This window comes from Pustulibacterium marinum (assembly GCF_900116665.1).
Taxonomy (GTDB): Bacteria; Bacteroidota; Bacteroidia; order Flavobacteriales; family Flavobacteriaceae; genus Pustulibacterium; species Pustulibacterium marinum.
Map to the genome: position 1 here is coordinate 1 of NZ_FPBK01000010.1, position 115,343 is coordinate 115,343.

The 115,343-nt window shown below is 34.3% G+C and carries 100 protein-coding genes (1 of these 100 running past the window's edge); 55 read left to right on the plus strand and 45 right to left on the minus strand.

Going from position 1 to position 115,343, the window contains the following annotated elements:
- Window positions 1–133 precede the first annotated feature (133 nt).
- Entirely contained in the window at window positions 134–1,102 is a 969-nt protein-coding gene (locus tag BM383_RS12650) for a YpdA family putative bacillithiol disulfide reductase (protein WP_093025515.1), read from the minus strand.
- 160 nt (window positions 1,103–1,262) lie between these two features.
- Between BM383_RS12650 and BM383_RS12655 the strand changes: the two genes are divergently transcribed.
- Window positions 1,263–1,694: a CBS domain-containing protein gene (locus BM383_RS12655; protein ID WP_093025516.1), complete on the plus strand. Its 432-nt coding sequence runs from the start codon at window positions 1,263–1,265 to the stop codon at window positions 1,692–1,694.
- A 115-nt stretch (window positions 1,695–1,809) separates the two neighbouring features.
- Here BM383_RS12655 and BM383_RS12660 read toward each other — a convergent pair whose 3' ends face one another.
- The 5 genes from BM383_RS12660 to lysS all read right to left on the minus strand — a co-directional run bounded on the left by BM383_RS12660 (window position 1,810) and on the right by lysS (window position 9,510).
- Window positions 1,810–2,310: a DUF4890 domain-containing protein gene (locus BM383_RS12660; RefSeq protein ID WP_093025517.1), complete on the minus strand. Its 501-nt coding sequence runs from the start codon at window positions 2,308–2,310 to the stop codon at window positions 1,810–1,812.
- A 127-nt stretch (window positions 2,311–2,437) separates the two neighbouring features.
- Window positions 2,438–4,918, minus strand: a complete 2,481-nt coding sequence (locus tag BM383_RS12665; protein WP_093025518.1) for a zinc-dependent metalloprotease — start codon at window positions 4,916–4,918, stop codon at window positions 2,438–2,440.
- Window positions 4,919–5,198: 280 nt separating this feature from the next.
- Window positions 5,199–6,671: an SLC13 family permease gene (locus tag BM383_RS12670; protein ID WP_093025519.1), complete on the minus strand. Its 1,473-nt coding sequence runs from the start codon at window positions 6,669–6,671 to the stop codon at window positions 5,199–5,201.
- 91 nt (window positions 6,672–6,762) lie between these two features.
- Window positions 6,763–7,644, minus strand: coding sequence for a DUF6268 family outer membrane beta-barrel protein (locus BM383_RS12675; protein ID WP_143106418.1), 882 nt, complete (start codon window positions 7,642–7,644; stop codon window positions 6,763–6,765).
- Window positions 7,645–7,818: 174 nt separating this feature from the next.
- Window positions 7,819–9,510, minus strand: a complete 1,692-nt coding sequence (gene lysS, locus BM383_RS12680; protein ID WP_093025521.1) for a lysine--tRNA ligase — start codon at window positions 9,508–9,510, stop codon at window positions 7,819–7,821.
- Between the two features lie 237 nt (window positions 9,511–9,747).
- Between lysS and BM383_RS12685 the strand changes: the two genes are divergently transcribed.
- The 6 genes from BM383_RS12685 (at window position 9,748) to BM383_RS12710 (ending at window position 14,727) form a co-directional block, all read left to right on the plus strand.
- Window positions 9,748–9,909 carry a YqaE/Pmp3 family membrane protein gene (locus BM383_RS12685; RefSeq protein ID WP_093025522.1) on the plus strand — a complete coding sequence of 54 codons (162 nt, stop codon included), beginning with the start codon at window positions 9,748–9,750 and terminating at the stop codon, window positions 9,907–9,909.
- Between the two features lie 20 nt (window positions 9,910–9,929).
- Complete coding sequence (gene lipB / locus BM383_RS12690) at window positions 9,930–10,640, plus strand: lipoyl(octanoyl) transferase LipB (RefSeq protein ID WP_093025523.1); 711 nt, start codon at window positions 9,930–9,932, stop codon at window positions 10,638–10,640.
- Between the two features lie 460 nt (window positions 10,641–11,100).
- Window positions 11,101–11,583 (plus strand): hypothetical protein, encoded by a 483-nt coding sequence (locus tag BM383_RS12695; protein ID WP_143106419.1) that lies wholly within the window; start codon window positions 11,101–11,103, stop codon window positions 11,581–11,583.
- Between the two features lie 7 nt (window positions 11,584–11,590).
- Window positions 11,591–12,295, plus strand: a complete 705-nt coding sequence (locus BM383_RS12700; protein ID WP_093025525.1) for a carbon-nitrogen hydrolase family protein — start codon at window positions 11,591–11,593, stop codon at window positions 12,293–12,295.
- Between the two features lie 121 nt (window positions 12,296–12,416).
- A complete protein-coding gene (locus BM383_RS12705) occupies window positions 12,417–14,177 on the plus strand; it encodes a discoidin domain-containing protein (RefSeq protein ID WP_093025526.1) in 1,761 nt (586 codons plus the stop codon).
- Window positions 14,178–14,262: 85 nt separating this feature from the next.
- Entirely contained in the window at window positions 14,263–14,727 is a 465-nt protein-coding gene (locus tag BM383_RS12710) for a GNAT family N-acetyltransferase (protein ID WP_093025527.1), read from the plus strand.
- Between the two features lie 57 nt (window positions 14,728–14,784).
- On the opposite strand, the gene BM383_RS12715 is transcribed toward BM383_RS12710, so the two are convergent.
- Window positions 14,785–15,729 (minus strand): aldose epimerase family protein, encoded by a 945-nt coding sequence (locus BM383_RS12715; RefSeq protein WP_262501722.1) that lies wholly within the window; start codon window positions 15,727–15,729, stop codon window positions 14,785–14,787.
- Between the two features lie 128 nt (window positions 15,730–15,857).
- On the opposite strand from BM383_RS12715, the gene BM383_RS12720 reads away from it, so the two are divergent.
- The 3 genes from BM383_RS12720 to BM383_RS12730 are packed head-to-tail and all read left to right on the plus strand — an operon-like array spanning window position 15,858 to window position 18,364.
- On the plus strand, window positions 15,858–16,406 hold the full coding sequence (locus BM383_RS12720) for an RNA polymerase sigma factor (protein ID WP_093025529.1): 549 nt from the start codon (window positions 15,858–15,860) through the stop codon (window positions 16,404–16,406).
- Entirely contained in the window at window positions 16,393–17,001 is a 609-nt protein-coding gene (locus BM383_RS12725; RefSeq protein WP_093025530.1) for a hypothetical protein, read from the plus strand. The genes BM383_RS12720 and BM383_RS12725 overlap by 14 nt, the downstream gene beginning before the upstream one ends.
- Complete coding sequence (locus BM383_RS12730) at window positions 16,982–18,364, plus strand: hypothetical protein (protein WP_093025531.1); 1,383 nt, start codon at window positions 16,982–16,984, stop codon at window positions 18,362–18,364. Before BM383_RS12725 ends, BM383_RS12730 begins: the two co-directional genes overlap by 20 nt.
- 42 nt (window positions 18,365–18,406) lie before the next feature.
- Here the strand turns inward: BM383_RS12730 and BM383_RS12735 are convergent, their stop codons facing one another.
- Together BM383_RS12735 and BM383_RS12740 are read right to left on the minus strand one after the other, a co-directional pair.
- Window positions 18,407–19,354, minus strand: a complete 948-nt coding sequence (locus tag BM383_RS12735; RefSeq protein WP_093025532.1) for a tRNA modification radical SAM protein MnmL/YtqA — start codon at window positions 19,352–19,354, stop codon at window positions 18,407–18,409.
- Between the two features lie 98 nt (window positions 19,355–19,452).
- Entirely contained in the window at window positions 19,453–20,064 is a 612-nt protein-coding gene (locus BM383_RS12740) for a CBM9 family sugar-binding protein (RefSeq protein ID WP_218157940.1), read from the minus strand.
- Between the two features lie 330 nt (window positions 20,065–20,394).
- On the opposite strand from BM383_RS12740, the gene BM383_RS12745 reads away from it, so the two are divergent.
- The 4 genes from BM383_RS12745 (at window position 20,395) to BM383_RS12760 (ending at window position 33,697) form a co-directional block, all read left to right on the plus strand.
- A complete protein-coding gene (locus BM383_RS12745; RefSeq protein ID WP_245766584.1) occupies window positions 20,395–22,191 on the plus strand; it encodes a cytochrome-c peroxidase in 1,797 nt (598 codons plus the stop codon).
- Window positions 22,191–24,164, plus strand: coding sequence for a cytochrome-c peroxidase (locus tag BM383_RS12750; protein WP_093025535.1), 1,974 nt, complete (start codon window positions 22,191–22,193; stop codon window positions 24,162–24,164). The genes BM383_RS12745 and BM383_RS12750 overlap by 1 nt, the downstream gene beginning before the upstream one ends.
- 613 nt (window positions 24,165–24,777) lie before the next feature.
- Window positions 24,778–32,676 (plus strand): LamG-like jellyroll fold domain-containing protein, encoded by a 7,899-nt coding sequence (locus BM383_RS12755; RefSeq protein WP_093025536.1) that lies wholly within the window; start codon window positions 24,778–24,780, stop codon window positions 32,674–32,676.
- Between the two features lie 109 nt (window positions 32,677–32,785).
- Window positions 32,786–33,697 (plus strand): leucine-rich repeat domain-containing protein, encoded by a 912-nt coding sequence (locus BM383_RS12760; RefSeq protein WP_177229120.1) that lies wholly within the window; start codon window positions 32,786–32,788, stop codon window positions 33,695–33,697.
- On the opposite strand, the gene msrA is transcribed toward BM383_RS12760, so the two are convergent.
- From msrA to BM383_RS12795, 7 genes are all read right to left on the minus strand, one after another.
- Window positions 33,698–34,375, minus strand: coding sequence for a peptide-methionine (S)-S-oxide reductase MsrA (msrA, locus tag BM383_RS12765; protein WP_093025538.1), 678 nt, complete (start codon window positions 34,373–34,375; stop codon window positions 33,698–33,700).
- Between the two features lie 66 nt (window positions 34,376–34,441).
- Window positions 34,442–34,912 (minus strand): DUF4199 domain-containing protein, encoded by a 471-nt coding sequence (locus tag BM383_RS12770; RefSeq protein WP_093025539.1) that lies wholly within the window; start codon window positions 34,910–34,912, stop codon window positions 34,442–34,444.
- A gap of 112 nt (window positions 34,913–35,024) precedes the next feature.
- Window positions 35,025–38,390: a preprotein translocase subunit SecA gene (gene secA / locus BM383_RS12775; protein ID WP_093025540.1), complete on the minus strand. Its 3,366-nt coding sequence runs from the start codon at window positions 38,388–38,390 to the stop codon at window positions 35,025–35,027.
- 83 nt (window positions 38,391–38,473) lie between these two features.
- Entirely contained in the window at window positions 38,474–38,695 is a 222-nt protein-coding gene (locus BM383_RS12780; RefSeq protein WP_093025541.1) for a DUF2795 domain-containing protein, read from the minus strand.
- A gap of 153 nt (window positions 38,696–38,848) precedes the next feature.
- Window positions 38,849–39,424 (minus strand): cob(I)yrinic acid a,c-diamide adenosyltransferase, encoded by a 576-nt coding sequence (locus BM383_RS12785; RefSeq protein ID WP_093025542.1) that lies wholly within the window; start codon window positions 39,422–39,424, stop codon window positions 38,849–38,851.
- A gap of 93 nt (window positions 39,425–39,517) precedes the next feature.
- A complete protein-coding gene (locus BM383_RS12790) occupies window positions 39,518–40,201 on the minus strand; it encodes an ABC transporter ATP-binding protein (RefSeq protein WP_093025543.1) in 684 nt (227 codons plus the stop codon).
- Between the two features lie 66 nt (window positions 40,202–40,267).
- Window positions 40,268–41,044 (minus strand): O-methyltransferase, encoded by a 777-nt coding sequence (locus BM383_RS12795; RefSeq protein ID WP_093025544.1) that lies wholly within the window; start codon window positions 41,042–41,044, stop codon window positions 40,268–40,270.
- 100 nt (window positions 41,045–41,144) lie between these two features.
- Here BM383_RS12795 and BM383_RS12800 point away from each other — a divergent pair, with 100 nt between their 5' ends.
- A complete protein-coding gene (locus BM383_RS12800; RefSeq protein WP_177229121.1) occupies window positions 41,145–41,915 on the plus strand; it encodes a DUF3667 domain-containing protein in 771 nt (256 codons plus the stop codon).
- Between the two features lie 29 nt (window positions 41,916–41,944).
- On the opposite strand, the gene BM383_RS12805 is transcribed toward BM383_RS12800, so the two are convergent.
- Complete coding sequence (locus BM383_RS12805) at window positions 41,945–43,807, minus strand: ABC-F family ATP-binding cassette domain-containing protein (protein WP_093025546.1); 1,863 nt, start codon at window positions 43,805–43,807, stop codon at window positions 41,945–41,947.
- Between the two features lie 108 nt (window positions 43,808–43,915).
- On the opposite strand from BM383_RS12805, the gene BM383_RS12810 reads away from it, so the two are divergent.
- The 14 genes from BM383_RS12810 (at window position 43,916) to BM383_RS12875 (ending at window position 58,641) form a co-directional block, all read left to right on the plus strand.
- Entirely contained in the window at window positions 43,916–44,716 is an 801-nt protein-coding gene (locus BM383_RS12810) for a polysaccharide biosynthesis/export family protein (RefSeq protein WP_093025547.1), read from the plus strand.
- Window positions 44,717–44,725: 9 nt separating this feature from the next.
- On the plus strand, window positions 44,726–47,185 hold the full coding sequence (locus BM383_RS12815) for a polysaccharide biosynthesis tyrosine autokinase (protein WP_093025548.1): 2,460 nt from the start codon (window positions 44,726–44,728) through the stop codon (window positions 47,183–47,185).
- A 20-nt stretch (window positions 47,186–47,205) separates the two neighbouring features.
- A complete protein-coding gene (locus tag BM383_RS12820) occupies window positions 47,206–47,766 on the plus strand; it encodes a sugar transferase (RefSeq protein WP_093025549.1) in 561 nt (186 codons plus the stop codon).
- Window positions 47,767–48,630 (plus strand): ABC transporter permease, encoded by an 864-nt coding sequence (locus tag BM383_RS12825; protein ID WP_093025550.1) that lies wholly within the window; start codon window positions 47,767–47,769, stop codon window positions 48,628–48,630. It abuts the gene before it with no gap.
- Between the two features lie 26 nt (window positions 48,631–48,656).
- Window positions 48,657–49,940, plus strand: coding sequence for an ABC transporter ATP-binding protein (locus BM383_RS12830; protein WP_093025551.1), 1,284 nt, complete (start codon window positions 48,657–48,659; stop codon window positions 49,938–49,940).
- The gene (locus BM383_RS12835) at window positions 49,937–50,626 is read left to right on the plus strand and encodes a sulfotransferase family 2 domain-containing protein (protein ID WP_093025552.1); all 690 of its coding nucleotides are present in this window, start codon (window positions 49,937–49,939) and stop codon (window positions 50,624–50,626) included. The genes BM383_RS12830 and BM383_RS12835 overlap by 4 nt, the downstream gene beginning before the upstream one ends.
- Entirely contained in the window at window positions 50,623–51,561 is a 939-nt protein-coding gene (locus BM383_RS12840) for a glycosyltransferase family 2 protein (protein ID WP_245766585.1), read from the plus strand. The genes BM383_RS12835 and BM383_RS12840 overlap by 4 nt, the downstream gene beginning before the upstream one ends.
- A gap of 8 nt (window positions 51,562–51,569) precedes the next feature.
- Window positions 51,570–52,514: a glycosyltransferase family 2 protein gene (locus BM383_RS12845; protein ID WP_177229122.1), complete on the plus strand. Its 945-nt coding sequence runs from the start codon at window positions 51,570–51,572 to the stop codon at window positions 52,512–52,514.
- A gap of 20 nt (window positions 52,515–52,534) precedes the next feature.
- The gene (locus BM383_RS12850) at window positions 52,535–53,692 is read left to right on the plus strand and encodes a glycosyltransferase (protein WP_093025555.1); all 1,158 of its coding nucleotides are present in this window, start codon (window positions 52,535–52,537) and stop codon (window positions 53,690–53,692) included.
- On the plus strand, window positions 53,682–54,563 hold the full coding sequence (locus tag BM383_RS12855) for a glycosyltransferase family 2 protein (RefSeq protein WP_093025556.1): 882 nt from the start codon (window positions 53,682–53,684) through the stop codon (window positions 54,561–54,563). The genes BM383_RS12850 and BM383_RS12855 overlap by 11 nt, the downstream gene beginning before the upstream one ends.
- Window positions 54,564–56,003: an MBOAT family O-acyltransferase gene (locus BM383_RS12860; RefSeq protein WP_093025557.1), complete on the plus strand. Its 1,440-nt coding sequence runs from the start codon at window positions 54,564–54,566 to the stop codon at window positions 56,001–56,003.
- A complete protein-coding gene (locus BM383_RS12865; protein ID WP_093025558.1) occupies window positions 56,004–56,903 on the plus strand; it encodes a hypothetical protein in 900 nt (299 codons plus the stop codon). It begins immediately after the preceding gene.
- Window positions 56,904–58,061: an acylneuraminate cytidylyltransferase gene (locus BM383_RS12870; protein ID WP_093025559.1), complete on the plus strand. Its 1,158-nt coding sequence runs from the start codon at window positions 56,904–56,906 to the stop codon at window positions 58,059–58,061. It abuts the gene before it with no gap.
- Between the two features lie 196 nt (window positions 58,062–58,257).
- On the plus strand, window positions 58,258–58,641 hold the full coding sequence (locus BM383_RS12875; protein WP_093025560.1) for an HU family DNA-binding protein: 384 nt from the start codon (window positions 58,258–58,260) through the stop codon (window positions 58,639–58,641).
- 204 nt (window positions 58,642–58,845) lie between these two features.
- Here the strand turns inward: BM383_RS12875 and BM383_RS12880 are convergent, their stop codons facing one another.
- Window positions 58,846–59,721 carry an N-acetylneuraminate synthase family protein gene (locus BM383_RS12880; protein ID WP_093025561.1) on the minus strand — a complete coding sequence of 292 codons (876 nt, stop codon included), beginning with the start codon at window positions 59,719–59,721 and terminating at the stop codon, window positions 58,846–58,848.
- 153 nt (window positions 59,722–59,874) lie between these two features.
- Here BM383_RS12880 and BM383_RS12885 point away from each other — a divergent pair, with 153 nt between their 5' ends.
- From BM383_RS12885 to BM383_RS12975, 19 genes are all read left to right on the plus strand, one after another.
- Window positions 59,875–61,269 carry a UDP-glycosyltransferase gene (locus tag BM383_RS12885; RefSeq protein WP_093025562.1) on the plus strand — a complete coding sequence of 465 codons (1,395 nt, stop codon included), beginning with the start codon at window positions 59,875–59,877 and terminating at the stop codon, window positions 61,267–61,269.
- 105 nt (window positions 61,270–61,374) lie between these two features.
- On the plus strand, window positions 61,375–62,199 hold the full coding sequence (locus tag BM383_RS12890) for a hypothetical protein (RefSeq protein ID WP_093025563.1): 825 nt from the start codon (window positions 61,375–61,377) through the stop codon (window positions 62,197–62,199).
- A 2-nt stretch (window positions 62,200–62,201) separates the two neighbouring features.
- Complete coding sequence (locus BM383_RS12895; RefSeq protein WP_093025564.1) at window positions 62,202–63,632, plus strand: MBOAT family O-acyltransferase; 1,431 nt, start codon at window positions 62,202–62,204, stop codon at window positions 63,630–63,632.
- Between the two features lie 11 nt (window positions 63,633–63,643).
- Window positions 63,644–64,537 carry a hypothetical protein gene (locus BM383_RS12900; RefSeq protein ID WP_093025565.1) on the plus strand — a complete coding sequence of 298 codons (894 nt, stop codon included), beginning with the start codon at window positions 63,644–63,646 and terminating at the stop codon, window positions 64,535–64,537.
- 4 nt (window positions 64,538–64,541) lie between these two features.
- Window positions 64,542–65,696 (plus strand): glycosyltransferase family 4 protein, encoded by a 1,155-nt coding sequence (locus tag BM383_RS12905; RefSeq protein ID WP_093025566.1) that lies wholly within the window; start codon window positions 64,542–64,544, stop codon window positions 65,694–65,696.
- 40 nt (window positions 65,697–65,736) lie between these two features.
- Entirely contained in the window at window positions 65,737–67,254 is a 1,518-nt protein-coding gene (locus tag BM383_RS12910) for a glycosyltransferase family 2 protein (protein ID WP_093025567.1), read from the plus strand.
- Between the two features lie 125 nt (window positions 67,255–67,379).
- The gene (locus tag BM383_RS12915) at window positions 67,380–68,276 is read left to right on the plus strand and encodes an exostosin domain-containing protein (protein ID WP_177229123.1); all 897 of its coding nucleotides are present in this window, start codon (window positions 67,380–67,382) and stop codon (window positions 68,274–68,276) included.
- Entirely contained in the window at window positions 68,273–69,274 is a 1,002-nt protein-coding gene (locus tag BM383_RS12920) for a glycosyltransferase family 2 protein (RefSeq protein ID WP_093025569.1), read from the plus strand. Before BM383_RS12915 ends, BM383_RS12920 begins: the two co-directional genes overlap by 4 nt.
- Window positions 69,271–70,284, plus strand: a complete 1,014-nt coding sequence (locus tag BM383_RS12925; protein ID WP_093025570.1) for a glycosyltransferase — start codon at window positions 69,271–69,273, stop codon at window positions 70,282–70,284. Before BM383_RS12920 ends, BM383_RS12925 begins: the two co-directional genes overlap by 4 nt.
- 9 nt (window positions 70,285–70,293) lie before the next feature.
- Window positions 70,294–71,409: a glycosyltransferase gene (locus tag BM383_RS12930; protein WP_093025571.1), complete on the plus strand. Its 1,116-nt coding sequence runs from the start codon at window positions 70,294–70,296 to the stop codon at window positions 71,407–71,409.
- A complete protein-coding gene (locus BM383_RS12935) occupies window positions 71,409–72,485 on the plus strand; it encodes a glycosyltransferase (protein ID WP_093025572.1) in 1,077 nt (358 codons plus the stop codon). The genes BM383_RS12930 and BM383_RS12935 overlap by 1 nt, the downstream gene beginning before the upstream one ends.
- A complete protein-coding gene (locus BM383_RS12940; protein WP_093025573.1) occupies window positions 72,469–73,854 on the plus strand; it encodes an O-antigen ligase family protein in 1,386 nt (461 codons plus the stop codon). The genes BM383_RS12935 and BM383_RS12940 overlap by 17 nt, the downstream gene beginning before the upstream one ends.
- Complete coding sequence (locus BM383_RS12945) at window positions 73,814–74,842, plus strand: glycosyltransferase family 4 protein (protein ID WP_245766586.1); 1,029 nt, start codon at window positions 73,814–73,816, stop codon at window positions 74,840–74,842. Before BM383_RS12940 ends, BM383_RS12945 begins: the two co-directional genes overlap by 41 nt.
- Entirely contained in the window at window positions 74,829–76,112 is a 1,284-nt protein-coding gene (locus BM383_RS12950) for a phenylacetate--CoA ligase family protein (protein ID WP_093025574.1), read from the plus strand. The genes BM383_RS12945 and BM383_RS12950 overlap by 14 nt, the downstream gene beginning before the upstream one ends.
- Window positions 76,078–77,502 carry a sugar transferase gene (locus BM383_RS12955; RefSeq protein ID WP_245766587.1) on the plus strand — a complete coding sequence of 475 codons (1,425 nt, stop codon included), beginning with the start codon at window positions 76,078–76,080 and terminating at the stop codon, window positions 77,500–77,502. Before BM383_RS12950 ends, BM383_RS12955 begins: the two co-directional genes overlap by 35 nt.
- 90 nt (window positions 77,503–77,592) lie before the next feature.
- Window positions 77,593–78,660 carry a putative type IX sorting system protein PorV2 gene (locus BM383_RS12960; RefSeq protein WP_394331592.1) on the plus strand — a complete coding sequence of 356 codons (1,068 nt, stop codon included), beginning with the start codon at window positions 77,593–77,595 and terminating at the stop codon, window positions 78,658–78,660.
- 39 nt (window positions 78,661–78,699) lie between these two features.
- A complete protein-coding gene (gene lnt / locus BM383_RS12965; RefSeq protein ID WP_093025575.1) occupies window positions 78,700–80,286 on the plus strand; it encodes an apolipoprotein N-acyltransferase in 1,587 nt (528 codons plus the stop codon).
- A gap of 23 nt (window positions 80,287–80,309) precedes the next feature.
- Window positions 80,310–81,047: a CDP-alcohol phosphatidyltransferase family protein gene (locus tag BM383_RS12970; RefSeq protein WP_093025576.1), complete on the plus strand. Its 738-nt coding sequence runs from the start codon at window positions 80,310–80,312 to the stop codon at window positions 81,045–81,047.
- Window positions 81,048–81,054: 7 nt separating this feature from the next.
- Window positions 81,055–81,999 carry a glycoside hydrolase family 25 protein gene (locus BM383_RS12975; RefSeq protein WP_093025577.1) on the plus strand — a complete coding sequence of 315 codons (945 nt, stop codon included), beginning with the start codon at window positions 81,055–81,057 and terminating at the stop codon, window positions 81,997–81,999.
- Window positions 82,000–82,003: 4 nt separating this feature from the next.
- On the opposite strand, the gene lptB is transcribed toward BM383_RS12975, so the two are convergent.
- From lptB to BM383_RS12995, 4 genes are read right to left on the minus strand one after another with little or no spacing between them, the layout of a single operon-like run.
- A complete protein-coding gene (gene lptB / locus BM383_RS12980) occupies window positions 82,004–82,744 on the minus strand; it encodes an LPS export ABC transporter ATP-binding protein (RefSeq protein WP_093025578.1) in 741 nt (246 codons plus the stop codon).
- A 24-nt stretch (window positions 82,745–82,768) separates the two neighbouring features.
- Window positions 82,769–83,119, minus strand: a complete 351-nt coding sequence (locus BM383_RS12985; protein WP_093025579.1) for a carboxymuconolactone decarboxylase family protein — start codon at window positions 83,117–83,119, stop codon at window positions 82,769–82,771.
- Entirely contained in the window at window positions 83,119–83,949 is an 831-nt protein-coding gene (tatC, locus tag BM383_RS12990) for a twin-arginine translocase subunit TatC (protein ID WP_093025580.1), read from the minus strand. The genes BM383_RS12985 and tatC overlap by 1 nt, the downstream gene beginning before the upstream one ends.
- Window positions 83,949–84,914: a KpsF/GutQ family sugar-phosphate isomerase gene (locus BM383_RS12995; RefSeq protein WP_093025581.1), complete on the minus strand. Its 966-nt coding sequence runs from the start codon at window positions 84,912–84,914 to the stop codon at window positions 83,949–83,951. The genes tatC and BM383_RS12995 overlap by 1 nt, the downstream gene beginning before the upstream one ends.
- Before the next feature lie 87 nt (window positions 84,915–85,001).
- On the opposite strand from BM383_RS12995, the gene recQ reads away from it, so the two are divergent.
- Window positions 85,002–87,203: a DNA helicase RecQ gene (gene recQ / locus BM383_RS13000; RefSeq protein ID WP_093025582.1), complete on the plus strand. Its 2,202-nt coding sequence runs from the start codon at window positions 85,002–85,004 to the stop codon at window positions 87,201–87,203.
- Between the two features lie 69 nt (window positions 87,204–87,272).
- Here the strand turns inward: recQ and BM383_RS13005 are convergent, their stop codons facing one another.
- Window positions 87,273–88,052 (minus strand): zinc ribbon domain-containing protein, encoded by a 780-nt coding sequence (locus BM383_RS13005; protein ID WP_093025583.1) that lies wholly within the window; start codon window positions 88,050–88,052, stop codon window positions 87,273–87,275.
- Between the two features lie 3 nt (window positions 88,053–88,055).
- On the minus strand, window positions 88,056–89,150 hold the full coding sequence (locus tag BM383_RS13010; RefSeq protein ID WP_093025584.1) for a Nif3-like dinuclear metal center hexameric protein: 1,095 nt from the start codon (window positions 89,148–89,150) through the stop codon (window positions 88,056–88,058).
- A gap of 81 nt (window positions 89,151–89,231) precedes the next feature.
- On the opposite strand from BM383_RS13010, the gene lpxK reads away from it, so the two are divergent.
- On the plus strand, window positions 89,232–90,245 hold the full coding sequence (gene lpxK / locus BM383_RS13015; RefSeq protein ID WP_093025585.1) for a tetraacyldisaccharide 4'-kinase: 1,014 nt from the start codon (window positions 89,232–89,234) through the stop codon (window positions 90,243–90,245).
- Here lpxK and BM383_RS13020 read toward each other — a convergent pair.
- From BM383_RS13020 to BM383_RS13060, 9 genes are all read right to left on the minus strand, one after another.
- Window positions 90,242–92,347 (minus strand): tetratricopeptide repeat-containing hybrid sensor histidine kinase/response regulator, encoded by a 2,106-nt coding sequence (locus BM383_RS13020; RefSeq protein WP_093025662.1) that lies wholly within the window; start codon window positions 92,345–92,347, stop codon window positions 90,242–90,244. The genes lpxK and BM383_RS13020 overlap by 4 nt on opposite strands.
- Window positions 92,348–92,479: 132 nt before the next feature.
- Window positions 92,480–93,475 (minus strand): type I glyceraldehyde-3-phosphate dehydrogenase, encoded by a 996-nt coding sequence (gene gap / locus BM383_RS13025; protein ID WP_093025586.1) that lies wholly within the window; start codon window positions 93,473–93,475, stop codon window positions 92,480–92,482.
- Window positions 93,476–93,538: 63 nt separating this feature from the next.
- Entirely contained in the window at window positions 93,539–94,414 is an 876-nt protein-coding gene (gene lipA, locus BM383_RS13030; protein ID WP_093025587.1) for a lipoyl synthase, read from the minus strand.
- A gap of 70 nt (window positions 94,415–94,484) precedes the next feature.
- Window positions 94,485–95,699 carry an Nramp family divalent metal transporter gene (locus tag BM383_RS13035; protein ID WP_093025588.1) on the minus strand — a complete coding sequence of 405 codons (1,215 nt, stop codon included), beginning with the start codon at window positions 95,697–95,699 and terminating at the stop codon, window positions 94,485–94,487.
- Window position 95,700: 1 nt separating this feature from the next.
- The gene (locus BM383_RS13040) at window positions 95,701–96,264 is read right to left on the minus strand and encodes an RNA polymerase sigma factor (protein ID WP_093025589.1); all 564 of its coding nucleotides are present in this window, start codon (window positions 96,262–96,264) and stop codon (window positions 95,701–95,703) included.
- Window positions 96,255–97,370, minus strand: coding sequence for a glycosyltransferase (locus BM383_RS13045; protein ID WP_093025590.1), 1,116 nt, complete (start codon window positions 97,368–97,370; stop codon window positions 96,255–96,257). The genes BM383_RS13040 and BM383_RS13045 overlap by 10 nt, the downstream gene beginning before the upstream one ends.
- A gap of 15 nt (window positions 97,371–97,385) precedes the next feature.
- The gene (locus BM383_RS13050; protein WP_093025591.1) at window positions 97,386–97,592 is read right to left on the minus strand and encodes a membrane or secreted protein; all 207 of its coding nucleotides are present in this window, start codon (window positions 97,590–97,592) and stop codon (window positions 97,386–97,388) included.
- 58 nt (window positions 97,593–97,650) lie between these two features.
- The gene (murB, locus tag BM383_RS13055; RefSeq protein ID WP_093025592.1) at window positions 97,651–98,664 is read right to left on the minus strand and encodes a UDP-N-acetylmuramate dehydrogenase; all 1,014 of its coding nucleotides are present in this window, start codon (window positions 98,662–98,664) and stop codon (window positions 97,651–97,653) included.
- A complete protein-coding gene (locus BM383_RS13060; RefSeq protein WP_093025593.1) occupies window positions 98,665–99,855 on the minus strand; it encodes a pyridoxal phosphate-dependent aminotransferase in 1,191 nt (396 codons plus the stop codon).
- Between the two features lie 147 nt (window positions 99,856–100,002).
- Between BM383_RS13060 and BM383_RS13065 the strand changes: the two genes are divergently transcribed.
- Complete coding sequence (locus tag BM383_RS13065) at window positions 100,003–101,316, plus strand: aspartyl protease family protein (RefSeq protein WP_093025594.1); 1,314 nt, start codon at window positions 100,003–100,005, stop codon at window positions 101,314–101,316.
- Window positions 101,317–101,353: 37 nt separating this feature from the next.
- Here BM383_RS13065 and BM383_RS13070 read toward each other — a convergent pair whose 3' ends face one another.
- On the minus strand, window positions 101,354–101,782 hold the full coding sequence (locus tag BM383_RS13070) for a DUF1573 domain-containing protein (protein ID WP_093025663.1): 429 nt from the start codon (window positions 101,780–101,782) through the stop codon (window positions 101,354–101,356).
- A gap of 124 nt (window positions 101,783–101,906) precedes the next feature.
- On the opposite strand from BM383_RS13070, the gene BM383_RS13075 reads away from it, so the two are divergent.
- Window positions 101,907–104,540, plus strand: a complete 2,634-nt coding sequence (locus BM383_RS13075; protein WP_093025595.1) for a valine--tRNA ligase — start codon at window positions 101,907–101,909, stop codon at window positions 104,538–104,540.
- Between the two features lie 72 nt (window positions 104,541–104,612).
- Here BM383_RS13075 and BM383_RS13080 read toward each other — a convergent pair whose 3' ends face one another.
- From BM383_RS13080 to rsfS, 6 genes are all read right to left on the minus strand, one after another.
- Window positions 104,613–104,882, minus strand: coding sequence for an acyl-CoA-binding protein (locus BM383_RS13080; protein WP_093025596.1), 270 nt, complete (start codon window positions 104,880–104,882; stop codon window positions 104,613–104,615).
- Between the two features lie 2 nt (window positions 104,883–104,884).
- Entirely contained in the window at window positions 104,885–105,532 is a 648-nt protein-coding gene (locus BM383_RS13085; protein WP_093025597.1) for a phosphatidylserine decarboxylase family protein, read from the minus strand.
- A complete protein-coding gene (locus BM383_RS13090) occupies window positions 105,522–106,352 on the minus strand; it encodes a phosphatidate cytidylyltransferase (RefSeq protein WP_093025598.1) in 831 nt (276 codons plus the stop codon). The genes BM383_RS13085 and BM383_RS13090 overlap by 11 nt, the downstream gene beginning before the upstream one ends.
- Window positions 106,353–106,355: 3 nt before the next feature.
- Window positions 106,356–106,961 (minus strand): LUD domain-containing protein, encoded by a 606-nt coding sequence (locus BM383_RS13095; protein WP_093025599.1) that lies wholly within the window; start codon window positions 106,959–106,961, stop codon window positions 106,356–106,358.
- Window positions 106,962–107,081: 120 nt separating this feature from the next.
- Window positions 107,082–109,043: an ATP-dependent zinc metalloprotease FtsH gene (gene ftsH / locus BM383_RS13100; RefSeq protein ID WP_093025600.1), complete on the minus strand. Its 1,962-nt coding sequence runs from the start codon at window positions 109,041–109,043 to the stop codon at window positions 107,082–107,084.
- Window positions 109,044–109,051: 8 nt separating this feature from the next.
- Window positions 109,052–109,423 (minus strand): ribosome silencing factor, encoded by a 372-nt coding sequence (rsfS, locus tag BM383_RS13105; protein ID WP_093025601.1) that lies wholly within the window; start codon window positions 109,421–109,423, stop codon window positions 109,052–109,054.
- A 93-nt stretch (window positions 109,424–109,516) separates the two neighbouring features.
- Between rsfS and BM383_RS13110 the strand changes: the two genes are divergently transcribed.
- Window positions 109,517–110,248 carry a biotin--[acetyl-CoA-carboxylase] ligase gene (locus BM383_RS13110; RefSeq protein WP_093025602.1) on the plus strand — a complete coding sequence of 244 codons (732 nt, stop codon included), beginning with the start codon at window positions 109,517–109,519 and terminating at the stop codon, window positions 110,246–110,248.
- A gap of 57 nt (window positions 110,249–110,305) precedes the next feature.
- Here the strand turns inward: BM383_RS13110 and BM383_RS13115 are convergent, their stop codons facing one another.
- Both BM383_RS13115 and pyrE read right to left on the minus strand, forming a co-directional pair.
- A complete protein-coding gene (locus tag BM383_RS13115) occupies window positions 110,306–110,698 on the minus strand; it encodes an orotate phosphoribosyltransferase (RefSeq protein WP_093025603.1) in 393 nt (130 codons plus the stop codon).
- Window positions 110,699–110,711: 13 nt separating this feature from the next.
- Window positions 110,712–111,359, minus strand: a complete 648-nt coding sequence (pyrE, locus tag BM383_RS13120; RefSeq protein WP_093025604.1) for an orotate phosphoribosyltransferase — start codon at window positions 111,357–111,359, stop codon at window positions 110,712–110,714.
- Between pyrE and BM383_RS13125 the strand changes: the two genes are divergently transcribed.
- Entirely contained in the window at window positions 111,358–111,972 is a 615-nt protein-coding gene (locus tag BM383_RS13125) for an NUDIX hydrolase (protein ID WP_317040083.1), read from the plus strand. The two genes, pyrE and BM383_RS13125, sit on opposite strands and share 2 nt — an antisense overlap.
- On the opposite strand, the gene BM383_RS13130 is transcribed toward BM383_RS13125, so the two are convergent.
- From BM383_RS13130 to BM383_RS13140, 3 genes are read right to left on the minus strand one after another with little or no spacing between them, the layout of a single operon-like run.
- Window positions 111,973–113,727, minus strand: coding sequence for a M14 family metallopeptidase (locus BM383_RS13130; RefSeq protein ID WP_093025605.1), 1,755 nt, complete (start codon window positions 113,725–113,727; stop codon window positions 111,973–111,975). It lies immediately after the preceding gene.
- A 41-nt stretch (window positions 113,728–113,768) separates the two neighbouring features.
- Window positions 113,769–114,221 carry a pantetheine-phosphate adenylyltransferase gene (gene coaD, locus BM383_RS13135; RefSeq protein ID WP_093025606.1) on the minus strand — a complete coding sequence of 151 codons (453 nt, stop codon included), beginning with the start codon at window positions 114,219–114,221 and terminating at the stop codon, window positions 113,769–113,771.
- Between the two features lie 34 nt (window positions 114,222–114,255).
- Entirely contained in the window at window positions 114,256–115,230 is a 975-nt protein-coding gene (locus BM383_RS13140; protein WP_093025607.1) for a D-alanine--D-alanine ligase, read from the minus strand.
- Window positions 115,231–115,341: 111 nt separating this feature from the next.
- Between BM383_RS13140 and BM383_RS13145 the strand changes: the two genes are divergently transcribed.
- Window positions 115,342–115,343: a 2-nt sliver of a PASTA domain-containing protein gene (locus tag BM383_RS13145; RefSeq protein WP_093025608.1), read on the plus strand. It continues 625 nt past the right edge of the window; just 2 of its 627 coding nucleotides fall inside the window; the start codon is cut by the window's right edge — 2 of its three bases fall inside, at window positions 115,342–115,343; its stop codon lies off the right edge, out of view.

The following is a 115,343-nucleotide window of genomic DNA, read 5'->3' on the forward strand; positions in this document are numbered from 1 at the left end:
GCAATCCACTTGTAGACTGTAAGAACAAGTGTAGCAAAGAAGATCACGCTAAAAACAGAAGATCAGATTTTATTATTCTAGGAGAAGAAGAATAAGAAACACCAAAACTACATACCAAACAAAAAGGGAAGCTTTAAACAGCTTCCCTTTTTTTGTTTTGAATATTTTTAACAATCATTTTGGAATGGATAATGGAGTTTTCTATAAACCATTTGTGGGTTTCCATCCCGCCACAAATGACACCGGCTAAATAGAGGTTTTCAATATTTGTTTCCATTGTATCCTGATTGTAGGTTGGTTTCAAATGATCATTTTCATTTAAGTAGACACCTATCTTTTTTAGAAAATCAAAGTTGGGTTGGTATCCTGTTAAAGCAAGTACAAAATCATTTTCAATAGTTTTGATTCCTTTTTCAGTTTGAATAACTAGATTGTCACTAGTGATTTCCTTAATATTACTAGAAAAATAAGCTTTTATACTTCCTTCTTTAATTCGGTTTTCAATATCGGGTTTTACCCAATATTTTACACGTTCTCCAATTGCTGGTTTTCTTACAATCATGGTAACATCGGCTCCTTTTCGGTAGCACTCTAGAGCTGCATCTACAGAAGAATTACTAGCACCAATAACTGCTACTTTTTGATTTACATATAAATGCGGTTCGGTGTAATAGTGAGATACCTTTGGGAGATCTTCACCAGGAACATTCATTAGGTTTGGAATATCGTAAAATCCGGTGGCTATAACTACGTTATGAGCACTATATTCACCTTTATTGGTTTTGATGTTAAAACTTGTTGTTTTTTCAATCTGAAGAACTTCTTCATATAATTTTATAGAGAGATTGTTTGAAGTTACAATTCTTCGGTAATACTCCAATGCTTCATTACGTTGTGGTTTTGGCTCTTTGCAAATAAATGGAATGGCATCTATTTCCAATTTATCTGATGTAGAGAAAAAATGCATATTCAAAGGATAATTAAAAATAGAATTGGCAATACATCCTTTTTCAATAATTATATGAGATAAATTATTTTTTTTGGCTTCCAAAGCACAGGCAATTCCTATAGGACCTCCACCAACAATAAGTACGTCAAACATAATTTTACAGTTTGATACAAAAATACAACAATCAAAAGCTATTGCATAATGGAGTAGCGCTTAAAGAAATACTAAAATTTTCTAATTTTTGGAATGATTAAAATCAGCTTCTTTCTGTAAAAAAAAAGGCATTTTTACAGTGTAATAAAAAGCAGTAACCATGAAAGTAAATGAACCAGTTTCGGAAATCATGACCACAAATTTGGTACTGTTGAATACAGATGATAGTCTTGATAAGGCGGAACGACTTTTTAAAAAACACCATATAAGACATATTCCTGTAGTTAAAGGACATAGAGTTGTGGGAATGCTAAGCTTAACTGATTTGTTGCGGATTAGTTTTGCTGATTTAACAGAAGACGAAGAAGAGGTTGAAACCATCGTATATAATATGTTTACCATTGAACAAGTGATGGCGAAAACACCTCTGGTAGTAACACCAAATCAAAGTATTAAAGAAGTAGCAGAAATTTTGGCTACAAAAGAATTTCATGCTTTGCCGGTGGTTGCAGAAAGAAAAAAAATTGTAGGTATTGTAACTACAACAGATTTATTGAAGTATTTATTAGAACAATATAAGTGCTGCTCATAGCATATTATTTAGTTTTTTAGATTATTTTTTGGGTTTATATTTAGCAAAATTGAAAAGCCGAAAGCATCCTTGGGTCTTTCGGCTTTTTATGTGAGTGACGACTATAGTTTCATTATTAATCTCTTGGCTCTTTTTGCATTCTGTGAGCAACTCTTTTTCCTTTGAAATCTTTGTCTTTGAAACGTTTTTTCATTTCATCTCTTCTGTGCATTTTCATCTCGGTCCATTTTTTATATTGCTCTTCAGATAGAATAGATTTCATTTCTTTTCTTTCGGCAATTTGTGCATCAAGACGGGCATTTTCCATAGTAAAACGTTCTTTAGAAGTTAACTTAGGTCTTTCTTCACCAGCTTCTTTTTTCTTCTTCATTTCTTCAAAGTGCGCTTTGTGTTTTTTTGCCTTGTCTTCATTGATTTTTAGCACTTGCTTTTGTTGCTTTTCAGATAAATCAAGGGCTAAGGTCATACGTTTTGTTTGCAATTCGGCCATTTGTTCTGGCGTAAAATCAGCAAATTCTCTTCTGTGTTCTGGTCTCATTTTGCCATCTTGTGGCTTCTCCTGCGCGAATGCCATTGTTGAAACAAAAATGGCTGCTAAAACTGCTAATTTTTTCATGATAAATATTTTAATGTTATGTCTCTAAGACTTTCAGGTTTTGAAAAGGTTTAATCGTATTTGTGATTTAAATGCAAAAAGCACCCTTTTTGGGTGCTTTTTAACATTTTTATTATGAATTTAAGAATTATTTGTTCGGATTCAAGATCTGTTCAATTCTCTCGTTCATGTCTTTTAAATGATACTTAGTCATTGTATCTCCGGTTCTGTAAAGTGCGTTTTTAATGGTTTTCTGCAGTGTTTCCAGTTCACCTCTAACAACAGCTCTTATATCTGACTGACTCACATCTACGCTGGTTGATCCCCAGCTTCTTTTTTGTTCGTTAGTCATTAAATACTCCATTTGGTCAAGATATGCTCTTTGAAGATTTCTGCGGTAAGTATCAATTGTTCTACCACGAGATAATTCACTAAATATACCTTTTCTAAGATCGGTCATCATGGCTAACAAACTATAAGCTTTATTACCATTAACCGTTTCGTTTTCTATCAAACGAGCCATTCTACCAAAATCTAGTAAGTTATTTAACGTTCTTACTTGTAATTTTCTTAGACGCTCTACAGCTCCTGCATTTTCAATCTTATTGAAAATAGTTTCATCTAGTAACCAATCTGGAGTAGTGAATAATTCATCTTGTAAGAACTCCATACATTTTTCTTGATGATCTTTTGCAACATGTGTGTAAACTGCTCCTTCCTGATCATAAGTTTTGTAATATTCATAAACCCCACCAATATTTGCAGTAACATGCCCCATATATCTGTTATACTGAGAAATTACTTGTCCGTACATTTCAGAAAGGTTATCATAGTTTTCACCTTTTTCGTAGGTCCATTTGATTAGGTTGGGAACAATTCGCTTTAAATTTGCAATACCATACTGAGAAGCTTTTACAGCGTCATCTCCAAGATCTTCTGTTTGTGAACTTGGGTCAATTGGGCTTCCCCATTGTTGTTTTCCAAATCTGTATAAAGGATCTCCTTCGTGTGCTAAAATCCAGCTATCTAAAGTTTCTTTTTCTTCTTCTGCAGTTTTATTAAGAATAGGTTTGTAACCCCATTTTATAGCATATTTGTCATAAATACCAATATTTGGCATTAAAGCAACACCTTCATCACCGGGTTGTGCTACGTAATTAAAACGTGCATAATCCATAATAGATGGTGCAGTTCCATATTTTTTGGTGAATGAAGCAGATCTAAGTGAATCTACAGGGTATGCAGGGCTACTTCCCATATTGTGCGGTAATCCTAAAGTGTGACCTACCTCGTGAGAAGAAACAAAACGAATCAATCGGCCCATAACTTCATCATCAAATTCTGGACGCTGAGCATTTGGATTGATAGCAGCGGTTTGTACAAAAAACCAACCTCTTAAAAGCGACATTACGTTGTGATACCAATTTATATCTGATTCTAAAATTTCACCACTTCTTGGATCACTAACGTGTGGACCATTGGCATTTGGGATTGGAGAAGCTAAATAACGTACCGTAGAGAAACGAACATCTTCTGGAGACCATTCTGGATCTTCTTCAACCGTTGGAGCTTCTTTTGCAATAATAGCATTTTTAAAACCGGCTTCTTCAAAAGCAACTTGCCAGTCTTCTATACCTTGTTTTATATATGGAACCCATTTTTTTGGCGTAGCTCTATCAATATAATATACAATTTGCTTTTTAGGTTCTACTAATTCTCCGTTCTTGTATTTTTCAAGATCTTCATCTTTTACTTCAAGTCTCCATCTATCTAAATAGGTGATGGTTTTGCTGCGTTGTGCATCTAAACCATAATCTACTTGACCGCGAGCAAACCAACCTACACGTTGATCAAAGTATCTGCGTTTCATAGGTTCTTTTGGTAATAATACCATGGAGTTGTTCATTTCTACGGTAATTGAACCTAAGGTTTGATTTGATGGTGGGTTAGAAGCTAAATAGGTTTTAACGTGTCTTGCTTCTATATTAAGTGGATAACTTTTGATGCTTTCAATATAGGATCTATCGTTATCTAAGCGAGAAATTTTGTACTCTTTTCTGTAATACTCCGGAAGTCCTAAAGCCTTGGCGTCTTTTTCAAACAAATCATTTACTTGAACAACTGTAGAGTTTCCTGTAGAATCTTTTTTGATAGCTTTAATCTCAAACGATTGTAGAATAGGTTCAAAATTTGAATTCATTACCGCTTCATGAATAGGTAAAGAATCAGCTGCGTAAATTTTATACGATACTACACGTAAAAGTACACGCTTATCTTTCTTTTCCCATTTTAATACTTGAGTATTTGCTTTTCCACCGCCAAAACCCAATCCATTGGCAGTTTTTGCAATACGGGTAACCATTAGCATTTCTCTACCAAATAGCGAATCAGGAATTTCATAAAATTCATTTTCATCAATTTTATGTACTTTAAATAACCCTTCGTCCGTAATAGCATCTTTTGTGATTACTTTGCTATACGGCTGTATGCCACCTTTTTTTGCTGGTGCAGCTTTTTCGGTATTGTTTTTCTTTTTGTTCTTTTTTTTCCAGAATTGAGCATTAGAGGTGTTTATAAAGAGAATACTTAATAAACATGTAGCTAATACCCTTGATACCTGCTTGTTCATAGTAAATAATTAATAATTACTGCAAGTAATAACATCCTATGAAAAAGGTTTGTTAATAAAATCTTAACATTTGTCGCTATTATACGAGATAACGTTTTCGCTTGAGAAAGTTAACAAATAGTTAAATAGCGGTAGAAAAGTTAAAGCTCTGCAAAAATCTGTAACATGGCAAAAAACTTGTCGTCTATATAAGTGTAACAGTTTTGAAAAGAAACGTGTTTTTAGAATTATTTGAATTAGCAGTTAAAAGAGCCTTGTTGAAAACAGCGAGGCTCTTTTTTTATGGTATTTTGAAAACAGAAGGAAAAGCATTTGGATTAATATCCCATAAAAAGGGAATTAAATAGTATACAAATACGGTTACCAGTATGATGGAGATAACGTTTAGAATAAATCCTTTTTTTACCATATCGGATATTTTCAAATAACCCGAGCCAAAAACTACCGCGTTTGGAGGCGTAGCTACCGGAAGCATAAAAGCACACGAAGCGGCAACAGCAGCTCCAGTCATAATAATCAATGGATGAATATCTAATGTAAGCGCCATTGGGGCCAATACAGGTAAAAGCATGGCAGTAGTAGCCGTATTTGAAGTGATTTCAGTCAAGAAATTCATGGAAGCAACCAGAATAAGTAAGATCATGAATAATGAGAATCCATTGAGCGAAGTCATTTTATTCCCGATCCATTCTGCAAGTCCGCTTACTTCAAAAGCGTGAGCAAGAGCCATTCCTCCTCCAAAAAGAAGAATAATTCCCCAAGGTAATTTTTCGGCATCTTTCCAACTCATCAGTCTTTTTCCATGTTCTTTTGATGGCACCATAAATAATAGCGTCGCACAGCCAATGGCTATAATAGTATCATCAATTCCTGGTAATAATTGTTTTAAAACAAATGAGCGGAGAATCCAGCAAAGTGCTGTAAATCCAAAGATAAAACCTACTGCTTTCTCTTCAAAAGAGATTATGCCCAAGTCATTTTTCAATCTTTTAATCTCTTGTTTTCCACCCGGGAAAGATGTTTGTTGAAATTTGAAAGCAACTTTTGTAATGTAAAAGTAGCAGAGTGTTAATAAAATCATGGCAACTGGAAATCCAAAAAGGAACCATTGCATAAAAGTAATTTCATAATGATATGTATTTTGAACTACGCCTGCTAATACTAGGTTTGGAGGCGTTCCAATAAGAGTGGCAATACCACCAATACTTGCACTATAGGCAATGGCTAGCATGAGTGCTTTTCCAAATCGTTTGTTTTCATTTATTTCACTATTTGGATTGTCTTTGAGTTGTGTAATAATGGCCATAGCTATGGGAAGCATCATTACAGAAGTAGCTGTATTTGATATCCACATAGATAAAAATGCCGTAGCAATCATAAATCCAAGGATGATTTTTTGAATATTAGCTCCAATAAAATGAATAATGTTAAGCGCAATCCGTTTATGTAAATTCCATTTTTCAATAGCCAAGGCAATCATAAAACCACCCATGTATAAGAAAATATATTTATGACCGTAGGAAGCTGTTGTTTCGCTAATGGATAATCCTTCTGTTAATGGAAATAAAACTATGGGTAGTAAAGATGTTACCGCAATAGGAATCGCCTCTGTAATCCACCAAATAGCAATCCAAACAGTTACTGCGAGTACAGAATTTGCATTGGTTGAAAGCCCTTCGGGATAAAATAAATAGTGAACAATTAAAAATGCCAGCGGCCCCAGCACTAACCCGATTTTCTTTGAAAGTTTCATTGCGAACGTTTGCGTAAGCTAATTTAATAAAAAAAAAGAGTGTCAAACGGGAAGACACTCTTTTTCATCAATAACGGGAAAATGGATGCGATCAATCCAAAAGTTTATTCAGAAAGTGATATTGGATACCAATATTACCGTAGAAACCATTTTTATAGTCAAAATCATAAATTTCGTTACCATCATAATCTTCAATGGTCATGTTGTTATAAACACTAAATCCTGCATTTACATAGGCGCTAAAGTTTTTCCAGAATCTAAATTGATATCCAAGACCTGAAACTACTGAAGTTTGTTTTAAAATACCGGGTGCTTCATAATTGGAAACTTTTACCTGCATATCATCATTAAAAGATCCCATAAAACCATCTAGTTTTGCAAAGGCTGAAAAGGTGTGTTTTGTACCTAAAATATAATGAATATTTGTTTCCGGGATTCCTATTTTATAGCCAAGCTTTTCATTTACTTGTTTAGCATAGGATATTACTGGAATTGGAGTGTTTAATCCATATTGATGATTATAAACAGCACCAATCGTCCAAGTACTTTGATTGGCAGTATCAATTCTTCTAAATACCAAACTACCATTGTAGAAATAATCATTACTACCCAAATCATTTTCAAAGTTGGAAGAAATTTGAGCTTCTCCTTGCGCTACAAAACTCCATTTTCCTGCAATGCGTTGAGCAAATTGCAGAGAACCCGAAAACGTATTGAAATTCTCTATTTCTGAAGTGGTAAATGGAACATCTTTATTTACATATTCAAAATTGGTAAGCTGGTAATTTCCTCCAATGCTTAGGCTTGTGTTATTGGTCCTAAGTAGTGGGAAGTTGGCCACAGCTTTGGTTTTATTAATATTAGCAACATTGCTTCCTGAGAAAAGGGATTGTTCCACTTTAATTTCATTAGGAGCTTGTGCAAAGGCAATACCACTGTAGATAAGCGTGATATAAAATACAATTCTTTTCATTAAAATATGGTTGTTTTCTTGGTGCGAATCTAGTATCGTCACCTAAGAAATACCAGCAAATTCCAAGGGTTTAACAGAACATTTGAAGTGTTTTCTACCAACCTTAAAATTGTATCTATAAAAAAAGGAATCTCCATAGAGATTCCTTTTAAAAAATATATTTGTTGTTAGGTTTTACAAAGCAGTAACGATAAGGTCATCACCAGTTTTTTCAACTTTGGCTACTTTTTTAGCGGTTAAACCTTTAATGGCTTTGTCCCACTTTTTGTTGCTTAATCCTGCGGCTTCTTTTAAGGTAGGAAGCGCTATTGGAGTTTGTTTTTTCAAGATTTCGAAAACAACTTTTTCGTCATCGTTTAACTCCACTTGTTTCTTCTCTGGTTTCATTTGTGGAAAGAACAATACTTCTTGAATAGATTGATTATTGGTTAAGAACATAATCAAACGGTCCATTCCAATTCCTAATCCAGAAGTTGGTGGCATACCAAATTCTAAAGCTCTTAAGAAATCTTGATCTATAAATTCAGTAGCTTCTACATCACCACGAGCTGCTAAAGCCAACTGAGCTTCAAAACGCTCACGTTGATCTATAGGATCGTTCAATTCTGAATAAGCATTTGCAATTTCTTTACCACAAACCATTAATTCAAAACGCTCCGTAAGTTCTGGATTATCACGGTGTGCTTTACATAATGGCGACATGTCTTTTGGATAATCGGTGATAAAGGTTGGCTGAATAAAGTTTCCTTCACATTTTTCACCAAACATTTCATCAATCAATTTTCCTTTACCCATGGTATCGTCAACTTCAATACCCATTTCTACAGCGGCTGCACGCAACTCATCTTCAGTTTTTCCAGTGATGTCAAAACCTGTAAATTGTTTAATAGCATCGGTCATAGTTACACGCGCATACGGAGCTTTAAAGTCTACTTTGTGTTCTCCAAAAGTAGCTTCGGTAGTACCGTTTACTTGCGTAGCACAGTATTCTAATAAGTTTTCGGTAAACTCCATCATCCAGTTGTAGTCTTTATAGGCTACATAGATTTCCATAGCTGTAAACTCAGGATTGTGCGTTCTGTCCATTCCTTCGTTACGGAAGTTTTTAGAAAACTCGTATACCCCGTCAAATCCGCCAACAATCAATCTTTTTAAATACAATTCATTCGCAATACGCATGTATAACGGAATGTCTAAAGAGTTGTGGTGTGTAATGAACGGACGCGCTGCAGCTCCACCAGGAATTGGTTGTAAAACTGGAGTTTCTACCTCAAAATATCCTTTGTCATTGAAAAAGTTACGCATTGCGGTGAACAACTTAGTTCTTTTTACAAATACGTCTTTTACCTGTGGATTTACCACCAAATCAACATAACGCATACGGTAACGCAACTCAGGATCTGTAAATCCGTCGTGGATGTTTCCGTCAGCATCTGTTTTTGGTAATGGTAATGGTCTAAGGGTTTTGCTTAGCAAGGTAAAATCTTTTACCATTACTGTTTTTTCACCAACTTGAGTAGTGAACAATTCTCCTTCAATACCAATAAAATCTCCTAGGTCGATTAATTTTTTGAAGATGTCGTTGTATTTGGTTTTATCGTCACCCGGACAAATTTCGTCACGGTTAAAATACACCTGAATTCTTCCTTCACTATCCTGCAATTCTGCAAACGAAGCTTTTCCTTGGATTCTAGCCGACATTAATCTACCAGCAATAATCACCTGTTTACCCTCTTCATACTCGTTCTTCGCCTTTTTAGAAGTGTGGTTTACAGGGTATAACGCAGCCGGATACGGCTCTACGCCAAGAGTTCTTAGGTCCTCCAGTTTTTTTCTTCGTATCAGTTCTTGTTCAGATAGTTGCATAATCTAATTACTTTTAAGCCTGCAAAGATAATCACAATTAGAAAACAAGGCAATGAAGCGGTGTTATATTTCTTGGGCGTTCCCATGCAGTGGCATGGGCGGGCTTTTCGCGCTACACGGTAGCTTGCTGCAATCCCTAACGCAAAACTATTTCATTTCGTTATAACTTTGTAACATCTGATAGGAACCTGCGTCTTATAAGATACATTCATCAATCATCAAAAAACAATCACATTCATGAGTATTTGGAGAGTTATTCTTTGCATTATTTGTCCACCACTAGCTGTTTTAGATAAAGGCTGTGGTTCGGTAGTTATTACATTTATACTATGGTTATTAGGTTGGGTTCCCGGAACCATCGCTGCTTTGATCATAGTTAATGGTGACAAAAAACGCTAAACTGTTGTACCTTTGTCGGTATGAATAAGAAAATTGAACTTCAGGATCTAGGCAAAAAGGATTACAAGGAAACTTGGGATTACCAAGAGACGCTTTTCAAATCAATTCTCGATCTTAAAATCAAGAATCGAAGAGAGGAAACCAATCTTCCTACTCCCAATTATTTTTTATTTGTAGAGCATCCACATGTATATACGCTTGGAAAAAGTGGGCATATGGAGAACATGTTACTCAATGAAGCACAATTGGCCGAGAAGGGAGCCACATTTTACAAGATCAATCGTGGTGGAGATATTACGTATCACGGCCCCGGACAAATTGTAGGTTATCCTATTCTAGATTTGGACAATTTTTTTACTGATATTCACAAATACCTTCGTTTTCTGGAGGAAGTAATCATTCTAACTTTGGCTGAATACGGGTTGAAAGCGGAACGTAGTGAAGGTGAAACCGGAGTTTGGCTAGATGTTGGTACGCCCTTTGCCCGAAAAATATGTGCTATGGGCGTTCGTGCTTCGCGCTGGGTGACTATGCATGGTTTTGCTTTGAATGTCAATGCAGATCTTGGGTATTTTGATAATATTATTCCATGCGGTATAGAGGGGAAGGCAGTTACGTCTTTAAATGTAGAGCTTGGCCAAGCAGAAGTTTCCATGGAAGATGTAAGGCAAAAAATAAAGCATCATTTTACCACCCTTTTTGAAGCGGAGTTTGTGTCCTTAAAATCTTAAAAAGAAGCCACCTTTATTTCAAACATCAATCCTTAAAGATTGGTTTTACTTGGTACAATATTGAATGTTGTGTCAAAGCATAGCAAGTCCATAGTTTTACATGAAAATAATGGACTCACCATGGACTCAGTATGGACTTACCATGGAGTCACTTGTACTGATATCGATCGGGAATATTGTTGATATACAGAAATTGAAGGCTTGTATATGATTATGAAAAAAGTAATTATCTTATACGTAATTGTAATAAAATTTTTATAGTGAAAAGAGATAGTTTTATAATTTTTTACTAACTTAGAATAAATAAAGAATTGCTAATTAGATGTTTAGTCAATTTTTTAAATAGTTTACCCCTTCCAAACCATACTTTGTTTTTAACGGAGCACTTAATAATGAGCTTCGAATAATCAAATAAAATGAGTTTTCATTGACTTTGATAATGCATGTAAAAGAAGAAAGTATGCAAATAACAAGCAACGAACCATATTTAGCCCTTTGGTTAGCTATTCCTGTAATTGTTTCCTTGGGTTTTATAAATGCCAGTACCCTACACGCTATAACTATAAGGGGGAATGGTTATAGGTTTCGTGAAATCGATTTGGCTCAAGCAATAGCAATATTGTTCGAACTTATTGGTATAGGGTATTGGTTACTTCAAAATAATCACTTTCCCTTAAACGCAACGTTGAATAAATGGCATATAAATTTCTCATTTATTTCGGTATGCTTGATGTTCCTATTTGCTTTAAGAATTGTTGAGAGCGAACTCCTTTTCAAAGATGCTACCACGGGTGTAGATTTTGGAGTAAAAGTTTTTGCTTACTCACAATTATTCTTTTTTATCAATGCTATTATGGCTGTTTTAAAAGGAGTCATGGGAAACAAAACCTTGCATAGTATGTCGCAGATATTAAAAAATAAAATGCCCAAAATCTTAAAATAAAAATGTTATGAAAATTGCAATTGCTCAAATAAAACCCAAGATAGGCAATGTATCGTCCAACACGCTAAAGCACCTAAAACAAATTATGGAAGCTGCTGTAGAAGAAGCACAGGCCATTTTTTTTCCAGAACTTTCTTTGTCTGGGTATGATGTGAAAATGGCGAAATCACTTGCTGTAGAACTTACAGACCCAATTTTTGATGTATTTCAACATCAAAGTGATGATTTTCAAATGACCATTGCTGTTGGTATGCCCATTTTAGAAAAAAAAGGAGTTTCCATCAGTATGGTAATTTTTCAACCGGATAGCACTAGAAGACGGTACGCAAAACAATATTTGCATGATGATGAGAAACCTTACTTTGTAGCTGGTAACGAAAGTATCTTGATAGAAGTAGAAGATAATTGTAAAATAGTACCCGCCATATGTTACGAATCTTTACAAGCAGATCATCTGTCTGCAGCAGTAGCTCAAAATGCTTCTTTATATTTGGCAAGTGTTGCAAAATCAAAAGAAGGAGTTATCAAAGCAGCTGCTATTTATGAAGAAAATGCTTCAAAATACAACATACCTATAGCCATGGCAAATTGTACAGGACCATGCGACACATTTACTGCTGGAGGAAATTCTGGCTTTTGGAATGAAAAAGGGATACTACAAAAAAAACTAAATAAAATGGAAGAAGGAATTTTAGTTTTTGATATACCATAAATGAAAACCTATAGATTTATGTAAGTATGAAATCAAATACCGTTAAAATTGTATAATTCATAAAGCATCGCTTTGGCGTTTTGTATTTTTAAACCGAAAAATACTAAACACACAAACGAATATGTTCTTAAAACAAACCATGGCAGCCGTTACTTTCTTTATGGTTACGGCTGTTTCATTTGCCCAACAACAAACCTATTGTAATCCGGTAAATGTAGATTATGGCTATACGCCAATCCCTAATTTTGCAACTCAGGGAAAACACCGAGCAACTGCCGATCCTGTTATTGTAAACTACCACAACAAGTATTTTCTTTTTTCTACCAATCAATGGGGCTATTGGTGGAGTGATGATATGCTCAACTGGAACTTTATAGAGCGAAAATTTCTTCTTCCAAGACATAAGGTATGGGATGAACTTTGTGCCCCTGCCGCTTTTGTTATGAAAGATGAACTGTATCTTATAGGTTCTACGCATGATAAAAGTTTCCCTATCTGGAAAAGTAGCAATCCAACAGAAGACGATTGGGAAATAGCAGTCGATTCACTCAAAGTAGGTGCTTGGGATCCTGGTTTTGTCTATGATGAAGACAAGGATAAATTGTATTTGTATTGGGGTTCAAGTAACGAATTTCCAATTCTAGGAACTGAAATTGATACCGAAACGTTACAATCAGATGGTTATGTAAAACCAATTATGTCTTTACATCCTGAGGATCATGGCTGGGAACGTTTTGGAGAGTATAACGATAATACTTTCATGCAACCATTTATGGAGGGTGCATGGGTTACCAAATATCATGATAAATATTACCTGCAATATGGTGCGCCGGCAACGGAGTTTAGTGGTTATGCAGACGGAGTTTATGTAAGTGATAATCCATTAAGCGGTTTTGCATATCAAAAGCACAATCCATTTGCATACAAACCAAGCGGTTTTGCAAAAGGAGCCGGACATGGAGCTACATTTCAAGACAACAACGGTAATTGGTGGCATGTGTCAACAGTAGTTTTGGGACAAAAGAATAATTTTGAACGTCGTATAGGAATTTGGCCTGCAGGATTTGATAAGGATGATGTAATGTACTGCAACACTGCCTATGGCGATTATCCAACGTATTTACCGGCAAAAGAAACAGATCATGTAAACGGAACTTTTGCAGGATGGATGATGTTAAACTACAACAAACCGGTAATGGCTTCTTCAACGCTTGGTGGTTATCAGCCAAACTTTGCGGTAAACGAAGATTTAGAATCGTATTGGAGCGCAAAAACAGGGGAGAAGGGAGAATGGTTTCAAACCGATTTAGGTGAAGTTTCTACCATCAATGCCATTCAGTTGAATTATGCCGATCAAGATGCTGAGTTCCTTGGAAAAAGTATGGGCGTGTACCATCAATACAAAATTTACATTTCAGATAACGGAAAAAAATGGAAGCTACTCGTAGATAAAAGCAAGAACAAAACCGATGTACCACACGATTACATTGAGCTAGACAAACCAGCAAAAGGTCGTTATTTGAAACTAGAAAATGTACACATGCCAACAGGGAAATTTGCGTTAAGCGGTTTTAGAGTTTTTGGTAAAGGGAATGGAGTAAAACCAAATGCAGTAGAGAATTTCATGGTTTTACGTGCCGATCCTAAAAAATACGGCGAACGCAGAAGTTCTTGGATTCGTTGGAAGCAAAATGACTTGGCAGACGGTTATGTGATTTACTTTGGGAAAGATCCAGATAAATTATATGGAAGTATCATGGTATACGGAAAGAATGAATATTTCTTTACAGGAATGGATAGAACCGATACTTATTATTTTCAAATAGAAGCCTTTAATAATAACGGAATTAGTGAGCGTACAAAAGTGATTGAAGTACAATAATTCTAATTAAAATAGATAAAGAAAGATTGCCATTCTGAAGTTCCATCAGGATGGCATTTTTATATTTGTGCATTAAAGAAATTGTATGGAATCACCTGTAAGCATTGTTGCATTTACCACAGAAGAGCGAGATGCTATTCGAAAGTTGAATTATGAATGGCTAGAGAGATACTTCAAACTAGAACCCGGAGATGTCAAGTCGCTCAACAATCCAGAAACTGAAATTTTGGCAAAAGGTGGCTATATCTTCTATGCAAAATATGAGGGTAACATAGTAGGTTGCGTAGCATTGATGAAAAAGACCGATCGTGTTTTTGAATTGAGTAAAATGGCAGTTACTGAAACAATCCAAGGTTTGGGTATTGGTAAACTATTATTAGAATATTGTCTAGATTTTGCAGCGAATCATCATTTTCTGAAATTGATTATTTATTCCAACACAAAATTGAAGTCAGCAATCCATTTGTACCAAAAATATGGGTTTGAAGAAATTCCTTTGGAATCAGGTTTGTATGAACGAGCTGATATCAAATTGGAGAAATACATGTAGAGTATTGAAAATTCAGGTGAGTTTCTAAAACGAAATGCTCACCTGAATATAAGTTATTTATCGAATAGAAAATTCGAAACTACTTTCGTTTACATACGTTTCTCCTGCTTCTAAAATAGCAGAAGGAAAATGTGGATGATGAGGCGCATTTGGGAAATTTTGCGTTTCAAAACAAATAGATGAATAGTTATTAAACACTGCATCATCTTTAAAATTACAAGTTCCTAAATCTTCAGGAGTAAAAACAACAACTCCGGGTTGATTGGTAGTAACCTTCATTTCAATTCCCGTTTTTTCACTGTATAAAGTGGCAGCGTGCGAATCTTTTAATTCAAAACAATCATCCACTCCGGTAAATCCTTCTTGTTCATTAATAACTGTTGGAGTTCTAAAATCAAAAGGAGTATTGGAAACTGGTACTAACTTTCCTGTGGCTATTTGTGTTTCGGTTACTTCTAAAAAGTTATCAGCATTCAAATACAGTTCATGAGACAGTACATCACCTTCACCATTTAAATTGTAATAATTATGATTGGTAAGGTTGAGGATGGTTTTGGCATCAGAAACAGCAGTATAGGTATTTACAACTTTATTGTCATCTAAAGCATAGGTGACTTTTGCAGTAAGATTTCCAGGATAACCTTCATCCATAGCTTCGCTCTCTATCACAAAGGTGATACTGGTTTCGGTAACTTTTTCTACAGTCCAAAAACGTTTATGAAAACCGTTTTTACCACCGTGTAAATGCACGCCGTTTTCATTATATATAGGGTAATGTTGACCATCTATTTCAAAATAACCACCACCTATACGCCCCGCATACCTACCTAAACTTGCGCCAAGGCAGTAACCGTGATTCTGGTAATCTTCTAAAGATTTAAAACCTAATACTACATTGGTGTCGTTTCCGTTTTTATCTTTGGTATACAGTGATGTGATGGCAGCTCCGTATTCCATACAATACAGCTTTAAGTAGCTGTTTTCTATACAGTATGTTTTCAAAATTTCGTTGGTTTAAAATTGATAGTTAACAAATTTATCATTTAAAAATTAGAATTTTGCAACGGATGTCATTTTCTATCGTCTTTTAGAATGTAAAGTAATTTTAACCACCAAGAAACTTAGCCGGCATGTTTCAAGGCAATCTTATTGAAAAATGTAAAAAAAACGACCGAAAGGCGCAGTTACAGTTATATAACAAATACTGTGACGGCATGTTTCATATAGCGTATCGCTTTATGAAATCGGTTGAAGATGCTGAAGATGTAATGCAAGAAGCCTTTGTAAAAGCCTTCAGAAAATTACATCAGTATCAGGGAGAGGTCACCTTTGGTGCCTGGCTAAAAAGAATTGTAATAAATCAGTGTATTGACAGATTGAAATATGAGAAACAACAACTTTTATCATTAGATGATCATCCGATGGAAGTAGTCCAAACCGAAAGTGATTACCCGAGTGAAGAGGAAAATTTGGAGTTGAAAGAACAGATCATGGAGGCAATTGCTTCGCTCTCGGAAAAATACCGAATTGTGGTATTGCTCTATTTGGTGGAAGGCTACGACCACGCGGAGATTTCGGAAATCTTAGGAATTACCGAAACGGCATCAAGAACAAAGTTGTTAAGAGGAAAACGAAAATTACAAGGATATTTAAAAGCATACGAACATGGCATTGGATAGCGAACATCAAAAAAGCGGTTACCGCAGTGGAGTACAGTTGCCAAAAGGGCACGAAGCTCGTTTCTTAGCGAGATTGGAGGAAGAATTGCCACAGCAAAAGCGAACCTTTTCCAATTATTATTGGAAAGTTGCTGCGGCAGTAGTATTGTTTTTTGGGGTAGGAACGGTGGCCCTTTTACAGTACTCAAATAGTGCTCAGATACAAGGAACACAGGTAACCGTAACGGAGTCTTCATCATCAGAAAACCAATCGCAGCCGGCATCGGATGCAACGCCACAGATCACCTTAGGAGACCTGTCACCTGATCTTAAAAAAGTAGAAGAATATTACATTGCAAATATCAATGTAGAGTTAGCAAGTTTGGATGTAAACGATGCAAACAAGGGAATGTTAGAGGGATACATGCAGCAATTGAACGATTTGAATACCGAGTACAAAAGGTTAACCAAAGAGTTGAATGAATTAGGGCCAAATCAGCAAACCGTGGAGGCGTTGATTACCAATTTACAATTAAGATTACAATTACTTTACCGATTAAAAGACAGATTAGAAGAACTTAAAAACACAAATGACAATGGTACACAAGTTGGTTAAAACAGCGATTCTTTTTTGTGCTTTGGTAACCGGTGTAAATGCCCAAACCCAAACCAAAGAATGGAAAGAAAGCTTTAACGTGAATGATGATGTTACAGTAGATGTAAACACCATGAACACCGATGTGGTTTTTGAAACCTGGTCTCAAAATAAGGTAGAGGTCGTTGCCACTATGGAAATAGAAGGCATAAGTAAAGAAGAAGCTGAAGCCTATTTTAAAAACTGGGATTTTGAAGCTATGGGTAATAGCTCTAGAGTAGAGGTGCGTAGTGGAGGAGGAATGTTAGCGTTTGGGAATTCAAATGTGAGTTATTCTTATAGTATGAACGTAGGAATGCCTACTGCAGGCATTGATGTTCCAGATCCTGCTCTTACCCCTGTTCCGCCAGTACCTACAAAAGTATTAAACCAGTTAGGGAATGTTCAGTTTGATTATGACGCGTTTCAAAAAGATGCTGAAAAGTATATGAAGCAGTTTCAGAAACAATTTTCTGAAAATTTTGATAATAAAGAATTACAAGCTGAATTAGAAAAATGGAGAGCAGAATTAGCAACTGCTCGTAAAGCAGCTTTAGATTCTCGTAGAGAAGCGCTAGAAGCAAGCATGGAAGCTCGTAAATCGGCCTATGAAGCCACAAGAGAAAGGCTTATGAATGCTAGGGATACTGGTGGGCAAGAGCAATCTTCAAGCTACACATCTTACCGAACTTCAACAAATGAAAAGGGAGAAAGTGAAATTACCATTCAAAAGAATGGAAAGACGATTCATTTGAAGATCAAAAAGAGTATTAAAGTCAAAATGCCAAAAAATTCCGGATTAAAACTTAATGTACGTCATGGAGAAGTGAAGTTGGCATCACAAACCAAAAACATCAATGCAACCTTGGCTTATGCCAGGTTGCTTGCAAATGAGGTGAATGGCAATAATACGGTGATAGAAACTTCGTATGCGCCCGTACAAATTACTCGTTGGAATAGCGGAAAGTTGATTGTTAATTTTTCGGGAGATGTAGATATCAAAACTGCAAATAATATAGAGTTGATAGCAAATTCATCAGATGTTTTAATAGAACAATTATTGAACAAAGCCGATGTAAATGCAAAGTTTGGAACCATTCGTTTTAGCAATGTAGCATCAGGTTTTGCTTCATTAAATTTACGATTGAATAATATGGATACCTTTCTAGATGTTCCAGAAACAGCGTATCAAGTACGTTTAAACTTGAATAATATATCTTTAGATCTTCCAAAAGACTGGAAAATTACCAAAGGAGGACAAGTTATTGAAGGGTATCATCTTACAAAAGACACTTCAAAAATGATCAACGTAAGTGGTTTGTATAACAGAGTTCAGTTTTTGTAAAAAGTATAGAAATTGTAAGATTTTGTTAAGTCAGCAGGAAGGTTAAATGTTATTTTCATAGTATTTACCTTGCCAGCTGTTTCTTTCTACAAGAGCTTTTTGAAGCATGTTGGCAAACTCATAATTCTTCAATCCCCATTTCGGTGCAATCAACATTTGTAGAGGCGATTGCGATATAAAGCGTTCCAGAGCAATATCAGGATGCAATCGCTCCAAAAAATTAATTACTAATTGTAAATATTCTTCTTTGGAATACAAGTGAAACCACTCTGGATGTGTACGATATTGCTTTGCCATAATGGTTTTTTCTACCAATTGCAACTGATGTAATTTAAGTGCAGTAAGCGGTAATTTAGATAGTTTTTCAGCATGTAAAAGTATATTGTTTCTATCTTCACCCGGTAATCCCAAAATTAAATGCGCTCCGGTTGCAATACCTCTTTCGGCTGTGGCTTTAATAGCTTTTTCAGCACAAGCATAATCGTGTCCACGCTGAATAAATCCCAGCGTTTTATCACAAGTAGATTCAATACCATATTCTAACATTACGTAGGTTTTGGAGCCTAATTTGGCAAAATAATCTAGTAGTTCATCAGAAACACAATCGGGGCGTGTGCCTATGACAATTCCGGAAATTTTAGGATGCGATAAAGCTTCTTCATAAAGTTGCTTCAAATCTTTCATAGAGCCATACGTATTGGTGTACGATTGAAAATATGCCAAGTAGTATTGATCTTGAGATTGTCTCTTTTCAAAGAACAAAATGTTCTGGTTGATTTGTTGTGTTACAGACACGATTTGCTTTGTGAAATTTGGACTGAAAGATTGATTGTTACAGTACGTGCAGCCTCCATATCCTTTACTGCCATCGCGGTTGGGACAAGTGAATCCTGCATTGATACTTATTTTTTGAACACGTTTACCAAATTTATTTCGTAATTCGGTATTGTAGTTCTTATAAGCGGGTTTGGGGAAGTGTAAGGTCTCCATAACAATCAATTTCAGGTTAAAATTAATCGTTAATCAGCTATCAAATTAGCCGAAAACATCTTTTGGAATAATGACTGATTTTTATCAGAAAAAGGAACTTAGTTTTTCAAAAGTAAGGTTCCAAAGTAATTGGCATTTTCAAAGATGATTTCTTTGTGATCTTCGGTAATTACTACAGAACCAATTAGATTATCGGCGGTATTTCCTTTATCTACATCTAAATATCCTATTGCAAACCCTATTTTTTGATCGTTTTGCAACTGAATGAGCTCTCCGTTATTGTTCTGCAGTGGAATTTCTAGTTCCCAAATATCTAGTTCGTTAAATTCTTTGTACTTATAAGAGATTGGGTAATTACTGTTAGTTCTTTTACCTTCTTTGGAAATAGTTTGAATTCTTTCTGAGGGAAGTAGTTCAATTACAAAAGCATTTTTTCCATTGGTAAAATTACCACCAGAATTGTCAGTATCTAAAAAAAAGAGTAAGCTATCCGTTTTTTCAGGTTCGCTTGGTTTCCTGTCATCTGAAATAGTGACCAAAACATATAAAGCATCTTCTGTCCAGCTGAGTTTGTACTTTCCTTCAAAATCTGCATAACCAAAAGGAGTTCCTGTCCAGCGCTGTTCTAGAGGTAACCACATGGCGTAGCGCCAGCAATCATCATTTGCCTGACCATCAATGGTTGGTTTTTTATCGGCTTTTGTAACCATAAAAATCTGTTCATTTTTCTTAGGATTTTGACAAGCCATCAAGAAAAATAAAAAGAGAATACAAAACCTTGTGCAATACTTCATAGTGTAAAATTACAGGAAACAAATTGAATAGTTTGGCAAACTGCTAGAATATCTTGGTTTTAGATTGAGTGTCTTTTTCAGATTTCTTTAGATAAACATTTCTTAAGACTCGCTTAATATAGTTGGCAATTGGTACTTGTAGTTTTGCCCAATTAAATATCCAACTTCTACATAACCATGTACCAACAAACTTTAAAAGTAGCTGGTATTCTAGTATTTTGTTTGGGCATATGCGCTTTTGGGTTTATGTCTTTTACAAATAATGCTGATACCGAAGCAAAGAATTATCTGGAGTCAGAATTTACTCAGCTTCAGAAACTACTAGCAGAACTAGATATTATTGCGGCCACATATCAGGAATCTCAAACGGATGTAACAACACTTCAAGCAGCGGTAAGCAAAGCCAGGTTGCAATACAAAAAGGTAGAGTTTTATTTAGAGTTTCATTATCCGGAATATATCAAAAGTCATATTAACGGTGCGCCGTTACTTCATTTAGAGGTAGAAGGTACTCAAACCAATATCCTACCTGCCGAAGGCTTGCAAATTTTGGATGAGCAAGTTTTTGCTGATCATGTTTTTGAAGAAAGAAATGCTATTGCAGGTTTAGCAAGACAACTGCAAAGTAACTATACCATGTTATATAAAAGGTTGATAAATCGTTCAAATACTGATTATGGGGAAATAGAATCGTTACGATTGGAGTTGGTACGAATTTTTTCCATGGGAGTTACAGGTTTTGATACACCGGGGTCTTTGAACGGACTTTCAGAAGCAAGTGCTTCCTTAGAAAGTATGCAACAGTATTTCCAGTTGTTATATACCGAAGAACGCTCGAAAACTCAATTTAAAAAAGCGATTGGATTGTTTGAAGGCAGTCAGCAATATTTAAAAAATAACACCGATTTTGAAACCTTTGATCGATTAACATTTTTGACGGAATACATAGATCCTTTGTACAAAATACTTGGGACTTTCCAATCGAAACACGAAACGGATGTTTTAGGATATACTTCATCTTGGAATGTAGAAAGTGAATCAATATTCGGAGCGAATTTCCTGAATCCGTATGCGTTTACCAATTTAAAAAAAGAAGAAGACAGTAAAGCATTGTGGGAGTTAGGAAAACAGTTGTTTTACGATCCCACCATTAGTGGAAATCAGCAAATAAGTTGTGCCACGTGTCACGATCCGGCAAAAGGATTTACCGACGGATTACCAAAATCGATGAGCAATGTTCAAGGAAAAACTGTATTGCGTAATTCTCCAACCTTGTTAAACGCAGTGTATTCCGACAGATATTTTTACGATTTAAGAGCTTTTACGCTAGAACAACAAGCCGAGCATGTAATTTTCAATACCGAAGAATTCAATACTGCGTATGCTGCAATTTTACAGAAATTGCAAAACAATGCAAGCTATCAAAAGCAGTTTCAAAAACTCTTTGGGAAACCATCTGTAAACCGAAATAACTTTTCTAAGGCTTTGGCTTCGTACGTGTTGTCGTTACAATCGTTTAACAGTCCGTTTGATCGATTTGTACGTGGAGAAACTTCAGCATTATCAGCAAGTGCCAAAAGAGGATTTAATCTTTTTACAGGAAAAGCCAATTGTGCAACGTGCCATTTTGCGCCTACTTTTTCAGGTTTGGTACCGCCTTTGTATAGCGAAAACGAAAGTGAAATTCTTGGAGTTTTAGCCGATAACCAAGCAATTCCTCATAGATTAGATACAGATTCGGGTAGACTATCTAACAACATCAACACAGAAGAAGCATGGATTTATGAAAAATCTTTCAAGACTTCTACAGTGAGAAATATAGAATTAACAGCACCTTATTTTCATAATGGAGCGTATGCTACTTTGGAAGAAGTAATTGATTTTTACGATCAAGGTGGTGGAGGTGGAATGGGATTGGTAGTAAAAAATCAAACCTTAGGAGAAGATCCCTTAAACTTAACCGATACCGAAAAACAAGATTTGATAGCTTTTATGAAATCGTTGACAGACAATTCGGTTGCCGAAAAATCAGTGTTGAACTAATGATAAAAACGGTAACATCTATCTGGAAAAAAGTTGGGAGCATTTTCATATTACTATTGGTTGTGGTGGTTCAGTTTCAGTTCATGTACCAAAATGAACACAATGAATGGTACAAGGAACGAGTAAGATTTCAGTTAAATACTACAAGCGAAGCAATTGGAAAATTAGAGCATATGGCTCGTTTGTATAAAGCAAAGCAAGTGCCATTAGATAGTTTGCAATCAAAATTAAGGCAAGCCAGAATCGCTTTTAAACAGATAGAAAGTGTGTTGGAATATTACTATCCAGAACATGTGAAAGCGTATATAAACGGAGCGCCGTTAGATCATTTAGATCCGTATCCGGTTGGAGAAGGCTACAATGAACAAAGTAATTATGGATATACCGTTGAAGAATATTTGAATACCGTTCCATTAGATAAAATGGATAGCGGACATTTTTTAGATGGTTCTTCACCTGTGATTGCGCCAGTTGGTTTGCAACGTTTAGATGAGTTGATTTTTACAGATGAAGCAACTACAGAACAAGAACGGATAGTAACCTTGGCAACAGAACTTAGCGCAAAATTTGTGGTGATTCAAAATGATTTGTTACTACGAAAATATTTCTATGACTTTGAAGTAATTGAGTTTTCAAGATTGGAATTGATTCGGATTGTAAGCAGAGGTATCACTGGTTTTGATACGCCCGGATCTTTGAATGCGATGGAGGAAGCATTGGCTGCACTTTCGGGAATGGAAACTTTATTGAAACCCTTAATAGCAGACGGAAGTATTGAAAAACAACAACTGATTAATGAGTTGTTTGCCGGAGCTCAAGAGTATCTGAAAAACAATACAGATTTTGAAACCTTTGATCGGTTAGTTTTTATTAAAGAATACCTAAATCCTTTGTATGAAAAACTCTTGCGATTACAGCAAGAATTAGGTATTGAATCTTCTGCGGAAACGTACGTGCAAACGCCTTCCTGGAATGCGTATAGCAGTAATATTTTTGATAACGATTTTCTAAACCCGTATTACTACAGCATTCTAAAAGCCAAAGAAGATAGCCCGGAACTTCGCGATTTAGGAAAGCAATTGTTTTTTGATACAAATCTCAGTGGTAATAAAACAATGAGTTGCGCCAGTTGTCATCAACCAGATTTAGCGTATACAGATGGAGTAAAAACTTCGCAAGCAAGTGTGCCTGGGAAACGTGTGTTACGAAATTCACCTACTTTGGTAAATGCTGTTTTTTCGGACCGTTTTTTTTATGATTTACGTGCGTTCGATTTAGAAGATCAAGCCGGGCATGTTATTGAAAATCATATGGAATTTAATACTTCCTATAAAGAGATTGTTGCAAAACTAAATGCAGATGTTGCTTACCAAGAGCAATTCAAGTCTGTTTTTCATAAAGATAAAATTACTCGTTACCACTTTTCAAAAGCTTTGGCTTCTTTTGTAATTTCCTTGCGTTCTTTTGATAGTGAATTTGATAAATACATGAGAGGCGAACCTAATAAATTAAGTAAGAAAGCTAAAAAAGGATTCAACTTGTTTATGGGGAAAGCTAATTGTGGTACGTGCCATTATGCACCAACATTTAGTGGTTTGGTTCCGCCACTTTTCAATGAGAATGAAAGCGAAGTATTAGGAATTCTTCAGTCTCCAAATTCAAAAGAAATAGATACAGATAAAGGAAGGTTTGAAAATGGTGTAGATACCGAAGATGCGTATATCAACAATCATTCGTTTAAAACTGTGACAGTTCGGAATATTCAATTAACAGCACCTTATTTTCACAACGGAGCTTACACAACGCTTGATGAGGTGTTAGAATTTTACAATAATGGAGGTGCAGCTGGCGTTGGTTTAGAAGAAAAAGCACCCAACCAAACTTTAGCTCCAGATCCTTTAAACCTTTCCAAATCAGAATTAAAAGAACTGAAAGCATTCTTGGAATCTCTTAACGCTATTCCTTCAAACTAGGACTTTGTAGTTTATATTAGCTTATTCTTTCCGGTTATTTGTATGATTCGGGTTTCTTTGCTTTTTAGGCACTAAACGGTGTGTGCAAACCAAATTTACTTCTCTGAAATTATAAACTATAGCAGCTTTGTCATTGTGTTTATAATAGAATCAATTTTTGATGTGCAAAATATGATTCATTAATCTCCAGATTTTAGTATAGATATCTATTTCTTTTATCATAGATAAAGATGTATTTAGAGTTGGTGAAGTGAAGTAAATTATCACAAAACTTTTTGTAAAGATATTTCTGATAAAAATTATAGATAAGTGTTATGTGAATGTAAAGAATACACTGTGTCACAACTTGTCCAAATCGTTTCAAAACTTCATTAAAGACCGTTGCAATAGATAATCGATATATGGTAATAGAGTATTGTGTGCTTGTTTTTATTTGTTAACGTTATGTCGTTTTAAAAGATGATTAGAAGAGTCGTTTCTGTATTAAGATATCATTAAACCGCCTAAAAATTATTAATCTACACTTAAGGATTTCTTCATTTTGCTGCGGTTTCAGCAAGCTATTTTTGCACTGCACGAAAAACAAAATAATTAATCAATTTTATTAACCAACATGAAAAAACATTTACTGTTTATCAGTTTATTTATGTGTCTTTTTGTGAATTTTGGTATGCAGGCGCAAACCGAAATTCCCGGAGACTCACTAGTGTTTGGTCCCATGTTTAGTCCTGTTTATAATAACAAGGTCAGGGTGTGGGTCCTCACTAAAGGCGAAACAGCGTCGGGAGATGCTTTGACGCTTTCTATGACCAATTCTGAAGCTGCTGCTACAGAGCTTACAGGAACTGTATTTAATTCAGACGACCGTTTAGGGTATTATTTACGTTCGTATGAGTTTAGTAATTTAACAGAAGGAGACACGTTTACAGCAGATCTTTTAGTGAACGGAACATCTTCTGGAAGAACAGCTACCATTGCTAATGAGCAAAATGTTGTAGACGACTTTAACTTTTTAGCAGGTGGTTGTGGTAGAATTTACGATACTTCTCGTTGTATCGATATTCCAGAATCATTAACGCATACCAACGGAAATCCAGACATGTTTAACCACATGGCAGAAGAGGATTCAGATTTAATGGTGTGGTTAGGAGACGCTACGTATCTTTTAGGGTTACAACACGCTATGGGGCAATGTCCTGATGGTGTAGATGATTGGGCAAATAAAGATATGGCGTTCGATCGTTATATGTTTTACCGCCAGTATCATGATAGTTTAACCATGGCAATGCCACAATTATCTATCACGGATAACCATGATACGGGACCAAATGAATTCAACAAAACAATGCCTACTTTAGGAGAAATGAAGGAAATCTTCATGGATTGGTGGCCAAACCCAGAGTATTTAAGTACCGATGAAGGACAAGGTTTACATTCTTCTTACGTGTATAAGGATGTTGAATTCTTTTTAACAGACAACAGAAGTTACCGAGATGGTACTGCGCAGCACTTTGGTGATGAGCAATTAGAGTGGTTAGAGCAAGGTTTGTTGAACTCTACAGCTACTTTTAAGGTAATCATCAACGGTACGCCAACTTTTAGAGAAATTGGAGGTAGAAACTTTAGTGTAAGTACACAGGCAGACGAGTTTTTACAATTTATTCAAGATAACAATATCAACGGAGTTATTTCGTATTGTGCCGATATTCACGATCAACGTTTTATGGTTCGTGAGGGTGATACTAAATATCCGTTATACGATATTATGTCTGGAAACATCAATTCTGATATAGGAGGAAATGGTGAAACCGGAAGTTATTCTGTAAACTACAATGCTGCTGATGATTTGATGTCTGGAGTAAAACACGGCTATGTAAGAACCAGTGTTTTTGGAGACGAAGGAGATCGAAGAATCAAATTTGAATATGTAGGCTACGATGGGGAAACATTCTTTGAAGAAACCGTGCACCAAGATATGTTAACCAGTCAAAATGCAGATGCATTAAACCTTTCATTAGATTTTTCAAATGCAGTAACAGACGCTTCTACCTATGCGCACACTGCAACAACTGAGAATTATGCTTTTGGAGCAGATAAAGATGGAAATGCTAACGAGGCATTGGTATTTACAGCAAATACATCAATGAGCTTTCCTGCTTCTTCAGCTTTAACTTTTGAAAACAAAGCATACAGCTTAAGTTTTTGGGTAAATCCAAGCGAACTATCATCTAATGGAGCTGCAATTGTTTCAAACGGAACAGCAAATGCCGGAGTTACATTTGGTATTTCAGAAGAAGGAAACTTAACCTATACAAACCATGCTACTAATGAGACTTTGGAAAGTCAATACAGTGTATTGGCCAACAGTTGGTCTTATGTAAGTTGGAAATACAACAATGTTCGTAGAACATTGGCATTGTATTACAACGGATTCTTGATTCAAACATTTACAGGTGTAGAGTCTCCTGTAGCTTCAAACGCTGATCTTACCATTGGTAACAACAGTGATAATCAACAATTTTTAGGTAGTATTGATGCATTAACATTATATGCACGTTTAATTTCAGATGCTGATATTTTATCTGTTGCAGATGTAGAAACAAACAGAGGAGATATGTTGTCTCTTACTGGTGGTCAAGCAACGGTAATTCCTTCAGAAACTATAAACACTGCACTTGAGGGAGATTTTACCGTAGAATTTTGGGCTAAATTAGATACTGATCCAGGTTCTAATGTATCTATATTTTCTTCTCATGGTAGAAACGGAAGTAACAATTCCAGAGGAATGTCTTTTGAGTTTTCAGATAGCAATAAATTGAATATTGTTTTTGGAACTAACGGCTCTGGTTGGAATAAAATTGAAAACGCCGGTGAAGCATGGTCTATTGGCGAATGGAACCACGTAGCAGTAACTGCTACTGTTGGTGGTGATGTAAATTACTACCTAAATGGAGTTTTAGCCGGAAGCATGTCTTACGGAGGATATCATGATTTTACAGCAGGTTTAGGATTAGGATACAGTCCCAATTACGGAAGCTCTGTAACAGGTGGTATGGATGATGTTCGCATCTACACAACTGCTTTGACTGTAGAGGAAATTCAGCAAACAATGCACTATCCTTTAGCCGGAGACGAGACAGATCTTGCTTTGTACTATGATTTTTCAGCGTATGATGAAACCGAAACTTCAGTGATGAGTTTAGGTACCATTAATTACGAAATGGATATTACATCAGCGGCGTTAACAACTTCTACTGCTCCAATAGGAAACATTTCAGAAATGTATCAAGATGAGGTAGTTGGTAAATGGAGTCAGCAAAATGAGGTAACAAATAATGGATTAAGTCTTCCGGAAGAAATTTCAGTGTACAACAGCAATATCGTCATAGGAAAATCTATAGATGCCGAATTAGCTGAAGTACCAGAAATGGCAGATGTTTTCTATTTAAAAGGTGGTTGGAAAATAGACCCAATGAACAGTCCGTTTGCAGATGTTCGTATCAATTTAGCAGAAGCACTTGGTGAAGATGCAGATTCTATTGCTGCCATTGCAGGTCAGTACTATTTATTAAAAGAAGTAGACGGTGCCTATTCAAATGTAAACGATGGAAATTTTGATGGTTCTAACATCAATTTCTACAACACCAACTTAGAAGAAGCAGTTTATTACTTAGCTTGGGAAGAAGGTGAATTTACTCCGGGTAGAGGAGGCGCACTTTCTTTGGCAGATGGTCACGATGTAGAAATACATTATACTCCTGTAGAAATTTTAATGGGAGGAGCTCATACAATCGAATTATGGGTGAATCTTACAGAAACCGCTTCTGGTAACGATAAAACTATTTTGTCTAACCATGGTAGAATTAGTGGAAATTCAACAGGATTTACTTTAGAGTTGAATGGAGATAATTCGCTTTCAGCTGTGTATGGAAATAATGGTTCTGGCTGGACTTCTGTTAACACGCAAGAAGGCTTACAAATAGGAGAATGGAATCATGTTGCAATTACAGCAACTCCAGGTGGTGAGTTAAAGATTTACTTAAATGGAGAATTAAAAGCTTCAACAGGGTTTACTTCTTACATAGCTAATAATACATGGGAGTTTGCTTTTGGTAAAAGTATGAACTACGGTGGAAGCATCAACTATATGGCAGATGAATTCCGTATGTGGGCTACCGCAAGAACTCAGGAAGAAATTGTAGCAGACATGCACCAGGTTTTAGATATTTCTGATGAAAACTTAAGCTTCTATTTTACTTTTGATCAAGAAGATAACGGAACGTTAGAAAACGAAGGAACCAATGTTACCGAAGTAACTTATACAAATGCTACTATCATAGCTTCTGCAAGTCCGGTTGCTGAGCCAGTAGAAGGCTACACAGACGGAATCACAGCAAGTTGGAGTATTACCAGTGAAGAAAACAACGGAATGTTTATTGGTGAAAACATAGCTAACTTTTCAGAGAATGTAGTTTTTGGTCGCAACCAAGATAATACCATCAATACCCTAGCAAACACAGAAGAAGAAACTTCGTATGTTGCCGGAGGATGGCATTTGAATCCGTTAAACATCACTACTGCTGATGTTAGTATTGATTTAGCGACTGTTTTTGAAAATGTTGAAATGATCAATGCAACCGTTGCAGATTATATCTTATTAAAAGGAGACCCGGAAGATGCTTACGAAGTGGCAGCAAGTGGCGCTATTGCAACAGATGGAGTTGTTACTTTTGATGAGGTAACTTTAACCACAGGAAATTATTTCTTAGCTTATGAGATTGATGAAGCTGCAGCCATTACAGAACAAGGTGGCGCTTTAGATATGTCAGAAGGTGGACACGAAGTTTACATTCCAAAAGAAGGTGTCAACGCAGCACTTGCAGATGAGTTTACCATTGAAATGTGGGCTCGTTTAAATGCAATTGCTGGGGCAAATACAAAACTTTGGGGCTTTAGTTATTACGGAGGAGGAGAATTCGGTATAGAAATGGAATTCTTATCCAACCAAACTTTACAAGCAACAAGAGGTAAAGGTGCCGGATGGGATCAGTTAAATTCAGATTATGTATGGCAATTAGGTGAATGGAATCACGTTGCTGTAACTTTTGATCCAGACGGAATGTACAGATTCTATATCAATGGAGAAATGGTAGATGAATCAGAAGTAACATCGGTTTTCCAAGAAAATATTTACGATTTAGCTTTAGGTAAAAATATCTTTAATAATGCTGCTACAAATTCTACTATCGATGAATTTAGAATTTGGACCAAAGCTAAAACCCAGGAGGAGATTAAAGCAGATATGTATCAAACCATTACGGATGCTGATACAGATTTAGCGTATAACTATACCTTTAATCAAGACGATAGTGGATATTTAGTAAATTCTGGTACTACTACTGTTGAGGTTGCGTATAGCAATGCAGCTATCATTCCTGCAACAGCGGCTGTTCGTGAAATGGAATCGCCATACAATAATGTGGTTTCTGGTAGCTGGTCTGTTATGAATGATGCTACAAATACAGGCATGTTCTACGGAGCTACAATAGAAGATTACAATAACAATATTGTAATTGGTAAAGAAGCCGGAGACGAAGTATTGGCTATTTTGGGTTCTACAACTACAGATACTTTGTATTTGAATAGTAGATTTATGATTGATCCTTTATTTATTCCTTCCGGAGTTGTAAAGGTTGATTTATCAGAATTGTTTGCTGATTTGAATCAAGTTGAATTGATTGCAAATGAGTATTTCTTATTAGGGGGAGATCCTTCAACTGAATTAGAAGTTGTTGCTACCGGAACTAAAGAAAACAACGTAGTTACGTTTAGTTCAATTTCTTTTGATGAAACACCATTATACTTAGCTTGGAAGAATATTGATGAATATCCAATAGGAACATTCCCAATTGCTTCTAGCGGATTATGGAAATACAATGATTCTGGAGTTGATCTAGGAACCGAATGGAATACCAATGAGTACGATGATAGCGAATGGGCTTTCGGAAATGCTATTTTAGGGTATGGTGACGGTATCGAATCTACTACTTTAGATTATGGTGATGATGCAGATAACAAATATCCAACGTATTATTTACGTCATACATTTACTGTTGAAAATGCTTCCGAAATAGGGAATTTATTGTTCAACACCATGAAAGATGATGGAGTTGTGGTATATGTAAACGGTGTAGAAGCTTTCCGTAGCAATATGCCAGAAGGTGAGATTACCTATAATACGTATGCTTCTTCTCAAATTGGCGGTGATGATGAAGCTGAATGGATAGAAGTAGAAACCTTGAACTTGTTACAAGATGGCGAAAATGTTATTGCTGTTGAGTTACACCAAGGAGCTGCCAGCAGTTCAGACCTTCGTTTTGATATGGAAGTAGGTTATGAACTTCCTGCTTTGGAAGTAACCAATTTCCCAGTAATCAAAGATTCAGAATGGTATTATTCAGATGTAGATGCTGATTACACAACAGAATGGTCTACTTCAGATTTTGATGTAATTCCATGGTCTCGTGGAAACGCTCCTTTCGGATATGGAGATCCTGTTAACACAGAGGTTTCATACGGTGACAATTCTAGTGACAAATACATCACTACATATTATGTAAAAGATATCAATGTTACGTTGAGTGAACTTACAGAAAACGTACAATTCGGACTAAGAAGAGATGATGGTGCTGTAGTATATGTAAATGGGGTAGAAGTATTCCGTAGCAATATGCCAACAGGTACTATTAATGCTGAAACTACTGCAAATGATGCAATAGATGGGATTAATGAAAATATTTATTTCATCACTGAAGTTGCAAAAACAGCTTTTGTAGAGGGTGTTAACCGTATTGCGGTAGAAATTCACCAAGCAAACGCAACAAGCTCAGATACACGTTTCGATCTATTTGTGAAAAACACAGAAGATTTAGGAATTGATTGTACAGAAGATGCTATCGGATGTTTTACATCAATTGCTCCAACAGCACAGACTTCAAACTTAATTATTTCAGAAGATCACGTCTTCCAAGTAATTATGAAAGAGGGAGATGCGTACCAAACCGGAACTGGAAATATGCCAGGGAATAACGACTTTACTGCGTATGTAGCCATTGATGGTAGTAGTGAAGAAGGATATCTTTCTATCAACCAAGAAAATACTCCGGGTGGTGTTTCTATGTTAGATGTTCATTTAAATACAGAAAACAATCTTTGGGTTGTAGATGATAGTCAGGCAGTAGATATGTACGATGCCGATTTAGTAACCACTACACGTAACTGTTCTGGTGGAATTACACCTTGGGGAACTGTAGTAACTGCTGAAGAAACTATGAATTCTGGCGATACCAACGGAGATGGTTATCAAGATGTTGGTTGGTTAGTAGAAATAGATCCTGCAACAGCTTCTGTTTTAGATTACGAAAATGACGGTCATAAAGATAAACTTTGGGCTATGGGACGTATGAATCACGAAAATGTTGTGATCACAGACGATGCTACTACGGCTTATTATGGCGAAGATGGTGGAACTCACTGTGTGTACAAGTATGTAATGGATACTCCTGGAGATTTAACAACTGGTACTGTATACGTATTAAGTTTAGATTTAGCTTTATCTGGTAACGATCCTTCTTCTGCAACCGGAACTTGGATAGAAGTACCAAACGATACACAAGCCGATAGAAACAACTTGAATACCGTTGCTTCTAACGTAGGTGGAACTTCTTTTAACGGTGTAGAAGATGTAGAAATTAATCCTATCACAGGACAAATCTACTTCACAGCAAAAGGATTAAACCGTGTTTATAGATTTACAGATAATGGAGATACTTTTAGTGAATTTGAAACATTCGTAGGAGGTAAAGATTATGATGTAAACACTGCCAATGGAGCTCAAACAGAACCATGGGGAGACGGTAACGACAACCTTACGTTTGATGATCAAGGAAACCTTTGGGTATTACAAGATGGTGGTAAAAACTACATTTGGGTAGTACGTCCAGATCATACACAAAGTAATCCTAATGTTGAGTTGTTTGCTTCTATGCCTTCTGGTTCAGAACCTACAGGTTTAACCTTTACACCAGATTATAAATACGGTTTTTTCTCTGTTCAGCATCCTAGTGGTAGCAATACATCACAACAAGATGTAACTGGAGAAGATATCACATTCAATGCTTCTACAACTATTGTATTTGCATTGGAAAATAACTTAGGAACTTTAGCAAATGAAACTGTTGAATCAGTTAAAGAAAGCATGCAATTGTATCCAAATCCAACAAGTGGTGTTGTGAATTTATCATTTAACACACAAGAAGGAGGACAAGAAGTATCAGTTCAAGTGATAGACGTTTTAGGTAGACAATTAATGAATATTAATGGTCTTGAAACTACCGGCGGAAATCAAGAGGTGACTTTAGATCTTAATTCTGTAGTGAAAGGAAACCAAGTTTTACTACTTCAAGTGAAAATTGGTAACGCAAGTCAAACTTTCAAGGTTTTGACTAAATAGTAATTGTTTTAATCAAATGAAAAGGCCGGAGCAATCCGGCCTTTTTTTATTAATCTTAAGGTAAACTTTACGATACATGAACCCTTTATTTTTGATGAAATTTACGAGCATGAAATTCTCTTTCTCAATAGGTTTAGGACTACTTTTATGTAGCTCTTTTGTGTGCGCACAAAACGCAAATCCGCTAACAAGTCCTGTTTTTACAGATTTAAACAAAGCATTGGCTTTTGAAGGTACTGTAACTCAAATTAGTTTGCGTGATCAGCATTCATTTTATATTTCTAATGATATCAAACAACTGAAAGATCTTACGTTTTTGAATTTAATGGGGAATAATCTAGAAGTTTGGAATCCGGAAATTTTAAAGCTGAAGAAACTAGAAGTGCTCAATTTGAAACTGAATTCATTGGCATATATTCCTTCGGAAATTTCCAATTTAGACAAGTTGATTCGTTTAAATTTAGCTAGTAATGCTATTACCAATGTACCAGAGAGTTTTGGAGAATTAAAGAACCTTCGGTTTTTACATTTATCAGTAAACAGTCTTGCAGTGATTCCTTCAGAAATTAAAAACTGTAAAAATCTTGAAGTAATAGAGCTTGATAACAATCAACTAAGTTTTTTACCACAAGAGATAACGAATTTGAAAAAATTACGTGTATTGAATTTAGGGTATAATCAATTTCATGAATTTGATAAAAGCTGGACAAAATTGGAGTCTTTGGAAGAATTAAATTTAGAATATAACAGTTTAAAACAGTTTCCGGAGTCTATTCAAGATTTAAAAAAATTGAGTTCCTTATTGTTGAATGCAAATGAACTGAAAGAACTTCCAGATAGTATTTGCGAGCTTTCAAATCTTGAATTACTATTGCTTTCAAATAATCAATTAACACATTTGCCAAAACAAATATCAAAGTTAACAGCTTTGAAAACATTGATTTTAAAAGGGAATCCGATACCGGAAAAAGAAAAGCAGCGCATACAAAAGGCACTGCCCAACTGTAAAATTTATTTTTAGTTATTTTTTATCTGAATAGAATTTGTCCTTAAAACGTTCCAGTCTAGGTTTCGAAACTCCTTTTACATACGGGTTGAAAGGATTGCGTTCTTCAAAATCTTGATGGTAATTTTCTGCTGGCCAAAAGATTTCAAACTTTTTAACTTCGGTCACAATCGGATTGTTGAATGCTTTAGCTTTGGTGAGTTGGGCAATATAATTTTCGATGATTCTTTTTTCTTCTGGGGTTTGATAAAAAGCAACAGATCGGTATTGTGTGCCGTGATCTGGTCCTTGCTGATTCAAAGTGGTGGGATCATGCGAATCAAAAAAAGCTTTCACTAAAGTTTCAAAGCTAACTTTTGTAGGATCATACATAACTTCAACGGTTTCTGCATGTCCGGTTGTTCCGGCACTAACTTCCCGATAGGTAGGATCAATAGTATCGCCTCCCGAATATCCTGAAACGGCTTCCTGAACGCCATCAATACTTTCATAAATAGCTTCTACACACCAAAAACATCCACTAGCAAAATAGGCTTTTGCATAGTCCTTATTTTCTAATTCTGAATTGGTATGGTTTTCACTTGTAGCAGCCTCTGCAACTTTTTTAGGATTTTTGTTTTCTTTAGTGCTGGTATTGCAGCTACCTATAATAGCAGAAAAAAGTACTAAGGGAATAATTATGAATTTTTTCATTTTTCTCGTTTTTAAGTGAATATAAACTTTTTACGAAAAAATGACTGTTGACGGTTTGTTAAAAGCCTATTTTCTTTTCATGAGGAGTCCAACAATTGCTCCTGTTATAGCACCGGCAACTGGAGCAAATATGACAGATTGAATCATATAACTTTTTAGATTGAAATATTTCTGAGCAGCTTCGAGAGTCATTTTTTTATGAGCAACAGCATATTCAATGTTGTTTTTAAAGAAATCTGGAATAATGATTTTATGAATAAAAGCTTGTGAAGGAATAGATAGAATCATAACAACAATACCGATTAATATTCCAGACACGAAAGCCTGTTTCCAGCTAAGTTTGTTTCCATTTTTCTGACGTTTATCTCTGAATGCCATCACGTAGATTAAAATAGCTATGATAAAGAATAAGCTATCAACAGTCGGAAATTGTTCAATTTTTTCTGAAGTATATCCTAAGGTAACCAATAGTAGTAACCACAGGATGGAAATGATGGAGAAGAGGATTCCCCATTTAATTTCGGTTTTAAATTTCATTTTGTTCGGGGTAGTAGGGTTTTAAAGCTCAATATTACAAATTTTTTGAGCATTATAGAAACAAAAACGGCCCGCATAAATGCAGGCCGTTTTTATATATAAGTAATATAAATTACGCTTTTCCGGTAATAACCCATTGACCACTTTTAACTAGAGGTTCTGCTTGTTTAAACTTCACTTCTTTAGTTTCGCCATTCATTACGTTTTTGATAATGACACGGTCGTTTCTACCAATTTTTGGTTGGTCTCTTACAATGGTTTCTGTAACCTGCGGTTTTGGTTGTGTTTGAGAAGCGGCTCTGTTTTGTGCGGCTAACTCATCACTATTTGGAATTTCTTCTTTAGAAGTTTCTAAATTTTCTTTCGGTCTTCTTACTCTAGCAGCTTCTTGAATTCCAGCCGGATCTTGAGAAGGTAATTCTCCTTTGAATAAGAACGAAATTACTTCGCGGTTAACACTATTGATCATCCCTTTGAACAATTCAAAAGCTTCAAACTTATAGATTAATAAAGGATCTTTTTGTTCGTGCACTGCTAACTGAACCGATTGCTTTAACTCATCCATTTTTCTTAGATGCGTTTTCCAAGAATCATCGATAATAGCTAAAGAAATGTTCTTTTCAAAATCTGTGATTAACTTTTTACCTTCTGAGTTATACGCTTCTTCAAGGTTGGTAACCACGTTTAATGATTTTTGACCATCTGTGAAAGGAACTACGATGCGTTCATATTTACTATTTGGATCTTCATAAACTCCTTTAATAACAGGAAAAGCTGCGGCTGCATTACGATCCATTTTTTCGTTATAATGATCGTATGCTGCTTTGTAAACTTTTGATGCTAATTGCGGAACCGCTAACTTTTTAAATTCTTCTTCAGTAACCGGACTGGTAATAGAGAAATATTTAATTAACTCAAATTCAAAGTTTTTAAAGTCATTTGCCGTTTTGTTGGTTTCGCTGATAGATTCTGCTGTATCAAAAATCATGTTAGCGATATCCACTTTCAGACGTTCTCCTTCTAAAGCGTGTTTTCTACGTTTATAAACCACTTCACGTTGCGCGTTCATTACATCGTCATATTCTAATAATCTTTTACGAACACCAAAATTGTTTTCTTCTACTTTTTTCTGAGCACGCTCAATAGATTTGGTCATCATAGAATGCTGAATAACTTCACCATCTTCTAATCCCATTTTGTCCATCATTTTGGCAACACGATCAGAACCAAATAAACGCATTAAGTTGTCTTCCAAAGAAACGTAGAATTGAGAACTTCCCGGATCTCCTTGACGACCAGAACGACCACGTAACTGACGGTCTACACGACGAGAATCGTGACGCTCTGTACCAATAATAGCTAAACCACCAGCTTTTTTAACTTCGGCAGAAAGCTTAATATCTGTACCACGACCAGCCATGTTGGTAGCAATAGTTACTACGCCAGGCTTACCAGCTTCGGCAACAATATCGGCCTCTCTTTTGTGCATTTTTGCGTTCAATACATTGTGTTGAACTTTGCGCTGCGTTAACAGACGGCTTAGTAATTCAGAGATTTCTACAGAAGTTGTACCTATAAGTACTGGTCTTCCTGCCTGAGAAAGTTTGGTAACTTCTTCAATAACGGCGTTGTATTTCTCTCTTTTAGTTTTATAGATAAGATCTTCTCTATCGTGACGTGCAATTGGGCGGTTGGTAGGAATTTCAACAACATCCAATTTGTAGATTTCCCAGAATTCACCTGCTTCTGTAATCGCAGTACCTGTCATTCCAGAAAGTTTACCGTACATTCTAAAGTAATTCTGAAGTGTTACCGTTGCATAGGTTTGTGTAGCAGCTTCGATCTTCACATTTTCTTTGGCTTCAATCGCTTGGTGCAATCCGTCTGAATAACGACGACCGTCCATAATACGACCAGTTTGCTCATCAACGATCATTACTTTGTTTTCCATCACTACATATTCAGTATCTTTTTCAAAAAGCGTATAGGCTTTCAATAACTGATTCATAGTGTGAATACGTTCACTTTTGATACTGAATTCTTGAAATAATTTTTCTTTCAATTCAGCTTCTTCTTCGATAGGTAATGCTTGATTTTCAATTTCAGCAATTCCTGAACCAATATCTGGCATAACGAAGAATTCTTTATCGGCACTTCTTTCTGAAAGATGGTCTACACCTTTATCAGTAAGTTCAACCTGATTTGTTTTTTCGTCAATAGTAAAGTATAGCTCGGCATCAACCTTATGCATTTCGCGGTTGTTGTCTTGCATATAGTAGTTCTCAGTCTTTTGAAGTAATTGTTTTACTCCTTCCTGACTTAAAAATTTAATTAAAGCTTTGTTCTTAGGTAAACCTCTGAAAACACGCAACAATAAGAATCCACCTTCTTTGGTATCTCCGGCAGTAATCAATTTTTTAGCTTCTGCTAAAACGCCAGTTAACATTTTGCTTTGAATAGCCACAAGATCTGAAACGGCTGGTTTCAACTCGTTAAATTCGTGACGGTCTCCTTGTGGTGTTGGACCAGAAATAATTAATGGTGTACGTGCATCATCAACCAATACAGAATCGACCTCATCGACAATGGCATAATTGTGTTTGCGCTGTACCAAATCGTTTGGCGAATGCGCCATGTTATCTCTTAGGTAGTCAAAACCAAATTCGTTGTTGGTACCGTAAGTAATATCAGCATTGTACGCTGCTCTACGACCTTCAGAATTTGGGTTGTGTTTATCGATACAATCAACCGTCATTCCGTGGAATTCAAAAAGAGGAGCCATCCAGGCACTATCCCTTTTTGCTAGATAGTCGTTTACAGTAACCAAATGTACTCCGTTTCCGGTAAGGGCATTTAAATATACAGGAAGGGTAGCTACCAAAGTTTTACCTTCACCAGTTTGCATCTCTGCAATTTTACCTTGGTGAAGTGTAATACCACCAATTAACTGTACATCATAATGTACCATGTCCCAAGTAACTTCTTTTCCGGCGGCGTCCCAAGAGTTATTCCAAACGGCTTTTTCTCCTTCTAGATTTACATAATCTTTGGTTGCTGAAAATTCTCGGTCATAAGGTAAAGCTGTAACAGAAAGTGTTTCGTTGTTTGCAAAACGTTTCGCAGTTTCTTTCACTACGGCAAAAGCTTTTGGAAGTAAATCATTCAAAGCTTTTTCAGAAGCTTCGTAGGCTTGACCTTCCAATTTATCAATCTCCGTATAGATATCTTCTTTTGCATCGATATCTGTTTCGGTTTCTGCTTTTTCAGTAAGTTCTTTGATTTGTTCGTCAAAACTGCTACGTTCTTTTTTAATATATGCTTTAAACTCGGCAGTTTTTTCTCGTAACTCGTCGTGGGATAGTTTAGCAAACTCAATTTCGTTTGCTTTGATAAGGTCTACTAAAGGCTGAATTTCTTTTATATCCTTCTGCGCTTTATCTCCTACAAATATTTTAATAAGTGAATTAATGAAACTCATTATCCGTTGGTTTTATGTGGTTTTCAAAATTAAACAAAAAAAAAGCCTCGGATGAGACTTTTTTCTGTTTAATGCTGATACTGTTAATATTCATCTTCATTCCAGAGGTAATCTTCCTCTGTTGGGTAATCTGGCCAAATCTCTTCAATAGACTCGTACATATCTCCTTCATCTTCCATCGCCTGAAGGTTTTCTACCACCTCTAAAGGCGCTCCAGTACGTATGGCAAAATCAATAAGCTCATCCTTTGTTGCCGGCCACGGTGCATCATCTAAGTAAGACGCTAATTCTAATGTCCAATACATGTGCTAAAGGTTTTTAATTTATTGCAAAAATATATTTTTACACTAAAAAGTCAAGTAAATTTATTGTTATTTCGGTATTTTTTCAGAGAACGTTTATTAATCGTTATTTTGTTGAAAATAAGTGATTAATCGGCGTAAAAAAATACAAATAATTTAAGAATCTTTTTTCGGTATCCATTTGATTTCTTCCGCTTGCAGGTCGTTGGACAACTTCCGTGCCAATACAAATAGGTAGTCAGATAGTCGATTTAAATACTGTATTACTGACGCGTCAATGGGTTCTTCTTCATTTAAAAGTGTAGAAATACGCTCTGCACGGCGACAAATGGTTCTTGTGATATGACAGAATGACACGCTTTGATGTCCACCCGGTAAAATAAAATGGGTCATAGGAGGAAGTTCTGCATTCATCATATCCATTTCCTGTTCTAATATGGTAACATCTTCTTCAGAAATTTTTGGAATGTTTAAACGCTGTTTTCCATTTTTCAAGATTTCTTTTTCTGGTGGAGTTGCCAATATAGCTCCAATAGTAAACAATCTATCTTGAATATAATTTAAAATTTCTTTGGTTCGTGGAGCTACTTTTTGATCTTTGATAAGCCCTATCCAGGAGTTGAGTTCATCAACAGTTCCGTATGCATCTATACGAATATGGTGTTTTGGAACACGAGTACCGCCAAAAAGGGAAGTGGTTCCTTTATCTCCGGTTTTTGTATATATTTTCATAGAATCGCTTCTTTGTGAATTTCAAAAGCGAAAGGTACAAAGTTTTTGCGCGAAAATCGAGGATTGATCTTGTTGAGAGAACTTTGCTAATACCTATTTATTTCGAATGTCACTTTCTATGAGTCCATCTCTCAAACGAATAATTCGGTGTGCATGTTCTGCAATGTCTTCTTCATGCGTAACCAAAATAACTGTATTTCCACGTGCATGAATTTCATCAAAAAGATTCATGATTTCTATGGAAGTTTTGGTGTCTAAGTTTCCGGTAGGTTCATCCGCTAAAATAATTGATGGATGATTAACCAAAGCTCTACCAACAGCAACACGCTGGCGTTGTCCACCAGAAAGTTGGTTGGGTTTGTGGTCCATTCTATCACCAAGGCCAACATCTTTTAAAACTTCTATGGCTCGCTCTTTTCTTTTCTCTTTGGAAGCACCAGCATACACCATAGGCAATGCAACATTGTCCAAAGCACTAGTACGAGGCATAAGATTGAATGTTTGAAAAACAAAACCAATTTCTTTATTTCTAATTTCGGCTAAATCATTATCGGAAAGTTTACTCACATCGTGGCCATTTAAAATATAAGTGCCCGCCGTGGGAGTGTCTAAACATCCAAGCATATTCATAAGGGTAGATTTTCCAGAACCGGAAGGTCCCATCAAGGCAACATAATCACCTTTTTCAATTTCAAGATCTATACCTTTAAGTACATGTACAATTTCGGAACCTAATTTAAAGTCTCGTCGGATGCCGGAAATAGAAATAACACTCATACGTTTTTTGATTATTTAGCTGCAAGATAAACTTGTTTAGCTATTAGTTGTCTTTTTGAAATTTTGTTACAACCGTATCGTGAAATTTTCTTTTCGCTGTTCTTTTCTGAAGAAAACCAATCCCCAGAAAAACGTGTCAATAGTTACTGTTACATTTGGATGTTTCTGAATCAAATTCCAAGCTTCACTCATTTCTTTTGACCAATGAATGTCATCAAAAATCCAGACGGTATCATTATGCGTAGTTTTTAGTAATAATTCAAAATACTTCAAAGTAGGTTCTTTTTGATGATTTCCATCAAAATATATGAAGTCGAATTTTGAGTTCTCAAGGTTTTGAAGATACTTGGTGAATTCGGTTACTTCAATAGCAATATTTTTGAGATGGAATTTGCTTAATTGTTGCTTTGCAATTTTTGCAGTTTCTGGGCAACCTTCCAAAGAGATAAGATGGCCTTTTTTGTTTCCGGCAGCGATAGCAGCAGTGGCGATTCCTAACGAAGTGCCCAACTCTAAGGATTTTTCAAATTGAAAATATTCGGTTAATCTATATAATAATTTTGCTCGCTTAGAAGAAATCCCTGCATTTTTTGCGATCAAATGAATCGACCGTTTGTTGGATTTAAAAACTTTTGAACCTGCTCCAAAATCAGTTACAGAAATAGTTTTTTTATTAGATAATAACTCAGTTTTGTATTTTTTTAAAATCTGATAATCACTCTTTTTTTCTGTATTGTAAAAGCACTTGGTAACCAAATCGTAGATAAATGGAGAATGCACTCCGTGTTGGTTGGTTGAGTTTTTCAGGAATTTGAAATAGGATGTAAACAGGTGCCAATTCATGTGTGCAAAAATACATTGTTTAGGGAAAAATCAATATAAATAGAAGTTGTGCTTTTTATTAGATCTCTTATTTTATATTTTTATGCATCAAATCGTGTATATGGAATGTTTAAATTGCCAATCGGTAGTAGTGGGAAACTATTGTAGTAATTGTGGACAAGCTGCAAAGGCGACAAAAATCAATAATAAATATTTATTTCGGGAGGTTCCGGAAGCTATTTTCAATTTAGAAAAGGGCTTTTGGTTTACTTTATGGGAGATTATGAAAAACCCTGTGAAGGTAACTAAAGCTTATTTAAATGGTAGAAGAGCTAATTACTACAAGCCAATTTCATTATTGCTTTTGGTGGTTTCGGCTTACTTTATTGTATTCAAGTTGATATTGCCAAAAGGTGCTTACTTAGAAAAGTTAGCTTCCTTAGATTCTCGGTACGGTAGTGATGCTGTTGCTAATGAGGCTCAGGCAATGATTTATGACTACATGTTTGGATATCCTATTTTTATATATTTAGTATCGCTTCCCATATTTGCTTTTGGATTCTATTTGGCTTTCAAAAAGTATAAATATAGTTTCGGAGAGCACTTTTATATTTCGGTAATCTTAATGATTTATCATTTGATGATTTCCAGCATACCAACCTTACTATTAACCTATTTTTTCGGTTTTGAAACAGGTTCATTTTTATCAATGGGGTTCTATATAGTATATGTGTTCTTTTATTACTTTTTTTACAAAGAACATGGTGTTAGCTTTTTTGAGTCTTTGTGGAGAGTTGTTTGGGGAGGCTTTTTAATATGTGTATTCGGGATTGTAGGAATAACAATTATAGCCATTCCTGCAGGAATTATATTTGCGATGGTGAATTCATAAAAAAGGAGCAAAATTTTGCTCCCTGTTTTTTAGTCTTCCATTTTTTCCATGAGCTCCATCCAGCGGAGTTCTTTTTCTTCTATTTCGTCTAATACTTTTTGAAGTTTTTCGGATGCTTCATTCACTTTGTCAGGAGTAATAGTGCCATCGGCAAATTTGGCTTCCATTTCTTCTTTTTGTTCAGCTAATTTCTTTAGATCTCTTTCGATGCGGCTATATTCTTTTTGTTCATTATAGCTTAAGGCTGAATTAGCATCTTTCTTCCAGTTCTTTTTCTCTTTTTTATCTTCGCTTTGAGAAGACTCTGGAACAATGCTGTCTTCGTAGCTTCTATAGTCTGAATAATTACCAGGGAAATCGTCCACTTGACCTTCACCACGGAATACAAAAAGGTGATCCACTATTTTATCCATAAAATATCGGTCGTGTGAAACCACCAACAAGCAACCTGGAAAGTCCAACAAGAAATCTTCTAAAACATTTAAGGTAACAATATCTAAATCGTTGGTAGGCTCATCTAGAATTAAAAAGTTTGGATTCTGAATTAAAACGGTACATAAATACAAACGCTTCAATTCTCCACCACTTAATTTTTCTACATAATCATATTGCTTTTTGCGGTCGAACATAAAGCGTTCTAGTAATTGAGCTGCAGAAATGATTTTACCTTTGGTCAATGGAATAAACTCTCCAAATTCTTTAATAACATCAATTACCTTTTGTTCTGGTTTTACCCCGATTCCAGATTGTGTATAATAACCAATTTTAATGGTGTCACCAATGATGATTTTTCCAGCATCCGGCTCTAAATTTTTAGTGAGTAAATTTAAGAACGAAGATTTTCCGGTTCCGTTTTTTCCAATGATTCCTACGCGTTCACCACGTTGAAAAGAATAATTGAATTTATCTAAAATCACTTTCTGCTGAAAAGCTTTAGAAACATTATGAAATTCAATAATCTTGCTACCTAAGCGCTCCATGTTAATTTCTAACTGAACCGTGTGTTCTTGCCTTCTTTGATGTGCTTTTTCTTTAATAACGTAAAAGTCATCAATTCTAGATTTTGATTTTGTAGTTCTCGCTTTTGGCTGGCGTCGCATCCAGTCGAGCTCTTTGGTATACAGGTTTTTTGCTTTTTCAACGGCAGCAGCTTCTGCTGCCATTCGTGCATCTTTTTTCTCTAGATAATAACTATAATTTCCTTTATATTGGTAAAGTTGTCCATTATCTAATTCAATAATCTCGTTACAAACGCGTTCCAAAAAGAAACGATCGTGCGTAACCATAAACAACGTAATTTTTTCTTGAGCAAAATAACTTTCGAGCCACTCGATCATCTCAAGGTCTAAATGGTTCGTAGGCTCGTCCAGAATTAATAAATCAGGTTTATTAATTAATATGGTAGCCAAAGCGAGGCGTTTTTTTTGTCCTCCAGAAAGTTTATCAACTTTTAAATCTAGGTTGTCTAGCTTAAGTTTGAATAAAATCTGTTTGTATTGTGTTTCAAAATCCCACGCATTGAAAATGTCCATTTGTTCAAATGCCTTCTGATAGGCATCAGTGTCTTCAGGATTTTTTAAAGCATTTTCATAATTGTGAATCACTTTTAGTACGGGAGCTTCCGAAGCAAAAATGGTTTCTTCTACGGTTAAGTTTGGATTTAAATTTGGTTCCTGCGGTAAAAAGGCAATATGAATTCCATTTCTAGAAACAATTTGTCCTTCGTCAGGCGTGTCATTTCCGGTAATAATATTTAATAACGATGTTTTTCCAGTACCATTTTTAGCGATCAGTGCAATTTTTTGATCTTGATTAATTCCGAAAGAAATATTAGAGAACAATGTACGCTCTCCATAGGATTTTGCTATATTTTCAACCGAGAGTAAATTCACTTTATAGAAGTTTTTTGCAAATTAAAGAGAAAAAAAACCGATTCTGCCATTATTGTTTCATTATTCCAATGATAGAACTATATTTGTTAATAATGCCATGCTTTAACAATGCGTTTTAAACTACTATTTTTATTGCTAGTCATCGGGATAGGATTTCAATCTTGTGTGTCCCGAAAGCAGCTTACTTACTTACAAGAAAGTGAAACTGTAAATGATTCAATTCCTACGATACAGCCAGTGGTGAAACCATATAGAGTACAGGTGAATGATATATTGTCGATTACTTTAAAGGCTGATGATCCAGAGCTTGTAGCAATCTTTAATCAAAGCGATACACAGCAAAATAATACCAATGCATTTGGAGAACAACAATTGTATTTTAATGGATATATTGTAGATGTTCATGGAAATATTAGAATACCTTATTTAAACGATATAAATGTATTGGGCTATACGGTTGAGGAGATAAGAAAAAAAGTTGAGAGTCTTATTTTAGATAAATATTTAACAGAATCAACTCATTTATTTGTTAGTGTAAAACTAGCAGGTTTGTACTTTACTGTCACGGGAGAAGTCGGTTCTCCGGGAAGCCAAGTAATGTATAGGGATAAGGTGAATGTTATAGAAGCTTTAGCAAATGCAGGAGATGTAGCGATAACTGGCGATCGAGAAAATGTTGTGATTGTGAGACAATATCCAGACGGAAAAAAAATTCATCATATTGATATAACACAGAGGAGTGCGATGGAATCACAGTTTTTTTATGTGAGACCAAATGATATGATCATTGTAAATCCATTGCCTCAGAAATCACTAGGTACCGGTACTAATGGTCTTCAGACCTTTACAACAATATTTTCTGTGTTTTCAGTAATAACAAGTACTATTTTGTTGATAAGAACCTTATAGAAAAGAGACATGACGGATCAGGATATAGAAATTCAAAACGATAATAGCGGTTCCTTTTTTGATGTCAAGGGGTTTTTTCTACGCCTTTTACGTTATTGGTATTTAGTCTTTTTTAGTTTGATAATAGCATTTGGTTATGCTTATTATGTAAATCTTAAAACAGAGCGTCTATACAAGCTAGATACCTTGATCTCTATAAAGGAAGAGCAAAATCCACTTTTTACAACAGGGATGAGTTTAACCTTTAATTGGGGAGGAGCTAGTGATAAGGTAGAGACTGTTAGAACTACTTTGAAATCTAGAAAACACAATGAAAAGGTAATATCAATTATTCAAAGCTATATCCACTATATGGAACAGGGAAGGTTTCGATTAGAGGATATTCATAAAAAAGCTCCATTTTTAGCAGAGATTGATGAGAGTGAATCTCAGTTACTTCAAATTCCAATAAAAATAACAATTAAGGGAGATAAAGATTATGAGCTTTCTTATGTCTTGGAAGAAGATCAAAACCCTAAGGGAATTAGATATGCCGATGAAGATGTAAATGAATTAAAAATACCTAGATCATTTAAAAGAGTTTATGAGTTTGGAGAAATAGTTAGGGAGCCTTTTTTTCATGGTAAGATATTAAGAAAAATAGATGCTGGAGTAAGTGAAGAATCAGTTTATTTCTTAAAGTTTACTTCTATAACTGAAGAAGTGAACAAGTTTAAGAACCTTGATGTTGAATTAGAAGTGAAGGGAGCTTCAATGTTACGATTGAAACTAATAGGAGCAAATCGTGATATTTTAGCGGACTTTTTAAATACAACAGTTCAAGTATTAAGTAAGGACCAATTAGATCAGAAAAATTTATTTGCGGCAAATACTCTAGCTTTCATTCAGCAACAATTAGAAGGAGTTTCAGATTCTCTAAAGGTTCATGAGAAATTGTTGAGAGATTTTCGAAGAAAGAATCAGGTTTTTGATTTAGAGAGTAAAGGAGATGAGATCAATGCTCAAATGCAAGAATTAGAAGCAGAGGAAAGATTGATAGCATCCAAAAAATCATATTTAAAACTTTTAAAAGATTATTTAGTAAGCAAAACGGATTATTCTGATTTGCCCGCACCTGGTTCTACAGGAATAGAAGATCCTAATATTCTTTTAAATGTTTCTCAGATTGTTCAGCTTTCGATTGAAAGAGCTGCTAAAAGTGTAAAAGTAAAAGATCCAGTTTTTTATCTACAAATAGATAACCAGATAGAAGCTTTAAAAAATGTGTTGTTAGAAAATATTATATCTGCAAATGCTAAACTTGATATTGATTTAGCATCAGTTAGTTCTAGAATAAACAGGTTACAATTTGAGTTTAACAAATTGCCTTTAGAGGAACAACAATTATATGCTATCAAAAGGCGTTACGATCTAAATCAGGCAAGTTATAATATGTTGTTAGAGAAGCAAAACGAAGCTTTGTTAGTCAAAGCAGCCAATGTTTCTGATGTAAAAGTTATAGATGCAGCCAAAAATCTGAGTCAGGGGGCATTAACCCCAAATAGTTCAAAAAACTATTTGGTAGCACTTGTTGCAGGAATGCTTTTTCCTTTACTTATAATTTTTGTGGTAACGCTGTTAGATTCAAAAATTCATGGGCCACAAGAAGTAGAACGTTTGGCATCTGTTCCAATGCTAGGTATGGTGGGGCACAGTAATTCAAGAACAAATCTTGCTGTTTTCGAGAAAAATAAATCAGCAGTTTCAGAATCTTTTCGAGCGATTCGATCAAGTCTTCAATTCTTTTTCAAGCGAAATCAAGACGGCAACAATGTTCATACAGTAATGGTAACATCTTCAATTAGTGGAGAAGGTAAAACTTTCTTTTCTATTAATTTGGCTTCAGTATTTTCGCTTAGTGGCAAGAAAACTGTTCTAGTAGGATTCGATTTAAGGAAACCTAAAATTTTTGGAGATTTTGATCTTAAGAATGATCAGGGAGTTGTAAATTATCTTATAGGTCAGAAAGAGTTGTCGGAAGTTGTTGAGTATTCGGGATATGAAAATTTAGATATTATTACTTCAGGACCAATTCCTCCTAACCCTTCAGAATTATTGATAGGAGATAGAATGGATGAAATGATTGCAGAACTGAAGGAAAAATATGATGTAATTATCATGGATACTGCTCCGCTAGGTCTAGTTGCTGATGCTTTAGAGCTAACAAAATATGCCGATATTACAGCTTTTATAGTGAGGCAAAACTATACGAAAAAAGAAATGCTTGATCTCATTCAACAGCGAAAGCAAAAAGGAGAGCTTAGGAATGTAGGGGTAGTTTTGAATGATTATTCAAACAAGTCTCGCTATGGATACGGTTATGGCTATGGATACGGCTATGGTTATGGTAATTATGGAAATGGTTACCATGATGAATATAAAAAATCTGGATTTTTTACTAAATTGAAGAAACGATTTAAAAAATCTTAAATATTTTGATTTTTTGAAAAATGACAGTAAAACGTATATTTGATATTGTTTTAAGCATTGTTTTGGTAATATTCTTTTTAGTTCCCTTACTGGTCATTTCTCTAATGGTGTTTCTCACCCAAAAGGAGAAAGTTTTCTTTTTTCAGAGTAGAGTAGGACAATATGAAAAAATATTTACAATTGTAAAGTTTTGTACTTTAAATGACAATAATGAAGTTACATTATTAGGGAAATTTCTCCGTAGTTCAAAATTTGATGAGTTACCACAACTTTTTAACGTGTTAAATGGAGATATGAGTATAGTAGGCCCTAGACCTGATGTGCCCAATTGGATATTTAGTCATCTATCAAAGTCAGAGCGAAAAAAGATTTTTAGTGTAAAGCCTGGTATGACAAGTCCAGCGAGCATTAAATATGTCAATGAAGAAAAATTATTGGAATCTATCAGTGATCCAGATATTTATTATCAAGACATTATTTGGCCAGAAAAAGTAAAAATGAATATTGATTATGCTATGAATGTAAGTTTAAAAACAGATTTGCATATACTTTTAAAAACGTTCAAACTGATTTTTAATTAAATAGAGGTGGAAGAGCAAAAGTGGTTATATGAAATATCTCCTAAAAAAGGACTTTTAGAGTTTAATTTCAAAGAAATTTGGCGCTATAGAGATTTGCTATTTTTGTTTGTGAAAAGGGATATCGTTACAGTTTATAAGCAAACGATATTAGGTCCATTATGGTATTTAATACAACCTTTGTTTACATCAATTATATATACTTTGATTTTCAACAGTGTAGCCGGAATTAAAACCGGAGCTGTACCTGCTTTTCTATTTAATTTGGCAGGAGTTTCTTTATGGAATTATTATAAAGAATGCTTAACAGCCACATCGACAACATTTACTACCAATCAAAATTTATTTAGTAAAGTTTATTTTCCTAGGGTGGTAATGCCTTTATCTACAGTAATTTCAAACCTTTTAAAATATGGGATTCAACTTTTAATTTTCATTGTATTCTATCTTTATTTTGTTTTTGCGGAGGATTATCTGGTAGCTATAAATTCAAATATGATTTATTTTCCTATCCTGATTGTAGAAATGGCTTTGTTAGGACTTGGTTTAGGAATGATTTTATCATCTATGACCACTAAATATAGGGATGTTTCGTTCCTTGTTACATTTGGAGTTCAGCTTCTAATGTATGTTTCTGCTGTAATGTATCCTATTGCAGAGATTTCTAAAAAGGTTCCAGAATATGCTTGGTTGGTAACTTATAATCCTTTAGCATTGATTATTGAATCGTTTAGAAATATGGTTTTTGGAACAACAATAGCTAATTTTGATGGTATTTGGTATTCTTTGGTAATTTCTATAGTGACTTTTCTAGCTGGTCTGGCTATTTTTAATAGAACCGAAAAGAATTTTATCGATACAGTTTAGAAATTTAATGTATAAAGACATTTTTAATGAGTGTTATTTTAAAGGCTGAAAATATTTCAAAACAGTACAGATTAGGTGTAGTCGGTACCGGTACTTTGAGTCACGATCTAAACCGTTGGTGGCACACTGTTCGCGGTAAAGAAGATCCTTATCTTAAAATAGGTGAAAGTAACGATAGAAGTTCCAAAGGAAACAGTGATTATGTTTGGGCTTTGCGTGACATTAATTTTGAAGTACAAAAAGGTGAGGTTTTAGGAATTATAGGTAAGAATGGAGCAGGAAAATCAACCTTACTTAAAATTCTTTCAAGAGTTACTACACCAACCACTGGAAGTATCAAAACTGCTGGCCGTATTGCTTCGTTATTGGAAGTAGGCACGGGCTTTCATCCTGAGTTAACAGGGAGAGAGAATATATACTTAAATGGAACCATACTGGGTATGACCAAGGCTGAAGTAGCATTTAAGTTGGATGAGATTATTGCTTTTAGTGGTTGCGAACGTTATGTAGATACTCCTGTAAAACGATATTCTTCAGGGATGAAAGTACGTTTAGCCTTTGCGGTAGCAGCACACTTAGAACCTGAAATATTAGTTGTGGATGAAGTATTGGCAGTAGGAGATGCTGAGTTTCAAAAGAAAGCTATTGGTAAAATGCAAGACATCTCCAAAGGAGAAGGACGTACCGTATTGTTTGTAAGCCATAATATGGAGTCTATACAGCAATTGTGTACAAGGTGTGTTGTAATGGCAAATGGAGGTTTGCAATATGAAGGAGATGTACAAAGTGCTATAGAGCAATATTTAGATATTTATGGTAGTGGAACACTTGAACTTTCTTTTCCTATCAAGGGAAAAGGTATCTGTTTGAATGACTTCAAGATACTTTCTAAAGAAAACATTTTGTCATCTAGCATAGCAAATTTAGTTTTAGGAAATGCGTATCAGTTTTCTTTACAATTGACTAGCTTAGAGTTTGATAAACTTCTGAATATTCGTTTTCAAATATTTGATAAGCGTAATAGTTTGGTCACTACTCTAAATACATATCACATGAACGCTAATTTTTCAGTACAGCCTGATGTGAAGATGACTGTTCTGTGTGAGATAGAAAAACTTTCCATAGCTCCTGGAGATTATGTCTTAGGTATAGAAATATTAGATTTACATGATAAAAAAGTTTTATATAGTAATGAGACTTTTTATCCCTTCTCTGTTGTAAATGGAGATTTTTATGGATTTGGTAAATTGCCGTCAGCTAAAAATATGGGGGCTTTTTCTATGGATTTTAATTGGAAGGTTATATCATGATTTCACACGAGCATAAATGTATTTTTATACATATTCCCAAGTGTGCGGGAAGTAGTATTTTTAACTATTTTATAGATAGAAAAACTCATGATGTTTCATGGAAAAAGCCAAATTATGAAGTTTTATATGGGTGGTGTCCTAAGCGTAAAATTCATTTACAGCATGCAACTGCAAAGCAATTGATAGAGACAGAGTTGATATCTGAAGCACATTGGAAGGAGTATTTTAAATTTACGTTTGTAAGAAACCCATGGGATAGAGCTTATTCTGATTATTTGTGGATTCAGAAAGATACAGGAGCAAAAGGTAGTTTTAAAGACTTTATATTAAAGCAAAAGGGTTTTAAAAAAGTGCTAATGGATAATTCTGAGATGTCTTACAGAGGAGATCATACAATTTTACAAACTGATTTTTTTGATAACGAAGGTCTGTGTCAAATGGATTTTGTGGGAAGGTTTGAGAATTTGCAAACTGATTTTTCAAGAGTAATTAATGAACTTGATCTGGAAGCTTCATTTTCTCAACATGAAAAACGAAATGTACAGCGAAAAATGCATTATTCGGAATTTTATACAGGTTCTAAAAAGAGGCTTGTAGAAGAGGCGTATAAAGAAGATATAACATTGTTAGGGTATCATTTTAAAGATAGAAAAAAGGGAATTCAAAAAATTAAAAAAATTCTGTGAGTAAGGTATATGTCATAATTGTAACATACAATGGAATGACGAATGATTGGATAGCTAAATCTTTAGATAGTATTAGAAATTCAAATCACCCGTTGCAAACTGTTGTGGTTGATAATTCATCAACAGATGAAACCGTAAGTTTTATTGAAAAGGAATATTCAGAAGTTATAGTTTTCCCACAGGATAAAAACTTAGGATTTGGTCAGGCTAATAATGTTGGAATGCGCTATGCATTGAGTAAAGAAGCGGATTATGTGTTTTTATTGAATCAGGATGCGTACTTAGAACCTGAAACTATTTCATTACTTGTAGAAGCACACTATAACCATCCTGAATATGGAATCCTAAGTCCAATACATTTGAATGGGACCGGAGAAAAGCTAGACAGAAATTTCTCAGAATATGTTTCATACGACAAAAATAATTACTTTTATTCTGATGCAATTTTGAAACAACTTTCAGGAGTTTATAAAGTTCCATTTGTTAATGCCGCAGCTTGGTTAATTCCGAGGAGTACTTTGGAAGTTATTGGAGGGTTTGATCCTATTTTCTTTCATTATGGAGAGGACAATAATTATTGTCAACGCGCACTATATCATAATTTGGAAATTGGTGTATTATCTAACTCTTATGTTTATCATGATAGAAAACGAACTGAACCAGATGAAGAATTAAAAAAAGATTTGATTTCTCTAAATAGATTAGAAGTGAGATATAAATCTCAGTATGCTAATATAAATTCTGAAATAGCATTTCATAAATTTGAAGTAAAGTTAAAATTTAGGAAAAAATCATTTTTGAAAAAAAGATTATTATTATTCTCTAAAAATAGATGGTATTGGAAAAAGGAGTTAGAGATGTTGAAACGAATTTCCCTTGAAATGGATCGAAGTAGAAAAATTAATTCCACTAAAGGAAGTCATTATCTTTACTAAACTTGAAAGTGAACCAGATTACCATAATAATCCCTGTGTATAACCGTGAGCAAATTATTTTAGATACGCTCCAAAGTATTTCAGCTCAAACATACTCAAATTGGGAATGTATTATTGTAGATGATGGTAGTACAGATAAAACCCTTGAAGTATTATTGCAATATCAACAAAAGGATGCAAGATTTAGAATTTTAAAAAGGCCTAGTGTTTATACAAAAGGAGCAAATGCCTGTAGAAATTATGGATTTGAGGTAGCAAAAGGTAACTTTGTGAATTGGTTTGATAGTGATGACATTATGGAACCAACTTTTCTAGAGGAAAAAGTGAACCAATTTACAAGTCCAGTAAATGCTGTTGTTCACAGAAATAGATATTCTAATTACGAATTAACGAAGTTTAGAGAGAGTAAATTTAATTTCTCAGGAGATTTATTCTATAATTATGCTTTAGAATCAATTGAGATTCAAACTTGTGGTTTTATGTGGAGAAAATCTTATTTAAAAGATTTTAAGTTGTTTGATGAAAATATTCAAAGATATCAAGATAATGAATTTCATATTCGAATGCTTGCAGAGAGTAGTTTGAACCTGATTGTATTAGATAAAGTTCTTGCAACTGTTAGAAGCGGAGATGGCCATAAGAGTCAAATAAGTGCTAAAGTGAATCTATCTAAAGACAAATTGTTTGATGTATTTTATTATAGATATCAATGTTTGTTTTTAGCTATTAGTAAGCGAATGAAATTAGATGATAATTTTTTTAGAACTATTTCTAAAAAAGCATTGTGGTCATTTTATGCAGCCTTACAATTTGAAAAGGATTTGAAACAGAGAAAAGTAGATTTTAATAGGTTTAAGGAAACGATATCTTTTGTTTTTAAACATGGTAAATTATCTTTAATTGATGTGATAAAATCTAAAGTGTACATCTTTAAGATTTTATTCATTAAGTAATTTTGGAATCAAACTAATTAATGAAAATCCTTACCGTAGCTATACCAAATCATCATTTCTTTAAATGGATTGAACATTTAGAGCACTCTGGGCATGAAGTGTTTTGGTTTGATATTACAGATGGAGGTGGAGTTGCAACTAGAATACAATGGGTGAAGCAGTTTAAAGGCTGGAAATTAAAATATGATTATCCGTTTAGAACACGTATAAAGCGTACCTTTCCAAAACTATATAAAAGTATAGCAAAGCTAAATGAAAATAGCGTTTCTAGTCAGTTTTCAAAAGTTGTACAACGTATTCATCCCGATGTAATTCATTGTTTTGAAATGCAACTATCTGGACTACCTATTTTAGAGGTATTGCAACAGTATAAAAATATACCATTAATCTATTCTTCTTGGGGTAGTGATATCTATGATTATAAGCGTTTAGGTGTTACAGATCATCAATTTTCTACTTTTTCAGCTAGGGTAGACTATTTAATTACCGATTGTAAAAGAGATTATAAATTAGCAGCATCAAAAGGGTTTTCGGGAGTTTTTCTAGGTGTTTTTCCAGGTAACGGCGGTATTTGTATAAACTCAGATGATATAGAGCCAATTGGTGTTAGAAAAACCATTATGATAAAGGGTTATGATGATGGTGTAGGTAAAGCAATACAAGTGTTGCAAGCCATTGAGTTGTTGCCAGAGGCAACTATAAAACAGTTTGATTTTATTATTTACAGTGCAGATAACATTGTTATTAAGTATATTGAAAACTCAAATTTTTTCAACGTAGAGAACACCAAAGTATTGTCTAGATATAGTTTTGTGAAAAATGAATTGTTATTAGCTTATATGGGGCAATCTCTTATACATATAGGTAATAGCATTTCAGATGGAATGCCAAATGCTTTGCTAGAAGCTATGGGTATGGGGGCTTTCCCTATACAATCTAATCCTGGGAATGTTACAGAAGAAGTTATTGAAGATGGAAAGAATGGGTTTTTAATTCAAAACCCTTTGGATGTAAAAGAAATAGCCGAACTCATTATGGAGAGTTTGTCTAATTCATCACTCCTAAAAAAAGCTATGAATTATAATACTGCATTTATAGCAGAAAATTATAATAGAGAAACGTTACAACCTAAAATAGCATCATTATATCAAAATTTAATTAGTACTAATGAAAATTAGTTTTCTTATAGTTACAAGAAATCGAGTAGATGATTTAAGGCTTACATTAGTCAAGCTAAAAGCAATTATGAACATAGAAGTTCATGAAGTTTTAGTATTTATTGATGGTTGTGAAGAAACTCAGCACATTAAAGTAGACTATTCTTGGGTACGTTGGTTTGAAAGTTCCAAGAGTATAAGTGCTTCTCCAGCCAGAAATAATTTATATCAACATGCTAAAGGTGATATTTTTATTGGTTTAGATGATGATGCACACCCTATTTCTCAGAATTTTATTGAAGAAGTTCAGCAGCTATTTGTTCAGTATAAAAATTTAGGTATTATAGCTTTTCAAGAAGTAAGAGGGCTTTTTAAAAGTGATGATGATGCCTTACATAATGCTAAGAAGAGAACAGGTTATTTTACAAACGATTTTGTAGGTTGTGGTTTCGCTATTAAAAAGACGGTTTATCAAGAAACGAATGGTTTCCCGTTGTGGGTAGATATTTATGGAGAAGAACCTTCTTTGTCTTTAGAAGTGTTAGATGCAGGGTATGATATATTTTATAGCTATGCTATTATTGTAAATCATCGTGTAGATGTAGTAAAAAGAAAATTACAAAAGAAAAACTATTTTCGCTTTGAGCATCAATTAGCAAATGAGATAAAAATCTATGCTATTTATTATCCAAACCCAACAAAGAAAATTGCGAAGCTGCTGTTTCATAATTTTAGAAAATATGCTTTGTCAGACATAACATATTTTAAAATTTATGTATCAGTACTATTTTCAACCTTGATGAATATTGGCGTAATTCTAAAAAATAGAAAGCCTGTTAAAAAAGAGATCATTAAAAAAAGAACAGAATTACAAGCGATTAAATATACTTAGATGCTGTTTAATTCTATAGATTTTGCTATTTTTTTGCCTGTAGTTTTTATCTTCTATTGGTTCATTACCCAAAGAAATTTAAAACTTCAGAATTTTTTATTGGTACTTGCTAGTTATATCTTTTACGGTTGGTGGGATTGGCGTTTTCTGTTGTTAATTGTATTTAGTTCTTTAGTAGATTTTTCAATAGGCATTCAATTAGGGAAGCAACAAAATGAGCGTGTACGTAAGCAATTGTTATGGGTGAGCATATTAGTGAATTTAGGTTTCTTAGGCTTTTTTAAGTATTATAATTTTTTCTTAGAAAATTTTCAAACAGCTTTTTCATTTTTCGGTCATTCAATTCAAACGAGTAGTTTACAGATTATATTGCCGGTAGGGATTAGCTTTTACACATTTCAAACACTTAGTTATAGTATAGATGTGTATAAAAAACAATTAGAGCCTACTAAAGACTTGGTTGCTTTTTTAGCTTTTGTTAGCTTTTTTCCACAACTAGTTGCCGGTCCTATAGAGCGCGCAACACATTTATTACCTCAGTTTTATAGAAACCGTAGTTTTGATTATGCTAAAGCTGTCGATGGAACAAAACAAATGCTATGGGGCTTTTTTAAGAAAATAGTAATAGCAGATAATTGTGCCGAATTCGCAAATCAAATTTTTAATAATAGTGCAGAGTATAATGGAAGTACGTTGCTAATAGGAGCCTTGTTCTTTACATTTCAAATTTATGGCGATTTTTCAGGATATTCAGATATAGCCATTGGTACGGCAAGGTTGTTTGGGTTTGATTTAAAACAGAACTTTGCATTTCCTTATTTTTCAAGAGATATTGCTGAGTTTTGGAGGCGTTGGCATATTAGTCTTTCCACATGGTTTAGAGATTATGTGTATATACCTCTTGGCGGTAGCCGTGGCGGATTGTTGAAAAAAGTGCGCAATACATTTATTATATTTATAGTGAGTGGTTTTTGGCATGGAGCTAACTGGACTTTTATTTTCTGGGGATTTCTTAATGCGCTGTATTTTTTACCACTTTTAGTAATGAAAAAAAATAGGAATCATCTCAATAGCATAGCAGAAGACTCCTTTTTACCAACATTTAGAGAATTCATAGCTATGTTCTTAACTTTTTTGTTAACTGTTTTTGCTTGGATTTTCTTTAGAGCAGAAAATCTGCAACATGCATTTAGTTATGTAGCAGGAATAATAAATAAGAGTTTATTCACTTTACCAACAGTAAGGCCAAGTTATCTTTTTTTGTTATTGATGTTTTTTATAGGAGTAGAATGGCTTGGTAAAAAACAACAGTTTGCAATACAGAAATTGTTTGCTAAAAAGCCAAAAGCATTAAGATGGAGTTTTTATATATTTCTTATCATTTTAGTGTTTTTATATAGTAGTCAAACCGAACAGGAGTTTATTTATTTTCAATTTTAGATGAAACACTATTTAAAACAAATTGTTGTATTTTCTCTATTATTTTTTTTAATAGACAAGTGTTTCTATTTTCAACTTTCACATAAAGCAGATCAAGAGTTTGATAAAAGATTAGAATATGTTTTGAATGGCATTATGTCCAAAGAGTTACTTGTGCTAGGATCTTCCAGAGGAGTACACGATGTTTCTGCTAGAATGATTGATAGTGCAACAAGTTTTTCAGCATATAATTTATCTTATAGAGGATCAAATGTAACATTTCAAGAGTTTGTGCTAAGTACGTATTTAAAGTACAACAAAGCTCCTAAAATAGTGTTGCTAGTGGTTGATGATGATGCCGAGTTTAAAGAAGTTTCTAGTTTACAGTTTAGATATGATAGGTTGTACCCTCTTCAAAATTATAATTACATCAATAATGAGTTGGTAAACAAAGGCAAGGAGTCAGTACTTTCAAGAATCTTTTATTTAGCGAGATTGAGACATACTGATATTTTTGCAAAAAAAAATGAACCCAATGAATTTGAAGAGTTGAATGAACTTGGAGATAATTTATTAAGTGTAAAGAATAATCCAAACCTTGAATTTAAAGCAGATATTGTAGCTTATGACAGGTCTGATGAAGTAAAAAGTAAATTAGAGAGTTTTTATAAAATTCAAGAACTTTGTAAGGATAACGGTATAAAGCTTTGTTATATCTTTCCTCCAAATTTCAAAACCTTCAATAATCAGTTTTGCAAACGAATTGAAGAAATTGTAGAGGAAAATGCCATTGTGAAATATAATACAAATGATGAGTTTTATCTTAATAAAGAAAATTTTCGAGACGAATCTCATTTAAATAAAAAAGGGGCTGAGCATTTTACAAATGAGATCATCTCCTTTTTAAATAAATCAAAATAAATGAAAAAAATAGCCGTAATCCCCATACGTAAAGGATCTAAGGGAATTCCAAATAAGAATAAAAAGAAAATGGTAGGGCGTCCACTGTTTACCTGGGCGTTAAAAGAAGCCGTTTTTTCTAATTTAGATGAAGTGTATGTGTTTACAGATGATGCACAGGTGATTGCGTTTGTAGAACGTGAATATTACTGGACACCAAAAGTAAAAGCGTTACTCAGAAATGACAAAAATGCCAATGATACAGCTTCCACAGAGGCTGCGATGTTAGAATTTGCTGAAAAAATACAGTACGATTTTGATGTGTTAACCTTATTGCAGGCTACTTCTCCATTCACCTTGGCGGAAGATATTGATACCTGCTTGCAAAAAATCACAACAGAGAACTATGATAGTGCTTTAACGGTGGTGAATACCCATAGGTTTACCTGGAAAAGTTCAGGTGAAGCTATTAATTATAATGTGTTTCAGAGACCTAGACGACAAGATTTTGAAGGATTGTTAATTGAGAACGGGGCTGTATATTGCACCACAAAAGCAGCTTTTGAAACTTCAAAAAATAGAATCAGTGGTAAAATTGCTACGGTAACCATGGCTGAAGAATCACTTACTGAAATTGATTCCTTATCAGATTGGACCATTGTGGAGCAATTGTTGGCGCAACGTTTAAAATCGAATAGAAGACCAGAAAAAATCACTCACTTGGTGTTAGATGTAGATGGTGTTTTTACCAACGGAAGCATCAGTTATACAGCGGAAGGCGAGCACACCAAAACGTTTGATATGCGCGATGGTATGGGCTTAGAAATTTTAAGAGAAGACAACATCAAAGTCATGGTGATGACTTCTGAAAATTCGCCTTTAGTAGCCGCACGTATGGAGAAATTAAAGATTGAAAATGTGTATTTAGGGATTAAAGATAAATATGCATTGATAGCGCACATAGTTAAAGAAGAAGGTTTGGCCTTGTCTCAGCTAGCTTATATGGGAGACGATGTAAACGATTTGGCAAATTTATGTAGTGTGGGCTGGGCATTAGTACCCAACAATGCAACAGAACGTGTGAAACCATATGCCGATATCTTATTAAATGCCGATTCTGCTAACGGAGCAATTCGCGAGGCTTGTGAATGGATTATAAAATATAATGCTCGTTTTTAGAGATATTTAAGAGTGTGAATATTATATATTGACTGTTATTTTGGAGTAGTCAATAATTTAGTTTTTCTTGTAATATATAGGGGTAACATTTGGTTTACTCCGTAATGTATTTCCGGTTGAAGTCTATATAGTCTTCGATAATACCGCTTTAGACTTGTTTGCTAGAGCTAAGTACTCTATTTTTAAAGAAAAAAACATGTCGATACACTACCGAGTTCATGCCCGACCCAATCCTCAAAACAGAACAGCACCTGCTAAATATTATGCTACTTCGGTAGTCAACGGAACTACTGACTTGGATGCTTTAGCGGATACAATTTCCCAGCAATGCTCTGTAACACCTAGTGATTGTTATGCAGTTTTGATAGCTTTAGAAACTAATATGATGCAAGAGTTACGGGAAGGAAAAAGTGTAAAACTGGGCCGTATAGGTAGTTTTCGGGTGAGTGTGATTTCGGAAGGGAAAGATACAGCAGCTGCTGTAACGCCAGCTGCTATGAAACAACGAAAAATTATTTTTAAACCAGCTCAGGCCATGCAGCAAATGTTGCAAAAGTTGTCTTTTAAGAAAATAAAGTAAAGCGCTTCAATAGGACTATTTAGGATATTGATGTCGATTTTTGGGAAGAATAGCTTTAATACTACGGACAAAGCTCTTAAAACTCTTGAGAAACAAATTCAAACTGTAGTGCGTTTGTATATAAACAGACAACAGTTTGAACTAAAACAGCCGTCAGTTTTTACTAAAACTGACGGCTGTTTTATTAAGTATTCTTAGGAAGAATTATTTTCTATATTTTAGTTTGTCTCTTTGAACTTGTTCAATCGCTAAAATATCTTTTTGCTTGTAATCTAATGCTTGATGAACCGCTTTTAAGTCTCTACATAATTTGCGTAAGCCCATAGGTTCTAAAGAAGCAGCGTGATCGGTACCTTTCCAGGTTCTGTCAATGGTATAGTGACGTTCAATAATGTTAGCTCCTAAAGTAAAAGCAGCCACATCTACAGCAATTCCTAAATGGTGACCAGAGAAACCAATATGTTTCACTTTGTCGGTATATTTGTCAATCAATAATTTGATGTCTAACAAACATACATCTTCAAAAGGAACAGGATATCCTGATGTACAATTGTACACTACTAAATCTTGATTTCTACCCTTTTCGATAAAGAAATTGATTAAGGTTTCAATTTCATCTTTAGAAGTCATTCCGGTAGAAATATGAATTTCTCCTTTATAGTTATCACACAACCATCCCAACATTTCAAAGTTGTTGTTACAGGCCGAAGGGATTTTAATGAATTCAGGGTTTAGTGAAGCAATCTCTTTAGCAGAAGTAGTATCCCAAACCGAAGTAGAATATACAATTCCTATTTCTTCACAAAAATCTTTTAATTTTTGGTGTTGTGCAACATCAAACTCTAAAAACTCTCTATGAGCACCATAAGTGTCACCATAAGAATTCACTGGGTTAGGGTGCGGAGCATTGTACTGCTCTTCAGTTAACAATTCTTTGTTGTTTCTTTTCTGAAATTTAACAGCATCAGCATTACAAAAGATTTTAGCAACTTTAATCAGCTCTTTTGCAATCTCCATATCTCCTTTGTGGTTACAACCAATTTCTGCAATAACAAAGGGCTTCTTATAAATAGTACTCATTTTTTCAAAATTATATCGCAGCCAAATATAGGTATATACATATTAATGAACAATTACACTTATCCGTATTTTTTGTTCTTTTATCCAAAAGCATAACGCTAAAATTTATAAAGTGTTATTTTTGGCGTATGTTAATTAAAGATAGACATACACATGCCTAAAAAAGTTTTTGTATTGTTCCCTGATGGAGTAGGATTGCGAAATTTTGCGTTGACCAATTTTAAAGAAGTAGGTGAGCAGCAAGGAATTGATGTTTGGTATTGGAACAATACGAGTTTTACGGTTAAAGATCGATTAGGCTATAATGAAGTGCTTATTGAAGATAAAAGTCAGCATCCATTAACAGCGGTGTATAGTCGAGTTCGTAAAAGGGCCGAATTGAATGTTTGGACAAAGCAATTTAATGATGTGGTCTATCAACTATATAAATTTCCTTTCAGCTATAAGGGATTGAAAAATACGTTCAGAAGTGGATTGACCAAAACGTTGATAGGGTTAAAGTCTTCTGAAAAAGGAGTAGAAAGTGTACGCGAGCGCATTAAAAGGTTAGAAAGAAGCACCTCTAAATACACGTATTGTAAACAACAATTGCAAGAGCATCAGCCAAAAATGGTGTTGTGTACCAGTCAGCGAGCCACACAGGCCATTGCACCTTTACTAGCGGCTAAAGATTTAGGAATTCCTACGGCTACATTTATCTATTCTTGGGACAATGTGCCTAAGGCGATGTTAGTGGTAGAAACCGATTTCTATTATGTATGGAGTGAACATATGAAGGCTGAATTGTTACAGTACTATCCATTCATCAAAGAAGAACAAATTACGGTTACAGGTACCCCGCAGTTTGAGCCACATTACGATAGCTCATTAGTATTACCACGAGAAGAATTTTTCAAGCAACATGGATTGGATACTGAAAAGCGATATATCTGTTATTCCGGGGATGATGAAACAACCTCTCCGTTAGATCAGTATTATGTAGAAGATTTGGCTTTGGCGGTACGAGAACTGAATAAAGAAGGCTATAATCTTGGAATCATCTACCGTAAATGTCCGGTTGATTTTACAGATCGATACGATGCCATCCTAGAAAGATATAAAGATGTAGTAGTTCCGATAGCGCCTATTTGGACGCAAATCGGAAAAAACTGGAATGAAATAGCCCCTTCGAAAGAAGATTTTAAAATGCTCATTAACGTGTGCGAACATACAGAGTTGGTAACCAATGTGTGTTCGTCAACTGTGTTTGATTTTGCAGTACATAACAAACCTTGTGTTTATTATAACTATGAACAGCCACAATTAAAAAAAGGAATCAGAGACATAGGTCAAAATTACCATTATGTTCATTTTAGATCAATGCCTTCTAAAGATGCCGTGGTTTGGGCCTTACACAAGGAAGCGTTAAAAGATAAGGTAAAAGCCATACTAGATAAAAAAGTGAATCCAACAAAGGAAACACAACAATGGTATGACGTTATTGTGGGTACGACTCCAACCAAGGCTTGTGAAAATATTTGGAAAGCGGTAGGTAGTAAAATAAACTAAGGAAGTATAATTGAGGTCTAGAAAATCTGTAACGCTTGAGATGGTAGAGTAATGGTCAAATTTTGTAAGTATATTGGAATCATTTCGATCTTAACATCATTATTTATGTTTTTTTTTGATGTTGTATATTCAAATATATTTACTCACTCTCCAGTGACCACTAAGGTAGGGTATATTAACTCAAAAAAAGATACCCACTTCAATTTAGTATTTATAGGGTCTTCTAGGGTAGCAAATCATATAGTTCCTAGTGTATTTGAAGAAGAATTAAATTTGAGTGCAATTAACTTTGGTGTTATGGATGCACGACCAAAAGACATGCTTGTCTTAATCAAAGCATTGGATACATGGAATATTACATATGATACTCTTTATGTGCAATTAGATTATTATTACAATTCCTTTGATAGGTCAAATTTTATGTATTATGAAATGTTACCTTATACAAATCTTTTACCCTTGCAATCATATTTTGAATCAGAACACGACAATTTATATATAGAGTATGTGCCTTTTTATAAATATGCAGCTAATGATAGCAAGCTTGGTGTTAGGGCTCTTGTAAAAGAAATAATTACAAAAGAATCAATGTTTGAAGATAGTAAAGGCTTCGTTCCGCTGTATGGTACAGGAAATACATGGAAACGAGTATTACCCGATACAGTACCAAGTAAAGGTAACCCATATATAGCAACTTTAAAGGCTTACAGTGAGAGCCATAAACTAAACGTTAAGTTTTTTGTAGCACCTTTTAGAGAAGATGTTGAGAATTTACGTTTTATAGATTCATTAAAAGTCAGATTGCCAGATCTTATAAATTTTTCAACAAAAATCACTCAGGGTGAGTATTTTAAAAATGGTTATCATTTGAATAATGAAGGAGCTATGAAGTTTTCTAAATTATTTGCTAAGTATCTAAAAGAAAAGTAAAAATGCTCTTTAATTCATTTCAGTTTTTAGTGTTTTTGCCTTTAGTTTTTCTAATCTATTGGTCTATAGGTCAGCAAAGGATTAAGGAGCAAAACGTATTTATTTTACTAGCTAGTTATGTGTTTTATGGATGGTGGGATTATCGCTTTTTAGCATTGATTTTAGCTAGTACTTTATTAGATTTTTTTGTAGCTCAGAAAATAGAAAATACAAATCAAAAAGAAAAGGCGAAGCGGTGGCTGTTTGTAAGTCTGTTGTTCAATTTAGGTTTATTGATAGTTTTTAAATATTACAATTTCTTTGTTGATAGTTGGGTACAAGCCTGGAAAGTTTTTGGTGTAACTATGCATGTTTCTACCATGCGAATTATTTTGCCTGTAGGAATATCATTTTATACATTTCAAACATTGAGTTACACTATAGATGTTTATAGAAGAAATTTAAAAGCTACGAAAGATTTTATTGGATTTGCGGCCTTTGTTACTTTTTTTCCGCAATTAGTAGCGGGACCAATTGAAAGAGCTACGCATTTGCTTCCGCAATTTCATAATTCAAGAAAATTCAATTATGATAAAGCTATCTCAGGAGTACATTTATTCATATGGGGCTTGCTAAAAAAAGTGGTTATTGCAGATTCCTGTGCTGTTTATGTAGATGCAATTTTTGATAATTATGAGCATTTAAACGCTGCAACTTTAATACTGGGAGCTGTTTATTTTGCATTTCAAATATATGGTGATTTTTCAGGATACTCAGATATGGCAATTGGTTTGGCCAGACTTTTTGGTTTTGATTTAATGCGAAATTTTAAAACACCATACTTTAGTAGAGATATTGCTGAATTTTGGAGAAGATGGCATATTTCTCTTTCCACATGGTTTAGAGATTACTTGTATATACCTCTAGGAGGAAGTAGAGGAGCAAAAATACAGCAGGTGCGAAATGTGTTTATAATTTTCTTGGTAAGTGGGTTATGGCACGGTGCTAACTGGACATATGTTTTTTGGGGAGGACTAAATGCGTGCTATTTTTTGCCATTACTCTTGTTCAGTAAGAATAGAAAAAATATTGGTGATCTTGAAATTTTATCAAGTATAGATTTTATTAAAAACCTAGGTAGGATAGCAGTAACATTTGCTTTTACTTGTTTTGCGTGGATTTTTTTTAGAGCTGAAAATTTGCAAAGTGCTTTTCAGTACATCAAACAGATTACTAATTTTAAGTTTAAAGTAGAGTATTTATCTATAGAAAGGTATTCTGTAGAGTTATTGTTGATGTTATTTATTTTTGTGTTGGTTGAATGGTTTTACAGAAATAGAGAAGAACCTTTGAGTGGGAAAAGGTGCTTGTTAAAAGTGAGCCTTGCAATTGTTACGATTTTAATTTTGGGTTCGTATTCTAATCCTAAAGATTTTATATATTTTCAATTTTAGAGGTAGTAAGCTTGAGAAAATTTCTGAATTATATAGGCGTAGTTTTTCTTTTAACAATAGGTATAGCATATACTTTAGATGTATTGTATACAGGTATTTATACTTATGGTGCTGCAAGAACAAAAACAACGTTAGCCTTACAGGAAAAGGAAAAAGAATTTGATGTAGTTTTTTTAGGTTCTTCAAGAGCAAACAATCATTTTGATACGGCTGTTTTTGAGGAGAATGACCTAAAAGTATATAACTTTGGAATGAGCGGAGCTCAATTAGAAGAGAATTTACTCCTGTTGAAATTGTTGATTGCTAATAAGACAAAAATTCACACGCTTGTTTTACAAGTAGATACTAATTTGATAGATACCTATATTTCTGAGGGAACTCGGGTTTCTTTTTATCCGTTTATAGATGAAGATATTATTTCTTCTTATTATGAGAACAAACAGATTAATGAATTTGATTATTTTAAATATGTTCCATTTTACAGATATATGAAGTATGATTCACGTATAGGTTTTAGAGAAACAGCTTTGATAATGGCAAAGTTTCACCAGAAAACTTTAAATGAAGCTAATCTTGGTTTTTCACCTTTATTAGGTATGGGGAAAAATATGAGTTATAATTTAGCGAATGCAAAACCTTTACAGAAACATCCTTACTATGAAGAAATTAAACAGATTTGTGCTAAAGAAAATATAAGGTTTGTTCCGGTGACTACACCTATTTGTGAAAATAGTAGTTCAAATAACTTTTTTAAAAAAATTAGAGCATATTACCCTGAAATAAAAGAGTTGAGTTTTCTTGTAACTGATGATAAATATTTTGAATCTTGCGGACATATGAATGTTGAAGGTGCTCAATTTTTTTCAGAACAGGTATATGAGATGTTTTTTAATAAACAGAATTAATTAAATGAAAATAGGATTTATCACCCCCGAATATCCACATCCAAAAGTAAAACATGCGGCCGGACTAGGGACTAGTATTAAAAATTTAGCAGTTGCTTTGGAGCAGCAAGGACATGATGTATATGTGTTTGTGTACGCACAGGAGAAAGCCGAAACTTTTGTAGAAGACGGAATTTCATTTCATTTGATACCTGATCTTTCTTATAAAGTTGCTAAGTGGTACCAATACCGAAAATACATTCAGCATACCGTACAAGCGATTGTCACCAAAGAGCAAATAGAAATTTTAGAAGTACCAGACTGGACAGGGATTTCGGCGTTTATGAAATTTTCAGTGCCTGTAGTCATGCGCTTTCATGGAAGTGACACCTATTTTTGTCATATCGAAGGCCGTCAACAGAAGTTTAAAAACAAACTCTTTGAAAGCCTGGCAGTCAAAAGCGCTCAGGCTTATATTGCGCCTACTCAATATGCAGGGGATGTAAGTTCACAGTTATTTCAAATTAAAAATAAAGAAGTTCGAACCATTCATTACGGATTGGCTTTAGAGCAATTTGTAAACGATACACCAGAGGTATACGAAACCGGATTGGTGCTGTACATAGGAACCATCATAAGAAAAAAAGGTGTGTTGGAATTGCCTGAGATTTTTAAACGAGTGCAACAGCAACATCCAACCGCGCGTTTAGTTTTGGTAGGAAGTGATGCTCCCGACTTACAAACCAGACAGGCCTCTACCTGGGAATTGCTAAGTTCTCAACTGACTTCTGAATTGAAAGCCAATGTTTCTTATCTAGGAAAAGTGCCGTATCAAAAAGTACAGGAATTGATTCAGAAAGCGCATGTATGTGTGTTTCCCACGTATGCAGAAACTTTAGGGATGGTGACCATAGAATCTATGGCGATGCAAAAACCGGTAGTGAATAGCAACATCGGTTGGGCGCAAGAATTGATGGAAGATGGCAAAAGTGGCTACTTGGTACATCCTTCAAATCATACAACCTATGCAGATAGGATTATCAACTTGTTGAATAATAAAGAGCTTTGTAGGGAAATAGGAGCAGAAGCATTACGTTTTGTTTCGACAAAATTTGATATCAAAAAGCAGGTAGCTAAAAATATACAGTTCTATGAAGAACAGATTGGAACAAGAGCTTAAATCTCTTTTATATGAACTCTCAATACGCTATATATAGTTTATGATAACAGTTGTGATACATGAAACGAAAGTCGTAAAGATTTTAAGAGGCGGTAATGAGTTGGGCATAAATAATAAGAATATTGGAAAATGTTTTGTGAAATTAGCTAAAGATTTTCCTGATGATATTTTGATTTGGAGCGAAGAACGCTTTTTTAAAAATATAAATTATCAAGCGATAGCCGCTCATTTTCAGAACAGACTAACAATGGTTTCTTTTGCTGTAAATGGAGAATTTTTTATCAATAACAGGATTGGTTATATAGATTCTTCTGCCATGTTGAAAATGAGTAAACAGCATGCTATGGCTTCGTGGCGGATGTCGGCAAATGTAGGTGCATTGAACGCCTCAATTGTGAATGCTTATGAGAATGACTTTTTAAGAGATTTTCCTTTTGAATATACGCTAACCTCTATAGCGAAAAGAGCCATGCCAAAAGGATTGTTTTGTTATCATGATCCTAAAATTTTAAAAGATACTTTTGATGTAGTAGAGACTAACTTTAATCCTCAATATGCATATCTTTTTAAATTTGCTAAGGAACATTATAAATCAGTTTGGATCTACTTTTTGTTGATTTCTTTTTTGATTTATGATAAAAGATGTATGATTTTCTCATTTTTTAAAGGTGTTACTTTAAAAAGAAAATCAGCAGTTCAATTAAAGGAAAACAAAATGTCTGTAGTTGATGGAAGTGCTCTGGAATCCAGTACTATAGATGTAATTATCCCAACGATTGGAAGAAAAAAATATTTGTATGATGTGTTGGTTGATTTGAAAAATCAAACCCATCTCCCCAAAAAAGTAATCATCGTAGAGCAAAATCCTGTAAAGAATAGTACGTCGGAATTAGAGTATCTTTCAACAGAAAATTGGCCTTTTGAAATTATACATGAATTTACAAATATAGCAGGGGTTTGTAGAGCAAGAAATATAGCTCTTGATCACGCCACGAGTGATTACCTGTTTTTGGCAGATGATGATATTAGAATAGAGTTGTCATTTATAAAAGAGGCTTTAACTAAAATGATTAATTTAGATGTAAAAGGAGTTACTTTTAGTTGTTTAAAACCCAATCAGGATAAAAGCTATTTCATAGATCATCAAACAGGAATTTTTGGATCAGGATGTTCAATCATAGAAAATAGTGGAATAAAGTTCGATCAAAAATTTGAGTTTGGTTTCGGAGAAGATTTAGAATTTGGAATGCAATTAAGAGAATCTGGAATTGATATTATTTTTTTTTCAGTTCCAGAAATTATTCATTTAAAAGCTCCAATGGGAGGTTTTAGAACAAAGTTTATACATAAGTGGGATAATGAAAAAATTCAGCCTAAACCATCTCCAACCGTATTGTATTCTAAACAAAAACATGGTGTGCAAGAACAAATTTTAGGTTATAAAATGTTGTTGTTCTTTAATGAATTGAAAAGAGTTTCATTTTCAGAACTTCCAACTTTTCTGAGTCAATTTCAAAAGAAATGGGAGGCGTCTAAATATTGGGCTGAAAGGTTATGATCAAATTTTACACAGATAAAAAATATATAAACGAAAAATATCGAAGAAATGTTTTTCCATTACTGTTTGATCTATATTTTAAAGAAAATCAAGATTTACTAAAATTGTATTCGGAAGTTTCAAAATTGGAAGATGCTCAAGTTTTAATAGTGCCAATTTCTATTGATATTTTCTTTAAATCAAAAAAGAAAAAAGAGTTATATAAATTCATAGATAAGGCAAATAGTCTTAATAAATCTGTTTGGATATATTCAAGTGACGATAGGGGAATAACCATAGATAAAAATGTCTTGACTTTCAGGTTTGGTGGGTTCAAGAGCAAAACCTCTATTAATAATACAGTGATGTTGCCTGTTTTTATAGAGGATCCTTTAGATATTTTAAAGATTGATTTTTATCCATTAAAGAAAAATGAACATCCTTTAATTGGTTTTGTAGGTCATGCTGATAAATCAATAAAAAAAATATGGAAAGAACAGTTAATTCATTTATACAATTGCACAAAAATACTCTTGAAAAAGGAGCATTTCGATCATCAAAAGTACTTTCCTTCAGCGGTGATAAGGTATAATTTATTGAAAGAGTTAGAGAGTAGTTCATCAATCCATACAAACTTTATCTATAGAGGACAATATAGAGCTGGTGCTAAAAGTGATGGGGAAAAGCAACGAACTACTTTAGAATTTTATCAAAATATTTTTGATTGTCCTTATACATTCTGTATTCGCGGTGCAGGAAATTTTTCTGTAAGATTATATGAAACATTGGCTTTAGGAAGAATTCCGGTTTTGATAGATACAGATTGCAGACTTCCATTAGAGAATGAAATAGACTGGAAAAAGCATAGCTTGATCACAACCCAAGAAAATTTGATTGAAGATTTTGTGGTTTTTCATAATTCGCTATCCAATAAAGAATTTGAAGCTATTCAAATTTCAAATAGAAAATTATGGAATACCCATTTTAGAAGAGATGCTTTTTTTATGAAGATATATGAGCAACAGAAAAATAATTTTGAATGAAGTTTTCCTTAATTATATGTACCTATAAAAGGGCAAAAGCTATTCAAAATTTGATGGAGTCGGTTTCTCAGCAAACACTATATCCAAATCAGATTTTGATAGTGGACGGTTCGCTTGACTCAGAAACCGAATTGCTGTTTAACAATGCGAATTATAAAAATGTTCAGTATTATAAAGTGACTCCAGAGCAAAGTGGTTTAACCAAACAACGTAATGTTGGAGTTGCTAAAGTAGCTAAGGAAGCTGAAGTAGTTTGCTTTTTAGATGACGATACAGTTTTAGAACCTGATTATTTTGAAGAAGTCATTCGAGTTTTTAAGAATCATGCAGGAGTAGTTGGTGTAGGAGGCGTTGCGGTCAATGAAAATCGTTGGCAAGTAAAAGAAGAAGGCAAGCAGTATGATAACAAGAAATATTACGAATGGGAAGGTTATGTGTGCAAAGAAGGACAACGCAATGTGATTCGGAATTATTTAGGATTGGCTTCTAACAAACCACCCGGAGTAATGCCTGAATATTCGCATGGAAGAACCATGGGGTATCCATTAACAGGAAAGACGTATGAAGTAGATTTGTTAATTGGCATGTCAATGGCTTTTAGAAAAAAAGTGGTTGATGCTATTCCATTTTCAACTTATTTTGAAGGCTATGGCTTGTATGAAGATGCAGATTTTAGCATTCGTGCGCAACAATTTGGGAAATTAGTGCTAGCTACAGCAGCGCAACTCAATCATTATCATGATGCTTCTGGCCGTCCAAATCAATACAAATATGGGAAAATGGTTACGAGAAACGGATGGCGTATTTGGCGGTTAAAATATCCAAATCCTTCCATGAAGGCTAAAATAAAATGGTATTTAATTTCCTGGGTTTTGATAGGTTTGAGAGGATTGAATGTATTGACAACTTCCAAAAAGAAAGAAGCTTTTACAGAAACGATGGGAAGACTTATAGGTTTGTTTGGCTTGCTTTTTCAAAAACCTAGTACTAAATTATGATAGCACTTCTTAAAAAGAAAATATCTAAAAAGATTTCCGAAATTCAAAAGTATCGGAAATATGTGCGTTGGTATAATGGAAATGAGAAAGTAATTCTTCTGGAACTTTCTAGGCGGACTAAAGTGCGTACTTATCTTAATTTGATCATTCGTTTAAATGAAAGTTTTCATCACCCAATTGTTGTGAAATTTTCACCTTGGAAGTTTTTCATTTTAGCTCGTTGGTTTAAAGATTTTTCGAATTTGTACTTTGTAGTTAATATTTCGTCTCATAAAATATTTAAGAAATTAAGCACGTCTTCTAAATCAGATATTAAAGTTGATTTTAACTATAGAAATGTACTTAATTCTAAGAATTATTTAGATAATGTATTGCCATATATAATGCATCCAGCAAATTATTTATTAGAACAACCAGAGTTATTATCTAAATCGGTTGGCATTGTGATTAGTGGTAATGTGAATCAAAATATATACGATACGAATCATATGAAACAATGGTTCGGTATAGAAAATAGATGGAAAGTTTATCAAGAATTGATTCAAGACAAAAATGCGGTACAGATTAATGGGACTGAGTATATGGATGCTACAATATCAAAAAAGTATCTTGATAAATTAGTTCTCATGAAGTGGGATAGTGGTGCCATTGCTATTGAAAAATGGAGAAGTTATTTGTCGGCTTCTAAATATATGTGGTGTGCTCCTGGAATGACAATGCCGCTTTGTCATAATATTTTGGAAGCGATGTCGGTTGGTGTTGTGCCTATTTTAAATTATGCAGACTGGCTAAATCCAAGCTTAGAGGATGGTAAAAATTGTCTGGTTTATGAAACTTTAGAAGAAATTCCTGATGTCATAGAAAGGGCTTTGAAAATTTCAGATGAAGTGTATGAAAACATGCAAGATGAAGTATGTAGCTATTATCATCAATATTATGAAAGTTTTAATTTTGATACTTTAAATTCACTCACCATACTGAATGAAACCCAAACAGATATTAAACCATAATTATTTCTCATGAAGTTTTTGATTGTAACCCATGTAGTTCATACTCAAAAGGAAGGGCAAATCTACGGATATGCTCCTTATATTAGGGAAATGAATATTTGGTTGAAGTATGTTGATGAGGTAATTATTGTTGCTCCAATAGAGAACAGAGCTGTTTCTTCTATTGATATTTGTTACCAGCATACAAAAATTAAGTTCGTTGCGGTTCCTCAGTTTTCATTAGTAAATGCAACAGAAATTGTAAAAACAGCAGTGAAATTACCCTTGTTATTTTCAAAGGTCTTTTCAGCAATGAAGAGGGCAGACCATATTCATTTACGCTGTCCAGGTAACATGGGACTTATAGGGTGTGTGTTACAAATTGCTTTTCCAAAAAAGTCAAAAACGGCTAAATATGCAGGAAATTGGGATCCTAAAAGTAAGCAGCCTTGGACTTATCGTTTACAACAAAAATTTCTTAGAAATACGAGTTTTACCAAAAATATGCAAGTGTTGGTATATGGTGATTGGGAAAATGAGACAAAAAATATTAAATCTTTTTTTACAGCTACCTATGCGGAACGTGATAAGGAAACTGTGTTGCCTCGTACTTATGCAGGGAAATTAAAGTTTCTATTCGTAGGAATGCTGGCGGCGGGTAAAAGACCTGAATATGCCATTGATTATGTTGTTGGTTTAAGAAAAAAAGGTGTGAATGCTTCTCTTGATATTTTTGGTGATGGATTGTTAAGACATGATTTAGAGAAATTAATTCAAGAGCATCAAGTAGAACATTATATAAGCTTAAGAGGTAATCAGCCAAAAGACATTGTTCAGAAAGCCTATAAAGAAAGTCATTTTATGATATTACCTTCTAAGAGTGAAGGTTGGCCAAAAGTTGTGGCCGAGGCTATGTTTTGGGGGTGTATTCCTATTTCTACAGATGTTTCTTGTGTTTCATTTATGTTAGATAAAGGAAAAAGAGGAATTGTTTTATCTTTAAATTTAGAAGAAGATATCAAACAGTTTTCGAATTTGTGTGTTGATGAAATTCAGCTTCAGGAAATGGCAAAATCTGCAGAAATCTGGTCTAGATCCTATACTACAGATTATTTTGATAGCGAAATTCAAAAATTACTTCATTAATGAGAGTAGTCCAATTAATAGATTCTTTGGAGCCTGGTGGAGCAGAACGTATGGCGGTAAATATAGCTAACGGTTTGGCTAATGAATTAGAGTTTTCTGCATTGGTAGCTACTCGGCTAGAAGGGGATTTAAAACCTTCTATTAAAGACGATGTCGTTTATGAATTTTTAGAGCGAAAAAAGACAGTGGATATAAACGCTATTTTTCGATTTAAAAAGTTTTTAAAAAGCAATCAGATTTCTATTATTCATGCACATAGCAGTTCTTATTTTTTTGCGTGTCTAACTAGAATGTTTTTTCCATCGGTAAAAATAATTTGGCATGATCACTACGGAAACAGTGAATTTCTAGAAAAAAGACCTTTTAAAATCTTAAAGTTTTGTGCACGTAGTTTTGATGCTGTACTGTCGGTAAATGATCAATTAAAGAAATGGGCAGTTGATAAGCTTAAAGTAAAGAATTGTTATTTCATTCCTAATTTTGCTGAATTAGGAAATACTGAAAAAAGAGAAACTTTTTTAAAAGGTGAAGAAGGGAAACGTATCGTTTGTTTGGCCAATTTAAGACCTCAAAAAGATCATATTACTTTACTCAAAGGAGCCAATTTAGTATTTCAAGAACACCCAGATTGGACATTACATTTAGTGGGGAAAGATTTCAATGATGAGTATTCAAAATCTATAAAAGAGCTTGTGAAGTCATTGAAATTAGTTGATAATGTATTCTTTTACGACAGTCGTCAAGATATCCCCTTTATTCTTTTTCAAGCTACCATCGGAGTTTTGTCATCAAAATCCGAAGGTTTACCGGTAGCTTTATTAGAATACGGATTAAGTAAATTACCTGTTGTAGTCACTAATGTTGGTCAGTGTTCGGATGTAATTGAAAATGGAGAAAATGGTATTGTTATAGATTCAACTAATTTTAGTTCTTTACATGATGCGCTAGTCGAATTACTGTTAGATTCTACAAAACGAAAAAAAATAGGCTTAAATTTGAATAGTAGCGTGAATAATCATTTTAGTAGAAAATCATATTTATGTAAACTCATTGAAATTTATGAGGGTTCAGCTTAGAAAAAAAACACAAAATTATCAGTATAAAAAAGAAGGAAGTCTAATACTCTTACATATTATTTTAGGAGTTTTGATTGTATTATTAAGAAAGCCAGCTGCTCTTACTTATGTAATATTATATAGTGGTTTTGCTTTTTATTATCTTCTTAAAACTAAGAATAAGAAAAATGAAGTACTACTTATATGTAGTTATCTAACAGGGATGGATGTTTTTGCTAGAATGACTCATGGATTGTTTTTTTCAGAACAGATTAAATATCTTATTTTGATTTTTATGATATTGGGAATGTTTTACAAAGGTTTTAAAATAAAAGGAGTTTATTATATTCTGTACCTTCTACTACTCATCCCCGGAATATATATATCTGCTACAAATACTCTAAGTTATGATGCTGTTTTTAGAAAAATTATAGCATTTAATTTAAGTGGGCCTTTTTGTTTAGGATTTTGTGCTTTGTATTGTATAGATAGGGAGATAACATTTTTTCAACTTAAAAGGATTTTATTTTGGATGTTATTGCCAATGATATCAATGGCTGTGTTTGTAACCTTTTTTAAGGTAGATATGTCTCAGTCATTTGTTAATACGGCATCTAATTTTGCAGCTTCGGGTGGATATGGACCTAATCAAGTAAGCGTTGCATTGGGCGTAGGAATGTTTATTTTACTTGTACGTTTTTTATTAGATTCACCAACACTTAAATTAAAAGTGATTAATGGAATATTATTAGCATATTTTATTTATCGGGGGTTGATTACTTTTTCGAGAGGTGGAGTTTTAACATCACTTTTTGCTGCTGTTCCATTCGTAGGACTTTTAATATTATATGGAGGTAATAGGATAAAAGGAAAAATGATTAAATATATCCTTGTAATGTCCGGTGTGTTTTCATTGGTATGGGGAGCTGCAAATATGACATCAAACGGTCTTTTGGGACATAGGTACAATAATGAGGATGCAATTGGAAGAAAAAAGGCGGATGCCTTAGGAGGGAGAGAGGAATTAATGGGGTATGAATTAGAAGCCTTCTTTGAAAATCCTTTTTTAGGAATTGGAGTTGGTAATAACAAATTTTTTAGAGTTGAAGAATCAGGTATTGAAGCTGCATCTCATAATGAGATTACTCGATTGCTGGCAGAGCATGGATTACTTGGTATTTTAGCTTTTTTAATATTACTATTAGTTCCATTAGTACGGTTTCTTAACTACCATAAAAATGTATTCGCAATGTCTTTTTTCATATTTTGGTTATTAACTATTAACCATAATGCTACCCGGATAGCTATGCCCGCTTTTCTATACGGATTGTCTGTTTTAACTCTCTATAATGAAAAACCTTCTGTACATAGGAAACAAGTTGTCGCATAGTGGAGTTACAGTAACTACGATTGAAACTTTGGGGAATAAATTTCAGGAGGAAGGCTTCTCCGTTATTTATGCATCTTCAGTGAAGAATAAGACCTTGAGAATGCTTCATATGGTTTGGGTTTTTCTTATAAATCAATATAAAACGGATGCTATTTTAATAGATACCTATAGTACGTCTAATTTCTATTACGCAGTGGTAATAGGTCAATTGGCTAAATTGTTTCGTAAACCCTATATTCCAATACTTCATGGGGGGAATTTAGAAAGTAGATTGAAGAATAATTCCAAATTGGCATATCCATTATTTTCAAAATCATTAGCCAATGTAGCTCCTTCATTATTTTTAAAATCGATATTTGAGAATTATGGTTATAAGAACACGGTATTCATACCAAACCCTATTGATGTTAAAGAATATTCATTTTTAAAAAGAGAAAAAACTAGCTTAAAGTTACTTTGGGTACGTTCTTTTGCAAGTTTGTACAATCCCTTACTTGCAGTTAAAGCTGTAGAGGAATTAATGAAGAGAGGTTATAATGTAGAATTATGTATGGTTGGCCCCCAGAAAGATCAAAGTTGGGATGATTGTCATGCTTATACACAGAAATATTCTTTACCAGTAAAGTTTACAGGGAAACTAACAAAGAGCGAATGGCTTTCACTCTCAAAACAGTACGATGTTTTTATAAATACGACCACGATAGACAATACTCCATTAAGTGTTTTGGAAGCTATGGCACTTGGATTACCAGTGATTTCTACAAATGTTGGTGGAATTCCGTTTCTAATCAGGCATAAGAAAAATGGGATGTTAATTTCTTCAAATGATTTAGAGGGTTTAGTAAATACACTAATTGAATTACATGAAAATCCTGACCTTGTAGCTTCACTTAGTAATGCAGGAAGAGCATATGTGTCTTCACTAGACTGGAGTTTAGCCAAAAAAAAATGGTTAGCTTTGCTGCAAATATCAAATGGGAATAGCTAAATTTATATATGAACTTGGCGAACGTTTAAGAAATCCGTCCTTGCGTTCTCATTATGCTTTTTTGAAAAAGAGCGAGCATTGGTCTGTTAGTGATCTGGAAGCTTATCAATTGAGTAAATTAAAAGAGCTAATAAGTCATTGTATTGATACTGTTCCGTATTATCAAAACATTTTTATCCAAAGCGGTATTTCAGAAAGTTCCATTGAAACTTTAGACGATTTAAAGAAAATTCCGGTCCTGTCTAAGAATCAGCTTCTTGAGAATGTTTCTCAAATTCATAGTACCAAATCTTATCCAAAAGAATTTTTAGCATCTACATCTGGAACCACAGGTGATTCCTTAAAATTCCAACGGGAAGAATCAGCAGATTCATTCAATAGAGCAAGTATTATGCGTGGGTACAGCTGGTATGGAGTTAAACCTTGGGATAGAAATGGCTATTTTTGGGGTTTTAATTTTGATTGGAAAGCAAGGTTGAAAACAAAGTTGCTTGATGCCCTTCAAAATCGTTTCAGACTATTTAGCTATTCACCAGAAAATCTGAAAGATTTCAGTAAAAAACTTCGTAGCGCTACCTATGTACACGGATATTCTTCCATGATTTATCAAACTGCCAAATTAATAGAAGAGCGCAGCCTTGAACCTCCTAAAAACCTGAAAATGGTTAAGGGTACTTCAGAAAAAATATATGATAGTTACAGAGATGTGGTAAAGCGAGTTTTTGGTGTTCCTATTATTTCTGAATATGGTGCAACAGAATCTGGTATTATTGCATTTGAGTGTCCGCATGGGAATATGCATGTAAATATGGAAGGGGTGATTGTAGAATGTGTTGATCATAGAATTTTGGTGACCAATTTACAGTTGTTCAAGTTCCCTATCATAAGATATGAACTGGGCGATTATATAGAGCTTGCAACCAAAAATGAAACTTGCTCTTGCGGCATGAAACATCAGATTTTAAAAGAAGTTACCGGCAGGATTGGAGAGACAATTAGAGGGTTTAAAAGTGAATACCCAAGCTTGTATTTTTACTATATTTTTAAGAATTTGGCTTCAAAACATGACGTTAAACTTACGTATTATGTAGAACAACGAGAAGTAGGTAAGTTGGACTTTTTTATTGAGGAGAAATTAGCATCTTCGCACCAAAATTTATTAAAAAAGGAGATTTCTAAATATTTTCTAAAGGATATTGACTATACCATAAATCGAGGGAAAAAGTCTTCAAAGAATGGAAAAAGTAAAAGTTTTAAATCATACCTTTAATAATATGTCGCCAAATCGTAATATACATTTTGAACTCTCTGAGCGAATTATTTTGTTAAGAGTATTCGATAATTTCTTTATCATTCTGGGACTTATTGTTATCGGAGAACTGTTTCAATTTGATTATTTCTTGCTAAGTGCGAATAACTGGTATTGGATTTTTGTTTTACTGTCGTATTTTAATGTTTTTGGTACCGTATTAGAATTATACAATCTGCAAAAGGCAAGTAGGCGAGAGCAAATATTTCAAAATGTAGTAGTGGTATGTTCTTTAACTACTTTAGTATTTTTACTGACACCTTTTTTTACACCGGTTTTGCCCGACAATCGTTTGCAAATAGTTTATTTTTACTTAGCAGTGACACTTTCAGTTGTGGGATGGCGCTTCTGTTATATCTATTTTATATCGTCTCCTAGATTCTATAAAAATATTGTACTCGTAGGAACTCCAGATGAAATTCAATTTATAGGCGAAGCAATTAAAAGAGAAGCACCTTCTTTTAGAATTAGTGGAGTTTTACTTCTTGATACTTCGATTGCCAAACTGAATGGTTATAAAGTAATAAATCCACAGCGTTTTTTTGAAACTATTGGAGAGAGAAAAGTTTCCGAGATTATTATAGCATCAAATGAAAGGGAAGATTTTCCTGTTGGATTAACAGATAGACTTATTTTACTTCTTGAAAAAGGAATACCAATTCGAGAATACACCCAAGTTTACGAAGAGCTTACAAGTAGAGTGCCACTACAATATGTAGGAAAGGATTTTTATAAATATTTTCCATTCAGTAGAAGTAATCAGAATCAACTGTATCTATTTTTTAGTAGAGTAATTGATGTTCTTTTATCAATAATAGGTCTTTTGTTGTTTTTAATTTGGTTACCTATAGTGTTGGTAGGTAATTTTTTAGGTAACAAAGGTCCATTGTTTTATGTGCAAGAAAGAGTAGGTAAGGGAGGAGAACTTTTCAAAATTTATAAATTGAGAAGTATGGTAGTCGATGCCGAGAAATCTGGAGCAGTTTGGGCGCAACAAAATGATCCTAGAATTACACCATTTGGCCAATTTCTTCGAAAATCCAGGTTAGATGAAATGCCACAGTTCATAAACGTATTGAAAGGAGAAATGAGTATGATTGGTCCAAGACCTGAAAGGCCGGTTTTTGTAAAAAATCTTGCTAAGAGTATCCCGTTTTATGAGGTAAGGCATATGATAAAACCTGGCGTTACTGGATGGGCGCAAGTGAGTACAGAGTATGGTGCATCAGAAGAAGATAGTTTAGAAAAATTGCAATATGATTTATATTATATAAAGCATAGAAGTGCTTTTATGGATATCAATATTATATTCAAAACATTAAGTACCATTCTATTCTATAGAGGTCGTTGATTTTATTGATCGCTAAAGGCAATATCTTCTTTATATTACAGTTTATATATCAACTATTTTTTGAGATATTTGCCAAAACCTTATTTTCTTTTGAAACAACCACTACCAATACTTCTTTTTATCCTTTTCTGTAGTTTTATAGGAGAAGCTCAAACTACAAAATATTCCAATGAATTTATGAATATTGGAGTAGATGCACGCGCTTTTGGTATGGCAAATGCCGTGGTTGCAAATACCAACGATGTTAATTCCGGATATTGGAATCCTGCAGGCTTAATTCATTTAGAGGATAAACAAATATCATTAATGCACGCATCGTATTTTGCAAACATTGCGCAGTATGATTATGCTGGTTTCGCCATGCCTTTAGATAATTATAGTGCTTTTGGAGTTTCCTTTATTCGTTTTGGTGTTGATGATATTATGAATACAACACAGTTAATTGATGCTCAAGGAAATATTGACTATGACAGAATTACTTATTTTTCAGCAGCCGATTACGGAGTCATGTTTTCATACACCAGAACACCGCTTACAAATGATCATCTTTCATACGGCGGAAGTGCCAAGGTGATTAGACGTGTCATTGGGGATTTTGCGAGTTCGTGGGGTTTTGGATTTGATGTGGGTATTCAATATCAAAAAAATGATTGGTCTATTGGTGTTGTGGTGAAAGATATTACAACTACCTATAATACATGGCAAATAGATGAAGATGTTTTTGATGGTGTAAGCAATCAGATTCCTGAACAAGATATTCCTGAAACTACCGAAATTACATTGCCAAAAGCTCAACTAGGAGTGAGCAAATTATTCAAATTTCATTATGATTATTCTTTGTTGGCTGAGGTAGATTTGAACATGCGATTTGCCCAGACAAATGATATTGTTTCTACAGAAGCCGTGAGTTTTACGCCTGCTGTTGGTTTTGAATTTGCCTTTAGAAAAATGGTTTTTGCAAGAGCCGGAGTTGGAAATTTTCAGAATGAATTACAATTAGATAATTCAGAACAAGTAAGTTTTCAGCCAAACATAGGAGTTGGTTTTCGCTATAAGGGAATTCAGCTGGACTATGCCTTGACAGATATTGGAGATCAAAGTGCGGCAATTTATTCCAATGTTTTTTCGCTTAAATTAGACTGGAATTTGTTCAGATAAAACAATAACTTGCCTTTTCTAAATCTAGAAAATTTCTTCATGAAGAATCCCTATATTTTAGCACTTATTTCAGGATTGCTATTAGCAGCTTCTTGGCCTACTTATGGCATTTCTCTAATAGTTTTTATAGCTTTTGTGCCTTTATTATTGGCTGAGTATTCCATTCGAAAATCCGAGGCCAAAAAAACAAATCGAAGAGTTTGGTTGGTTGGGTATACTACTTTTTTTGTGTGGAATCTGCTCACTACTTGGTGGATTTATAATTCCACAGGATTTGGAATGCTATTCGCTGTTCTGGTGAATTCATTACTAATGAGTATCGTGTTTTTGCTATATCACTTAGTAGCGAAAAAATTTCCACCAAAAATTCATTATGTATTTCTTCCGGCAATTTGGATGGCTTTTGAAAAATTTCATTTGAATTGGGATTTTTCTTGGCCATGGCTCAATTTAGGAAATGTGTTTGCCACTTCAACCCATTATATTCAATGGTATGAATATACCGGAAGTTTTGGAGGAAGTCTATGGGTTTGGATCCTTAATCTTGGTTTTTTCAATCTTGTATTAAAATATATAGCAACCAAAAGTTTAAAGTCTGTTCAAAAAAGATTGGTTTTTAATTTGTTATGGATTGCCATTCCCATTGTAATTTCTTTGTTGATTAAATCAAATTATGAAGAAAGCGGAAAAGAAATCGAAGCTGTAATTCTTCAGCCAAACATAGATCCTTATACCGACAAATACTACACCACGAATAAAAAGGTGGCTCAAATTTTAATGGATATGGCAGCGGAAAAAGCAGACGAAAACACCGAAATTATTTTGGCGCCTGAAACTGTTTTTGCAAAAAGTTTCCGTATTAACGATTTTAGTGAGGATTACACAATGTATAGATTGCGCACCTTTTTAAAGCGATATCCAAAGGCAAATTTGCTGGCAGGAACTTCTTTTATAGATGTTTTTCATGATCCCAAAGAAATCACATCCCAATCAAATCAGTACAACGAAAACACTTGGTACAACGATTATAATTCTGCTTTCTTTTTAAATGCAACTACCGATAGTATTCCGGTGTATCATAAATCAAAACTGGTTGTTGGTGTAGAGAATTTTCCTTTCAAATCGGTATTAGAACCACTTTTAGGAAATGTAATGTTAGATTTAGGAGGAACCGTGGCTACCAAAACTACTCAGGAAGATAGAACTGTTTTTTCGGCTGATGATTATAAAGTTGCGCCTGTTATTTGTTATGAATCTGTGTATGGCGAATTTGTTTCAAAGTACATTCAAAATGGAGCCGAGTTTATCGCAATTATTACAAACGATGCTTGGTGGGGAAATACGCAAGGCCATAAGCAGCATTTAAATTATGCACGTTTGAGAGCTATTGAAAATAGGAAAAGTGTTGTTAGAAGTGCCAATACCGGAATTTCTGCTATAATCAATCAAACTGGAGATATTCAACAAACTTTGGAATACGGAGTGCAAGGAAGTTTGAAAGGGAAAATTCATTTGAATAACAAAGTAACATTCTATGCCAGATACGGAGATTACATTGCTCGCGTGGCGGTGTTGGCAAGTGCATTAATTTTGTTATTTGCTTTTACTCGAAAAAGAAAACTGTAGTTTTGTATTAAAAGAAGCAATTTATGAAAAAGCATATTCCAAACCTTATTACCTTATTAAATCTTTTTAGTGGTTGTGTTGCCGTACTTTTTGCGGTGCATGGAAATCTGGAATACGCAGCATATTTTGTTTTTCTTGGAATCTTTTTTGATTATTTTGATGGATTCGCAGCGCGTATGTTACATGTACAATCAGAGCTAGGTTTGCAATTAGATTCGTTGGCAGATATGGTTACTTCTGGCGTAGTTCCCGGGGTTGCAATGTTTCAATTATTGCAATGGAGTACGGGAAGTGTAATGCCCGAAAATTCAGGATGGGATCATCTTCTAATTGGTGAAATGAATTTTTTACCTTTTGTTGGTTTGTGTATTACGCTAGCTTCGGCATACCGTTTAGCAAATTTCAATATTGATGAAAATCAAACGTCATCTTTTATAGGTTTACCAACTCCGGCAAACACTTTATTGATTTTGTCTTTTCCATTGATATTACAATTTCAGAATAGTGATAGCATGCAGCATTTAGTTATGAATAAATGGTTTTTATTGATTTTAACAGCGTTAAGTTGTTATATGCTAAATGCAAAGATTCCATTATTCGCTTTGAAGTTTAAAACGTTTGGATTCAAGGAAAATGCAATCAGATATATATTTTTGATACTATCTGTGATTATGTTAATCACTATGCAATTTATGGCAATTCCTTTGATTATTGTTACCTATGTGTTGTTGTCATTGTTAACTACGGTTTTGAAAAAGTAACTCTTTCATGGCGAAGAAGGACGAAAAAAATCCATTGGAACCCATTTTAAAAGCTTCAGAGAAATCTAGAAAGCAGGCTTTGAAAAATGCGCAGTCTGTAAAAAAGAAAGCTCCACAGAAAAGAAAGTCACCAGTAAAAAGAAAACCTCAAAACAAAAAAAAGTCAAAGAGCTTTTCCTTCAAGAAGCATATCATTTTGCCGATTTTTTTAATAGCGTTTTTGTATGCGCTTTGGCACTACCGTTATACCTTATTTTATTTTGTAGAGAATAAAATTGAAAAGCGCTATGAAGTTTCTTTGGATAACGAAATGCGCGTTTTTGACGTGTTGAGCGGACACAAAAATCTCTTGTATGGAATAGATATTTCTCACTATCAAGGTAGGATAGATTGGGAGCCTGTGATGAAAATTCAAGATAGTTTTCCCGTGTCATTTGTATTTGTAAGAGCAACTGCCGGAAAGGATTTAGAAGATCGAAAATACAAACAAAATTGGAAAGCTTTAAAAGAAAATAGCATTTATCGCGGCGCGTATCATTATTACCGTCCTGATGAAAATTCCATTCAGCAAGCGATTAACTTTATTAACACAGTCAAATTAGAAAAAGGGGATTTACCGCCTGTTTTAGATATTGAAAATGTTCCGTCTACACAATCTATTGATAGTTTAAAATTGGGATTAAAACGCTGGTTGAACCGAGTTGAAAATCATTATAAAGTAAAACCTATTCTGTATAGTGGCGAAGATTTCTACAATCGATTTTTGTATGAAGATTTTGAAGAATATACCATCTGGATTGCTAATTACAGATTTCTAAAAGAAACCATAGAACCCGATTGGAAGTTTTGGCAATTTACAGATAAGGCATCCGTTCCGGGATGCCTAACTGCAGTTGATGTTAATATTTTTAATGGAGATTCGTTACAACTAAAAAAGTTGTTGATGAAGTAAGTTTTTAGAACTCCAATTTCTTTTTACGTAATTCAAAGTTTTGCCCCAAGTATACCTTACGAACCATTTCATCGGCAGCCAAATCTTCTGGAATACCGGCTTTTAGAATGCTTCCTTCAAACATTAAATAAGAGCGTTCCGTAATTGCCAACGTTTCCTGTACGTTGTGGTCGGTGATTAAAATTCCAATGTTTTTGTTTTTCAATTGCGCCACAATACGCTGAATGTCTTCTACCGCAACCGGGTCAACTCCCGCAAAAGGTTCGTCTAATAAAATAAAAGCAGGATCGGTTGCTAAGGCACGCGCAATTTCGGTACGTCTACGCTCACCACCAGATAATAAATCGCCTCGGTTTTTTCGAATATGATTCAAACTAAACTCATCAATCAAAGCATCCATTTTCATTCGTTGCTCTTTTTTAGATAGTTTTGTAAGTTGTAACACACTCATGATGTTATCTTCAATACTCAATTTTCTAAAAACAGAAGCTTCTTGTGCTAAATATCCAATTCCGTTTTGAGCACGTTTGTACATAGGGTAGTTGGTAATTTCCTGATTGTCTAGAAAAATCTTTCCACCATTGGGTTTAATCAATCCAACAATCATATAAAAAGAAGTCGTTTTCCCCGCTCCGTTAGGTCCTAACAACCCAACAATTTCGCCTCGGTTTACTTCTAATGAAATTCCCTTAACTACTTTTCGGCCTTTGTAGGCCTTCATTATATTATCTGCTCTTAACTTCATGTTTCTTAGTTGATTTTTGAGTGGTTACTCTTGGCTTTTTTCTAACGCATCCCAGAATTCATAAGCTCTTCTAAGATGTGGAATTACAATGGTTCCACCAACCAAAGTAGCAATGCTCAAGGCTTCTTTTACTTCTTCAAAAGTTAGGCCAGCATCTTTACAAGATTTTAAGTGATATTTTACGCAATCATCACATCTCAAAACTAAAGACGCTACTAGTCCAAGTAATTCTTTAGTTTTTACATCTAGCGCTCCGGCTGAGAAAGCATTGGTGTCTAAATTGAAAATACGTTTGATGATTTTGTTGTCATCACCCAATATGCGGTCGTTCATTTTAGAACGGTAAGCGTCAAATTCTTCTACTAAATTGCTCATTATACTTGTTTCATTTTCTTTTTATCTCTCTTCAAAACATATGCCGAAATAAATATGCTTATCTCATATAAAATAATGATTGGAATAGACACTACAATTTGACTTGCGATGTCTGGAGGTGTAATAACTGCTGATAGAATTAATACCACAACAATGGCATGCTTTCTATAAGTTCTCATGAATTTTGGAGTGATCAAACCTATTTTTGTAAAGAAATAGATGATGATGGGTAATTCAAAAATAACTCCCGATGCTAGTACAGAAGATCTTAAAATAGCCACGTAAGAATCAATTACAATTTGATTTTTCACTTCGGAACTTACACTGTAATTTCCTAAGAAATTAATAGATAGCGGAGTGATAATGAAATAACCAAAGGTAACTCCAAGAAAGAACAAGAACGATGTTATGAAAATGAATCCTCTTGCATTCTTACGCTCATTTTCATATAAACCAGGACTAATGAATTTCCACAATTCATATACCAAATATGGGAATCCAATAATAACACCTGCCCAAATAGATGTCCAGATATGGGCTGAAAATTGGCCCGCCATTCCTGTGTTTTGAATAATGAAACCCATGTCTGTGGTACAAAAAGTTTCATCTAAACCTAACTTTTGTGAAAGGAAACAGAAAAATCGGTAGGTTGGGAAATTCGGGTCTTTAGGTCCAAAAATGATTACATCAAAAATGAATCGTTTGAAAGCAAAAGCAACGCTTCCGACAATAACCACTGCAAGGCAAGACCTAATAAGGTGCCAACGTAATTCTTCTAAATGATCCAGAAATGACATTTCTTCTGGATTCTTCTTTATTTTTTTTGCCATTAAATAATTCCTTCTTTGATTAGGTCGTGTAAGTGAATTACACCGGTATAAACTCCTTCATCTTCAACTAATAACTGCGAGATACCATTATTTTCCATAATTTCCAAAGCATCAACTGCTAATGTATCGCCAATTACAGATTTAGGGTTTTCCGTCATGATGTCTTTCGCTGTGAGATTTCCAATATTATCATGCTTGTTAAGCATTCTACGAATATCACCATCTGTAACTATTCCCACAATTTTTTCATCTAAAACTACGGCTGTTACGCCCAATAATTTTTCTGAAATTTCAACAATTACCTTTTTTACGCTAGTATCAGGATTTACAGTTGGTTTTAAGTTGCCAGCCGCAATATCTTTCACTCTCAAATATAGTTTTTTGCCCAAAGCTCCACCAGGATGATATTTAGCAAAATCATCACTGGAAAAATTTCGTAATTCTAATAAGCATATGGCCAAGGCATCTCCCATAACTAATTGAGCTGTAGTGCTTGTAGTTGGTGCCAAATTGTGTGGACATGCTTCTTTTTCTACATGAGCGTGTAGTACATAATCTGCTTGTTTCCCAAGAAAAGAATCCTTGTCAGAAGTCATTGCTATAAGCTTATTGCAGCCGTTTTTTAGAAGCGGAATCAAAACTTTAATTTCTGGAGTATTACCACTTTTAGAAATGCAGATAACCACGTCATCTTTTTGAATAATTCCTAGATCCCCGTGAATGGCATCGGCTGCATGCATAAATATAGCCGGAGTTCCAGTAGAGTTCAATGTGGCTACAATTTTATTTGCGATGAGAGCACTTTTTCCTACACCGGTAACTATGACTCTACCTTTTGAATTGTAAATGAAATCTATTGCTTCAGCGAATTCATTATCAATAAGTTGAGTTAGATTTTTTATGGCTTGATATTCGTTCTCAATGGTTTTTTGAGCTGTATCTATAATGGAGTTATGCAAGTTCAAAATATAGGACTTTTTTCTATTTTTTTAAAACTAAAGAATGTGTTATCTTTATTAATGCAAATGTATGTAAAATAGTAAAACGATAGCATGAGTTCAGTTGAAATTGACTTGCATAAGGCGCTTAAACATTACTTTGGTTTCAACCAGTTTAAAGGCTTACAAGAAGATGTCATCAAGAGCATAGTAAACAAAGAAAATACTTTTGTTATTATGCCTACCGGAGGAGGAAAATCGTTATGCTACCAACTTCCAGCATTAGTGGAAGAAGGTACAGCCATAGTTGTTTCCCCCTTAATAGCTTTGATGAAGAATCAGGTTGATGCCTTAAGAGGTATTTCATCGGAAGAAGGAATTGCACATGTTTTAAACTCTTCCCTCAACAAAACCGAAGTTAAAAAAGTAAAAAGTGATATCAAGGAAGGTATTACAAAACTTTTATATGTAGCCCCCGAGTCGCTTACCAAAGATGAAAACATAGAATTTTTAAACTCCGTAAAAATATCTTTTGTCGCTGTAGATGAGGCACACTGTATTTCGGAATGGGGTCATGACTTTAGGCCTGAATACCGAAATTTGCGTAACATTATCAAACGTTTGGGTGATGATATTCCTATCATAGCCTTGACGGCCACGGCTACACCAAAAGTACAGGAGGATATTTTGAAAAACTTAGGAATGACCGATGCCAATACTTTTAAGGCGTCGTTCAATCGTCCTAATTTATATTACGAAGTACGTCCAAAAACCAAAAATGTTGATGCAGATATTATTCGGTTTGTAAAACAAAATTCAGGTAAATCTGGAGTTATCTATTGTTTAAGTAGAAAACGAGTTGAAGAATTAGCTCAAGTTTTACAGGTGAATGGAATTTCTGCAGTACCCTATCACGCTGGTCTAGACGCAAAAACCAGAGCTAAACATCAAGATATGTTTTTGATGGAAGATGTAGATGTGGTGGTAGCAACTATTGCTTTTGGAATGGGGATTGATAAACCCGATGTGCGTTTTGTAATTCACCATGATATTCCAAAAAGTATTGAAAGTTATTATCAAGAAACTGGTAGAGCCGGTAGAGATGGTGGCGAAGGGCATTGTTTAGCATTTTATGCTTATAAGGATATTGAGAAATTAGAGAAATTTATGGCTGGTAAACCTGTTGCTGAACAAGAGATTGGTCATGCACTTTTACAAGAAATGGTTGCCTATGCTGAAACCTCAATGTCTCGTAGAAAATTTATTTTACACTATTTCGGAGAAGAATTTGACGAAGTGAATGGTGATGGTGCAGAAATGGATGACAATACCAGAAATCCAAAGAAAAAGCACGAAGCTCAAAATGATGTAGCTGTTCTTTTAGAAATAGTTCAAAAAACAAAGCAGAAATACAAGGCAAAAGAGGTAGTGAATACTTTAGTTGGTAAAGTTAATGCTTTGATTAAATCTCATAAAACAGACGAACAGCCCTTTTTTGCTGCAGGAAAGGATCAAGATTCAAAATATTGGATGGCTTTAATTCGTCAAGTTTTGGTAGCTGGTTATTTGCGTAAAGATATAGAAACTTATGGTGTTTTATATTTGACAAAAGAAGGTGAGAAGTTCATTAAAAAGCCAGTTTCTTTTATGATGACAGAAGATCATACCTATGAAGAAACGGATGATAATTCAATTGTTACAGTAGGGAAATCTGGTGGAGCAGTAACAGATGAGCAACTACTTAAGATGCTTAAAGATCTTCGTAAAAAAGTTGCTAAGCGTCTAGAAGTTCCTCCTTTTGTAGTTTTTCAAGATCCTTCATTGGAGGATATGGCTTTAAAATATCCTATGACCATTGAAGAATTGGGTTCAGTTTACGGAGTAGGAGAAGGGAAGGCCAAGAAATATGGGAAGGATTTTGTGAAATTCATTACACAATATGTTGAGGATAATGATATTACAAGGCCAGATGATTTGGTGGTGAAAAGTACTGGAGCAAATTCATCCTTAAAACTCTTTATTATTCAAAGTGTTGATAGAAAATTATCATTGGACGATATAGCGCGCGCTAAAGGTTTGGAGATGGAAAATTTCATTAAAGAAATGGAGCAAATCGTTTATAGTGGTACAAAGTTGAATATTGATTATTGGATAGATGAAATTCTAGACGAAGATCAACAAGAGGAGTTACACGATTATTTCTTAGAGGCGGAAACAGATAAAGTTTCTGTAGCTATGGAAGAGTTTGATGGTGATTATGAAGATGAAGAAATCAGATTGTATAGAATCAAATTTATTAGCGATGTAGCTAATTAATTTGAAATAGTCATAAAACAAAAAACCTCGCAATTGCGAGGTTTTTTGTTTCTATAATTTTCTAGAAGATTAAATAGAAGCAAATAATTGATCCATTTTATCTTTTTCTTCATCAGCTAAAGCAGGGTCAACTAAAATACGTCCACTATGCTCATCAGTAATAATTTTTTTACGAGCAGCAATTTCCATCTGAATTTGTGGAGGAATTGTAAAGAAAGATCCACCAGAAGCTCCTCTTTCAATAGAAACTACAGCCAATCCATTTTTAACGCTTCCACGAATTCTCTTATAAGCTTTTACTAGTCTGTCATCAATTTGCTCAGCATATTCTTCAGACTTGTCAAAAAGAGCTTTTTCTTCTTTTTCAGTTTCAGCTAAAATAGAATCAAGTTCTTCTTTTTTGTGCTTTAAGTGACTTTCTCTGTCTCCTAAACGTTCTTTTGTTTTAGAGATAACTTCTTTCTTTTGCTCTATTTGCGCTTTAAACTCACGAATGTGTTTTTCAGCCAATTGAATCTCTAATTCTTGATATTCAATTTCTTTAGTAATAGAGTTGTATTCTCTGTTATTTCTTACGTTTTTTTGTTGTTCGCTATACTTTTTGATCAAAGTTTTAGCTTCTTCTATAAGATTTTTTCTGTTGCCTATTTGGTCGTTTAGATCGTCTAATTCACCTGTAAGCTTTTGCATGCGGGTTTTTAAACCTTCAACCTCATCCTCAAGATCTTCTACTTCTAGTGGTAATTCACCACGCATGTTTCGTATCTCATCAATTCTAGAGTCTATTAATTGTAGATCGTAAAGCGCTCTAAGTTTCTCTTCTACGGTAACTTCAGTTTTTTTTGTCATGTCTTATAAATACTTGATGGGATTCGTATTTCTAGTTGATAAAATGATTGCAAAATTAGGAAAATTTTTTGTAAGATGCTCTACTAATAAATTTTTTGTAAACTGTTCACTCTCATAATGTCCAATATCTGCAACAATAAGTTGATTTTCAGCTTTATAAAATTCATGATATTTTACATCTGCAGTTATATAAACGTCTGCTCCCGCATTTTTTGCATTAGAAATGGCAAAAGCTCCACTTCCGCCAAGAACCGCCACTTTTTTAACAGGTTTATTTCGTAAGGCTGAATGACGAATACAATCGGTATTCATTTTTTCTTTTAAATAGTGAAGAAAATCAAGCTCTTCCATGGCTTCCGGTAATTCGCCAATCATTCCCATTCCAATATGCTGATTCTTATTTTCGAGAGTAGTGATCTCATAAGCCACTTCTTCATAAGGATGCGCTGTGAACAAAGCTTTCAAAATTTTGCTTTCAGCATGTTTAGGAAAAGTGATGCTAATTTGAACTTCTTCTTCAAAATGAACTTTACCTTTTTCACCAATAACTGGATTAGAAGCTTCGTTTCCTTTAAAAGTTCCTGTGCCTTCTACGTTAAAACTGCAATGATCATAATTTCCAATGGAGCCACCTTCTGCATCAAAAAGTTCATTACGTACTTTTTCAGCATTGGACTTAGGAACAAAAGTGACTAATTTTTTAATAGTCCCTTTCTGTGGGATAAGAACGGTTCTATTTTCTAATCCTAAAACATCACAAATTTTACCATTTACTCCGTTGATTTGATTGTCAAGTGCGGTATGCATTGCATAAATGGCAATATCATTTTTTATAGCTTTTAATACAACGCGTTCTATATAATTAGAACCGTTTATTTTTTTAAGACCACCAAAGATGATCGGATGAAAACTCACGATAAGATTACAGTTGTTTTCTATAGCTTCATCAACTATATTTTCCAGTGTATCTAGGGTGACCAAAACTCCGGTAACTTCCTGAGTTCGCTGCCCAACCAGTAGTCCTACATTATCAAAATCTTCGGCATACGGTAAAGGAGCTAGTTTTTCAATTGCTTGAATAACGTTTTGAACTATCATAAAATTCTTATTGTACTACAAAAGTAATTTATTTTTCTGAACGCTTAAAATGCGCTACTTTCGTTTTGAAAATAATTATGAATGCACATTCTTAGATACTTCTTATTTCCTTTTTCGGTACTTTATGGAGCAATTGTTCTCATAAGGAATTACATGTATGATATTCAATTTCTAAAAAGTAAAACGTATAATTTTCCTTTGATCGTAATTGGAAATCTAAGCGTTGGCGGAACCGGTAAAACGCCAATGACTGCCTACATGCTGAAATTTTTAAAAGAAAAATATTCCGTAGGGATGCTAAGTAGAGGTTATAAAAGAAAATCAGAAGGATTTTATGTAGCCAATGAAAGGACTACTGTTGAAGAGATAGGAGATGAACCCTTTCAGTTATTTTCAAACTTTCCTGATGCTATTATTGCAGTTGATGCAGATAGGAGAAATGGAATCCAACAGTTGCAGAATAGCGAAAAACTTCCTGAAGTATTACTGCTGGATGATGCATATCAACATAGAAAAGTGCAAGCTGGTTATTATGTGTTGTTAACCACGTTTGATAGTCTTTTTGTGGATGATTTCATGTTACCAACAGGAAACCTTCGTGATACAAAAAATCAGGCGAAAAGAGCAGCTTGTATTGTGATTACCAAATGTCCGGAAGGAATAACCGAAAAAGATAAAGAAAGAGTTATCACAAAACTGAAACCCGAAGCGCACCAGAAAGTTTATTTTACATCAATTTCGTATGGTGATAAAATTGTAGGAAAAGCTGAAACTTTGTATTTAAATTCTCTGCAAAATTTATCCTTTACCTTGGTTACAGGGATTGCAAAACCGACCTATCTGGTGAATTATTTGAAAGAGCAAAATCTTCAATTTGAACATTTGTCTTATCCAGATCATCATAATTTTTCTGATAATGAAATCGCTCAATTAAGAAAAAAAGAAATGATTATTACTACAGAGAAAGATTATGTACGACTCCAAAATAAGCTTAATAATATTTATTACCTGCCTATAGAGACTTCGTTTTTAGGAGATGAGGAACTTTTTCAGAGGAACCTAATAACGTTTATAGATAGGTTTCATAAGAATTAAGCATTACTACTACTCGTAATGTTTAGAGCAATTTTCTTATAAAACTCTTCTGGTTTAAAAGGTTTTGTAATAATGTCTGAGCATCCTACTTCAAAGAAGTCATCTGTGTTTTCGTCTAATGAAATTGCGGTTAGGGCAATGATAGGTATTTGTGTGTTGAATTTTCTAATTTCAGAAGTTGCCTTGAGTCCGCTAATTCCCGGCATATGAATATCCATCAAGATTAAATCGAACTTTCTATCCTGAGCTAATTCTATTGCTTTGTAACCATCATCTGCAATCTCACAAGTAATTTGCTTTTGAATAAGCATCTTTTTGGTAATCACTTGATTGATTTTATTATCTTCAACTAGTAAAATATGAAGACCTCTTAATGTATTTTCTATGTCGTAATCAGGTGAAGCTACTTCTTCTACGACCACAGTCTCTGCAGCCTTTTCAAAAGTAATATCAAAAGAGAAAGTACTTCCTACATTTTCGGTACTTTTTAATTCAATATCACTATGTAGAAGTTCCAATAAGTTTTTCACAATGGTTAATCCAAGTCCTGTTCCGCCATATTTTCTATTGATCTGAATAGAACCTTGCGCAAAACTTTCAAAAATATTTTTTTGGACTTCTTCAGAAATCCCAATACCGTTATCATTTACTTCAAAATGGATGGAGAAGTTTTTGTCGGTTTCACTAATAACACTTGCGAATAGTTCAACTCTACCATTTTCCGTGAATTTTAAAGCATTTCCAACAAGGTTTATAAAAATTTGAGAAAGCTTTAATGGATCGCCCATCAGTTGTAATGGAATTTTTTTGTCCATTTCTAATGAAACCGTATTGTTGTTTTCTTTTGCTGTTTGCGATAGCGAATTGATCACCTCAGACATGGTTTCTTCTAAACTAAACGGAATGTGTTGAACCGTTAATTTTTTCGCTTCCATCTTATTTATCTGAAGAATATCATTGATAAATGTAAGTAAGTATTCCCCAGAAAATTTTAAAGATTTTAAATGCTCTTTTTGATTTTCTGTTGGGTTTTCTTGTAGTAATAAATGCGTTAATCCTGTTACAGCGTAAAGTGGAGTTCTAAGCTCGTGACTTACGGTAGAAAGGAATTGAGTCTTCGCCTTCATGGCATTCACTGCATTTTCCTTTGCTAGAAGAAGTTCATTGTTCTTTTTAACGAGTAACTCATTTGTTTTTACCTTTATTTGATTGTTTCTGTAAAGAGAAATGGTTAACAATGAAATTATAATTAATAAAGCTGAAGTGAAAATAGAAGTTAGATTTGACTTGTCAAGTTTTTCTTTATTTTCCAGCATTTTTTGATCTCTTGTGGCCAAAAGTTCGTCTTTGAAGCTTAATTCTGCTTGGTCCGCAGTTATTTCTCTATTTAGTAATGTTTCAGGATTGTATAGTTCATGAAACATTTTATAATATTCTTTTAGAGCAGCCAGAGATTCTTCGTATTTGTTTTCACTTTCATAGATCTTACTATTTATCTGAAGATCTTCTAGTAGTAGTTCTTTGTAATTATTTTTCTGAGCGAGTGCTAAAGATTGGTCTATGAAACTTCTAGCTTTACTGATGTTTCCTGTGTTGTTGTAATTTTCAGCAAGTCTTTGGAAAGTAAAGGAAATTAAAAAATCTTGCTCATTTTTGTTGTAAAATGGTACCGAAATAGCGCGCTCATAAAATTTTATAGCTAAATTGATATCATTCAATTGCTCATAAAGTAATCCGTCAATGATATAAGCATTTCCTAGATATTCTCTAGAATTATGTTTTTTAAGGATGCTCTTTGCTTCTGAAAGTTGTTTTTCTGCTTCATCTGTTTTTTGAAGGCCAAGATATATTTTTGCTTTACATATCTTATTCATTGCCAGATGGTAGAAGTCTTTACTGTTTAACAGAGATTCTTCTGCAGCCTGAGTGTATTTTAAGGCGGTTTCTAATTTGTAAATGTTATAATAGATTTCGGCCAATAGATAGTAAGAAGCACCAATTTGGCTTCTATCATTTCTTTCCGCGTATTTTAAAAGATGGTTTGCTTTCTTTATAGCCTTCGAAGCTTCTGATTCATTTTTTAATTGGTAAGCTTCATTCATAAGTACGGCAACGCTGTCTATACTTTTTTGAAAACCAAAAGAAAAGTTAGATACCAGAAGGATTGATAGGGCAAAAAATATTTTTAGAAAACTAAGTTTCATTGAAACAAATAAGGCTCAAATATAGCAATATTATGAAATATAATACATTAAATCAATCAAACGATTAGAATAACCTACTTCATTATCATACCAGCCAATAATTTTAACCATGTTGTCTATAACAGATGTCATGCCGGCATCGAACAGACAAGATGCAGGATTGTCTACCACGTCAATGGAGACAATTGGGTCTTCGGTATAGGCTAAATATCCTTTTAAATTTGTTTCTGAAGCTATTTTAAAAGCATCGTTTATAGCTTGAATACTAGTTTCTTTTTTTACGTTCAGTGTAATATCTGTCATAGAACCATCAGGAACCGGAACTCTAATTCCACAACCTCCCATAGCATCTGATAATTCTGGAAAAATTTTTGTCAATGCTTTAGCGGCTCCTGTTGTTGTAGGTACAATACTTTGTCCTGCAGCACGTGCTCTACGTAAATCTTTGTGTGGTTGGTCGTGTAAACTTTGGTCTGTAGTGTAGGAATGCACGGTGGTAATATACGCTTGTTCAATTCCGCAAAGTTCATTAATCACTTTTAGCATTGGAGCGGCGTTATTTGTGGTGCATGAAGCATTGGAAACTATGGTTTCTGTACCATCTAGGATTTGATGATTTACGCCAAGTACTATCATTTTAATGCTGTCATCTTCCGGTGGAACAGATAGTATAACTTTTTTAGCACCATTGGAAATATGATGCTCTAATTTTTCTCTAGTTTTGTGTTTGCCAGTTGCTTCTACTACGATATCAACATCAAAAGGTGTCCAGTCAAGTTTTTCTATCTGAGATTCATTTAAAAGTCTGACTTTCTCTCCGTTATTGATAATGTGTTGTTCATCGTAACTTATGTTATTTGGTAAAACACCGTGAATACTATCGTATTTTAACAAATGACTCAAAGTTCGGCTGTCGGCCAAATCATTGATGGCAACTACTTGAATATTTGGGTGAGATTGAAGTAATCTGAATACTGTTCTTCCAATTCTTCCAAAACCATTAATGGCAACTCTTATATTTTTCATTTGAATTTGAAGCAAAAATTCCCGCTTTTGGCGGGAATCTATATGATTAAATACTTGTACGTGTTAGTCAATATGTTTGTGAGCTTTGTAAGAAGATCTTACCAATGCACTACTTTCTACATGTCTGAAACCTAATTCTTTTCCGATGGTTTCATATTTTTGAAACTGATCTGGAGTAATGAATTGTTTTACAGGTAAATGCTTTTTAGAGGGTTGTAAATATTGACCTATCGTTACAACATCTACATTGTTTTTGCGTAAGTCTTCCAACGTTTCAATAACCTCTTTTTCAGTTTCTCCTAAACCAAGCATAATACCAGATTTGGTTCTGTTGATCCCTTGGTCTTTTAGGTATCTTAAAACTTCTAAACTTCTATCGTATTTTGCTTGAATTCTAACCTCACGAGTTAATCTTCTTACAGTTTCCATATTGTGCGAAACCACTTCTGGAGCTACAGCAACAATTCTGTCTATATTTCTTTCTACACCTTGAAAATCCGGAATTAAGGTTTCCATGGTAGTTTCAGGATTCATTCTTCTAATGGCTTTTACAGTTTCGCCCCAAATGATTGATCCCATATCTTTGATATCATCGCGGTCTACTGAAGTAATTACCGCATGCTTTATCTTCATAAGTTTAATAGAACGAGCTACTTTTTCTGGTTCTTCCCAGTCAACTGTTTCGGGTCTTCCGGTTTTCACACCACAAAATCCACAGCTTCTGGTACAAATATTTCCAAGAATCATAAATGTGGCAGTACCTTCACTCCAGCATTCACCCATATTTGGGCAACTTCCCGATGTACAAATTGTATGTAAATCATATTTGTTAACCAAACCTCGAAGTTCTGTATATTTTTTACCGGTTGGTAATTTTACACGTAACCATTTTGGTTTGCTTTTTGGTGGCGCTACACTATTTACAGTTTCTGTGCTCATACATTATGAATTTGGAAAGCAAAGATACAAACTAATAACTGATTTTAAGAATGCTTTCTTGTGAGTTCTGTTAAATGAAAGTAGAGCAATACCAAATACTAAATCCTATAAGAAATAAAATTCCTGCAATGCTAAGTACTTTTAGTACAAGATTTGGTCGCCAATTTTCTGGAGTATGTTTGGAAGTGATCAACTTATAATTAGCAATCGCATAAAAAGGAGCTGTTACAAAAGAAAGCACTGTAGCGATCTGGACTAAAATTTTCATTTCTGAAAGGAAGAAAAGAAAGATGCTCAAAGTACCCAACATAAGAATTACTACCCAAATACCGTATGCATGTTTTTGTTTTCTGCCTAAAAGTAATTCGGTTGTGGTCGCCATAACTCTAGGTGAAGCATCGGTAGTGGTTAGCGTGGTGCTAAACATGGTTGTAAAAGCTGCGATGGCAATTAGAAAATACGTTCCCTTTCCTAGGTTTGTGGTGTACATGTTAATTAATTGCCCTGCAAACTGAGTAGCATTTGCACTAAACTTTTCTTCGGAATGAAACATGATCAAAGCGCCAAGTCCAATAAATAATAAACCAATAATAGTTGCTGCGATGTAACCAAAATTAAAATCGAACATGGAAGACTTTGCATCATATTCTTTATCGTCTTTATTTTTTTCCAAAGCCCAAAGTGATTGCCAAATAGAAACATCAATAGGAGCAGGCATCCAACCCATAAAAGCAATTAAAAAAGCAATAGATGCGGTGTCTGTTGGTAAAATTTGTTGCCAGCTTTGTGCTTCTTCAGTATTGAAAAAAGCAATGCAAAGTGCTACAATGGTAGAAATTGTAAGTGTAGAAACAATAATTTTCATTAAAGTATCTAGCAATTTATATTTTCCAATAATTAAGATAGCTACACAAATGATACTGATGATCACACTCCAGATAACTGGATTTGCCGTAATGCCAAATAAATTAGCTGCTAAACCGGCGGTTACAATAGTTACAGCAGTTTGTATGGTAAACATAGTGGCTATGTTCAAAATGAAATAGATCCACAATACCCAAGTGCCAAGTTTTTTATAACCATGTAGAACACTTTCGCCTGTAGCCATAGCATATTGTGGAGCAAATTTGAAAAACGGATATTTAAAGAGATTTACCAATAGCAATGCCCAGATAAGTCCAAAACCAAATTCGGCTCCAGCCCGGGTACTTTGCACCAAATGCGAAACACCAATTGCCGCGCCGGCAAACAAGAGTCCGGGACCTAATTTCTTGAAAATACTCATGCTATTTTTTCTTGATGATCTCTGCCAGTAGTTTTTTGGCTCGTAAAAGTTTTACTTTTACATTATTCATTGGTTCTTGAATAGTATCTGAAATTTCCTCGTAAGTCATTTCCTGAAAATAACGAAGCTGAATAACCTCTTGATAATGTGGTTTCAGTCGCTTAATGTATTTCAATAATTTAGCAAGGTTTTGCTCTTGAATCAAAATGTCTTCTGCAGTAGGAGCATCATCAGCAACTTCATAAACGGCATCATCTTCATTTTGAATTGTTTTGTGACGAATGCTACTTTTTCTTTTTCGTACCAAATCAATATGTAGATTCTTTGAAATGGTGATAAGCCAGGTTTTAAATACATATTGATCATCAAAAGTATCAATCTTATCAAAAGCTCTGGAAAAAGTTTGAATGGTGATGTCTTCAGCATCGTTTTCATTTTTAGTTCTTACTAATTGAAAACCATACACATCATTCCAATACGTATCCAGCAAAAAACGAAATGCGTTCTGATCTCCTTTTTTTGCTAATTGAATATGGTGTTGAATTTTTTCCGGAGTTATTTCCAATCTACAGGTTTTGAAGTGAAATTAACTATAAAGATACAGAATTGTAAGATGATAAGGAAAATTTCATAAAAAGGTAAAAGCCAAAGTAATTTAGTTTCTTTCAATTTGCTAGCGGTAAAACCAAATACAAAATATTGCATGAGCATACGAAAACCTATCAATGCTCCTGTAATGATTAATTGGTGTTGAAAGCTTAAAAGTAAAATAGCCAATAGCCAGAAAAAGAATTGTGAAATGTAAAACAGTCCTAAAATAACCTGATGTGATTTTTTATAATGACTAGCCGTAGAAACATGCCTTCTCTTTTGTGTAAACCAGGCTTTCAAACTTTTCTTAGAAGTAGAATAAGTGAAAGCTTCTTCATTAAAACAAATGGAAGTGTTTTTTGCGGTTGCCGCTTCGTTTACAAACAAGTCGTCATCACCACTACGAATGTGCATATGACTAATAAAACCGCTTGTTTTGTTGAATTCATTCTTGTGATAAGCCAAATTTCTACCCACGCCCATATAAGGCATGCCTATTTTTGCGAACGAAAAATATTGCATAGCCGCAAAAACAGTTTCAAATCTAGTAAGTGCGTTTGCCAATGAGTTTTTGATTTTTTTGTATCCGCCGTAACCTAAAACGATTGTCTTTTCCTTGTTGAAATTTGAAGCCATTTCTTTGATCCAGAATTCACTAGAAGGATAACAATCAGCATCTATAAAAAGCATATGGTTGTATTTAGCAGCCTTGATACCTAAAACTAAAGCGTATTTTTTCTTTCCCCAAAAAGCTTCGTTGTTCTCTACGTTTACAATTTTGATGTTGTCATGCATTGCTGCAAATTCTTCCATAACATCTAAAGTTTCGTCGTAGGAAGCGTCATTGATTAATACCAATTGAAAGTTAGGGTAACGTTGCGCTAATAGTTTAGGAAGATTCTGTCGAAGATTGTCAGCTTCATTTTTAGCGCAAACTAAAACCGAAACTGGAATAGTTTCGGTTGTGTTATAAGTGTTTGATTTTTTCTTTGAGAAAGCAAAATTGCTGAAAATACCGAGGTAATAAATTGCTTGAACGCAAACTACAGCAATAAAAAGAATGAATAAAACTGTAACCATATAGTGCAGCTACAGTTAGTTCTGAAATTTTTCTTGATTTCTGCATTCTTGTTCTTCCGGCATTTTACCGCAAAAACTACATGCTTCACCATCTTTATTTAAAAACGGACTTTGGCTAGCACAGGTTCCTGCAAACTTTCCATCCTTTTTAGCCCAAATTTTAATAGCAATTCCGGCAAAAGCTAATCCTAATAATATTGTTGTGATTATAAAAACTTTCATAATGCTAGTATTTGTTGCAAAGTTACGCAAAGATGCTGTAATAGCGCAAGGGTTTCCCTTAAACTATGTTAACCTCTGCTTCTATGCTGATATTGAATTTTTCTAAAACGGTATTTTGAATTTTTCTGGAGAGTTCCAAAATTTCATTTCCTGTGGCATTTCCATAATTAACCAGTACCAAGGCTTGATTTTTATGAACTCCGGCATCGCCAAAACGTTGTCCTTTAAATCCACTTTGTTCTATAAGCCAACCAGCAGGAATTTTAAATTCTGTGGCTGACACTTGATAGAAAGGAGTTTCAGGATGTTTACTTTGGAAAATTTCGAAAGCCTCTTTTCCTATCACAGGATTTTTGAAGAAACTACCACTGTTGCCAATTTCATTAGGATCTGGTAATTTACTTTGGCGAATAGCAATAACCGCGTTAGAAATTGATTTGATCGTTGGCGTTTCAATATTGTTTTTAGCTAATTCATTTTGAATTGCTCCGTATTCAGTTTTTAAAACGTGCTCTTTTTTTGTTAGTTTAAAAGTAACGTTTGTGATGATGTATTTTCCTTTTTCACTAGTTTTGAAAACAGATTCGCGATAACCAAATTCACAATCATCTTTGGTGAAAGTTCGAGATTCTTGAGTCTCTATTTCTATAGCTTCACAACTTTCAAATACATCTTTCAATTCTACACCATATGCACCAATATTCTGAACGGGAGAGGTACCTACATTTCCTGGGATTAATGATAGGTTTTCAACACCACCAAAATTTTGATCAATACACCAAAGTACAAATTGATGCCAATTTTCACCAGCTTGTGCGGTTACAAAAACATGATCAGCTGTTTCTTCTTCAATTGCTATTCCTTTAAGATTGATATGAAGAACCAATAGCTCCACATCTTTGGTTAAAAGCATATTGCTGCCGCCACCTAAAATAAATTTAGGTTCGTTTTGATATTCTTTTAAAATAGCTTTCAGATCACTTTCGGAATCAATGCTTGCAAAAAGTTTTGCTTTGGCATCAATTCCAAAAGTGTTGTATTTTTTTAGTGATATGTTTTCTTGAACATTCATTTAGTTTGGATATACTTTCAATGCTTCTTTAAGAATGTGAACCGATTTTAATAGGTTTTCTTTCTTTAAAACATAGGCAATACGTACTTGATTCAAGCCAATATTTGGCGTAGAATAAAATCCGGCAGCAGGAGCAACCATAACCGTTTCGCCTTCTAGATCATAACTTTCTAAAAGCCATTGTGCAAAATGATCTGCATTTTTTACAGGAAGTTCTACAATACAGTAAAAAGCTCCTTTTGGCTTTGCTACGCGAACACCTTCAATTTTTTCAAGCGCTTCAATTACCGTGTTTCTTCTGTCTACATATTCAGCATTTACTTCATCAAAATAAGATTGCGGAGTTTCCAAAGCAGCTTCGCAAGCAATTTGCGCAAGTGTTGGAGGCGACAATCTTGCCTGAGCAAATTTTAAAGCGGTAGTCATTACGGCTTTGTTTTTTGAAACTAAACAACCAATTCTTGCGCCACACATGCTATATCTTTTAGAAACAGAATCGATGATGATAGCGTAATCATCCATTCCTTCTTCTTGAAGAATTGAATAATGCTCAATTCCATCATAAACAAATTCTCTGTATACTTCATCAGCAATCAAAAACAAATCATGTTTTTTGACGATTGCTGCAAGTTTTTGAATTTCTTCTTTAGAGTATAAATAACCCGTTGGATTTCCTGGGTTACAAATTAAAATGGCTTTGGTTTTATCGGTAATTAGTTTTTCAAATTCTTCAATTGCTGGTAAAGCAAAGTTGTCTTCAAATTTAGAAACTACAGGAACCACTTTAATGTTTGCAGAAGTTGCAAAACCATTGTAGTTAGCATAGAATGGTTCTGGAATAATAATTTCATCTTCAGGATCTGCAATGGTTCCCAAAGCAAAAAGTAGCGCTTCCGAACCACCGGTGGTGACCATAATATCGTTTGCAGTAACGTTTACTTTATTCTTTTTGTAGTATGCTGCAATTTTTTCTCGGTACGTTTCAGAGCCTTCACTGCGGCTATATTCCAAAACATCAATGTCAGCATTTTTTACTGCATCCATTGCTATTTTGGGAGTTTTAATGTCAGGTTGACCAATGTTTAAATGGTAAACTTTGGTTCCTCTTTTTTTAGCTGCTTCTGCATACGGAACCAATTTTCTGATCGGGGATTCCGGCATGTGAATCCCTTTGATAGATATTGCTGGCATAATCTCAAATTTTTCAGCGCAAAGGTGCAAAATTATTATGGAAATAAATAGCGAATTATCATCACTGAAGTTAATTTCTATAGACCTTACAAAGGGTGTAATATTTTTTGTAAATTATAGTGTTTAATGTCGATTTGATAAAATGAAATGAAAAATTTGAGAATAATTTTATTTCTAGTCTTTATTTCAGCCTTTGTAAATGCTCAAAACTTTGAGTTTACCAGTAATAAGAAATACGAAGAAATGTCATTTACTTCAGTGGGTAATTTGATATTTATTCCAGTGATTGTAAACGGAGTTCCTTTGAATTTTGTGCTGGATTCTGGTGTTAACAAATCTGTAGTACTAAATCTGTCTGGAAAAGATTCCTTGAAGTTTGATCATCAGGAAGAAATTTACCTAAAAGGTTTAGGAAAAAAAGAGCCTTTTATCGCTATTCATAGCAAGCATAATGAAATGCATATTGGGAATTTGTTGGATCTAGATCATGAAATTTTTATTGTTTTGGACGAAGAAATTAATTTCTCAAAACGATTGGGAGTGACTGTTCATGGTATTATTGGTTTTGATTTATTGAAGGATTTTGTAGTTCAAATCAATTACGATAAAAAGAAATTACGATTTTATCCTTATGAAAATTATAAAAAGAAAAAGCTCGGAAAAAGAGAAACCGAAATCCCTTTGGTTTTTAAAAATAGTAAGCCATATGTCAATTTAAGGGTTGAGTTGAACAACGAATTTAGAGATATTGATGTTTTATTGGATACAGGTAATAGTGACGCTATTTGGTTGTTTAAAAATGATAGTCTCAGCGTTCCAGAAAGAAATTTTGAAGATTTTTTAGGTAAAGGGCTTAGTGGTGAGATTCATGGAAAGCGGAGTAAAGTAAATTCACTTTTATTGAATGATTTTGAGTTGAAGGAAGTAAAATGCGCTTTTCCTGATGAAGAATATTTCTCCTTCGCTAAAAAATATGAAGAGAGGGACGGTAGTATAGGAGGGGAAGTACTTAGTAGATTTCAGGTGACTTTCAATTATCGTGATATGTGGTTACGGTTAAAAAAATCAAATAAGTTCAGAAAGGATTTTTATTATAATATGAGTGGTATTCGTTTAGGTCACAATGGAGTTAAGATTATTGAAGAAAAGAAGGGAGATAGATCAAACCAATTTATAGAAAAAGGAAGTAAAGGATTTACTGTTTTTTTTCAAGAACAGTTAAAATATAGATTGGCTGATGCATTGGAAATAGTGGAACTACGTGCTGGTTCACCTGCTGCAGAAGCCGGATTGAGAGTTGGAGACGTAATTCTGTTTGTAAATAGAACTTTGATAGAAGGTCAAAGCATGGAGCAGGTACACCAGCTAATGAATACAATAGCTGGTAGGAAAATTAGAGTAGTTGTTGATAGAAGAGGAGAAGTACTTAAATTTAAGTTTGTACTTCAAAAAGTATTATAAAGAAAAAGCCTCTTTTGGAAGAGGCTTCTTTTATTTCTTATTTCTTATCCATGATGGATGTTTTTTTCATCAATACACTTTGCTCGGTTTTGTTTTCCACAATTCCCGATATTCTTAAAGCAATTGTTGGGTTGTCTTTTGCATTACTATAAACGGTAATTGTTTTCTTGATGGGACCAACACGTTTTGTATCGTATTTCACCTCAATAATTCCGGTTTGTCCCGGAGCAATAGGGTCTTCAGGTTTTTTAGGAATGGTACAACCGCAACTAGAGTATACTTTCGAAACAACTAGGGGAGCATCTCCGGTATTGGTGAATTCAAAGGTTCTAACACCGTCACTACCTTTAGCTATATTTCCGTAATTAATTTCCTTCTCTTTAAATTCAATCTGCGCTACTTTCTCTTGCGCAAAAGTGGTAGCGGAAGTAGTAAGCAGAACTAGGAATAGTAGAATTTTTTTCATTTTTAAAAAATCTTGATGGGTAAATGTAAGTAGAATCTGCATCGCATCAAAATATATTAATTGCTTTTAAAATCATGTAGATATAGCTACTTTTGCAGCTTACATTACAAAAAGTGAACCAAACATGGAAATCCCTTCTAAATACGAAGCTACAACCATAGAAAATAAATGGTACGATTACTGGATGCAAAACAACTATTTTCATTCAGAACCAGATGAAAGAACACCATATACAATTGTTATTCCACCACCAAACGTAACTGGTGTGTTGCACATGGGGCATATGATGAACAATACCATTCAAGATGTATTGATTCGTAGAGCTCGCTTGAAAGGAATGAACGCTTGTTGGGTACCTGGTACCGATCATGCTTCTATTGCTACTGAAGCTAAGGTAGTGGCTAAGTTGAAAGAAGAAGGAATTAACAAAGCCGATCTTACGCGTGAAGAATTTATGAAACACGCTTGGGAATGGACAGACAAGCACGGTGGGATTATCCTTGAGCAATTGAAAAAACTAGGATGTTCTTGTGATTGGGATCGTACTAAATTCACGCTAGATGATGATATGTACGCTTCTGTAATCAAAGTGTTTGTTGATTTGTACAACAAAGGGTTGATTTACCGAGGATACCGAATGGTAAACTGGGATCCGGAAGCAAAAACAACGCTTTCTGACGAAGAAGTAATTTACGAAGAACGTCAAGGATCTTTGTATTATTTAGAATATCCAATCGAAGGAAGTGATGAAAAAGTAACCATTGCAACTACGCGTCCGGAAACTATTTTGGGTGATAGCGCAATTTGTATCAATCCAAACGATGAGCGTTACGCGCATTTACGTGGTAAAAAAGCCATCGTTCCATTGGTAGGTCGCGTGATTCCAATTATCGAAGATGAATATGTAGATGTTGAGTTTGGTACGGGTTGTTTAAAAGTAACACCTGCACACGATGAGAACGATAAAGTGCTTGGCGAAAAGCATGACTTAGAAGTAATCGATATTTTTAATGATGATGCTTCTTTGAATTCTTTCGGATTGCATTACGAAGGAAAAGATCGTTTTGTAGTACGTAAAGAGATTGCTAAAGAGTTAGAAGAAAAAGGATTCTTAGTAAAAACTGAAACGCATATTAACAAAGTTGGTACTTCTGAAAGAACCAAAGCTGTGATTGAACCTCGTTTGTCAGATCAGTGGTTTTTGAAAATGGAAGATTTGGTAAAACCAGCTTTAGAGTCAGTTTTAGAAACTGAAGACATCAAGCTTTTCCCTAAAAAGTTCGAAAATACGTATCGTCACTGGATGGAAAACATCCGTGATTGGAATATTTCGCGTCAATTATGGTGGGGACAACAAATTCCTGCTTATTATTTTGGTGACGGAAAAGAAGATTTTGTAGTTGCTGAAACCATTGAAGAAGCTGTAAAACTAGCTCAAGAAAAATCAGGCAACGCAAGTTTAACTGAAGCTGATTTAAAACGTGACGGTGATGCGCTAGATACTTGGTTCTCTTCTTGGTTATGGCCAATTAGCGTTTTCAACGGTATTTTAGAGCCAGAAAATAAAGAGATTGAATACTATTATCCAACCAATGATTTGGTAACCGGACCAGATATTTTATTCTTCTGGGTGGCACGTATGATTATTGCTGGGTACGAGTACAGAGATAAAAAACCATTCACCAATGTGTATTTAACAGGATTGGTGCGCGACAAACAACGTCGTAAAATGTCTAAATCTTTAGGAAACTCTCCAGATGCGTTGAAGTTGATTGAAGATTATAGTGCAGACGGTGTTCGTGTTGGGTTATTGTTAAGTTCAGCTGCTGGTAACGATTTATTGTTTGATGAAGGTTTATGTCAGCAAGGAAAAGGATTTGCAAACAAAATCTGGAATGCCTTCCGTTTGGTAAACGGTTGGGAAGTAAGCGAAACTATAGAGCAGCCTGAAGCTTCTAAAATTGCCATTGATTGGTATAAGAACAAGTTGCAAAAGACGTTGGTAGAGATTGAAGATCACTTCAGTAAATACCGTATTTCTGATGCTTTGATGGCTTCGTACAAATTGGTTTGGGACGATTTCTGTTCTTGGTTATTAGAAATGGTAAAACCAGCATACCAACAGCCAATAGATGCTAAAACATTGAAAGAGGTTATTGGTTTGTTTGAAGATAACTTACGTATTTTACACCCGTTCATGCCATTCTTAACAGAAGAAATTTGGCAACATATTGAAGAGCGCACGCCAGAAACTGCATTGATTGTAAGTGCATGGCCAGAAATTACTTCGTATGATGAAAACTTGTTGAAAGAATTTGAATTTACTGCTGAGGTTATTTCAGGAATTAGAACCATTCGTAAAGAAAAAAATATTCCTAATAAAGACAGCTTGTCATTATCAATTTTGAATAACGAAAAAGCAACTACTGCTTTTGATGCGGTAATTACCAAATTGGGTAATATTGAAGAATTGACGTATGTAGATGAGCAAGTAGACGGAGCATTATCTTTCCGAGTAAAATCTAATGAATATTTTATTCCAGTAGCAGGAGCAATTGATGTAGAAGCTGAAATTGCGAAGCTTGAAGAAGAATTAAAATATACTGAAGGATTCTTAAATTCAGTACGTAAAAAGCTTTCTAACGAACGTTTTGTAAACAATGCACCAGAACAAGTAGTAGCCATAGAAAAGCAAAAAGAAGCCGATGCGCTTTCTAAAATAGAAACGATTAAAGCTAGTTTGACTAGTTTGAAATAAAACATTTTCAATCCAATAAAAAAGGCGAGCTAAAATTTTTTAGCTCGCCTTTTTTATAATGATTTCTAAATCTTATTCTTTGATTGAGTCGAAATATCTATTTACAGCTTCCACGTATTTTTCTTTGGCTTCATCGGTTTTCAAATCTTGCGTCTGAAAAAGTGCATTGGCTTTAAATGCGTTGATTAAAGGAGTTCTACTTCCCGGACTACTCATATCGCGTGTAGCAATTTTGTAATACGCATACAAACGCAACAAAACATCTGCCGGAAAATTACCGGTGTGACTGTTGACTTTTTCAACAGCTTCATCAAAAGCTTTATTTAAATTTTTATGTGTCATTTTTAATCTGCAAGAACGTCAATGCCGCCTTTTACTTTTTGGTTGAGGGAAACTTTAATTTTTGCGTCTAATGGTAAAAAGACGTCTACTCTGGAGCCAAATTTAATAAACCCGGCATCATTACCTTGATGTACTTCTTCATTAACACTAGCATAATTAACGATGCGCTTGGCAAGAGCTCCGGCAATTTGCCTGTAAAGGACTTTACCGTACACTTCATTTTCCAGAACTACTGTTGTTCTTTCATTTTCTTCAGAAGCTTTAGGATGCCATGCTACTAAGTATTTTCCGGGGTGATATTCACTATAAAGAACTTTCCCGCTTATCGGATATCTTGTTACGTGTACGTTTACTGGTGACATGAAAATAGAAACTTGTAATCTTTTTTCGTTGAAATATTCTTTTTCAAAAACTTCCTCAATAACTACTACTTTTCCATCAACTGGAGATAGTACGTGTTCATCATTTATGGAAGATATTCTTTTTGGGTTTCTGAAAAATTGTAGAATAAGAATTAAGGAAACAATGGATCCAATTTGGATTGTTTTCTGTATCCAAAATATTTCAACAAAGAAATGACCTAGCAACACCAATACAATGGCCATTACTAGTGCACTAAAAATGATTTGATGTCCTTCTTTATGAAACATAATTTAAAAATTGAATACAGGCATAAGCAAATGGAGCTGCAAAAATAAGGCTATCTAACCGATCTAGCATGCCGCCGTGACCAGGCAAAATAGCGCCACTATCTTTAACTCCGGCAGTTCTTTTGAATTTCGACTCCACAAGATCACCAAGTGTGCCAAAAATAACTATGACTATTGCTAAAGCTATCCATTTGGTGAGGTTCATTTCATCGGTATAATTAAATAAAATGATTGAAGCAATAATGGCAAAAATGAGGCCTCCTATAAAACCTTCTATGGTTTTCTTTGGAGATACTCGCTCAAATAATTTTCGTTTGCCAAATGCACGTCCGGTTAAATATGCGAAAGAATCGTTAACCCAAATAAGAATGAAAATACCAATAATGAGCATTTTGGCAAACGCATGGTTTTGATAGGGTATCATGGTTAAAAAAATACAACCGGCACCTATATAAAACAAACTGATAATGTATTTCTGCAATTTGGATAGAATACCATCTCGCTGTTTTTTACTGAAAAGGTTTCTAATCAAGATAAGATTGGTAACCAAAGTTAACCCCATAAGAATGTTTACGGCATTTTCTTTATAGATTCCAGATGATTTTTCTTCTAAGAGATATATAAATATCCACCAAAGCAGTAGAAAACCTATGAAAATAGAATATCCTTTCAGGTGAACCATTTTTTTAAATTCGTGTAAGCAGGCTATTCCAAATATCATGAAAAGAAAGTCAAACGCATCTGAATTCAGCCAAGCAGCCGCAACAACCAGAACAACGTAAATGATGCCTGTTATACATCTTTTTAATAATTCTCTCATGTATTAAAGGTCTTCTAGAAGCAGTAAATATAGGTTTTTTGAGCTACTTCCGTAAGTCATAAAATTTTTCTCAGTGGTGATTTCGAAATTTTTAATAGTGGTTATGTTCGAGGGAATTCTGTTTGGATGTTTGGTTTTAATACCGCGTAAACCTTCACTTATAGTTTTAACTAGTTGACTCGTAGTTGCTAAAACAATAAAATTATCTGGGAAATCATTGAGTTTTTTTTCTTTGATTTGTTCAGAGGAGATGAGTAGTGCTCCAGTATCTGCAACAAGGTATTCACAAGTTGTAAAAAAGCAAGGAGCGTCTGTATTATCTTTTGAAAGGGTTACCTTGAAATTTTTAAAACTTTCTTTTAGTTTATTTTCAAAGCAATAGATGTTTTCATTTTCCCAACTGTTTTCAATCAAAATATTCTGGAAGCTGTCAAAAACTTCCGTCATGTTGTCACAATAGATAAATCTACCGCCGTTGTTCTTAAAGTTTATTGCGAAAAGTTCATCGATAGGAGTATGTTCATCGGGCATGAACTTTCCTCTTTCTTCACTGTCTTCGTTCTCGTTTTCTTTTTTAGAAAGTCCAAAAAATCGTTTAAATAGACTCATGCACGAATACTTCTTTTCTGAAATTCTTAATTATCGTAAAGATAAAAAATCTTAATTAAACCAATGTCTAATTAAGATTTTTTAAACAGTTCTATGTTATTTTCGGGTAATCCGTAAAACTTAGGCTTCTAAGTTTGTTTCTTTTCCTACGTTTTCAGCTTTTTCAAAAGGTCTTTTTCCGAAAATTTCCTCAAGATCGTCTTTGAAAATTACTTCTTTTTCCAATAGCTTATTGGCTAAAGCAGAAAGTTTATCTTGATTTTCTCGTAAAATTTCAATGGCTCTTTTATATTGGGCTTCAATGATTTCAGAAATTTCTTTGTCAATTATTTGAGCTGTCTCTTCACTGTATGGTTTAGAGAAATTATAATCTGTTTGACCTGAAGAATCGTAATACGTGATGTTTCCTAATTTGTCATTTAGACCATAAATAGTAACCATAGCTTTTGCTTGTTTTGTAACTTTTTCTAAATCACTCAAAGCTCCTGTAGATATTTTATCAAAAACTACTTTTTCTGCAGCTCTACCACCCATGGTTGCACACATTTCATCTAACATTTGTTCTGGACGAACAATTTGTCTTTCCTCCGGCAAATACCAAGCAGCACCTAATGATTGACCTCTAGGTACAATAGTCACTTTTACGAGTGGAGCGGCATGCTCTAATAACCAGCTAACAGTTGCGTGACCAGCTTCGTGGTATGCAATAGTTTTTTTCTCATCTGGTGTGATAATTTTATTTTTCTTTTCTAGACCTCCAATAATTCTATCTACAGCGTCCAAGAAATCTTGTCTATCTACAGCTTTTTTACCGTTTCTAGCGGCAATAAGAGCAGCTTCGTTACAAACATTGGCAATATCAGCACCAGAGAAACCAGGCGTTTGTTTTGCTAAAAATTCTAGGTCTAAAGTTTCTTTTGTTTTGATTGGGCGTAAATGAACTTCAAAAATCTCTCTTCGTTCATTGAGATCTGGAAGATCTACATAAATCTGTCTGTCAAATCTACCAGCACGCATCAATGCTTTATCTAAGATGTCTGCTCGGTTGGTAGCGGCTAATACAATTACATTAGTATTGGTACCAAAACCATCCATTTCTGTTAGTAATTGATTCAGTGTGTTTTCTCGTTCATCATTAGAACCGGTGAAATTATTTTTTCCACGAGCTCTACCAATGGCGTCAATTTCATCAATAAATATAATTGCAGGTGATTTTTCTTTAGCTTGTTTGAATAAGTCACGAACACGAGATGCTCCAACTCCAACAAACATTTCAACAAAATCTGAACCTGATAAAGAGAAAAACGGAACTTTTGCTTCACCAGCTACAGCTTTTGCTAATAAAGTTTTACCTGTTCCTGGAGGTCCTACCAGTAAAGCTCCTTTTGGGATTTTACCTCCTAATGAAGTATATCTTTCTGGATTTCTTAAGAATTCTACAATTTCCTGAACTTCTTCTTTAGCACCTTCTAAACCGGCTACATCTTTAAACGTAGCACGAATGTCCTTTTTCTCGTCAAATAGTTTAGCTTTTGATTTACCAATATTGAAGATTTGACCTCCGGCACCGCCGCCACTTCCGCCAGACATTCTGCGCATTAGGAAAATCCAAAGTCCCAAAATTAGAATGAATGGTAAAATGCTAATAATGATATCTGCAAAAGTTGTGTCTTCTGTGTCAAATTTAACCTCAGTGTTGTTAAGGTTGTTCTCATCAATTGTTTTTCGAATGCTATTTTCAAAATTTTGAAGATCACCAAATTTAACTTGATATTGAGGAACTTCTGAAGTAGCTGTTTTTGGGATCAATGAATCACCGCTTCCAACATCTTTATGAACATCTTTGCTTAAAGCGTCCTCTTTAAGATAAACTTTAGCCGTTTTGGTGTTAGAAATGATAAGTACTTGTTTAATGTCTCCATTCTTCAAGTATTCATTTAATTGAGTGTTGGAGATTTCTTTAGGTTGATACCACATACCTCCTCCACTAAAAAATTGAAAGCCAATGATGAGGAGTAATATAACAGCATAAATCCAGTAGGAACTGAATTTAGGTTTTTTATTTTGATTCTTTTTTGCCATACTTTAAATTAATAGTTTGTTGCTATGGAGGTTACTTTTGCATCTCCCCAAAGCCCTTCGATATCATAAAATTCTCTAATGTGTTTTTGAAATACGTGGACAACGATGTTTACATAATCTATCAGTACCCACTCAGAGTTGTCCGTTCCTTCCACGTGCCAAGGTTTGTCTTTCAGTTCTTTACTAACAACTTTTTGAACAGAGTTTACAATTGCATTTACCTGAGTGTTCGAAGTACCATTACAAATTACAAAATAGTCACAAACTGTATTCTCTATCTCCCTTAAGTCCAGAATGTCTATATCCTGTCCTTTTACATCTTCAATTCCTTTTAAAATAAATGTGATTAATTGATCTGTGCTACTTGCGTCTTTTACCATTAAAAATTTGAATTTTCCACAAAGTTATTACTTTTTTGGTTTTTAAGCTATGTATATTAACATTACCTTTAAATAATAAATCTAATTATTTACATGCATTTAATCAAACTTAGTGCCACAGAGTCTACAAATAGTTTCTTAAGAAATCTATTACGTGAAAAGGAACCCAATGATCTTACTGTGGTAATTACAAGACATCAAACCAGAGGTAGAGGACAAATGGGAACAACATGGATGTCTGAAGCTGATAAAAACCTGACTTTTAGTGTTTATAAGAAAATGTCTTGCTTGGCGGTACACCAACAGTTTTACATAAGTATGGGCGTTTCTCTTGCGATTCATAGAGCTTTATCAAAATTTACTATACCTGACTTGAAAATAAAATGGCCAAACGACATTTTGTCAGGGAATAGTAAGATTTGTGGAATTTTAATTGAAAACATTATCAAACAAGGTCAGTTAACAGCCGCTATTGTTGGAATAGGGTTGAATGTAAACCAATTGGAGTTTGAAGGGTTACAAAGTGTGTCTTCTATTAAAAGAATTACCGGAGTTCATTATCATTTGGAAGAAATTATGAATGAAATCATAGCACAACTTCGTGTAGTGGTGAGAGCAATTGAACAGGGGAAACTAGCAGATATCAAAGAAAAGTATGAAGAATTATTATTCAGAAAAGATAAACCTTCTACTTTTAAAGATCTTGAAGGAAATCTGTTCATGGGCTTTATAAGGTATGTGAACGAGAGTGGGAAATTGGTGATCGATGTAGAGAATGATCACAAGCAAGAATTTGAGCTGAAAGAAATAAAGCTACTTTATTAAAATAAAAAAAGTCCGGTTAATTAACCGGACTTTTTAATATGTAAAACTATGTTGTTTTTATAATTTACTCATATTAGTTACCAATGTACCTACAAAATTTGTAATTGGGCTTTTGATCATCATACCCATCATAGGATTGAATTGTCCTTCAAAAAGTAAAATACATGTACTTTCAGTTTCCGAGATAGATTCAATATTTGCTGTAAGTGTGAAAGGAAGTTTGTCACTTGCAGCACCTAGTACAACCTGATTATACGCTGTTTGATCTTTAAGTTCCAGTACAATTTCTGGCATTCCAGACAATGCAAACAAAAAACGTTTCTCGTTTAGCATTTCAAACTTAGTAATGCTTTCAGGCATTAATTTTTCAAAATTCTTTACATCTGTTAAAAACTCGAAAAGTTCCTTTTGGCTTTTTTGAACAGTTGCTTTTGGGCTTTCAATTGTCATAATTCAAAAATCTTTATACAGTTTGATTCCAAGTATCTGGGCTCTTTCTCCAATCGGTTAAAGTTACCAATTCACTTTCAGAAATGTAGTTAGTGTCAGTTGCTTGTTCTAGCAAATAAGGGTAATTACTCAAGGTGTGTAATTGAATATTTGCTTCTTTAAAGTTTTTCTCAGCAATGTCAAATCCGTAAGAGAAAATAGCAATCATTCCCTTTACATTTGCGCCAGCTTCCTTTAGAGCTGCAACTGCATTCAAACTACTTTTTCCTGTAGAGATTAAGTCTTCTATCACAACCACATTGGAGCCTTTGTCTAGAAAACCTTCAATTTGATTTTGGCGTCCATGTTTTTTAGCTTCTGGACGAACGTATACAAATGGAACACCTAAATATTCCGCGACCAACATACCTATTCCTATAGCTCCTGTAGCTACACCAGCAATCACATCGGCTTTACCATAGATTTTCTCTACTTGCTTTGCCATGTTTTCGCGAACGTAGTTACGAATAGGAGGAAAAGAAAGAATAATTCTGTTGTCACAATAAATTGGAGAATGCCATCCTGAAGCCCATGTAAAAGGATTTTTAGGATTCAACTTTATTGCATTAATTTGCAACAGAAGTTCGGCAGTTTTTTTTGCTGTATCTTTATCTAAAACCATGACACAAATGTATGAAGTTTTTGTTAATGACCATCCAATTATTTTAATCAGTGAATTAAAAAAAGAGGATACTTTTAAATATTTCTTACTTGAAAACGTAGATCTTTCAAAAGTTATTAAGGATTTGAATAATGGCAAAATGCAGGCTGCATATCTTTATCATCCTGAAAAAGAGCAATTGATTAAAAAATTTAAGAGCAATATTAAAACGGTTTTGGCTGCAGGCGGAGTTGTTAGGAATAAAAAAGGAGAAATTCTATTTATTTTTAGAAATGGAAAATGGGATCTTGCCAAAGGAAAATTGGATAAAGGGGAAAAAATAGAAAAGGCGGCTATTCGCGAAGTAGAAGAAGAAACCGGAATTAAGAAATTGAAGCTTGGTGAGTTCTTTAAAACTACGTATCACATTTTTAAACGAAACGGTGTTTACAAGTTAAAAGAAACACACTGGTACAATATGACTAGTGAATACGCTGGAAAATTGAAACCACAGGAAGAAGAAGGGATTACCAAGGTAGAATGGCTAAACTCTGCTCAAATAGACAAAGCATTGCAAAATAGTTATCCCAACATCAAAAAGCTTTTTAACGAAATTGAAATAACGGCAGAATAATTATTCTGCCGCTTCTATTCTGTATATAGGATACCGCAAATGTGACTTTTCGTAATAGTCAGAATGTTTGTAGATCCAACTTAATTGTGTATACCAATTTTCTGCAAAAGCAGTGTCTTGTTCTTTGGTAGCTAGAAATTCAGATTTTAATTCCGCATCTTTTTCTAAAAGTTCCGAAGCAATATCTTCAAAAACATAGGGCGAAAAGTGTTCTTTTTGTTGAAGAATTGGGTCGAAAAAATTCCAGTTAAAAAATGAATCTGGAGCTGCTGGTTCCAAAGTTTCTAGCAAATATCTTTTTCCGGGTTGATCTACTTTAATGATCACATCTCCTTTTCTAAAGGTTATGGAATCCGTTTTAGCAGTAATGATTGTATTACTATGCATGTAGTGCCCTTCAAAAGGTTGACTCATGGTTTCAAAATCATCAATGTGATAATACGTGAAAACGCCTGTGGTATCTTCTTCAAGTGTTCGCATTTCAATCTTGTTGGCTTTAAGTTTTTCAATAATTTTATACCAACCTTGTGGAATAACGTAAGCCTCTGGAACAGCTACTTTTACTGTGGGCTTAAAGTAATTATAATACTTTACAGGTCTTTCAAAAGGTCTTTCTCTATCGTATTTTAGGCGGTTGTAACCAGTAACTTCACTAACTAGCGTATCGGCTTCAAAACCTTTGAAATTAAATTCAGTGTATTTGGTAGAGTCTACTTCCCATTGAACTGGGTATTCCGTTTCTTCTTTGATTTCGTTGGCTGCCATGGCTCGTAAATCTCCAATTCTTTTGGCTTGTTTGTCTGTTATGGCTAACAAACTTTTCATCAATTCATACGTGCCTTCAACTCTTTGTTTGTAGGGTTTAAGCATGTGGGTTTCCACCATCATTCCTAAAGTATTCCATAGCGTTGTATATCCTGTAGAATATCTGGGATAGTCCATAAACTGTTGGAAACCAACTTCAGGAGTTTGATTAAAAACATTTACGTAAGGTGTAATTGGAAGTTCTTTTTGTTTCAAGGAATCTATGAGCGCTGGCATAAATTCGGTATGTAAATAATTGCCTAAACTTCCTTGTAGTTTATTATGTTGGGTAAATAAATGTGTTAATGTATACTGATAATTTGCACCATTACTCACGTGATTATCAATAAAAACATCGGGTTTTACTTGATGAAATATCGCTGCGAATGAAGCCGCATTTTTGGAGTCCATTTTTATGAAATCTCTATTCAAATCATAATTTTGAGCATTTCCTCTAAAACCATACGCTTCTGGTCCATTTTGATTGGCTCGTGTGTGTGAATTTCTATTGAGAGCACCGCCAATATTGTAAACAGGAATTGCAACAATAACGGTGTTTTTTGGTATCTCAATTTGTTCTTGAGCAAGATTTCGTATCAATAACATGGTGGCATCAATTCCGTCGCTTTCACCCGGATGAATACCATTATTAATCATTAATATGCGTTTTCCTTCTTCTCGAAGATTTACAAAATTGAAATCTCCATTTGGATTGTAGACTACCATATGCAATGGATAACCACTATCCGTTGGTCCCATGGTTTGTAAACTCACAGAAGAATAGCTGTTTGCTAGCTCTTTGTAAAATTCTATAACCTCTGGATATGTTGGAGTTTCTTTTCCTTCTGAGGTTTCAAAAACTGTAACAAAGCTGTCTTTTTTACTAGTTAATGGCGATTCGCAAGCGAAAAATAATAGAGCTACTAGGGGAATGAAAAAATATTTTTTCATAGAGAACTTAAGGATGTTTAGGTTGTTTGTTTACAGGTTGTTTAAAACCGAACACTATCTGGAACTAAACCAGTATAATCACCTTTGTTTCTAATCACGTCTCTTACAATTGAAGAGGAAATGAAAGAAGTGCCGGCTGCTGTTAATAAGAAAACGGTTTCCATATTACTCAACTGTCTATTGGTGTGTGCAATTGCTTTTTCAAATTCAAAATCAGCAGGATTTCGCAATCCTCTTAAAATAAAATCAGCATCAACTTCTTTGCAGAAATCTACGGTTAAGCCTTCGTAGGTTAAAACTTTTACTTTGGGGTCATTTTGAAAAGCATCTTCAATGAATTTTACACGTTCTTCTATGGTAAACATGTAGTTTTTATCGGCATTGATACCAATAGCAACAATGATTTCGTCAAAAAGTTCAGAGCCTCTTTTAATAATATCGAAATGTCCTAAAGTTACAGGATCAAAAGACCCTGGGAATATTGCTCTTTTCATGTGTGTTTTTGTCTCTTTGGTAAAGGTACAAAGTTTATTTTAAGGCCATTGTAATGGCGTTGTCAAACAATTCGGTAAGTGAAATACCTGCAATAGCTGCTTGTTGTGGTAAAATGCTAGCTTCTGTTAAACCTGGGACCGTATTAACTTCCAGTAAAAAAGGTTCGTCTTCAATGAAAATAAATTCACTTCTACTAAAACCTTTCATTTTTAAAACTTCGTATATTTTTTTGGCAGTAGCGCGCACATTCTTTTCCTGAATTTCAGAAATTCTAGCGGGCGTTATTTCTTTTGATTTACCTAAATATTTAGCCTCGTAATCAAAAAAGTCATTCTCACTTACAATTTCGGTAATGGGCAATACTGTAGTTTCATTCTTGTAATTAATTACACCAACTGAAACTTCTGTTCCTGATAAGAAAGATTCTATAATGATTTCGTCATCTTCTTTAAAAGCAACGTTTATAGCCTCTTCCAGTTTATCTTCGGTGTGTACTTTGGAAACTCCAAAACTACTTCCGGCTTTGTTGGCTTTTACAAAACATGGTAGCCCAACTTTTGATACAATTGCTTTAGTGTCTACAGCGTCACCTTCATTAATATAATAAGAAACAGCAGTTTTGATTCCGTAAGGTTTCAAAGTTGCTAGAAGATCACGCTTGTTAAACGTTAAGGCAGCTTGATAAAAATCACAACTTGATTGCGGAATTCCTAAAAGAGCAAAATAGGCCTGCATGTAACCGTCTTCTCCCGGAGTTCCGTGAATAGCATTAAAAACTGCATCAAACGTAATTTTTTCTGAATTTATAGTAACCGAAAAATCATTTCTGTCTATAGGGAATTCTTTTTCATCATCATTTACATAGACCCATTTGTCTTTGAAAATATGAATTCTATATGCGTTGTATTTTTCTTTAGGAAGATGTTTGTATACAACATTTCCACTTTTCAAGGAAATTTGATATTCACTTGAAAAACCACCCATTATTATGGCAATGTTTTTTTTCATAGGACGTTTAATTCCTGTAATAGATTAGAATAGGATATCAAAAATATCATTAAAAATTGAAAGGGTAAAAAGAAAACTCTTTTATATATCTTTGCCAAACAAATCCGGATTAT

Bases quoted from the DNA above. Each gene is read 5' to 3' on its own strand.
- BM383_RS12650 (WP_093025515.1), bottom strand. From the start codon at position 1,102: ATGTTTGACGTACTTATTGTTGGTGGAGGTCCTATAGGAATTGCCTGT.
- BM383_RS12655 (WP_093025516.1), top strand. From the start codon at position 1,263: ATGAAAGTAAATGAACCAGTTTCGGAAATCATGACCACAAATTTGGTA.
- BM383_RS12660 (WP_093025517.1), bottom strand. From the start codon at position 2,310: ATGAAAAAATTAGCAGTTTTAGCAGCCATTTTTGTTTCAACAATGGCA.
- BM383_RS12665 (WP_093025518.1), bottom strand. From the start codon at position 4,918: ATGAACAAGCAGGTATCAAGGGTATTAGCTACATGTTTATTAAGTATT.
- BM383_RS12670 (WP_093025519.1), bottom strand. From the start codon at position 6,671: ATGAAACTTTCAAAGAAAATCGGGTTAGTGCTGGGGCCGCTGGCATTT.
- BM383_RS12675 (WP_143106418.1), bottom strand. From the start codon at position 7,644: ATGAAAAGAATTGTATTTTATATCACGCTTATCTACAGTGGTATTGCC.
- lysS (WP_093025521.1), bottom strand. From the start codon at position 9,510: ATGCAACTATCTGAACAAGAACTGATACGAAGAAAAAAACTGGAGGAC.
- BM383_RS12685 (WP_093025522.1), top strand. From the start codon at position 9,748: ATGAGTATTTGGAGAGTTATTCTTTGCATTATTTGTCCACCACTAGCT.
- lipB (WP_093025523.1), top strand. From the start codon at position 9,930: ATGAATAAGAAAATTGAACTTCAGGATCTAGGCAAAAAGGATTACAAG.
- BM383_RS12695 (WP_143106419.1), top strand. From the start codon at position 11,101: ATGCAAATAACAAGCAACGAACCATATTTAGCCCTTTGGTTAGCTATT.
- BM383_RS12700 (WP_093025525.1), top strand. From the start codon at position 11,591: ATGAAAATTGCAATTGCTCAAATAAAACCCAAGATAGGCAATGTATCG.
- BM383_RS12705 (WP_093025526.1), top strand. From the start codon at position 12,417: ATGTTCTTAAAACAAACCATGGCAGCCGTTACTTTCTTTATGGTTACG.
- BM383_RS12710 (WP_093025527.1), top strand. From the start codon at position 14,263: ATGGAATCACCTGTAAGCATTGTTGCATTTACCACAGAAGAGCGAGAT.
- BM383_RS12720 (WP_093025529.1), top strand. From the start codon at position 15,858: ATGTTTCAAGGCAATCTTATTGAAAAATGTAAAAAAAACGACCGAAAG.
- BM383_RS12725 (WP_093025530.1), top strand. From the start codon at position 16,393: ATGGCATTGGATAGCGAACATCAAAAAAGCGGTTACCGCAGTGGAGTA.
- BM383_RS12730 (WP_093025531.1), top strand. From the start codon at position 16,982: ATGGTACACAAGTTGGTTAAAACAGCGATTCTTTTTTGTGCTTTGGTA.
- BM383_RS12735 (WP_093025532.1), bottom strand. From the start codon at position 19,354: ATGGAGACCTTACACTTCCCCAAACCCGCTTATAAGAACTACAATACC.
- BM383_RS12740 (WP_218157940.1), bottom strand. From the start codon at position 20,064: ATGGTTACAAAAGCCGATAAAAAACCAACCATTGATGGTCAGGCAAAT.
- BM383_RS12745 (WP_245766584.1), top strand. From the start codon at position 20,395: ATGTCTTTTACAAATAATGCTGATACCGAAGCAAAGAATTATCTGGAG.
- BM383_RS12750 (WP_093025535.1), top strand. From the start codon at position 22,191: ATGATAAAAACGGTAACATCTATCTGGAAAAAAGTTGGGAGCATTTTC.
- BM383_RS12755 (WP_093025536.1), top strand. From the start codon at position 24,778: ATGAAAAAACATTTACTGTTTATCAGTTTATTTATGTGTCTTTTTGTG.
- BM383_RS12760 (WP_177229120.1), top strand. From the start codon at position 32,786: ATGAAATTCTCTTTCTCAATAGGTTTAGGACTACTTTTATGTAGCTCT.
- msrA (WP_093025538.1), bottom strand. From the start codon at position 34,375: ATGAAAAAATTCATAATTATTCCCTTAGTACTTTTTTCTGCTATTATA.
- BM383_RS12770 (WP_093025539.1), bottom strand. From the start codon at position 34,912: ATGAAATTTAAAACCGAAATTAAATGGGGAATCCTCTTCTCCATCATT.
- secA (WP_093025540.1), bottom strand. From the start codon at position 38,390: ATGAGTTTCATTAATTCACTTATTAAAATATTTGTAGGAGATAAAGCG.
- BM383_RS12780 (WP_093025541.1), bottom strand. From the start codon at position 38,695: ATGTATTGGACATTAGAATTAGCGTCTTACTTAGATGATGCACCGTGG.
- BM383_RS12785 (WP_093025542.1), bottom strand. From the start codon at position 39,424: ATGAAAATATATACAAAAACCGGAGATAAAGGAACCACTTCCCTTTTT.
- BM383_RS12790 (WP_093025543.1), bottom strand. From the start codon at position 40,201: ATGAGTGTTATTTCTATTTCCGGCATCCGACGAGACTTTAAATTAGGT.
- BM383_RS12795 (WP_093025544.1), bottom strand. From the start codon at position 41,044: ATGAATTGGCACCTGTTTACATCCTATTTCAAATTCCTGAAAAACTCA.
- BM383_RS12800 (WP_177229121.1), top strand. From the start codon at position 41,145: ATGGAATGTTTAAATTGCCAATCGGTAGTAGTGGGAAACTATTGTAGT.
- BM383_RS12810 (WP_093025547.1), top strand. From the start codon at position 43,916: ATGCGTTTTAAACTACTATTTTTATTGCTAGTCATCGGGATAGGATTT.
- BM383_RS12815 (WP_093025548.1), top strand. From the start codon at position 44,726: ATGACGGATCAGGATATAGAAATTCAAAACGATAATAGCGGTTCCTTT.
- BM383_RS12820 (WP_093025549.1), top strand. From the start codon at position 47,206: ATGACAGTAAAACGTATATTTGATATTGTTTTAAGCATTGTTTTGGTA.
- BM383_RS12830 (WP_093025551.1), top strand. From the start codon at position 48,657: ATGAGTGTTATTTTAAAGGCTGAAAATATTTCAAAACAGTACAGATTA.
- BM383_RS12835 (WP_093025552.1), top strand. From the start codon at position 49,937: ATGATTTCACACGAGCATAAATGTATTTTTATACATATTCCCAAGTGT.
- BM383_RS12850 (WP_093025555.1), top strand. From the start codon at position 52,535: ATGAAAATCCTTACCGTAGCTATACCAAATCATCATTTCTTTAAATGG.
- BM383_RS12855 (WP_093025556.1), top strand. From the start codon at position 53,682: ATGAAAATTAGTTTTCTTATAGTTACAAGAAATCGAGTAGATGATTTA.
- BM383_RS12860 (WP_093025557.1), top strand. From the start codon at position 54,564: ATGCTGTTTAATTCTATAGATTTTGCTATTTTTTTGCCTGTAGTTTTT.
- BM383_RS12865 (WP_093025558.1), top strand. From the start codon at position 56,004: ATGAAACACTATTTAAAACAAATTGTTGTATTTTCTCTATTATTTTTT.
- BM383_RS12870 (WP_093025559.1), top strand. From the start codon at position 56,904: ATGAAAAAAATAGCCGTAATCCCCATACGTAAAGGATCTAAGGGAATT.
- BM383_RS12875 (WP_093025560.1), top strand. From the start codon at position 58,258: ATGTCGATACACTACCGAGTTCATGCCCGACCCAATCCTCAAAACAGA.
- BM383_RS12880 (WP_093025561.1), bottom strand. From the start codon at position 59,721: ATGAGTACTATTTATAAGAAGCCCTTTGTTATTGCAGAAATTGGTTGT.
- BM383_RS12885 (WP_093025562.1), top strand. From the start codon at position 59,875: ATGCCTAAAAAAGTTTTTGTATTGTTCCCTGATGGAGTAGGATTGCGA.
- BM383_RS12890 (WP_093025563.1), top strand. From the start codon at position 61,375: ATGTTTTTTTTTGATGTTGTATATTCAAATATATTTACTCACTCTCCA.
- BM383_RS12895 (WP_093025564.1), top strand. From the start codon at position 62,202: ATGCTCTTTAATTCATTTCAGTTTTTAGTGTTTTTGCCTTTAGTTTTT.
- BM383_RS12905 (WP_093025566.1), top strand. From the start codon at position 64,542: ATGAAAATAGGATTTATCACCCCCGAATATCCACATCCAAAAGTAAAA.
- BM383_RS12910 (WP_093025567.1), top strand. From the start codon at position 65,737: ATGATAACAGTTGTGATACATGAAACGAAAGTCGTAAAGATTTTAAGA.
- BM383_RS12920 (WP_093025569.1), top strand. From the start codon at position 68,273: ATGAAGTTTTCCTTAATTATATGTACCTATAAAAGGGCAAAAGCTATT.
- BM383_RS12925 (WP_093025570.1), top strand. From the start codon at position 69,271: ATGATAGCACTTCTTAAAAAGAAAATATCTAAAAAGATTTCCGAAATT.
- BM383_RS12930 (WP_093025571.1), top strand. From the start codon at position 70,294: ATGAAGTTTTTGATTGTAACCCATGTAGTTCATACTCAAAAGGAAGGG.
- BM383_RS12935 (WP_093025572.1), top strand. From the start codon at position 71,409: ATGAGAGTAGTCCAATTAATAGATTCTTTGGAGCCTGGTGGAGCAGAA.
- BM383_RS12940 (WP_093025573.1), top strand. From the start codon at position 72,469: ATGAGGGTTCAGCTTAGAAAAAAAACACAAAATTATCAGTATAAAAAA.
- BM383_RS12945 (WP_245766586.1), top strand. From the start codon at position 73,814: ATGAAAAACCTTCTGTACATAGGAAACAAGTTGTCGCATAGTGGAGTT.
- BM383_RS12950 (WP_093025574.1), top strand. From the start codon at position 74,829: ATGGGAATAGCTAAATTTATATATGAACTTGGCGAACGTTTAAGAAAT.
- BM383_RS12955 (WP_245766587.1), top strand. From the start codon at position 76,078: ATGGAAAAAGTAAAAGTTTTAAATCATACCTTTAATAATATGTCGCCA.
- lnt (WP_093025575.1), top strand. From the start codon at position 78,700: ATGAAGAATCCCTATATTTTAGCACTTATTTCAGGATTGCTATTAGCA.
- BM383_RS12970 (WP_093025576.1), top strand. From the start codon at position 80,310: ATGAAAAAGCATATTCCAAACCTTATTACCTTATTAAATCTTTTTAGT.
- BM383_RS12975 (WP_093025577.1), top strand. From the start codon at position 81,055: ATGGCGAAGAAGGACGAAAAAAATCCATTGGAACCCATTTTAAAAGCT.
- lptB (WP_093025578.1), bottom strand. From the start codon at position 82,744: ATGAAGTTAAGAGCAGATAATATAATGAAGGCCTACAAAGGCCGAAAA.
- BM383_RS12985 (WP_093025579.1), bottom strand. From the start codon at position 83,119: ATGAGCAATTTAGTAGAAGAATTTGACGCTTACCGTTCTAAAATGAAC.
- tatC (WP_093025580.1), bottom strand. From the start codon at position 83,949: ATGGCAAAAAAAATAAAGAAGAATCCAGAAGAAATGTCATTTCTGGAT.
- recQ (WP_093025582.1), top strand. From the start codon at position 85,002: ATGAGTTCAGTTGAAATTGACTTGCATAAGGCGCTTAAACATTACTTT.
- BM383_RS13005 (WP_093025583.1), bottom strand. From the start codon at position 88,052: ATGACAAAAAAAACTGAAGTTACCGTAGAAGAGAAACTTAGAGCGCTT.
- BM383_RS13010 (WP_093025584.1), bottom strand. From the start codon at position 89,150: ATGATAGTTCAAAACGTTATTCAAGCAATTGAAAAACTAGCTCCTTTA.
- lpxK (WP_093025585.1), top strand. From the start codon at position 89,232: ATGCACATTCTTAGATACTTCTTATTTCCTTTTTCGGTACTTTATGGA.
- BM383_RS13020 (WP_093025662.1), bottom strand. From the start codon at position 92,347: ATGAATGAAGCTTACCAATTAAAAAATGAATCAGAAGCTTCGAAGGCT.
- gap (WP_093025586.1), bottom strand. From the start codon at position 93,475: ATGAAAAATATAAGAGTTGCCATTAATGGTTTTGGAAGAATTGGAAGA.
- lipA (WP_093025587.1), bottom strand. From the start codon at position 94,414: ATGAGCACAGAAACTGTAAATAGTGTAGCGCCACCAAAAAGCAAACCA.
- BM383_RS13035 (WP_093025588.1), bottom strand. From the start codon at position 95,699: ATGAGTATTTTCAAGAAATTAGGTCCCGGACTCTTGTTTGCCGGCGCG.
- BM383_RS13045 (WP_093025590.1), bottom strand. From the start codon at position 97,370: ATGGTTACAGTTTTATTCATTCTTTTTATTGCTGTAGTTTGCGTTCAA.
- BM383_RS13050 (WP_093025591.1), bottom strand. From the start codon at position 97,592: ATGAAAGTTTTTATAATCACAACAATATTATTAGGATTAGCTTTTGCC.
- murB (WP_093025592.1), bottom strand. From the start codon at position 98,664: ATGAATGTTCAAGAAAACATATCACTAAAAAAATACAACACTTTTGGA.
- BM383_RS13060 (WP_093025593.1), bottom strand. From the start codon at position 99,855: ATGCCAGCAATATCTATCAAAGGGATTCACATGCCGGAATCCCCGATC.
- BM383_RS13065 (WP_093025594.1), top strand. From the start codon at position 100,003: ATGAAAAATTTGAGAATAATTTTATTTCTAGTCTTTATTTCAGCCTTT.
- BM383_RS13070 (WP_093025663.1), bottom strand. From the start codon at position 101,782: ATGAAAAAAATTCTACTATTCCTAGTTCTGCTTACTACTTCCGCTACC.
- BM383_RS13075 (WP_093025595.1), top strand. From the start codon at position 101,907: ATGGAAATCCCTTCTAAATACGAAGCTACAACCATAGAAAATAAATGG.
- BM383_RS13080 (WP_093025596.1), bottom strand. From the start codon at position 104,882: ATGACACATAAAAATTTAAATAAAGCTTTTGATGAAGCTGTTGAAAAA.
- BM383_RS13085 (WP_093025597.1), bottom strand. From the start codon at position 105,532: ATGTTTCATAAAGAAGGACATCAAATCATTTTTAGTGCACTAGTAATG.
- BM383_RS13090 (WP_093025598.1), bottom strand. From the start codon at position 106,352: ATGAGAGAATTATTAAAAAGATGTATAACAGGCATCATTTACGTTGTT.
- BM383_RS13095 (WP_093025599.1), bottom strand. From the start codon at position 106,961: ATGAGTCTATTTAAACGATTTTTTGGACTTTCTAAAAAAGAAAACGAG.
- ftsH (WP_093025600.1), bottom strand. From the start codon at position 109,043: ATGGCAAAAAAGAATCAAAATAAAAAACCTAAATTCAGTTCCTACTGG.
- rsfS (WP_093025601.1), bottom strand. From the start codon at position 109,423: ATGGTAAAAGACGCAAGTAGCACAGATCAATTAATCACATTTATTTTA.
- BM383_RS13110 (WP_093025602.1), top strand. From the start codon at position 109,517: ATGCATTTAATCAAACTTAGTGCCACAGAGTCTACAAATAGTTTCTTA.
- BM383_RS13115 (WP_093025603.1), bottom strand. From the start codon at position 110,698: ATGACAATTGAAAGCCCAAAAGCAACTGTTCAAAAAAGCCAAAAGGAA.
- BM383_RS13125 (WP_317040083.1), top strand. From the start codon at position 111,358: ATGACACAAATGTATGAAGTTTTTGTTAATGACCATCCAATTATTTTA.
- pyrE (WP_093025604.1), bottom strand. From the start codon at position 111,359: ATGGTTTTAGATAAAGATACAGCAAAAAAAACTGCCGAACTTCTGTTG.
- BM383_RS13130 (WP_093025605.1), bottom strand. From the start codon at position 113,727: ATGAAAAAATATTTTTTCATTCCCCTAGTAGCTCTATTATTTTTCGCT.
- coaD (WP_093025606.1), bottom strand. From the start codon at position 114,221: ATGAAAAGAGCAATATTCCCAGGGTCTTTTGATCCTGTAACTTTAGGA.
- BM383_RS13140 (WP_093025607.1), bottom strand. From the start codon at position 115,230: ATGAAAAAAAACATTGCCATAATAATGGGTGGTTTTTCAAGTGAATAT.